The sequence below is a fragment of the Ruegeria sp. AWH4_226 genome (assembly GCF_056159225.1).
The window spans coordinates 169,793-279,757 of record NZ_JBSWUU010000001.1 but is presented as its reverse complement, the minus strand read 5'-3'; the positions used below and the strand labels follow the sequence as shown (position 1 = coordinate 279,757).

Below are 109,965 nucleotides of genomic sequence, written 5' to 3'. Positions count from 1 at the left end.
CAGCTGTTGCGGAAGCCCCAATTGCTGCATGATTAATGGCCCTTAAATCGTCTCTGTGGTTCGCGTGAGCTAGCTTCGCGTCCTCTTTGATGATATTAAATTCTTCTTCCGAAAACTGTGATTGCTGATCTTGCATACGTTTTTTCTTGTTGGCCTAATTCAATCGCGAAACTGCGCTCTTTAACCCCTTCACGCAACCAACAGCAAACACTTTCTGCATTCTTCAACGGCTTTGCATCAGGATCAGCGGCTTTAGTCTAAGTCATTAGTGTGCCGGCAAACCGAACCATCCATAAAATCACACCTGAAAATTTTGAGTTTGCAATTGCCGGACGAAAGGTCGATTTTTCGACGACAGATAAAATGGTACCGAAAAATGATATACCTGTTTCTTGGATTTATGATATAGTATAGTTCTTCTATTTATCTATATGAATTGAGATTGCCATGAATAGCTTAAAAATGCTGACTATTTCTGTTTCCATGCTTGCGTTTGGATGTTTTGCACAATCAGCCATAGCTCAAACTGCTGGTGGCGACAATTTTCAGCCAGTCGAAGTAGACTCCCTGAAATGCAATGCCAGCGGAACAAAGGGCTGTACAGCTCATAGAACGATTACTATTTCTGCAGGACCTGATCGAGTTTTTGTGCCTGATAGCTTGGAGTTCAAAGAAAATAGTCGAAGCGGCGGCGGATCAATCTGGGTCAAAATCGCTAATGGAGAGATGGTTACGGTGCCCGTTACAGTTGCTGGAGCCACATATGATTTAGACATGCCAAGAACTATTGCTGTCACCCTGCACGCCGAATCCGGCTCAGGTACAAGCAACTACAACAGAGGCGCTTGGATCAACGGGCACATTCATGGCAAAACACTTGAGGTGGACCGGTAAACCGCGCGACTGACGAAAACTCGCCTAAAAGCACAAAGCTTAAAACCCGAAGCAACATCCAGTTTTTTTGCTACAGACAATAGGAAACCGCTGCCCTCCACATTCGGAGGGCAGCGCTAGGGGCTAAGTTCGCACCAGTACACCTGATTGTTCGCTGTACGCGGCCCCAACCAAGTTAGAGGGCTAGAATGCGCGCCGAAGACTTCCCCTTGCCAGTTGTCGAAATTCAATGCGACTTCTGCGGTCGGCTTGGCCGGTGCAGCAAAGCGCGATTTGTTGAAATTGTCGGGGCACATACTGAGTTGCCGCAGGCGCTGGCAATCATAGCGCAAGACTGCCCTGAACAACGGGTGACCGCTGACAACATGCGGGGCGATTGCAAGCCATATTATCCGCAGGACTGGTCTCAATGATTGCCTCGTTTTGTAGGTTTTCAACGACTATCGAAAGAGAACTATTCCAATACATCAATATGCGTGGGCTGCATCAAATTGAAGTTTAAGCACAGTTTAGCTGGGATGTTAGGCCATCTTGGCTTGTATTGAGGCGGCAGGCAGGCAGCAGAAAATGACCATATGTCGCGGCATCTTATATTTTTAGTGACAGATTCCACTATATATGCGACGATTCAATGCGTGGGATACGCCGGGATACCCCCATGTTGGAGCGCAGCAAGCGGCTCTGGCGGCTTCAAGTACGGTTGTCCAAATGGATGACAGCCTATCTGACTTGATGCAACTTGGGGCCGGGGCCCACGCGCTCTAAAAACGATAACCGTAGTGCTCAAAGATCAGTTTTTGGTCATCTGTCAATTTGGCTTTCCACGGTGGTGATGGTTGTAAAACTACCCCGTAATCAGCTATGACACCTGCCTCCCTGCCCATTCTAGGCTCAAGTGCGATAGCAGGTTCTATCGCCCATTTTGAACCCAGAGCATCGGCAGCTTGATAGATAGAACTCGCGACTACATCTGCCAACTGAAGCCCCGCAACACTATAGTGTGGAACATACTCGACTAGGCCAAACCGCAATACCTGATGTGCAATTTCGCGCTTATTTAGGTATGTTGATCCGCCCGCTGATTGTGCCTTCAACAACTCCCAGTAGGCTTTAGTCTGTCCGTAGGAGTGCCCACCGCGAGCGCTGAATATCACCTTTACGCATCGGGGACTTCCGAAGCGTTTTGTGCTGTCCCTCAAACAGAAGTCTGTGACGCGCTCCATCAGCAAGCGCACACAAAAATTATAGTACCATTGTTTGCCACCACGTTTAGCCGCTCGAATGTTATTGTGACCGCGCATATTTTTCTTGTTTGATGCAACTGCAAAAAACCTGCACGGATACTCCGCCAAAAGCTCGCAAGCACGTCGCCTCTTTGTCGGAGAAAGGTCGCGATAATGAAGCGCCGGGCCTTGGACCGCATTTATATTCGTGCGAATGCCCTTTACCCAATCAACTGTGTCGGCCTCATATTGCGAACGTATCAGCAAGCCGCCAATACACAACCATTCGCTTCCACCATTCTCGTCTATAGGTTTAACCCGTTTAAGGCCGTCGTCTCCGGCCTCGTCGATATATAGAATGTAATCATATGGTTCTGAAGAGTTAGGCATGCGTGTCTGAAATCTTAGGCATGACGCATGTGAACACCTGACGCGAAATAGAGTCAATTGCATAACAGTTACGCAGCCACCCGCGAGGAAAGGTATCTACCGCAGGGAACTAGTCAATCGGCTCAGCTTCCACACCGACCCTATAGCCACCACTGTCAAGACTATGGCTGGCTCTGGTGATCAGCCATTGACCATCAATGTATGGGCGGAACCCGGACACCACTAGCGTTGCTTCAGCCATCGCGTCCGGGTTGCCAGGCATTCTGATCGACAGGGACCGCCCAGCGCGGCGCAATCTGCGTAACTCAGAATCAGCAGCCGATTGAGCTGCGTCTTTGGTTGGGTAACGCCGTTTCAGCCGTTCGACCGGTTCGCCCTCGCCCGCGCGGCATTCAACCGGTGCGCCCTGCGCTATGTCCTGATAGACCGCAACAACTGACCCTACTTTTTCGCGCGTGCTGTTTCTATAGCGCCACCTGCTTACCTGCTTTGGTGTGAGGGCTAATACCGGCATGGGTTTTCCGGACGCGGTCAGGCCTTCGCCACGCTTCGCCATGACAATCGACCCGTTACCCGGTTTGGCAATAGCATCGTAATCACGCGCCACGCGAGACAGCAGGTTGATATCGCTTTCGTCGATTTGGTCGATATGTGGCAATCCCTGTGCGACCAAGCTTTCGGCAACCACTTGCGAGAGCCCATGCTCACCAGCGATCTTAGCGACCATGACGCCGATCGTCGTACCCAAGGGCCAACTGCGTTTCTTCTGATCTGTCATGGCGGATTGGCCGCTGGTTGTTTCGCCGTGAATTGAGGCAACACCGGTGATGATCACGCGATCTGGCGGGCCTTCGACCTGGATCGCGTCTGCAACAAACTGACCCATGTATTTCAGTTGTAGCGGATACCCTAACCAAACCTTGATTTCAGCGCCTGCCCGTGGCTCCGCAATCTGAGAAAACAGTTCGGTATCACTTAGGATAATTTCGACACGGTCAGACTGCACGCCCGCAGCATCATCCAACGTCAAACTGATCAACCGCGGTGACAGAATGTTGCTGATATCGTTTCCGTCTACCTCAACGCGAAAAAGCGGCCGGAAGTCTATCAGTCCCATAGGCGTACCGCCTGCGCCTCTTTCGGCACGTCAATTTGCGGTAGCGAAACCAGTGTGCCCACCGGTAAGACAGCGCCGTGATCGGCCAGACCGGCATTTGCTTCAAGCACAATCTCAAGCGCGCCTGCTATGCCATTGCCATAGTGCCGCCAGACAATTTCGTCTACGGTTTCGTCCTCTTTAGAACGGTAAGAGACTGCGGAGTCCACCATCATACCTCCGAATGTTTACCGTGAATTCCTGTCGCAGCGGTGCACCTTTGGCCGCAAATACGCGCTGACCTTCGCTGACCGCTTGGATAACCCAAATGCCAAGGATCTTGCCTGTGCCAGCGACCAACGGCATTGGCACGCCGCGTTCGGCTGTCCTTCGCATCCTGTTCACCTGATCCAACCCCCCGCGAAAATGCGGATGGATCACGCCCTGCAGCGCAATTGTGTCAGCACCAAAGCCCGTGAACTGCAACGCATCCGCCGCACCAACGCGTTCCTGCGGCGCCCATCTGAATTCTGCTGATCGGGTCAGGCTTTGATATGCAGCGTTGTCGATTGAGAACTGGTACGGCCCCAATTGCATCATGGTTCCTGCCATCGTCAGCCTCCATACTGCCCGTAATCATGCGCACGGTCGTAAAGCGCGCCGGTTTGCGCTGCCCTGCCCCGCCGTTCCAATTCGTCAGCGATTTCCGCCGCTGTCATATGCTGGGCATTGATCTGGGCGTGAATGACGACGGGCGCTGGCTGAGCGGCCACTGGTGCGGGCCTCATTGCGGGCATTGCCATCGACTGCGCCCGGTCCACCGCGTTGCGCAAACCACCGCCCAGCGCGGCAATCAAAGGTTCAGCCTGAGCTGACATTTTGGCCAGACGCTCGGTCGCAGCCGCATGCGCCACATAGCCACCCTTGGATGTCCAGATCGTTTCCGGCCCCTGTTCTCCGACGTGCCGAAAGCCCCGACCGATGGTTCCACCCAGGAAAGACCGCCCGGGTTGTGTTGGGTCAGCCGAATTGGGGTCATCACCGCTAAAGAAATTACGAATGTTAGAACCGATGCTCGAACCGAAGCCCTGAATGCCTTCGACCGCACCTGCGCCTTTATTTTTTAGCCACGACAAACCGTCCAAGACAGGTTGCAGCTTGCCCATAAGCCAGTCAAATTTCTCTGCCAGCCAATCGATCACCGCGCCCAGTGCATCTTTGACTGTCTGCCATGCACTGACAATGCCGTCAGTGGACCCGAACTTTTCCATGACAGGCTGGATGCGGTCTTGCCAAAGCGCAGTAAACCACGTCGCGATCTTGTCCCAATTCTCATAGATCAGGAAAGCACCACCAGCGATTGCAGTGACGGCCAACCCGATCGGATTCAACAGCAACGCCCGCCCGATTGCCTTGATGCCGGTAACTACCAAAGGTGCAGCGCCGCTTACGCTCAGCAGCGATGCCCCAAGCCGACCAACTGACCCACCGAATTTCAAGACGCTGGTGATCGTACGTGAAGCAAATATCGACCCGACGACTATACCAAAGTTTTCCCAGCCACCGACCATATCGGCCACCGCTGCAGTGACACGCCCTATAGTTGTTGCGACTTTGCCCATGCCCTCTGCAACCTGACCGATAACCGGCAACGCGGCCTCGATCTTTGTTGCAGCGGTTTCGGCAAAGTCGGCCACGCCTTTGCGGTTTGTGACGGCCCATTCACTGAATGCCATCATGGATCGTGTAACGACGGGTATCAGCTCGCCGCCAATCGTGTTTTTCAACCCTTTGACGACTAAGGATGCGTTCAGTTGTGCATCTGCAAACGCTTCCGCATCACGCGCGGCCTGCTCGCTTAGAACAAAACCTGTCTTTCGGGCATCCTCACGCAGTTGTTGCAAGGCATCCGAGCCGCCACCCAGTACGTTCACCATTCCGATTCCGGAACGGCTGAACAACGCCGCGGCAATTGCAGCGCGTTCGGCGGGGTTTTCAATCCCCTGCATACGTTCCGCGATCTGTTCCAGCGCCTGTTCCGGACCCGCCTTTATAAGATCCTTTGCGGAAAGACCGATCTGGTCGAGCGCCTTTTTTGCAGCCCCGGTGCCTTGGGCCGCTTCACCCAGGCGCTTCTGCATTGCGGTTAGCGAGCTGTCGAACGTTTCGGCGCTGACACCCGACCGCTCAGCCGCATATCTGAATTCTTGCAAGGCCTCGATGCCGATACCCAGCTTGCCCGCTGTCTTGGCAACCTGATCGCCATAAGACGCGGTTGAACTGGCCAGTGCAAAGACACCAACACCAGCCGCAGCAATTCCAGCACCGACCTGGCGACCAAGTCGCCCAATATTGCTGGTCATGCGCCCGAAGCTTTCGCCGACCCGGCGACTGTCGCGCGCGGCGCGTTCCCATCGCCGCTGTTTGGCGACCAGATCATCCAGTGTACGCCCCAAGGCGTCATACTCACGATCCAGATCCTCAACAGACCTGCCCTGTTTGATCAGGTCGGTTCGGCTACGGCTAAGCTCTTTCTGACGGGCCTTAACATCCTTGATGCTCTGTCCCACCTTGTCGAAACCTGACTGGATCAGGCCGATGTTTTTCTTGAAGGAATTTTCGAGAACACCGCCGATTGTAATCTGGGCGTTAAGACGTTGGTTTTTCATCCAGCCCCCTTAGCCACCAGCGGAAGCGGCTGCCGCTCATTGCTGTGATCTCAGAACAGGACCACCCAGTTACGTGCGCCAAGACCAGAACCCCAGCGCGCGCAGCCTCTGGCGTCAGCCATTCATAAAACCCAGCGCCTCCTGAAGACGCGAGTAGTCTTTCAGCTTGGCCCCGCGGATCGCCTCTGGCGCTACGCCCGCCAAATTGGCAATCAGCGTAACTTCGGACATGGCGTTGTCATTCTTCGCGATCTTGCCGGCCGCAATCATGTCATCCACCGAGGGCTCGCGCAGGGTCAGTGACTGCACCTTTGCGCCATCTACAATCACGCCACGCGCCAGAGTGACAATCAGTGCGCCGTCGTCGCCTTCGGTGATATAGTCTGGATATTCGTTCATGTCTTACCTCAGATACCCAGCGCACGGCGCTGTTCTGCCAGTCGGTCGACGCCGCCAACCACGCGTTTCATATTGATGATGTCGATATCGGTTCCGACCACACCGCCGATGGTTTCCTTGAACGCCTCAACGGTCATGTTCACTGTCAACGTTGCCGACTGTCCGGGCGACCACGTGCCCCGATCAGGCTGGATGATCTTACCGCGCATGTTATGCACGACCGGCGTGACAGTGCCGTCTTCACTTTCCAGAACGCCGCGCGCGGTGACCTGGATCAACTGACCGGGGGCAACACCCCACAGCGCCAGCACATCCGCGCTATAGTTACGCAGAACGAACGTGCAGGTCATTTTTTCCTGACCCATGTCGATATCGATGGGGCCATCCATGCCGCCCGCGCGGTATTCCTCGGTCGCAATCGACGGGCTGGGCGGGGTATAGTCCCCCAGCTCGCCCGCAAAGCCGCGACCATCAACAAACAGGTTGAAGTTTTTCAGGATGTTGCGAATAGCCATTAGCCCAGCGCCTCCGCGATATACTGGTTTGTCAGATGAGAACGGAAGGTGATCCGCTCAGCCGGATACGGCGGGGTGAAATCGAAGTTGAACCACACCTGCCCGTTCTGGATGCTTTGCGGTGTGTTCAGGTCCGGATCAGCCCAGCATTCACCGCCCAGCAATGCGCCCTGCGCCACAAGTACCGCGATAAAGCCATTCACGCCCTCGACCACGTCTTCCAGATACGTCTTGGTGATTGCACGGTCGACGGCCCAAAGATGTGCGCGCTGAATACTCTCATTCAGCACGTCCGCTGTTCGGCGAACGCTTAGGAACTGCCATTTTGGATCAGCGGTTGGTGCTCGGTTGCCCCAAAGCCGGTAACCGTCCTGGCGGATGATCGTCGTCACATCATTGGCGTTCAACAGATTGGCGCGGCTGGATTGATCACCCAGCTTGAAATCAACCGGGCGCGATGTCCCGATGATGCCGAAAATTCCCTTGTTGGATGGCGACACCCAAAACCCGGTGTCGTTGTCTGTGCGCGCGATCACACCTGCTACACGGGCGGATGCAGGTTCATCGATAATCTCGCCGTTGCTGGCCAGAACCTTCACCCACGGGTCCACAACGTAGATACGGCCAGACGTGCCCCAGTCGCCCGCGTAAGTTTGCGCGTCGTTGTCAGTCGTGTTGGGACCGTCCGCGATAATCACCGCACCGATCCGGTCGGCGATGCCTTCCAGTTCCGCCACCACAGGGTTGGCCAGATCCGTTGGGCGTTGGTGCGTCCATCCCGGCGCGCAAAGGATACGCGGCGCGAAACCCACGACGCTTTCAGCGCCGACAAGTACGTGCACACCTTCAAACTGTCCGTCACCGGAATTGACGCCGCCGACGACATTTGCCAGCGTTTCAGTTTCGTCTGCACCTTCTTCCACGCGCACAACGATGACCACCGCACCGATCTGGTCAAAGATGCCATCGAGCGCAGCCGGAAGCGTACCCCCGCCTGTCCCATCCGCTGTGGTATCCAGCTTGGCCGCTTCACCGCGGCTACCGGCGACCAGAACCGGCGTATTCAAAGGGAAGGCATCGGCGTCGGCCTGTGGGGCCGTTCCGACGATGCCAATGATACCGGTCGCAATGGTGCGGATCGGGCGCGGGCCCGTGTCAATTTCCAGCACCTCGACGCCGTGGAGAAATCCAGCCATCTTTTCCTCGCTACTATGTGCGTGTTGCAATGATCATGAACGCGCTAGAGCAACACAGCCTCTGGCGGATTTCCTAGCTTGGTTTGCGCGTTCAGATAGGCAGGCTTGGAAGGGTCAGGCCTGCGGGGAACCCAGAGCTTCAGCCAATTCCTTGGCTTGTACTTTGCCTCCTTCCAGGATGGCTTCGTACTGAAAGGGATCGGTCACTGCCTCGATCTGATTGGTCAGCATGACGCGTAATCCGGTGGCCTGTCCGATGATGACTTCATAGACATTGGCATTCTCGACAATGACAGCCGCTAGTTCCTCTTTGCTTCGATCTGAGGTCGACACCTCGGCATCCAACAGGGCATGCTGATCCGGGCGTGCGGTACCAGCAATGAAAGCGCGGGCGGCTTCGGCTTTGGACGGCCAACTGGCGCGTTCGAAAGCGGGCACATGCCCGGTGATCTGAAGCAGAAAACCATCGATCCAAGCAATCATGGCGGCCAGTGCCGTCTCTTTTGTGGGATAAACCGGAAGAACAGGTGCCTCAGACAGCGCGCCTTCTGGCATTGGCCCCAGATCAGTGACCACGTGTTCGCTGCCATCCTCTGTCCAATAGACGGTCCCACGGTGATCCTCGACCTGGGACCATGCGCCTTCCTTGAAGACACGGGCCTTGCCTTCCTCAATGGCAGGCGGTTCGATGAGCGTAGCATTTCCGGGCACCATCGGTGTGTTGTCAATGGGGTCCAGACGGGCTTCGGTTGAACCCAGAAACTCGCCCGTCTTCGCCGCGAAGTGATGAATAAGTGTCATGCTTGTTTCCTCAGTAAGCGCGAATGCAGATCATGCGCGAGACATTGCGAGGACGGGTTTCCGATCCGCCTGTATTCTCCATGAGATCGGCTCCACCGCCTGATGTGAAACCACTCTGACCGTTGCTCCATCCCGCCAGACCAGTGTTGTGCCCCTGATGGATTCCGGCAACAGATGACCCTGTTGAAGCCTGTAATCGGTGGTCGTGAGACTTGAGCAGATCAGCTTGAAATGAACCCAGAACGCGACCGCTATCTGCGCCGCGCCCATGGTCCCAGCCCCGCAAGAACTCGCCACGCATGTCGGGCAGTTGGAACGTGGTCGACCCATCACCGGGGCCGAACATGCCGGTATCTGTGCCGGTTGGGTCCAACATCCCGGATGACTGCGCGTGTGCCCACAAATCAGGATAGGACGCGCGTAGCAGCGTTGAGCGATCTTCCTCAAGATACCCTGGTGGCGGTGTGTCGCCGGTCCAGATCAGCTCGGAGCCGATCGGGGCCAAATTCGAACTGTTGCCGGAGTGCAGAATTTCCTGCCAATCTCCCCACGCCACAGAATCGCCAGTACCGACCCGCACCACGATCCGTGGCGTCACGCCCGATAGTGACAGTATTTGGGTCACCCTCGCGCCAGCACCGGAGAAACGCTCAAGGACCAAGGCTGCGCCTGTATAGGCGATCGACGCGCCCCCCGCGTCTGGCCCGTCCGTATATTCCCCGGAAATGGTGTAGATGTTGCCTGCGGTGAGATCGTTGAGCGATTGAAAGTCGGCGACGGGTGCCGGACCAGAGGCAATCTTGCCTGCCAACTGGTTCGTCAGCGTGGCGGCAAAATCCGGATCATCGTTCAGCGCAGCCGCCAATTCGTTCAACGTATCCAACGAGCCCGGAGCGCCATCCAGCAGTGCATTGATAGCGGCTGTGATATCGGCAGGTGTTGCAAAGCCAGCAGCCTGCAGCGCGTCCACGGCCTGTTTCAGATAAACAGTACGGTTAGCCAGTTGCTGAGCAGGAACGTTCGATATTCCCTGTCCCTGCGCCAAATCTGGGGGGCCGCCCAGAACCGGGTCTTCTGTTTCGATCTGGTAGATGCCCGGTTCAAATGTCGGGGTTTCAGGCAGATTTGCCATCATGCAACTCCATGCGTGAATTGCCCGTCATAGGTGATCCGGGCGTTGTGGATGTTGAGTGCTTCTGTGAAGTCCAGCGCCTTCAGGTGACTGCGTGCGGGCGCGGCATTCGCAAGGATCGCGCGCACCTGAGCCGCTTGTTCGATCGTGATCGGGCGCGTCAGGACAACCCGGTATTCTGCCCAGTGGTCTGGTTCGGAATAGTTGATTTCCCCGCTGTACGAATGTGCGCCGTTGTGGAATTCCCAGCCAAAGCGTTCCACAACCGTGGCGTCGCCATATCCAGCCGAAGCCAAAGCCCGTTTTACCGCCCCGATCGTGCCCTTACGGCGGTGGATGTCGATTGATGCAGCAATGGAGTTTCGTTTGGCGTCATCAGACCAATTCGGGTCCCAATCATCGACAGAGAAAGCACTGGCCAGCCATGGCAAAAGAGCATCCGGGCACGTCGCTTGGTCCCAAAGGTCCTGAAACGAAACCGCAATCAATAACCTTGCATGAATTTCCGCCTCGATCGCGCGTTCCTGATCGGTGGCGTTGTGCGGCAGCAGACTGTTAGACATCTACACCACCAAATGAAACAGTGATCCCCGTGCAAAAAGTTGCTTCGCCATCACCCGCCACGATATCTGCGGCAGGGGAATTCAGCGTGACTTTCTGGACGCCGGGGCGATGCAGGGCCGCGTACAAACCGGAAAGGGTCACATCACGCCCAAGCCGATGTTGAGCATCCGCATATGCCTGGGCGGCGTCTTCGGCAGCTTGCAGCACGACAGCGCTGTCAGGTCCGGGGTAAACTGTCAGGGTTGCGTCAATCGCATAGTTCAGGATGGATGCGCCCTGTACGGTCACCTGATCCGTAAGCGGACGCACATCATCCGAATTGAGAACGGTATTCACGACAGAAAGAAGGCCCGCGCTGGCCGTACCGTCTCCGGTTCTCGACAGAACGGTAACGAGAACATCCCCGGGCGACGGGCTTTGTACGCTGGCGTCGGCGACGTCACCATCGGCACTGAGGGCATGGAAGATATAAGCACCAACAGGACCAGCAACGCTGAACCCCTCGAACGCCAACAGCATTCGGCGCCGGAAGTCATCGTCGCTTTCAAGTTCCGCAGGCACGGGCGGCAAAGCTTCGGGATCACCGGGTGAAATCACCTGGCGGATGACACCATACCGCGCTGCGATGTGGTCGAGATTTGTACCGGTGGCATAGGCGGGCATAACGGCGCGCGCACCATCATTCACGCGCTGTTGTGTCAGGGTGACAAAATACGCCGCAAGCTCCAACAGCTTGAACGCCGGGTCACTCTCGACCAACGCATCAAAAGCGATATCCCGTGCGCGCAGATCGGCCAGCATGTCGGCCAGCGTGGCCTCGAAATCCGTCGTCTGCACCACATCGGGCGCTGACAGTTGTGACAAGTCAATTGCAGAGAAACCACCTGTCATCAGCGCACCTCGATTCCATCTAACGAGATTGGCTGTCCGGTCGGTAGATACCGACCTTCTAAAGCAATGGTGACGGCACCCGGGACCGGCATTTCAATCGTCACGTTGTCGATTGCCAGGCGGGGTTCCCAAGTTTCCAACGCCTCAAATGTTGCTGTCATCATGTCCAGCCGGGTTGCGTCGTTCATCGGCGCATCGACCAATTGATAAAGGCGACTGCCATAGTCTCGACGCATGACCCGTGTGCCAATGGGCGTGGTCAGAATATCCCGAACGGATTGTCGCAAATGCGCCAACCCGGATAACCGCTTGCCTGTCGATGCGTCGATACCGTTCATGACTGCGACAATGGCGGGTCGACCCTTCGATTAACCTCTGGCGGTTTTCCACTAACCCGCGAACACGTCTCCTGATCCAGTCGCAACTGCGGAACCGCAATCAATCGGATCACCGATCCGACCGACGGCTAAACCGTTCGCGAATACCGAACCAGAACCCGCGCTTAGCGCGCCGCCATGAGGCGTGCACGTGGCGCACCCGTGTGTCGCCCAACCATCGCCCACGCGATGCACTGCGATGCCATCGGCAAACACATCATCGCTTGCACCTACTGATGGGCGTGGTGGGAAACACCCGTGCCCGGTACATATATCCCCTAGCCTGGTAACGCTGGCCATCAGTTCAAATCAATCCTCGCACCGTTTACGGCTACCCCAGCGCCGTCAATCACTACCGTAGATCCATTGCTGGCCAGCGTTATTGCGCTGCCCGTGATCGTGATTGTCGACCCGCCAACCTTGACCCGGTGCACCGCCTCACTCGACCCCGGGCCGGGGTTTCCGTTACTGAATACTGACCCCAGGATGACACCCTGTGCGGTGTCGCCCGATTCTGAAAGCACAACCACCTGTTCTCCGATCGACACCGGTGCCCATACCGATATTGCCGCCGCCCGTTCTGCCATCCATGGCAACCAGGCGCTTTCGCTCTCGCCACCGAAACTAACTTTGGCCCGCGCCGCCCCTGCGTCCACTGCAGTCACAATGCCGAAGCGCACGATGCCCTCGCGCGCCTGCTCATTTCGCGCGGCTGCGTAGCTCACGAACCATTCCCCTCAATCTCGATGTAATCGACTTCATGACTGGTGCCGGTGTCAGGTGCGTATCCAATCATCACCCGATCGGGCAAAACGCCTTCACCCGTCCAGACGTTCTGGCCCAAGTCGACTTGCTGATCCCACTCGACCGCCCAAACCTCATGCCTATCCAAGTCCGGATCAAAAGCATCTGGTCCGATCACTGTTACCTGCGCAGGGTTGACGGGCTGATCCCAACGGTTCTGGTGTACCACCACGCCAAGTGCACCTGCGAGTTTGCGAACCTGTCGATGTACATTTGGAGTGCGAAAACTCATCACCACACGTGCGACCCATTTTGTCACCACCGGCAATTGCTCAGTGCCCGGATTACTATCCGGATCGCCTTCCATGTCGACCAATTCCACAAGGATCGCTGGGGCAGTGATCTGCTTTCGCCCCGTGTCATAATCCGTCACAGTCTCAACCGCGGGAAACGCAGCATCGATCTTTGAAAGGATCGCATCGTGCAGATCGTCAAGGTCCAGATTTTCAGCCACGTTTTCCTACCCCGTAAATTGTTCGGGCACGTATTTCGGCACGGAAGTTGTGAAAGAACACGTCCTCGATTTCGTCAAAAACCTGGTCTTCGATGAACGTCTGCGCTTGGTCCACAATCTGAATGGTCTCTTCCTTGACAGGCCACCGTTTCTTGGACACGCGGCGCATCACGGTTGGTCGACCCTTTCGGTTTTTTGCGACAAACGCGCCTTCGAAATCCCGCCCACCGAATGAAGCCCCAGAAGCCGTTTTTCTCGCACGGCCCTTGAACGCCGAAACACGAATGTCATTCAATCCAAACCACATGCTGACGTTGCCAAGGCCATTGCCACGCTTGAACCGGAACCAATGCAGACGACGGCGCAGTTCTGCGGCAGAGCGCAGTTCAAGTTCCGTCCGCAAACCTTTGCGTGCGCGTGCTTTCATCGTCTGAGCGGTGCGGCGCAAAGCGCGCGAATACGCAAAGGCCAGTTCTTTTTCGCTGGCCCCGAATTCATCGGCAATGCGTTCCAACTCGCTTTGATCAAAGTCGAATGCCAGCATTACTTTACTCTTCCGCCAATCGCAGAACGGCGAAGCCTGTCCCGTCGGGTTGCGGATTGGTTACGAGATAATAGGACCGACCATCGATGATCACTTGATCCTTTACCCGCAAATCCAAAACGTCCGATTCCTTACACGTCAATCGCGGATCGCTGGTGTCAGCCTCGTATTCCCCAAGCTGCACGTTCAGGTATGGATCATCAAAGATGCCCTGTATCGAACGGGAAACGCCCCCCTGCGGCATGACGGTCGCCGTTGTGGCGAAATCGTCCAGGCGCAGAAAGGCGTCAGGATTTTCCCAGTCTGGCGCGGGCATTATTTTTCGTCGCCAGCCGCCTTCTTGGCTGCTGTACCCGCCTCGATCTTGCCGCGTTTCAGCAGTGGCTTTGCCTGCTGTTCGCTCAGTGTCACGCTGGATTTCGGCAAGCGTACTTTTCCGTCCCAGACGAACGCGCTGGTGACCTTGTAGCTGGCGGTTTTTGCCTCGGTAGTTTTCGACATATCAGGCCCTCTGTGTTGCCGTTTGTGACTGGCGGGCCATCAGCCCGCCACGTGTATCAATGCGCCGATCAGCTAGCGTCGGAGCCGTAGCAGAAGCTGGCAGCGTGGCGCACGACGAAATCAACGTCCTGCATGGTGACGATACGCAGGCGGCCCTTCTTGCTGTTGCTGTAGGGGTCGACGGTGATATCCAGACCGCCCCACATACCGATGATCAAGTCGGCGAAGTTGCCAAAGAACAAATCACCATTGGTGATCTGGTTGGTGACTTCGGGGCGGTAGCCGTTGACGGTATTGCCGTTCTCCCAGATCGGCTGACCACTGGTTCCTGCGAATTTCTCGGTGGATTTGAAGTGTCCGCGCATCCGGGCGTTGAACACGTAGGCCATCGAGTTCACATCAGCGTTGTCAGCGGAAATCTCGCTTTCCATCGCGATCACTTCGCCCCAAGTCGGCAGGGCAGTTCCGCCGCCCGACGCTGCACCGTCGAAATCAACGGCATTAACGCCATTGACGTTCTTGATACCCAGCGGCTCGTTTCCTGCGCCGGAACCATAGAACCCGGCTTTGTCGATGGTCAGCGCCAGCGCTGATGAAAGGTCACGGCGCACAAGCGCTTCAACATCGATGCTCGACTGTTTCAACGTTCGGCGCGTGATCTCCGAATATGCGGCGACGGTCTTGGGGCTCAACTGACGCTGGCCGAGACCCAGAATGTCTTCAGGTGCATCATCGTCTTCACCGATCCAGTAGCCAGCCGCACCGGATTCCTGCGTCGGAACATCTGGATTGCCAGTAAGACCGCCCAGCGGAGTGGCTAGGCGCATCAGCACGGCACGGTTGCGCAGCATTTCGATAAACGACTGCGACAACAGCGGCGATCCCACCGAGAACCCACCGGTATCACCCGCTACCGAACCACTAGTGCCTGTGTTCAGCGCGCGGGTCAGCACGTCGACAGGCACCATGATACCCTGTGCGTCGCGACCCATTTTTTGGGCTGCAGCGTCAGAGGCCTCGAATTCAAAGGCAGCGGCTTCTTGCGCGCGGCGGTTCGTTGGCTCTGCGAGCGCGCGAATGGCGCGCAGGAACGAAAACTGCCCGACCTCTTGGTCAGTCATACCGACGGTGCTGTCATCTGAGACGTGGCGCTGGTTGCTGCGCTTGTGCAGATGATCGACCAGGTCGCGGCGCATGTCCTCGACGCCTTTGCCTTCTTTGATCATGCGTTGCGCTAGATCACCGGCATCATAGGCTTCGCCCAGTTCGGTCAGTTCGCGAACGCGGGTTTGTTCCTGCTCACGGCCACGTGTCAGCATCGCCGCTTCCACGTCACCGGCGCGTTCCAGCACTTCGATAACCTCGACGATTGCGCCGTTCTCGTCCACTTTGGCCCGGACTAGATTGCCCTCGGCGTCGCGGGTGTTGATAATTTTCATAGGGTTGTCCCTCTGCTGAGTATCCTCGGGCCGCAACTCATCCGTGCCCGTATCATCCCCCGCATCATCGGCGACACGTTGACCGGTGGCCTCTGGCGGATTTTCCATTTCGCGACCCACGCCGACGTTCTGGTCAGCAGGCACTGCGACAATCGATATTTCGAACGGTTCCCACTCGGTCACCGTCACTTTGTTCGGTTCGCCCTTTCGCACCTCTTCTTCAATTTTGGTCACGGTGTAGCCGACTGAGACATGCTGACGGATGCCGTCGGCCACATCCTGAAAAATCTCGCTGGCCCGAACACTGCTACCGAACCGAACGACGGCCCGACCGACCCCGTCACTATCGACCCGGGCACTTTCAACCACACCAACCTGATCGCGCCAATTGTGGTCCATCAGGACCGGCCCGCCATTGTTCAGCCGATCGAGGATGACAGCGCCAGGCTTATGCGACAGCACCTCTTCACCGAACCACCGGCCAACCGGCGTGGTGCTAGAAAAGGCCAGTTCAACGGTTCGATTTTCAGTATCGACCTCGCGAACCTCGACCGTTCGCAGCAAGCCGCGGCTCTCGCCCTGCTCGCCCGCGTTGATCTGTTCCGGCGTGATTGCCCGGGTCAGCGTGTGGCCGACCAGGTCACTTGCCCGCGTCGCCGTTTCCTTCGTCGCTTCCTTCACCGGTGGCTTCGGCGTCGGGTTTGGTTTGCTGGCCATTGCCCTGCCCTCCTTTTGATTTGCCGACGATCAGCGCGGCTATGATTTCTTCGGGGATACCTTCGGCGCGCATGGCGTCGATATCGGCTTTGATTTCGGCATACACGTCACGCGGATCACGGCCCCGCTCACGGATCACCTGCCCGCGCGACTTGATAAGATTGTCGATAGCCTCGATGTCGGCTTTCACGTCTTTCGACGGGTCAATCCATTCCCAGCGCCGTGCCTGGAATTCCACCGCCATGAACTTCGCCCGTTTGCCCGCAGGTAACGGCGATCCATTGTCGAGCGTGATCCGTTGCGTCAGAAGAGAATGCGCAAGCCAGCGTTCGTAGACCGGCAACGCAAAACTCTCGATAAGACTCTCTTGCAGTTCCTGCCAATGGTCCCGCTCAGCCAGCATCCCATGCCGGATACTGGAAAAATTGACGCCTTCCAGATCATTCGACAGATCGTTGTAGGCCACACCCAGACCGCTGGCGATACCTCGTAGCATGTGCTTTGAAAATACTGCCAGTTCGCCATTCGGGTATTGCGGATCATGCCCTTTGAACTTGGCGCCCCGCGGTAGATCCTGAATAAGCCCGGGTTCGCTTTCGATTTCGATCCCTTCGAATTCTTCTTCGTCATCAAGTTCAGGCCCATAGCCCTCTTCCCACTCGATGAAACCTAGTTTGTTGGCACCTTCCCGCGCGTTGACCAGCGCGGATTTTTCGAAATCGCCCAACTGGCGCATCCGCCACAACGCGGTGGCCATCCAAGGCAAGCCGCGCTTTTGCCCGATAATATCCTCTTCGAACCAATGAACAATTTCGTCGGCAGGCACGCGCACGAAATCACGCCCGCCATAGTGATAGTCGGCTTCGTTTGTGCTTAGCGTTGTGAAATAATAAGCAACTGGGCGGCCTAGCCGGGTGTACTCAATACCCGCACGAATGAACCCGCCGCCTGGCCGCTTTTCTTCGTCCAGATCCACCGGCAGGCGCATCGGGTCCAGCACTTGCAACGCAAAACCCCACGGGCCCGCTTCGCGCCCATAGACAAAGCGCACCAGAAATTCGCCATCAGTAACACATCCGTTGACTAGTGATTTCTGTATCTGGCGAAATGAGCGCCGACCCGCGACGTCGCAATTTTCAGCCTTGCACCATTTTTTCCATGCCCGCTCTAGCGCCCGGTTTGCGCCCTGATCCATCTGACCACTTCGTTCGCCAACGGTGCGCGCTTGCAGCATCAAACCCCGCTGCCCAACGATGTTACGGCGAGCGCTGTTTTTGAACGCCTTGGCATATGGATTGTTTGACGCCTGCTCGCGTGACCGGGCAACCAGCGTCCGCCAATTGCGCCGAACAATCTGATCGGCAGGCAAGGGTGAGTTTGTCCAACCACTTGTCAGGCGGTCGCTTTTCCCAGCGTCATAGGAGCGGCGCTGTCGAGACACCACAGGCGGCATCTTGCGGCGCGGGGCTTCTTCAACCGGTGCAGAACGTAGAAACGGCCATTTCATGAAAAGCGCACCTTGTATGTTCGGCCCAGACCCCGGCCCTTCTTGGCGCGTTTTTGGGCTTCCAGTTCAGCACGGTACTTGGCCCTGAGCCTTATCAGATCACCCAGCGGCGTGCGCGAAAGAGACCGGTTATTGATCTGGTAACTTTGCTGATCCATGGTCGCGCGGTTTTCAATCACCGCTTCGATCGCATCCAGAACACGGCGAACATGATCGCGACCATCGTACCCAGCAGCTTGCGCCGAAAGGTCAGGCGCGATGACCACTTCACCCCGTTCGACTGGAACAACGTCCGTGCCGTCCGTCGCGCGCAATTCATAGCGGTAACGACCCGGCGCCCAATTTGCTGTAACAGCGGCGGCGACTTCGAAGACGTGGCCCGTGCCATCATCCACGCTGTCCAAGTCGATTTGACCCGGCCCGCGCAAGATCAGTTTCAAATCCCATTCCGGCGCAAGATAGGTGGGAAGCTCTATAGCTGCCCGAAAGGTCACACCTGCCCCGATTTCAACCGGTAGAAAACTCACGCCGCAGCCCTATTCAGTGCGCGCGCCGTCGCCTCGATTTACTCTTCGGCTTCCAAACACGCTTTTTTGCAGCATCGGGCCGCGCCGCCTTCGTTTCCTCTGGCGGTTTTCCGACAGCGTTATCGGTTGGGCTTTCCTCATCCAGTGCAGGCACGTCCTGTTCAGCTGATTCATAGGCGCGCAAAATGCGGGCTATATTGGGATTTAGAATGCGCAGCGCCGCATATGCGTAGACACGGCAGTCGAACGCTTCGTTTCGCGGCCTTACATTGTGCCACTCTCGAACCGCAAAGCCTTTGACCTTGCGTGTGCGCAAAGCCTCCGCAGTGAACATATCAAACCAGCTCGGGTCTCGATCGAGCGGGAAATGGCAATACCCCGGCCCGGGCTCTGGAATGCGGGCTCGCTGCGCGACAACAACCTTCGCCTCATCCACTCCGACCGGGAACAACTGCACAGGACGTTCGCCACGCTGCCTGATCTTGGTTGGCGCCGTGACGATCGGACGGCCCCAGCCGCCAACACCCTTGATCGCCCAAACCTTGCGGCTTAGCCGTTTTCGCGCGTAGTCATATGCCGCTTGCGTGTAACCCGCCTGCCCCCCGGTATCGAGACACGCCGCACTGACCCGCAATTCCGCGCCACTTTCATGCGCAATCGGTTCGGCCAGCAAGTCGTCTAATTCGGCCCATACCTCTGGTCGCAGCGGATCACCCCAAAGGACGTGATAACCCAGCGACCACGATTCCTCGCCCAGACCCCAACCAACCAGTTCGACCTCAAGCCGATCAGTCTGCATATCGACACCGGCAGTGACAACACCAACACCCATCGGGGCCTTGTCTTTCGGAAATTCCTCAGCCCGGGCCAAAAGTGTGGCCGCCTCAAGTCGGTCGCCTTCCTCTTCCCATGTCTCAGCCAGAGACACGTTAACGAATGTTTGCAGATCGCCGGCCGCTTTCTTGTCGAGAAACGATTGCACGATATCCTGTAGTCGGCGGAAACAGCTATAAAGCTCGGACAAGTGATAAGACGCATGACCCCGGAAAGGCTTACTCGCGATCCATCCCCCGCCCTGCCGCTCGGCATTGCGAATAGCCGCGCACCGTTCGCCGTCATTCCAAACGGTCCCGCAGTCGTCGGCCTCGCAGACATAGCCCGCTGTTTCAGGCAAGTGTATGCCGTCTTCGTCTTTGCTCCAGGTCACCTGCGACCACTTGAGTTTTTGAACATGACCACAATGCGGGCAGACAACGTAGAAATAACGCTGATCGCCTTCATCGAATGCACTCTCGATCCAGCTCGCGCCCTTGATCGTGGGCGTGCTGATTTCCAGCAATAGCCGTTGATCGCCGAACGTCGCTGCCCGTTGCCAGAGCAAACCAACGGGGTGGCCTTCGTGGGTCCGATCGTATCCATCGGTTTCGTCACAAACGATAAACGGAGCCGACCGCCCGCGCATTGTCTTTGGCGATCCGGACCAACTGAACATGAGAAACCCGCCCGGGTAGGATTTCATGCGCTGGTTGTTGACGCCCTCGCGACCGCGTGGCTTGGCAATCAGATCCTGAAGGTCTTCGTTCGCATCAACCAGAGGGTTAAACTTGGTTTCAAGCCACGTGGTCAAATCGCCCTGGCTCGGCTGCATCATGATCTGACTGACTGGGTTGAATCCTATCCGGTACGCCTGCGCGCAAAGCGCAGTCTGCGTTTTCCCGACCTGCGCACCCCACATCAAACTGATGCGATTACACCGCGGGTCAGCGGTCATGTCGATGACTTCGCGCTGGTACGGCGCGTTGTCGAACCGCATGGGCCCCGGCACTGCGTTGCCGATCGGGATTTGTATATTCGCCTCAGCCCAATCGGACGGCTTTAATTCAGGCGGTGGCCTTAGAAACGATCGGGCCGACCTGGTTGCGCGAACGACCGCACGGGCATTTGAAAAATCGGCGCGCGCGTTCACGGGTCACCGTCTTCCTCTTCGTCGTCGCCCATTTCCAGATCGTCTTCATGGACAAGTTCACTATCGGCCAGAACTTCAAGTGCATGGTCGATTTCTTCCAGCAGCACGGCTTTGAAGTTGGTTTCGTCGGTCTCGCCAATGAGCCGCCGCGCTGCCCGACCGGGTACAACATTGCGCATCCCCGCGCGGACCTCGCCAAACGCTTTAGCCAAAGCCCGGGTAAACTGATCGACTGGCACCAGCTCGTCTTTCGCCCGGGCAAGATCCAGCTCGGCTTGCTCGGTCTCGGCGGCTAGTTTTCGTTTCTTCAATTCTTCGATCGAGGCGTTTTCCGTGCCGCTCATCTGGGCCCGGATATCATCATCCCGCCAAGAACGAACTTCGGCGCTGTTGAACTTCCAAGCCCGACCTCGCCCGCCGCGCTGAACAACCGGACAACCACGCCGCACCCAATCGTCCAAAGTCGGCATCGAGACCCCGAAAAAGTCTGCCATCTCGGTTCGGTTCAGAACCTGACCACGCCCCTTGCTACCGCCCATCCGCACACCTGCACAGCAATATAATAATAAACCTCACTTCGCGCGCCCACGCACAAATAAATTTCTGCGCATCGGCCTACCCTCACGCCCTACCCCTCCGGGAAGGACCCGCCGAATGGCTTGACCCATGTCGTTTGGCGTTGGTAGCGCCCAGAACAAGAAACACGCCGCAATAAGCGCCCAAACAGCGCCCCATGGCGCGCCTTGCTGAACCACTACTTGCTGCACCGCCTCTGCCCTTACGCCTGTCTCGCCTGCGCTTTGCTCGATCGTGCGCGCCTGTGGCCGAACAATCCGCTGATCTGATAGGTTCGTCTGCCCGACCGTCTGCAAATTCGTCCGACCGGCCTGCACATTTGCCGCCACGTTGGGACCACCACCCGTCAAAAGGCTAAGCGGGCTGTTGCAGCCTGTCAGCAGCAGCAGGGATATGACGGCCACCACCTTCGTCATCGCATGGCCAAGGGCTTCTTGGTCATGGTGCGCAGAACCGCGTTGCCCACAATGGCAACCAGCGTCAGGAACGGACGAACAGCGTCGGCATATTGGGCAGGCACGCCAACCGCGACGAACTGATCAAGCAACGGCAACACTTCGTTGGCGATCGTCACCAAGGCCATAAAGACATTGAACCACACGGTTTTGGACCGCCACCACGGCTTAGCCATCGGTCATTTCCTTCAACTTTTCACGATATGCAGCGGCCCGTCGCGCGTGCTGGGTCGCGTTCAGCGCAAGGATCAGCGTGCAGACGGTCAGGACACCGATCACGGACCAAAGCCCCCATTCAGGCAGATCGACCAGCAGTGAGCCGCCACCGCCAGCCGTCGCGCCACGCGCAGCTGTAGCCTGCCGCGCGCGCGAAACCTGCGCTTTGTTCGCCTCTTCCATCACACGCTTGGGCGATTGGCTGGCCATGGCGACGGCCTCAGCCTCGGTATCCGCCACACGCCGCGCCCAACCGCGGCCAAAACTTGACCATGTGCGAAGCTTGCGCAGAAAACCCATCCGTGCCGCGCTGGCTTTCTGAATGACGGCAACCGGATCAGGCGCGTTGATCGCCGCGCCCAGTGTGTTTACTCCGACAGCCCCATCGGCTGTGACCCCAAGAGCCGACTGCAACCACTTGGCACCGCGCGCCGGACCTGAATTCACAGCCGGATCGAAAGCAATCAGGTCGAGGCCTTGGGGTAACTCATCCCCTTTGACCGCATTCCAATATCGATGCCAATAAATGCGGCCCGCCTCTTTCTTCGTCAGGGCCTTTACATCCGACTTGGTAACCGGTTTGCCCCGGAAGGCTGCGAGCGTCTTGTGTGTTATCCCGTGATTGGTTGCACCGCCCGGGTCTTTTGGGTGATCGACATAGCCGCCTTCCCACTTCAAAACATGCGCAAGGCAAGCGTCGTAGTTTACTCTGCTCATGAAACCCCACCCTTACTGGTGGGTTGGTCCGCCCGAACGTTGACCAACGCGTCCACTTCACGCCGCCTTAAACGCACCATCGCGGCCTTGTGCCAGACGTTGACGATGAACCCGGCACACGCCAGGACAAATCCCCCGACAGCGAGCCATTGCGTCAGTGTTAGCCCGCCGATCAAAGCCGTAGCGGCCCCGCTCAGGGTCGAGATATTGGCAACGCCATGTATCTTGTCGTCGGTCATGTGGTGAAGGCCTTTCCTGCGCACCGGTTGGGTCATGACCCGAGGGTTGCGCGAAAGGCGGGCCGGTTGCCTCTGGCGGTTTTACCCGTCCAGCCGTTCGGCCCAATACTCAGCTTCGGTCAAAAGGCTTTTGGCCGTCTTTTGATCAACAGCCAATTCGCGCGCGATATCAGGGATGGACGCTCCCTTGCTGGCCATCGAGGCCGCATGATCCGAGTGATAGGCCCGACGCAGCGCGAAACAGCTTGGCAACTCCATGATGCAGTTGGCATGGCTGCGGCTCAGAAGGTCAGCAGCTTCGCGACCGATCATCGCGACTATTCTGTGATCATCCGGGATATCGCTTGGCACATATAGCTGACGACGCCACCGACGGCTGCCCGTCGCGCGCGTGCCTTCTACCAACCGAACCGCATTGCCGCGCCCAATGACCTCGGCAATCTCGGTCACCGTTTCTGGCAGCGGAACACTGCGCCCCCGGCCTTCGGCAAAATCAGCCAGCGGAAAGCTTGCAACCATTGGCAAATTTAACTGTGCAGGCGTTCCCATTTTATGCCCCGCGTTCACTGCTCATTTCCTTCAACGAATGGCCTTTATTATCCACCGTGACGCTTGCCCGTTCCTCTGGCGGTTTGTCCGCCGTCGTTTCCCCTTGGGTCATAGTCGCCCGGGCGTTCCAGATCCTTTCGGCAAGGTGCTATCCACTCGAAAGCTGTTGAACGGTCAAAACCTTGGGCCGCTTGCGAGCCAAAGTCCCAAACCAACCAACAATAGCTGGTCGCTGTGCTGGGTTTGCGCATGACCCATTTGTTTTTCTTTTTGTCCCACACGGGAACAGGTACATTGGGGTCTGGCGGGGCACCTTTGTGCATGACAACACGTTCAGAAAACTGCAGAACATGGGTCGGTGGGTCCCATCGAAATATCGCTGCATATCGCCCAGCGCCCTCAAGAAAAGACGTTCGAACCAAGGCACACACCCCGTGCGAAGAGGTTGCGGCCGCGCGTGCTATGAACTGCTGTGCAAGCCGAAATGGCGGGTTCATTATTGTGAAATTTCTAGGGTCCGGATCATCGCCAAAAAGGTAGTCTTCGACTAAAAAGCCCTCGCCATAGTCGTGAACGTCTGACGCTGTGATCCACCCAAAGTATTCCTTTAACGGTTGCACCATGTACCCTCGGTTTGCGCAGGGCTCGCGAACTGTTAACAGGGCAAGATTGTAGCGCTTAGACAACCACTCACACAGGGCGCGCGTGGCCCAAGGTGGCGTTGCGAAATCATCCAGAGCGTCCCGTGCTTCTTGCCTCTGCTGCATGACGGCTGACGACGTGTTCTGACCTCTCATGTTACCAACACCTCAATACCCTGCGCGGCCAAGATCGACTTGACCAAGTGGAACTTGTCGGTGGCATGCCCCTTGCGGTCTTCGATGAACTGCACGCCCAGCGCGCAATCGAAGTAAACGAAATCAGCCGTCCAGGTGCGTTGGCGCTTTCCGGTGTCGGTCATGATCGGACCATCGCGCCCTTCAAGACCTATTTTCACCTGCCGTTTAAGATCCCTGATTTTGCCCGCCCGCTGCAACAGCTTGAGTTGACACCACCGGTCAGCTTCGGCCTTGCTGTCGAATGTGATGCCGTCGACGGTTGTGCGCTGGGCGTTGCGTACCCTTCGCTTATCCTCTTTCGGGGTATCTGCACCTTGCAGCGCGCGAAGCTGTTGGGCGGTCATGCGTTCCATCAACTCATGCCCAGCGCTTCTTTGTACATTTCGATGACCGCTTCTTGTTCAGCAACATCGTCTTTGTCCCGCTTGCGCAGGGCGATGATGCTGCGGAGTGCCTTCACGTCGTAGCCACGTGATTTGCTCTCGGCGAACACCTCTTTGATTTGCTCGGCAATATCCTTTTTCTCGGCCTCTAAGCGCTCGATCCGTTCTACAAACTGGCGCAGCTCAGCAGCGGTCACGCGATAGGCGGCGGCTGCTACAGCCTTATCGGCTTCGGTTTCTTTCATAGGAACTTTACCGTTCGATTCATCCAGCATCAGGCGGCCTCCATCTTGGTAAACAGCCCGTACTTGGCCGAAGTCTTGTTGAACTTCTCAGCCACGGCTTGGTTCACGTCGATGCCCAGCGCGTCGGCGATGCCAAGAATGCAGCCCATGGACCGCTTGAAGGCGTCTCGCAGGTCAGAACGGGCAAACAACGCGGCTTCGGTGTTTTCGGGTACGTGGGTCAGCAACAATGCAGCTTCCGAGATTGAACCGACCGCCACGTCAAGGGCCAGCGCCATGCGGATCGGTTTTGTCTCACTGCCTGCCTTTACAAACTGACCATTGGGCATTTCGATGCCTGTGTCGATCGACAGTAGATCCATCGAGATAACAGCATCACCAATTTCATCGGCTACATCAGCAATGGCCGCAACCGAACCGCTAACGCCGCGCTGGGCGCGTATCAGCTTTTTGACCGCCCCTGCGACCTCACCCACTTCATTGGCGACCTCAAGCGCGCGAAACTCGGTATCCAGAGTTTCGTTACCCGACCATTCTGTCTGGCGCTGGACGTTTGCCGCGCGCAGGGCTTCGAAATCTATTTTCATGAGCTGACCCCTTGTTGAGATTTGAGTTGTTGGCCGGCGAATTTCAGGGCGTCTGCGATATCGCGCGCAACGGGATTGGTTGCGGCCAAACCAACCTGGACCTGATAAGCCCCCCGGATTTCATCGAGACTGTGCAGACGCATCTTGCGCGGCACTGTGCTGACCGGCCCCTTGCCAGGCGCGATAACGACGCAATCACCGGCATCCTTGTCGACGGTCACGATGACCTGACCAAAACGGTGCCCGTGGGTGGCTGGATCAGCGTGCGGCGACATCACAGCAGCTTCCCCACAGCGCGGCATTCCTGAACCGTGACAAGCTTGGCCTGAACGCATTCCCACGCGGTCTGATCTGTGATTGCGGCGCACAGGAACGTTTTGCCTTCCCTGATCGTCTTGGCGTGCGTTTCCAGCAGCTTTTCCCGGTTGGCCGTTGCCGACGTGGTTGGCGTGTGCTGGGTCCAGCGCTTCGCGGTTAGCCAGTTTTCGGAATAGGCGATGTACTGCTTTCGGTTGCCCTTTTGCTCAGCGGCATAGCCACGGGCACCGGCAAGGATGGCCGCAGGATCGGCCCCTCCGTCGATGGCAGCCTTCAGCGCCGCCTTGGTCGCAACCCCGTCGCCGATCCGGGGATAGGTGTTTTCGAACTGGGCAAGAAAATCTTCAAAAACGAAATCTTGTGTGTGTGATGCCTCTGGCGACACACAAGGTTCCTTTACTGGTTCTTTTACTGGTTCATCTATATAGGCTCCACCAGAGTGGAGACGGCCCCCCCCTGAAAGTGGAGACGGAACCGCGTCAAAAGTGGAGACGGCTTTACCCTGATTTCCGTCTCCACTGAGTGGAGACGGCTCTTGTCTATCCTCTATCTCAAAACCCAAGATGTAGTGTGTCGGCTTTTGCCGGTTTGTGCGTGTGTCGCGCTCCTGTTTACGCTGGATCAGCCCTTTTTCTTCTAGGCAGGACAGCGCCTTGTTCAGCCCGCCATTTGACAAACCGGTATGCTCGCGCAAATAGGCCTGCTTGGGGAAACAGCCCATACTTGCGTTGTGGCAATCACACAGGTGGAACAGTACCCGAAACTCGCCGTGCGTCATGGATTCCGGCGGTAGGTCCGCCAGCCAATGGGTAGCTGCGTGGCTCATGTGCCCTGCCTCTGTTTACTGCTCTTGGGAATGGTTGGCGGCGACAGATACAGGGTCGTTGCCCCGCTCTGCCTCTGGCACCCGCCTGTGCCCCGGTAGTCGTGCTTGTCAGGATGAAATCCCCCGCTCTCGGGTGCCGGGCCTGACGTGCAGCGCGACCTTGTTTAAGGCCCTTTCGGGTCCGCTGTCCCGTGATGTTCAGCGGAAGTTCGCCCCGGCGAAACTTGTCACAATAAGTGTGTGTTTTTGTCTCCACGCCGTGCGTGATCGACAGATCAAGTACTAAGCCAACGATCAAGAAAACGATCAAAGACAATTGCAGGCAACGAGACAGCTTGACCGAACGCTCAAGGATCTCGAAACGATCCGGGGCGCTCATGCCGCGTGCCTCTCAAATTGGTGATAGTTCCTGTGTTGCGAATCTCGCCCTGCCGACGCAACCTTCGCGAGATAATCGTTATAAAACAGGCATATCAGATGAAAGTTTTCATACAAAAAACCATAGCCGCGGCGATCGTCGCGCTTCCAACCAGCGCGTTCGCTTTTGACGCAAATGCCGTCAAGTCGAACTGCGAGGCTGAATGGCCCGGCGACTTCTTCATGCAGAAAGGCTGTATAGACCTTCAGCGAGAAAGCTGGGACGGGCTGCCCGGTTCGGTCAATGGCATTCCCGACAATGTTGGCACTGGCATTCTGGAAAGATGCAAGGCTGAATGGCCCGATGATTTTTTCATGCAGAAAGGCTGTGCTGATCTGCAAGTCGAATCCTGGCGCGAACTGAACGGCTGAGGTGAAAAGATGAGTGCGACAATGACCACCTGCCCCAGCTGTAACAGCAACGTTTCTGCCAAAGCATATGACTGTCCGACTTGCGGACATCCATTGAGAAAACCCAAACGCGGTTTTTTCGGTAAAATCTTCAAATGGTTGCTGATCATCTTCAACATCTTGATGATCGTTTGGCTGGTTTCCTACTTTAACGAAATCGGTGAGGCCATAAACTCGACCACTGACGAAGCCTATCAGGCGGGCGCGGCCATCGGCGGCACGCTTGGAACCGGCTTTATCCTGTTCGTCTGGGTGATCGGCGATATCATTCTGGGCTTGGCAACTTTGCTGACCAGACCGCGCAAGTGAACCTTGCGACAAAAGGGCAGCGTGTCCGGTCTGCCCCGCGGGATGCGCGACGTTCATTCGTCGCGCCCTTCGCTGTCTTTGGCAAACAGTTCCAAGGGCGGAAGCTCAACAACTTTTTCCCGCGCAAGCTTTAGAGCAGTGCGGTAAATCTTAGTTGCGGTGGACAGATGGATTTCACGGCCCTTGTGGATTTCGCTTTCAAACTTGCCAAGCGTGTTCGTCGCTACATCTGCCGCAATGCTCAGAGCGGAAGGTTTGATTTGAAGCTGTTGCTTGGCTACTTTTAGCCACGCCCTGAATTCATCAGCATCAGGGAGGAAGGTTTCGTTTTCACCCTCTGGTTTCACGGCTAACCTCAAAAGTTGTTTTTATCACCTTTTGAGGTTATAAGTAACCTTCCAAGGTGTGTAAACAACCTTTTTGGTATATTCTATTTCACCCCAAAAGGTGAAAGTATGTCGCGAAAGTTGGAAACGGACAGACGACATGGATGACATTTGGGAGAAGAGGCGCGCTAATTTGGGCGCTCTGATGGGGTACAAAAGATTGAAGCCTGCGCAGGTATGCGCGAAGGCAGGAATTGCCCCAAATACCCTTGGCAAGTTCATGCGCGGGGATAGTCAAACACTTTCACAAAAAAGCCTTGAAGCCATTCTTCAAGTTCTTGGCTCGAACTTATCCGCCTTGGATTCGAACAATCCGCTCTCGGATGCCAAGACTAGGTTGTACAACCTTATTGATAGCATGTCTGAAGAAGAGGCACTTCAGGAGTTAAAGCGACTCTCACGTTCTACTTCTGACCATTCCGCGTCTTAAGTTTCTCAAGATAGGTGGCGGCCTCAATATCCGTCATACTCTCGACGTAGGCTTTCAAGAGGTCTTTCGCTGACGGCATTGTGTCACGCATGATCAATTCCCCTATGTGTCAATCTGGGTCAAGCTGCACAACTTAGGCTTGCGCATCAATACCCGGAATGTTTAATTTCACCTCAAAAGGTGAAAATAGCGAGAATTTGATGCAGACCTGTTCTGATGTACCCCACTCACTGTTCAATATTGCCCCGCGTGGATTGGCGCTGGGACTTGGTTCCTTTCGAACCGGCGACATCGAAGTACACACAAGCTATAGCAATGAATGGCAGTCCCTGTATTTCGAAAAGGGCTGGTTGGCACGCGATCCTGCCGTCTTGAGCGGTCTAAGAGGTCAGGGTGCACATGATTGGAATGCGACCTCAATATCAGATGCCGAGTTTAAAGACGCTTGCTTTTCCTATGGTCTTACTTCCGGCATTGCAGTTTCTGACAACATTGCCGGTAGCTCATGCCTGGCTGGCCTGACCATCGAAAGAGATTTGACCAACGCCGCTAAAGAAGAAGCCTGCCGAGCGGTAAGGCAAGCGCACATGGGGTACCTGACCAACAAAGCCCTGCTGCTGAATTCTCAACACGTTGACGTTGTTTATCTCGCCGCCAAAGGGTTCAGAGCAAAAGAAATATCGTCCAAGCTGGATATATCTGTGGAAACCGTCAAACAGCGCAAGACTGCGGTACAGAGACAAATCGGGGTCAATAACTTCGTTGCTGCGGTGAATATTTGTGCCATCGCGGGTTTGACCCTTCACCCCATAAAATAGAAGAAATCCGCAAAAATAGAGTGCATTGCTTTCTCAAAGGTAAATCCTTGGAGATTACGCATGCAGCACGCAGTTGTTTCGTGGGATACGATCCACGAACACGGTCAACTTTGGTGGCTTCACCTACAAATGCGGAAGAGGCTCTTTGTTGATGAAATGCAATGGGGTGTCCCACACACGGGCGCAGTCGAGGCCGATCAATATGATACGCCTTTGACCAAATACGTAATATCCCACTTAGATGGGATACCAATCGCTGCATCGCGTCTGAACCCGACCGACAGTGGCTTTGGCAATTGGACCTACATGATCAATGACGCGTGCGAAGGCAAACTTGAAGGCTTGCCGACAGGTTTGATGGATAACCCACCCCACATTTCCAGCACTTGGGAAGCAACTCGATTCACGGTTGATCCCAGCATTCACCAAGGTCAACGTAATTCAATACTCGCTGAAAACGCCAAGGCCCTAACGCGTGCGGCTCGATCATTGGGCGCCAACAAGCTGATCGCACTAATGCCGCCAGCCTACATCCGTTGGCTTACATCAATCGGCTTGACGACGAAAAAGGCAGGTCCAACCCTGAAAGACAGCCAGGGCAAACGAATGTGCGTCATGGAAATGGCAATCTGATTTAAGCTCTCACGAGCCTATCTCGTACTTTTTGGGTTGATTATCACCTTTTGAGGTGATATTTACCCTCTAAAGTACGCATGAGGCTCGCTATGACTTCACACGAACAATTCCACACGCTCGCTAAAACACTTACCAATCCCAAGCAGGTTTACCACCCGGCACTTGCGGTTGCCGCATGGTGCAAACTCAAGGCCCTGCATGGCAGGCCTGTCAACGATGAACAGCTTTCCCGGTTGGGTGTGCGCGTAGACCGGATCGACCGCGCCAAGATCGAACAGGCCGCGCACGAAAAACGTGTGCGCGACAAGATCCGCGCGTGTGCCGCCCAGCGCGGCTATGACGGCCCCACCCCTTTGATCTGCCCCGACGCAATCGCCTGATTTACCTCGTCGCATTCCTCCCTGTGGTGTGCGGCCAACTGGCCGGGGCTCTCCTCCCAAATCTGCCCCGGCCCCTTTCTTCAAAAGGGAAACAGCATGCTGGAACAGATCGGCATTTTTGCAATCACGTTGGTCGTGGCAGTAGCTGCCTTCTACGCCGCGGTCGTTACCTGTGACCGCTTCGGTCTTTGGCGCGACGCCGGATTGGCAGCAGTCATTCCGATGTTCGCTTGCGGCGCTATCGCTGCCGTTTTGTGCGGCGGTTTTACCCTCTGGGCACTCAACTGAAAGGAACCACGCCTATGCACGTAATGCTTGATCTTGAGACCATGGGAACCGGTCCGAATGCCCCAATCGTCGCGATAGGCGCCTGTCGTTTCGATCAGCATGGGGTGGATGTTGGCGGGACATTCTACAGAACTATTGGTTTGAAGTCCGCGCAGGACAGCGGTGCAATGATTGATGCTGACACCGTGATTTGGTGGCTCAATCAATCCGACGCGGCCCGACAGCAGATCACAACAGCCACGGGCGACTTTGCAGAGGCGCTCGAAGATTTTCGCTTCTGGTTTGAATGCGGCCATGTCGATGGTGTTTGGGGCAATGGGGCAAGTTTCGACAATGCCATCCTGACCCAAAGCTATCTGCGAATTGGTCAAGAGGCACCCTGGCCGTTTTGGCTGGATCGGTGTTATCGCACAGTAAAAGCCTTTTCCGCCGTAAAAATGGAACGGCAAGGCACCCACCACAACGCCCTTGATGATGCGATTTCTCAGGCCAAGCACCTGGTCGCAATCTGGGCGAATGAAGGGGTGGCGGCATGATCGAGCGTCTGGATATCAAGCGGATCATCGTCGCTGTTGAGCAACTGGAACAAACCGTACCAGCGCGCAAGCTGACCGTACTGCGATACCTGGCCATGCACAGCGGCGGGCGCTGGGATTTGCCCAGCGCAAACGGTGACTACAACCCGCTGATCAAATCGGTGGAACTGTTCGGCGTCTATGCAATGGCCGAGAACGTCGACGAGCTGCCCAAGAACTGGCTCATTGCGGCGACCAACATCCTGCAGGCTGATGAGATTGAGCGCGCCAACACCACAAGCCGGGGGGCGGCATGACACGTCTTTTGCGTGTTCTCGTCGGCTGCGAAACCTCAGGCATTGTCCGTCGTGCTTTCCTCGATCGTGGCCACGATGCCTGGTCGTGCGACCTGTTGCCTTCTGACGATCGGTCGAACCGCCACATGCAGTGTGATGTGCGTGAAATTCTGAATATGGGCTGGGACTTGCTGGCCGTGATGCATCCGCCATGCACGCGTCTCTGCAACAGCGGCGTCCGTTGGTTAACCCAGCCTCCAGCCAATAGGACGTTGGATGATATGTGGGCTGAGCTGGATGAAGGCGCGGCGCTATTCTCAGCCTGCTGGAACGCCCCTATCGATCGAGTGGCCATTGAAAACCCGGTCATGCACCGGCACGCCAAACAGCGGATTGAAAACTATAAACCATTCGCCCAAAGCGTTCAGCCTTGGCAATTCGGTCACGATGTGGATGGCCCCGACAACGAGAAAAAGCGCACATGCCTTTGGCTGCGCGGCCTGCCGAAGCTGACGCCCACGGGCACGTTGGACGGCACCACCGCCAGAGACAGCGTTCACAGGGCCAGTCCCGGCCCAGAACGCTGGAAGGCACGTTCGAAATTCTTCCCCGGTTTTGCGGCCACAATGGCCAAACAATGGGGCGACTATGCATCGGAGGCAATTGCAGCATGACGCTCGACACACAAGACTGGCGCGGCGAGCACCTTATACGCTGCACGCCGCGTGAATCCGACGATGACAGTGAAATTCCCGGAAATGAACTAGACCTTCGTCGCAAGAAGGTGGCGAAGCTGATCAACATGAACCTTACCGCAACCCAAATCGCTCAGCGCATCGGGTGTTCAGCCAACGTCGTTTACAAGGACGCAGCAAAGCTGGGCATGAAACTGACCGGCGCCAAGGCACCGGGTCCGAGACAACAAACGGCGTAGGAAACACGTCATGACCCGGATCACACCACTCGCTGTAAGTGAAAAGAACGCTGCAAAGATGCTCGATATGACCGTCGGCAGCTTTCGGGATCTGGTGACTGATGGCATCTTGCCCAAGCCCCGCCAAATCGGCCCGCATGAGCGCTGGGACGCGGATGAACTGCGTGCCATCCTGCGGGGTCAGGTGGTCGATGGCTATGAGGACGTCAAATGGTAAGAAAGAAGTTCACAACATCGAAGGTCATCAAGGGCCGGACATACCAGTATTTTCGAAAAGACGGGCGCTATGTGCGCCTGCCCGATGATCCGAACAGCGAAGAATATGACCGCGAATACTGGCGGTTGATGCGCGGTGGTAGCGAGCTGGCAGCCCGCTTCACATTTGAGAAGCTGATCGCCAGTTACAAACAAAGCCCCAAATGGCAGAAACTCGCGCCGCGTACCAGGTCGGACTATTCGAAAGTTCTCGAATATCTGTCCGACACGGTAGGAAAAAAAGACCCGACCAAAATGCGGCGTTCCACCATCATTGATGCCCAGATGGCAAACCGCCACCGCGCCAGGTTCGCGAACTATATTCCGCACATGCTTTCGATCCTTTTCGAACACGCAATTGATTTGGATTGGCAGAGGGACAATCCGGCCAAGGGCATTGAAAAGCTTAAAACCGGCGATGGTCACAAGCCTTGGCCCGCTTCGGCAATCGACACTTACCGTAGCAACGTCACAGGTCTGCCGCTGTTGATCTTCGAACTAGCGATTGGAACAGGTCAACGCGCAACGGATCTTACCCTGATGGAGTGGAGCCACATCGAGGATGCCGGCATATGGGTCACGCAGGGCAAAACAGAAACCCGGCTTTGGATTCCTTTTACTGACCGTCTGCGCGAAGTTTTGGCTTCGACCCCACGCCGCAGCCTGCGCTACATCCTGTGTGACGAACACGGGCGGAAACTGAAATACGACCAAATTCAGAAGGCCACGATTGCCGAGCGCAAGAGACTGGGCCTTGATGCTTACAGCCTGCACGGCCTCCGTTATAGCGCCGCTAGTGAGTTAGCCGAGGCAGGTTGTACGGATCACCAGATTGCCGCAATCACTGGCCACAAAAGCCTGTCCATGGTGCAAAAATACTCGAAGGGCGCCAGTCAAAAACGACTCGCAAAACAGGCCCAAGCCAAGCGGGACCAGAACAGGAACCGAACATGAACGTGGGAAACTTTGTGGGAAACAGAAAATTTGGTCGGTTCGAAAGGCGGTCAGAAGGTGGTCAAATTCGCCTTATTTTTATGGCGGGGAGACAGGGATTCGAACCCTGGGGACGCTCTCACGCCCAACGGTTTTCAAGACCGCCGCATTCGACCACTCTGCCACCTCCCCGCGTGCTGCTGGGTCTTAAGGCCAACTGAAAACGGTGGCAAGAGTAAATAGGGAATTCTTGCCGAAGCATGTATAGCGGTCTTTCCATGACACCCCGCTCGCGTTATGGTTTCCATGAGGACCGTAACAGACCGGCATAACAGAACCGGCAAATAGCGGCGGGGCTCCGGAAACGAGACCCCTTCAGGCAAGGGATGACAAAATGAAGCGAGCGACTGAGATACGCGCAAATCCGCGATCGTTGGCGGTTTTGGCCGTTGCGTTGGCTGCACTGACCGCGTGTGACGAACTGCCTTTACCCGAAGGGGCCTTGGCAGACGAAACGGATGAAGAGGCGCAGACCGATGGCACCGTCGAACTCTTCCCAGAGTTTTCGAACAGGTCTGGGGATACGATCGAGGCGCCAGACGTTTTCAACTTGGCAGAAGCCGGACTATGGGATGGTCGCCCGTCCTTAGGTGGCATCTGGGTTGCCCATCCGGACGTGAACCAACCCGAACGTGTCGTCATAAAGAACACGACCAACAATAAATCTGTAAACGGGGCTTTGTTCCGGCGGGAAAGAAATCTGCCTGGCCCCGCCTTGCAACTGTCTTCTGCCGCGGCGGAAGAGTTGGGGATTCTGGCTGGTGCTCCAACCAAGATTGAGGTTGTCGCCCTAAGGCGTAAACCTGTCGAAGAAGTACCCGAGCCGGAAAAAATCCCGGAAACCGAAACCGCTGAACAGCAGCCTGCTGAAGACGGGGCCGAGGCACAAGCCGAAGATGTTGAAACGGCCGAGGCAAAAGAAGAAAAGCCGGCGAAGCGGAAATGGTGGCAAAGAAAAGAAACCGTAGCCGCTGGTGCGGCGGCAGGGGCCGTTGCTGTCGGGGCGACGGCAGAGGCGACCGAAGAGACTACCGAAGCGGCGGCAGAAGCTACAGCGTCGACAGTCGAGGCCGCGGAAGAGGTGGTTGAAGCCACAGCCGAAGAAACTGCGGCAGCAAGCTTGTCGGACCCTGAACTCACGCCCCCACAGGAAAAACCAGCCAAACGTAAATGGTGGCAACGGAAAAAACCCGACGAGATTACCGAAACACCGCTGGACCCGATTGCAGGTGCCGCAGCCGCGATTGATGCGGCAGAGCCAACCTCGGCCAGTGTAGCCCCGGCAGAGGCTCAGAACACAGCGCCAAGGCTACTCACCAAACCATTTGTTCAAGTCGGGACCTTTAATGTCGAAGCCAACGCCAACAGCGCGGCCCAGAAGATTGAACGGAACGGAATGTCCGCCAATGTGCGTGAGTTGAAGACCGGCGAAAAGACGGTCTGGCGCGTTCTGGTCGGCCCGGCGTCGTCCCGTGCTGAACGAAATGCCTTGCAGAGTGACGTCAGAGATCTTGGCTTTACTGATGCCTACTCTGTCAAAAACTGAAACAAAGGAGGCTCCAATGTTGTCCTCACTGCGATCATCTGTTTTGACCCTCGGGCTGGCCCTGTGCGCCCTGCCCGCCCATGCCTTTGATACAACAGCCCGCGCGGCCTACGTCATGGATCAGACTACCGGTACGGTTCTGTTGTCGAAAGAGGCTGACCAACCGCTGCCGCCTGCGTCGATGTCCAAGCTGATGACGCTCTATGTGGCGTTTGAAGCTCTGCGCGATGGTCGGCTGACACTAAGTGAAACGCTGCCGGTATCCGAACACGCGATGAGCTATGGTGGTTCGACCATGTTCCTGAACACTCAGGACCGCGTCACAGTCGAAGATCTTCTGCGTGGCATCATCGTACTGTCGGGCAACGATGCCTGCGTCGTGATCGCCGAAGCGCTCAGTCCGGACGGAACCGAAGCTGGGTTTGCCCGCTACATGACTCAGCGCGCCAAGCAAATGGGCATGGATAATTCGAACTTTGCCAATTCAAACGGCTGGCCTGCTGCCGGTCATATGATGTCGGTCCACGACCTTGCCGTTCTTGCGGATCGGCTGATCTCGGACTTTCCGGAGTACTATCCGCTGTTTGCCGAGGAAGAGTATGAATTCGATGGTCGCGCCCCTTCAAACAAACGCAACCGAAACCCGCTGCTGCGGCTTGGGATTGGGGCCGACGGCCTGAAAACGGGTCATACCCAAGAGGCTGGTTATGGCCTTGTCGGCTCTGCCAAGCAGGGGGATCGCAGGGTGATCTTTGTGCTCACCGGTCTGGACAGCACCCGTATACGGGCAGAGGAGGCTGAGGCCGTGGTTAACTGGTCGTTTCGAAATTTTGTCGAGAGGACAGTTGCCAACGCCGACACGCCGATAGCCGAAGCCAAGATCTGGATGGGTGCCCAAAAGACGGTTGGTTTGGTACCAGAAGAAGACCTTTCGCTGTTGTTCCCAGTTCTGGGCGACAAGAACGTCGAGGCCGAAGTGGTCTATGATGGCCCCGTCAACGCCCCGGTGGAAAAGGGTCAGAAATTGGCTGAACTGGTTATCACCCCCGAAGGATTGCCGGAAATTCGGCGTCCGCTGGTGGCTGCAGAAAGTGTTCCGGCCGGGGGGTTCGTGGTGCGCATGATGACCGTGGGCGGCATCGTTCTGACCGACGTGATCGGCAATCCTCTGGACGCATTGTGACAGAATCCGGGTTGTTTCTGACCTTCGAAGGCATTGATGGATCAGGTAAGTCCTCGCAGGCGCGAATGCTTGCAGACCGCCTGCGCGACATGGGCCACGAGGTTGTTCTGACGCGCGAACCCGGCGGTTCGGCGGGGGCAGAGGAAATCCGGCGTCTGGTTCTGGAGGGCGATACGGACCGCTGGTCAGCCGAGACCGAATTGTTGCTGTTTACCGCGGCACGGCGCGATCATCTTGAGCGCACCATCGAACCAGCGCTTGCTGAGGGTAAAGTGGTGATTTGTGACCGTTTTGCCGACAGCACGCGTATGTATCAGGGCATGTCGCGTGGGAATCTGCGCGCTCTGGTGGACCAGTTGCATGCCCTGATGATACGGCGCGAACCCGACCTCACGATTTTGATCGACATGGACCCTCAAACCGGATTGGCACGTGCCAAGGGGCGACAGGGCACGGAAGAACGGTTCGAGGACTTCGGGCTCGACTTGCAACAAAAGATGCGGGATGGGTTTCTGGCGCTGGCAGATGAGTTCCCGGACCGTTTCCGAGTGATTGACGGCAACCGAGACATGGACAGTGTTGCACAGGATGTGACAGATATCGTTCTGCAAGCCTTTTGACAGAACTATAGATGAGCGACGATATCCCAACCCCGGATCAGGCTCCCGGAGCCCCACACCCGCGTGAAACCCAGCACCTGTTTGGGCAGTCTGCGGCTGAAAGGGCCTTTCTGGACGCTTACACCTCGGATCGTTTGCACCATGGCTGGCTGTTGACTGGCCCGCGTGGTGTGGGCAAAGCCACATTGGCTTGGCGTATCGCGCGGTTTCTGCTTGCCGCGCCTCCGGTTGAGGATGACGGGCTGTTTGGTGCGCCGCCGCCGCCCGAGACGCTTGAGATCGATGCGGAGAACCCTGTTGCACACCGTATGATGGCCGGTGCTGAACCGGGCCTTGCGGCTATCACACGTTCTTTGAATGATCAGGGGCGGCTGCGGAACGAAATCGTGGTCGACGACATTCGCAAGCTTGGCAAGTTCTTTGGCCTGTCCTCGGCAGATGGCGGCCGGCGCGTTGTCATCGTTGACGCAGCGGATGAGATGAATGTTAGCGCGGCCAATGCCCTGCTGAAAATGCTCGAAGAACCTCCGGCGCGCACGACATTGCTGCTGGTCTCACACCAGCCATCCCGCCTGTTGCCGACCATCCGCTCACGCTGCCGAACATTGCGGCTTTCCCCGCTTGGGTCCGAAGAGATGCAGGCGGCCCTAAAACAGACCGGTGCGGAATTGCCTGCCCAAACCGAACACCTTGCCGCTCTTGCGGCAGGGTCCGTGGGAGATGCGGTACGGCTGATAAACTTGGGCGGGCTCAAGATTTACGCTGAATTGATTGGCATTCTGGGTACCCTCCCCCGCATGGATCGCCAGCGCGCGCTTGCCTTGGCCGAAGCCGCCGCCCAGCGCGGGGCAGCCGACCGGTTCGAGCTGTTGCTATCGCTGATCGACGTGGCGCTGTCCCGTCTTGCCCTTACGGGTGCAACCGGTGCGCCTCCGTCACCGGAAGCTGCGCCAAATGAGGCGGAAACGCTTGCACGCTTGTCCAGTTCCCCGCAGCAAGCCCGGCAATGGGCCGAGGTCGCAGCGACAATCACTGCCCGCGCACGCCATGGTCAGGCAGTCAACCTTGACCCCGCCGCCCTGGTCCTAGATACGGTGTTCAAGATACAGGAAACCGCCGGTCAGAGCAGATGAGCGACACCCCCCAAATTACCGACAGCCATTGCCATCTGGACTTCCCGGATTTTGAGGGGCAGTTGGACCAGATCATCGCCAATGCGGCCGTGGCTGGTGTTACACGCATGGTTACGATCTGCACCCGCCTACGCAACGAACCAAGCGTGCGCGCAATTGCCGAGGCTCACGCGCCCGTCTTTTTCGCTGCGGGCACGCACCCGATGAGCGCGGCGGATGAACCAATGGCAACGGTCGACGACCTTGTTGCCCTGTCCCAACACCCAAAGTTTGTGGGCATCGGTGAGACCGGGCTGGACTATCACTACACGGCCGAAAGCGCTGATCTGCAAAAGCAATCCCTGCGCATCCATATTGAGGCCGCCCGGCGCACGGGTCTGCCGCTCATCATCCACGCCCGCGCGGCGGATGATGATATGACTCGTATCTTGACCGAGGAATACCGCAACGCGCCCTACACTTGCGTGATGCATTGCTTCTCATCTTCGGCAGAACTTGCCAAAGCAGCGCTGGATCTGGGATTTTACTTGTCGATGTCCGGCATCGCAGCCTTTCCAAAAAGCCAGGAACTTCGCGATATCTTCGCCATGGCCCCGGTTGACCGGGTTCTGGTGGAAACCGACGCCCCCTATCTGGCCCCGCCGCCCTATCGCGGAAAGCGCAATGAGCCGGCCTATACCGCACATACCGCGCGCAAAGGGGCCGAGGTGTTCGGCATGGATTACGCCGACTTCGCCGCCCAAACGCAGTTCAATTTCGACCGGCTGTTTACGAAAGCAGCAGCGTACAAGGCAGCTGCATGACCGAATTGCGCTGCACCATTCTCGGCTGTGGCTCATCCGGTGGCGTACCGCGCCTTGGCGGGCAATGGGGTGATTGTGACCCGAACAACCCCCGCAACATCCGCCAGCGCTGTTCAATGTTGGTGGAACGCGACGGGCCCGAAGGTACGACTTCGGTCCTAATCGACACCTCGCCGGATATGCGCAGCCAACTGCTGAGTACTGGAACCGGGCGGCTTGACGGTGTTGTCTACACGCATTCGCATGCCGACCACGTCCACGGTATCGACGATCTGCGGATGATCGTTTTCAACATGCGCGAACGGGTGCCGGTATGGGCCGATGGCGATACTCAGAACGCATTGCTGGGACGGTTCGGATACGCGTTTATCCAGCCTGAGGGCTCCCCCTATCCGCCAATTCTGGACCTGAAGTCCATCGGCGGCCCGTTCGAGATCAACGGCCCCGGGGGACAGATTCCCTTTCACCCTTTTAAGGTCAATCACGGCTCGATTGACTCGCTGGGGTTCCGTCTGGGAAATCTGGTTTATCTGCCGGATGTGGCCGAGATCTATGACGAGGCCTGGCCATTTCTGTCGGGGCTGGATTGCCTGATCATCGACGCCCTGCGCCGCTCACCCCACCCCACGCATGCGCATCTGGAAAAGACACTGGGGTGGATCGAGCAACTCAAACCCAAACGCGCCGTGTTGACCAACATGCATATCGATCTTGACTATGCCACAGTCGAGGCTGAAACCGCCGATTACATCACCCCCGCCTATGATGGCATGGTGATCCACCAGACATTGTAATGCGCTGCGGGCGCGGCCCGCAAAATCATCAAGGGTGGCAAGATGCTGCAAAGCCTGATCGAAGTCATCCTGCCGGTTTTTCTTGTGATCGGCGCCGGCTACATCGCGACGTATTTCGGGTATTTCAAAGAAATCCACATCGACGGGATAATGAAGTTCACCCAAGGCTTCGCGATCCCGTGTCTGCTGTTTCTAGCGATCTCGCATCTGGACCTCAGCGCCAGTTTTGATCCTCGCTTGCTGGGCAGTTTTTACTCGGCCGCTGCGCTGTGCTTCACCGCCGGACTATTCGGTGCGCGTCTGATTTTTCGCCGCGACTGGGAAGATTGCGTCGCCATTGGCTTTTGCTGCCTGTTTTCTAACTCGGTCCTACTGGGTCTGCCGATTACCGAGCGCGCCTACGGACCCGAGAATCTGGACGGAAACTATGCAATCATCGCCTTCCATGCCCCGTTTTGCTATGGCGTCGGTATCACGGTTATGGAAATCATCCGGAACCGAGGCAATGGCGGCACGCGGATGGTTCGGTCGGTGCTGTCGGCGATGTTCCGCAACGCTTTGATCTTGGGGATCGCACTCGGCTTTATCGTCAATCTTTCGGGGATCGGTGTACCTGTGGTTCTGGACGACGCGCTTGGGCTTATAACCCGAGCAGCCCTGCCTGGTGCCTTGTTCGCCTTGGGGGGAGTTCTGGTCAAATACAAGCCCGAAGGCGATCTACGCACAATTGCCTATGTCTGTGCAATCTCACTAATGCTGCATCCAAGCCTTATGTGGGCGTTCGGGAAAACGACGGGTCTGCCGCAAGACCTGTTTCGCTCGGGCGTTTTGAATGCCGCAATGGCACCGGGCTTTAACGCCTATATCTTTGCCAGCCTATATGGCCGGGCCAAACGGGTTGCTGCTTCGTCGGTCTTGATCGGAACGGGGGTTTCTATCCTTACGGTCTGGTTCTGGCTGACACTTTTGGGGTGAGACAGACCAGTTTGGATTGACTTCAGAGTGTCAAGAAACACCTATCGGGAAAGCACACAGGACCGTTTCAAATGCCCAACGCCCTTATTGTCGCCCATGGCCAACCATCGGACCCCGACCCAGCCGAACATGCGTTAGCTGCCTACGCTGCCGAGGTAGACGCCCTTTGCGACGGTGTGGTTGTCAAATCGGCGACACTTGCAGCGCCCGGAGCGTTCGAGCAACGCGTATCCGAGCTCCCCGATGATGCGGTCATCTATCCGCTGTTCATGGCAAAAGGATGGTTTGTCACCAGCGCCTTACCCAAACGGCTTGCCGGTCGCGACCTGCGCATTCTTGATCCTCTGGGTGTTGATCCAGACCTGCCTGATTTGGTTGCGGACGCGTTGCAGGACAAGTTGCACGAAAACCAATGGAATGCTCAGGACACGGATTTGATTCTGGCGGCACATGGCTCTGGCCGCAGTCGCAACCCTTCTGCTGTTGCGCGGGCATTTGCCCATGATTTGGGTCGCAAGCTTACCTTCAGATCGATCCGGCCCGGCTTTGTCGAAGAGCCCCCGTCTATTGCAACCGCCGCCACTGGTTTGCCGCTCCAATCCTTGTGTTTGCCGTTTTTCGCTTGCACGGGCGGTCATGTTCTTGAGGATGTCCCGCAAGAACTGGCGGCGGCGGAGTTCAAAGGTCACGTCATGCCGGTTGTGGGCGAGTTGCCCCGGATCAAGCACCACATTGCTTCTAGGCTGTCCCGTGCGTTCGAAGGCAAACAAAATCCCTGACGCAATTCTTGTCTACCAGTGCGAAGCAACCCCAGGTTCCGCGTTACCGTTCCGAAGCCCGGCGATCGCCGAATATAAACAATGTCGGGACCTACCCGTTCTTTTCGCCTCATACAGTGCCAAATCTGCGGCATTCAAAATCTCGGCCGCTCTCTGAGGCTTTAGCTGACTGGACAACGCAATACCGATGCTGGCTGAAATTCGGCAGGTGTTACCCTCGAACAAGATCGGCGTTCGCAACCGATCGATCAGGCGCGTCGCAATCGTTGAGAGAACATCTTCATCCGACAGTTCGCGAAAAATGATGACGAATTCATCCCCTCCGATACGGGCCACGGTATCCCCGCTGCGGATTTCCTCAACCATGATCCTCGCAGCTTGTTGCAGCACGTAGTCCCCTGCGGCGTGCCCAAACTGATCATTGACGGATTTGAAAAAATCCAGGTCCAGGTGCATTAGGGCAAAAGGAAAGTTTCCCGTTATCAGTTGCCCAAGCGTACCATCCATGGCGCGCCGATTTTTTAACCCTGTCAGCATGTCGGTGACGGCCTGTTCCTCGGCCGCAAGCATCGCGCCCTGAAGCCGCAGGTTCAATGATCGCGACGCTTCCATTGCGGCTGACTTGGCCTCAACCAGATACAACAGTTCGATTGCCAGATCGGTACCGGAAAAATCGGCACTGGTCAGGGCATAATCGCGTACCGCATCCAGGATCGAGATGCCGAAGGACAGATTGACAACCGCACCCTCGCCCTCCGGGAGCGGAGCGATCAACCCCTTGAGAGAGGTGCGAGGAGTTTCACGCATCTTTAGATGCAGCTTTGCTCCGGCAGATGCCAAAAGAGTTGAGAGGCTTGCAACATCACGCGGGCGGACAAGTTCGAAGACCTCCAGAAACTCTCTCCCCGCCATTGGTTGGTCGGGCCGTAGCTTTTGCAAGGTTGGCCCCACCCGCTTAATCCGACCGTCCGGCCCTGTTAAAACAAACATCGGACATAGCGTTTCGAGAAGGGTTGCAAGGTCGTCAGTGGCCATCATGATTTGCAACCCCCCAGTTCAAAATGGCGTCCTTCGGCAAATGCACTTTCAATAAGAACCACTGAAATAACATCGGTTTCATCTTCGTTGCCGGTGTGGGACAGCATGACCAAAGCCCCGTAATCGTCTGCCATGGCCCGAAGGATTCCGACCATTACACTGGAGTACCCGGCCAAACCTGGATGGCAGAACAACTGATACTCCACAGCACTCACTTCAACCAATTCCAACGCGGGAAGGACAAGGTCAGAGACGGCCAACCGGGCCCGGTCAGAGAGATCGTTCAGAGAATGCAGAAATTCAACGTATGTGACGCCACCAAACCGCAGCAAACGCCGCAATCCCTCCATGCCTGGATGTGAAACGAGATAAGTACCTAAATCCTCAAGTATTTCGGAACGAGGACGTCTTAGATCGGCACATAGCTGATCCAGTACCCGCTGGGTTACATCGTCGTCATAAACAAGCATGGGTTCGAACTCGACAAAGCCCAACTCGGTCGCCTCGGTCACGCGCAACCAGCATGAATACCCATATGTCGCGCACACAAAAGACTGCACCGCACGATTGATCAGACCATGCATCAGTTACCCCAGAATAATTTCCTCCTCATTCTGGGCCGAGAGTTCTTAACAAATACACAACATGCGCCATCAGTTACAGAAAATCTGAATGAACTTCGCAGCTGAAACCTTTGGCTTTCAACTAGAAATCCGTCGGAGCGCCACCTTCGGCCTTGCGTCGGGCAACGAAATCAGCCAACTCTTCGCGGATCGCTTCATCCATGGCGGGCGGATCGAAACTGGTAATGATTTCCTTGAACATGTGATGCGCGCGTTCTGCCGTCCAGATACCGCCAGCGATGTTCCAACCCTCGTAGTTTTTCCAATCACTGAGGAACGGTTGATAGAACGCGGTGGTGTAACGGTCCTGCGTGTGCTGAATGCCAAAGAAATGCCCATCGTTTCCAACTGAACGAATGGCATCCAGCGCGATTTCGTCTGGCCCGGTTGCTGTGATTTCTGGCTGCATATAGCGTTGAATTTGCTGCAGAACTTCACAATCCATGATGAATTTCTCTGGGCTTGCGATCAGACCACCCTCGAGCCAGCCCGCCGCGTGATACACCATGTTCGTCCTTGACTGAACGGCTGCCCACAAGGAATTCGACGTCTCCCACACTGCTTGGCCGTCGGGCACGTTGGCTGCACACACACCAGAAGATCGCATCGGCAGCCCGTAATACCGGGCCATCTGCCCTGTCATCTGGGTCGAGCGCATGTATTCCGGTGTACCAAACGCCGGTGCCCCTGATTTCATATCGACATTCGACGTGAACGTGCCGATTACGCAAGGAATTCCGGGGCGTACATATTGGAACAACGCAATCGCGCACAGCGCCTCGGCCAGCGATTGCGCAACAGCTCCGGCCATAGTAACTGGCGCCATCGCGCCTGCCAACGTGAACGGAGTGACCACAATCGCCTGCCCGCGCCGCGCCAACCGCAAGCACCCGTCGATCATCGGTTGGTCATGTTTCAACGGCGAAGTAGAGTTGATGTTAGTGTACATCCGCGGTGTGGCCTCGAACTCTTCGTGGGTTAAACCACCTGCGATGCGGACCATCTCCATGACGTCTTCGACGCGTTCCTTGCCCAGCGAATAGGCATGCATGGCCTTGTCGGTCAGCGTCAGCTTGTCATAGAGAACATCGAGGTGCCGCACGCTTGCATGAATGTCGACCGGCTCGACCGGATAGCCGCCTGCGAAGTGTATGCAGTTGAAATACTGCGTGAGTTTCAACAGGTTGCGGCACATCTCCCGGTTTCCAGGGACCTTGGTGCCAATCTCCATATCCCAGTAATTCGGCGGAGAAGACACGTTGCCGAACACCAAGTTCTTGCCGCCAATTTCAATCGTGCGATCCACATTGCGCGGCGTGATCGTAAAGCTCGACGGAGCCTTTCGCACCATCTCCATGACGAAATCTCGACCCATACGGACATTGTCCCCATCAACCGTACAGCCCGCTTCCCGAAGAATTCCTTTCGCTTCTTCGTTGTAGAATTCGATCCCGATCTCTTCGAGGATACGCATCGCACCTTCATGGATCGCGTCGATTCCGTCCTGATCCAGCGGCTCGGTCGGTTGGTCGATATTCACCGGCGGGTTCCACGGCATCTGATCAATCACCGCACTGCCCCTGCGCTCAGCAGCTCCGGCGCGTCCGCCGCCACGACGTTTGCGAGTTTTTGTATCAGCCATGTTATCCTCCGGAGCTTGCATCTTTACATGCAATCCCCGAAGCAGGCGTCTGGCCGCTCTGTCTGCGACAGACTATGTCGGTTTCTTATCCTGAAGAGGCGAAACTAACGCGATTGCGATCAGATTCGTGCCAGCCAGTCGGGTATGTGGCCGATATCAGGCAAAACCACATCCGCCCAAGGGGCCAAGGCCTCGGCCGGGGCCATTCCGGTCAGAACCGCGACCGTGGTCATTCCCGCCGCGCGCCCCGCTTGCAGATCATGCAAGCTGTCGCCGACCATGGCGATGCGCTCAGGGGTCACGCCAACATGCGCGGAAAAGGCAAGCAACTGCCCGGGACCGGGCTTGTATCCGTGCCCGCTGTCATATCCTGCAACAAAGTCGAATAAGTCACGAATGCCCACCGACTCCAGATGCCGCAGTGCGGGCATTTCTCCATCATTGGTCGCCACACCCAGTTTCAACCCGGTTTTCCGCAGGTTTTCAAGAAAAGGCGCTAACGGGACAGCCTGCGCTTGCGGCGCCGAGGCCGATTCGACATTCAGCACATCAATGAGGTCTGACAGCGGTAGATTAGGTAAATGCGGGGCCAGAACCCCGGCGATTTCATCAATTGTTCCAGCGATCACAACGCTGTCCTTGGCATAGGACACCTGTTCCAAATCAAACCCGATGGCCCGCCCAAGCTGGGCCGCGCGTCCATGATCCCCCTGCGCAAGGCGCAGCACCATGTTCCGCCCGAAGGCACCCCAAGTGTCCGCGAAGTCAAACAGGGTTCCGTCCTTGTCGAAAAGGATCGCGTCAATGGGCATTATTTGCTCCTGCAAGGCATTTCAGGTCCAGTGAATATCGGCACCACCTGACAAAACGGAACGCGCCTGACCGGGCAGGTCATACGACACGGAATTCGCGTCACAGAAAGAAATCACCCACGAATCGTCAAGCATAAGAAACTCAAGCACCGAGCCCAGAAACTCGGGCTCGGACGCTCTGTCTCGCAAGTCTTGCGCCGATGCGCCGGTTGAACCAAGGAAAACCGGTAGCAACTCATCATTGCCGACCAGCCAACCAAGGACATTAAGCGCCAGTGTTTCAGCGGATTGGGCAGATATTGACATAAAGTGGCCAGAGATCAGGTGTTGGAAAGGGTTTGTTAACCAGACTCATAAACACTTTGGCAACGCATGCAATCAATGGTGACTGATATGTCCGTGCAGGGAACGATCCTTGTCCTAGACGGGACCTCAACCAATCGCATCATGCTGAAGGTTCAGCTGACTGCGGCGTGGTATCACGTAGTACAGGGTGAAAAGCTACAGGGCCTTGCAGGGTTGTTGCGACGCGCCAAGCCGGATCTGGTGCTGACATCTCAGACCCTGCCGGATGGGTCGGCAGCGGATGTGAAAAAGCTGGTGCTGGCGGACCCTGATCTGGTGGATGTTCCTGTGGTTGCGATCGCACCGCAAAATGACAAGGCTGCGCGTCTTAAGGCACTGTCAGATGGGTTGGACGACGTTCTGGTGCATCCGTTCAAGGATACGTTTCTGTTGGCACGGGTACGCAGCCTGCTGCGCGCACGGGCTGAAACACAAGAGCTACAGGTAGGAAACAGCTCTCATCCAATCGGTTTTGCAGAACCCGGTCTTGCGTTCATTTCACCTGCAAAAACCGCCCGCGTGGCCATCCTGACACAGACACCGCGCACCAGCGCCTTGTGGCAGAATGCTCTGTCCAAACGGACACGGTACCGACTGTCAGCACATACGACATCAAACCTTCAGGCAGTTTTGTCGGGCCCTGTACCGGACGCCATCGTTTTCGAAGTCAGCGCAGGCCCCTCGGGTCTTAAACTGTTGGCCGATCTGAAATCGCGAAGCACCACACGGCACACGGTTCTGCTGGGAGTTTTGGAGGAAGACAATGCGCAACTGGCGTCGGACGTGCTTGACCGTGGGGCTGACGCGATTTGCATCGGCAAGTTTTGTGCGGATGAAACGGTGTTGCGGCTGGAAAACCAGATCGCGCGTAAGGCCCGGCTGGACCAAATGCGTGCCTCGATAAAGCAAGGGCTGGTTGAATCATGGGTCGACCCGCTCACCGGGTTACACAACCGCCGATATGCGATGCGCGCAATGGATGAGATCGCGCGCAAGGCCGCACGGTCCGGCAAGGGCTTTGCCATAATGCTGGCTGATCTGGATCACTTCAAAGCGATCAACGACCGGTTCGGCCATGCCGGAGGAGACATGGTGCTGGCCGAGGCTGCGACTCGAATGGAACGAACGCTCGGTTCAGCTGGATTCATTGCGCGGATCGGTGGTGAGGAATTCATGATCGGCTTGTCAGACACCACCCAGGCAAAGGCGCTGGATCTGGCAGGAAACCTGTGTGCCTGCATTCGGGAAAAGCCGTTCAATCTTCCGGACTCGGCTTCCCCGATCCCGGTTACGATCAGTATCGGGCTGATCGCGGCCCAACCCAACGTGTCGACATACGCGCACCAGCCGCAGCAATTGGATGGATTGATCAAGTCGGCCGATACTGCGCTTTATGCCGCCAAGTCAGCGGGGCGAAATCAGGTCCGGGCTCTGCCAAACGCGGCCTGACCCAATCAGTTCGAATGCTTCCGACGGTGTGATTTACGTTCGACGACCTCTTGCAATCTATCCGCATAAGCCTGTCGTTCTGCGTCAGTCATAGCGGTGATGCGCTCCAGCCATTCTCTCTGAAGGGCGCCTTGCATTTCAGCCATGGCCTGCGCCTGCTGATCGAGCAAGGTATTCACAGCTTCCGGATCAAACGGTTCCGCACGCAAAGCTGCCTGAAGCACTGCAAAACCCTGAGACCGCATATTTGCACCTTTGATATGCCGCTCGGACAGTTCACCGCGCAGAGTCTTCCGTTCCTCCTTGGGCAAGGCCCGGTATAACGCCGGCCCGAACCCGGGAGGCGCCTTTCCATGGTCGCTGCCTTTTATCCGATAAACAGTGCCCAAGGCGACCCCGGCCACCAAAAGGTTCAGCGCCAGCGAAACAAATAGCAGGATCGTCACCCACCGCCTTTTAGGCTTGGATTGATCGCTCATTCGGCGTCCTCCAGAAATGTTGCATCCAGCCCGAGGTCAGCGACCACAAAGCTGTCTTCCTGCGGGTAGATGATCGCAGCCGGATCGGGCATGAAATCAGGCGCGGACAAGCCGATCCAGACGCCAGCCGCACTGGCCGCGACCAGACCGCCCATGCTCTGCCAGCCGCCAATCCCGTCCAGCATTCGCATCCAGACCGAACGCCGGGACGACGACTCAGGTTTCAGACGGTCAAGGCGTACCGTCTCGGCATCCGTCACGATGCGCACGGCCAGATCATCGGGCAGATCAGGTCGGGTTTGCCGCGCCGTGGCTAGCAATTGATCAAGGTCCATCTCGTCTTCAGCCATCTTCGTACCCCAGTTCATCCTGCCGTCCGGCCAGTATTGCCGCCAGAGCGCGTTTTCCGCGCGCAGTCAGACTTTCTACCGCTTCCGTTGAAATGCCCATGATCCCAGCGATGTCGGGATTGGGCAATTCTTCGATATGCCGCAAGATAACCGCTTGCCGCTGGCGGTCTGGCAATTGTGACAACGCCACCTGCAAAGCATCTCTACGTGTTGCCTCTTGCAGTCTTTCAACAGCGCTTGGATCTTCATCCTCGGGTTCGGGGACATCGTCCAGACGGTCGGGCCGCTTCCTGCGCTGCATATCTACACATAGGTTTATAGTGACGCGGTAAAGCCATGTGGTCACTTTGGCCTGTCCAGCCACCCAGTTTGGTGCCATTTTCCAAAGCCGCATCATGGCATCCTGCGTAATGTCTTCAGCCTCGGCCCGGTTGCCCAACATCCGCATCGCAACCGAGAAACACCGTGGCCCCAACCGATCGGTAAGCACACGCGCGGCCGCCGCATCACCGTCTGCAAACTGCCGCAACAACGCGTCGTCCGAGGTGTCCGCAGCGCCGTCGGCGCCACGAACATCCTGTGGTGCGGAGGTCAGATCCTCCATCCTTCATCAGCTATCGTCAGCGTCTGCGTTGCCGCCTTTGCGGTGCTTCCGGCCCATCCGCGCTTTTGCATCGGCAAATTCCTGCTCTGAGATTGTCCCGCTGTTATCCGCGTCGATACGGTCAAACATCTTGCCAGCCCGGCGCGGCTTGGGCAACTCGTCCTGACTCAGAAAGCCGTCCTGATTGGCGTCATGCCTTTCAAACATCTTTGCCACGCGATCATTGGCGCGTTGCTGAGCTGCCGCCTGCGCCTCATCAATGCTCAACTGCCCGTCGCCATTAGTGTCAGACTGAGAGAATCGCTGCACGCGATGGGCTTCCATTTCTTCCTGCGTCAGTTGGCCGTCGCCATTGGCATCCAATTCCTGAAAGTTCACAGGTTCACGATTACTTGATCCGGCTGCCAAAAGCGATGTGCCTGTAACCGCAACAGCCGCGATGAGAATGGCCGGAATGAATTTGGCGCTGTTCATGTCGTTTTCCTTTTGTTTTGCGGCTGTTTGCCGCTGCTTACATAGACCTAAACGCAGAGCAGCCCCGGTTCCGTCGAAAATGGTTTAAAAAAATCTGGTGATGCGCCGCCGCGGCTTCGCGTCACAAAGCGACGCACCCCCCTTTTCTGTGAGGCAAATCCAGAGCAGTATCGCGCGCAAGTGAAAGCGCGAGTTTCAAAATGACAGACCAAACGATCGAAACCACGACCGAAAATGACCGCCCGACGTGGCCCGCACTTGTCAACGGCTTCCGGGGCCGTTGCCCAAAATGCGGCAAGGGCAAGGTTCTGCGGGGCTATTTGAAGGTTCGGGACAACTGCGGCCATTGCGGCCAGGAGTTGTTTCACCACAGGGCGGATGATGGCCCGGCCTATTTGACCATTCTGGTCGTCGGTCACCTGCTGGCGCCTGCTTTGCACGTTACATATGTCGAATTTCGCCCCGAGCCACTGACCATGTTCTTGATTTTTGCGATCGGCTGTACGGCCTTGTCGCTGTTTTTGCTGCCCCGTCTGAAAGGCGCCGTTGTTGCATATCAATGGGCACGCCGCATGCACGGGTTCGAAAAAGAGCAATGACACGGTCCGCGGGGTCGCTCGGCGCATGACAGAGGACAAATCCGCGATACGGGATGCGGCAACGGTCATAGTTTTGCGCGATCGACTGACGAACCCATCAATACTGATGGGACAGCGCGGCGCGAAAGCTGTTTTCATGCCCAACAAGTTCGTGTTTCCTGGTGGCGCGGTCGACACCGCCGACAGCTCTGTCCCGTTGGTCGCCCCCCTGCCCGCACTATGCAGCGAAAGGCTGGACGAGCGATCCGCCCCCGGTTTGCAAAACGCTCTGGCCGCAGCGGCGATCCGCGAATTGTGGGAGGAAACCGGATTGGTTCTGGGAAAGCGCGGCGATTGGCAGGGATCAGTTCCTGCGGATTGGCAGGAATTTGCGCGCATGGGTTTCCGACCAACGGCCAGTGACCTTCAATTCGTATTCCGCGCCGTAACACCGCCGGGCCGCCCCCGCCGTTTCGATGCGCGTTTCTTCCTTGTCGATGCCAACGCCATCCAAGGAGACCCTGACGATTTCAGCCGCGCTTCGGATGAGCTGTCCCACCTGCAATGGGTCCCGTTGGGCCGGGCGCGCGAATTGGACCTGCCGTTTATAACTGAGGTCGTTCTGGCCGAAGTGGCAGCCCGGGTTACAAACCCCGAGCCGCCCTCGAACGTTCCGCTCTTCCTGCATACCGAAGAACAAAGCCTGTTCCTACAGCTTAAAGGGCATCCGATGCCGGACGCAGACTAGGCGTCACTTCATTCGGCTGATGACCGTGGTCACTTCGGGCTTTTTACCGATTTCGGCCCTGGCAGTTTGACGCACGATGCGACGCATGGCTTCTTCCAGCTTGTCATCGTCGCGCAGTGTCTTGGCATCCGCGCGCATGAGGAACTGGTTCAAATCCTCCTCCAACACCTCAACCAGCGCAGCGCGCGATGTACCGGTTTCGGGCAGACCCATGGTGTCGCACCACGGCTCACCCAGCGGTTCATCTTCTTCGTCCAGAATGACGGTCACCGTCACATGCCCGTTCAAGGCCATGCGGATTCTGTCGCGTACGACCCCGTCCAGCGCACCGATCTTGACCGTTCCATCCAGATAGGTGCGACCGGTTTCGACGTAATCAACCACCTTTGGCGCATTGCCTGTAAGGTCAACCATCGTTCCGTTAATCGTCAAAACACCCGCTCGCCCACCAGCCTCGGCCAGCTTGGTGTGTTCGCGCAAGTGGCGATGTTCCCCATGCATCGGGATCACCACCTGCGGGTCTATCAACGCGTGCACTTTCTCAAGATCAGGCCGGTTCGCATGGCCAGAGACGTGATACAGACCCGAGCTGTCATCGACCACATCGACGCCCTTTTCGCTGAGTTGGTTGATGATAAAGATCACTCCACGTTCATTTCCCGGAATGGTCTTGGACGAAAACAGGAACAGATCGCCCTCTTTCAATTCTAACCCACGATACTTGCCCCGCGCTAACTGTGCGCTGGCGGCGCGGCGTTCGCCCTGACTGCCGGTCACGATCAGCATCAGGTTCTGGCGCGGTACGTCCACGGCCTCTTCCGCGCTGATGACTTTGGGGAAATCCGAAAGGATGCCCGTCTCTGTCGCGGCCTCAACCATTCGCCGCATAGCGCGGCCCAACAAGACGACCGAGCGCCCTGCCCGCTGGCCCGCTTCGGCCAGCGTTTTCACACGCGCAACGTTAGAGGCAAAGGTTGTTGCCACAACCATGCCCTCTGCGCTTTCGACCAGTTTTGTAATTTCGGGACCAACTTCTGACTCCGAGCGGCCCGCGTGTGGGGAAAAAACATTGGTGCTGTCACAAATCAGCGCCTTAACGCCGGTTTTTGCAACGCTCGCCCAAAGCTCAGGATCGAACGGCTCACCCACGACAGGGTTCGCATCCAGCTTGAAATCCCCTGAATGCACAACCCGGCCCGCGGGCGTGTCAATCACCAGAGCCGCGCTTTCGGGAATCGAGTGAGACACGGGCAGGAAGCCAACAGTAAACGGTCCAAGAGTAACGTTCTCGGGCCAGGCTGAAACCGTATGCACCGCGTCTTCCGGGTGTCCGTGCTCGTCCATCTTGCGACGCGCGATATTCGCGGTGAAGGCGCGTGCGTAAATCGGCGCGCCGAGCGCCTCGTAACAATGCGCCACGGCCCCGACGTGATCCTCATGCGCGTGGGTCACGAACACGGCTTCAAGCTGGTCAGCCCTCTCGCGCAGCCACGATATGTCGGCATAGATCAGGTCGACGCCCGGCGTTGTGTCCATATCTGGGAAGGTCACACCAAGGTCCACGAGGATCAGACGTTCCTGTCCTGGCTTTCCGTAGCCATAGACGTACGCGTTCATTCCAATTTCGCCAGCACCACCCAGCGGCAGATAAATCAGTCTTTCAATGCTCATGTTGAGCCATTTTCCTTGTTGTAGCGATGGATCACGGTCAGACCGTGCATCGTCAGATCGTCTTCGATTGCGTCAAACCCGACATCCGCCTGATCGAACAAAGGCGCAAGCCCACCGGTGCCAACGACCTTCATCGGCATTCCGTATTCCGCCTTGATCCGGGCAATCAGCCCCTCGATCAAACCGGAATAGCCCCAGTACACGCCGGATTGGATACAGCCAACCGTGTTTGTGCCAATGACTTTTTCGGGTCGGGTAATGTCAATATGAGGCAGCGCGGCCGCCCCTTGGTGCAATGCCTCAAGGCTAAGGTTCACGCCTGGTGCGATGATGCCACCGACATAAGCCCCGTCCGATGCCACCACGTCGAAATTCGTCGCCGTTCCGAAATCGACCACAACCACATCCCCGCCATGACGGTCAAACGCGCCGACGGCGTTGGCAAGGCGGTCCGGGCCGGGGATCGTTCCTTCGTCCACACGCGGCGCGACAGGTAGCAGGCATTCCGGTTTCCCAACAACGAGCGGTCGGCAGCCAAAAAAACGGTCCGCAAAAATACGCAGGTTGAACACCACGCGCGGCACAGTTGATGCAATCACCACATCGCTTATTTTCGCATCAATCCCATAATGTTTCACCAGCGTCGAATACCAAGTGAAATAAGCATCTGCCGTGCGAGAATGATGGGTCGAAGTTCGCAGTGTACACAGGAACTTATTGCCGTCCCAGATCGAGAAAACGGTGTTTGTGTTACCGCAGTCAATTGCCAGAAGCATCCATGCCTCCTTCAGAAAAACACGTCCGCCGCAGGAATGCTGATGCGGCCTTTGGCGGTCTTTAAGACAAGGTTGCCGTCGGAGTCCACGGTTTCAAATGTTCCTACCGTGTTGGATGTGGACGTGCGGGCGGTAATCACCTCTCCGATCCTTGCAGCCCGGGACAGCCAGGCTGTTCGGATCGGCTCGAACCCAAGGGTCGCAAACTGCGTTTCATATCGCGCGTAGGCCACCGCTAATTCGGTTAGAAAATCTTCAGGCGAAACTGCCGCACCTGTCTCAGACAGCAGCGATACCGGGCGCACCGCATTCTGTTGGACGACATTGGTCGTCGGCGCTTCGGATAGGTTTACTCCAATTCCGATTGCCAAATGCGATACCGCACCGCCCTGACCGGTGCTTTCCAGCAGGATACCTGCAAGTTTGCCACCGTTCAGCAACACGTCATTCGGCCATTTCAAAGACAGTCCCGCTGCGCGTCCTGTCACAGCGATACAGGCATCGAAAACCGCAAGCGCCGCAACGAAGCTGCGCAAAGCTGCCTGCCCCGGATTACCCTGCGGCCGCATCAACAACGTGGCGGCCAGGTTTCCTTTGGGATTGACCCAAGCCCGACCGCGTCGTCCGCGCGCGGCGGTTTGGCGATGTGCCATAATCCACACCGGGCCGGACGCCGTTGGCGCAAGCCGCGCGGCCTCGTTTAAGGTGCTGTCGACCTCTTGCACGATATGCAGGCCGTATCCCTGTGGCCAGTTTGTCATGGCAAAAAGGCCCGGTCTATCGACCGAGCCCCCTGTGACTGGAAGTCCAACAGGTCAGTTGACAAGCGTTGCCGCCGCAGCTGCTGCCGCGCCTTCGATACCAAATTGGTAGAACACACCAACCAGCATCAGTGCGGCCGACCCCATCAATGCCACCCAAAGAACCGGAGTCGCACGCGTTTCAATTGGATCTTCGTTTTCGGCACCGAAGTACATGTAAAAGACAATCCGCAGATAGTAGAACGCACCAATCACCGACGCGATCGCAGAAACGATAACCAACCCAGTCAACCCCGCGCTGACGCCCGCTTGCCAAACGCCAAACTTGGCAAAGAATCCCAGCATCGGCGGCACGCCGGCCAGGCTGAACATCAGGATCAGCACTGCTAAGGCTTTGCCCGGATCACGTTTGGCGTATTGCCGTAATGCGTCGATATCCGTGACGGGCTTGCCGTCCCGCTCCATCATCAGGATGAAGGCAAAAGTACCGATGTTCATGGTTACATAAATCGCCAGATACATCAGCATCGCCTTGACGCCCAGCTCTGTCCCCGCAGCCAGACCAATCAGAGCATACCCCATATGAGCGATGGACGAGAAAGCCATCAGTCGTTTGATATCCCGCTGACCAATGGCCGCAACGGCTCCCAACAGCATCGATAGTACCGAAAGCAGCACGATAATCTGCTGCCAATCCGCGATCACCCCACCAAAGGCGTCATGCAACAAGCGCGCAAATAGTGCCATGGCGGCGACCTTAGGCGCGGTAGCAAAAAAGGCGGTGATCGGCGTGGGTGAGCCTTGGTAGACGTCTGGCGTCCACATATGGAACGGAACAGCCGAGACTTTGAAGGCCAGTCCAGAGATCAGGAACACTAGGCCGAACAACAATCCGACCGAGATCTCTCCGTGCTGCACTGTCTGGATGATGCCCGAGAACAGAGTGGTTCCGGTAAAACCGTAAACCAGCGACGCGCCATACAACAGAAGACCCGAGCTGAGAGCCCCTAATACGAAGTACTTCAATCCAGCCTCAGTCGACTTCAAGCTGTCCCTGCGCAAAGCGGCCACGACGTAGAGCGACAGTGACTGAAGCTCCAGCCCCATATACAGCGACATCAGGTCGCCCGCGCTGACCATCATCATCATACCCACGGCAGCCAAAGCCACCAGCAGCGGGTATTCGAACCGCAGCATATCGCGACGCGCCATGTAGTCCTGGCTCATCACCAAAACCGCAGCGGCGGACAGCAGTATCGCGACCTTTGCAAAGCGCGAGAATCCGTCATCCACGAACATGCCGTTGAACGCCACATTCGTGCCATCGCCATTTGTCGCGATCCAGAAAGACAAGAGCGCCATCACCCCGGCCGTTGTCCAGACCAGAACCGGCGCCAGCGCGTCCTTCGTCGTATAGACGGCCCCGATCAGAGCGGCCATCGCGTATACGGCCAGAATGATCTCTGGCAGGATTATTGTCAGATCAGCTTGGATCATTTCGCCAAAGCTCCCCTACTGCGAGGCGGCCGTCTGGGTCGCGGCCTCTGCCGCGGCCAGAGCCGTGTCATAGTTTGAAATAAGGGCGGCGGTCGAGTTGCCGATCACATCGGTCACCAACGACGGGTAAACCCCCAAAAGGATCGTCATCACGATCAGCGGCGCAAAGATCAGCCGCTCACGCGAGCTCATGTCTGTCATCGCCTTGAGGCTTTCCTTGATCAAGTCGCCAAACACGACCCGACGATAGAGCCACAACGCATAGGCTGCCGAGAAAATGACACCTGTTGCGGCCACGGCCGTCACCCATGTATTGACCTGGAAGGTGCCCATCAGGGTCAGGAATTCGCCGATGAATCCGGATGTGCCCGGCAACCCAACATTGGCCATGGTGAACAGCATGAAGACCAGCGCATAGGCAGGCATCCGAATGACCAGCCCACCATAGGCCTCAATATCGCGCGTGTGCATCCGGTCATAGATTACGCCCACACACAGGAAGAGTGCCGCTGAAATGAACCCGTGGCTCAGCATCTGGAAGATCGCACCGTCAATGCCCTGCTGGTTTGCCGCAAAAATGCCCATGGTGACAAAACCCATATGCGCAACCGATGAATAAGCGATCAGCTTTTTCATATCCTCCTGCACCAGCGCAACCAGCGAGGTGTAGACAACCGCAATCGCCGACATCCACAGCACCAGATCAGTCATCACAGCCGACCCTACCGGGAACATGGGCAAACTGAACCTAAGAAAGCCATAGCCGCCCATCTTCAACAGGATTGCCGCCAGAACAACAGAACCCGCAGTCGGCGCTTGCACGTGGGCATCTGGCAGCCAGGTGTGTACCGGCCACATTGGCATTTTCACCGCAAACGAGGCGAAGAAGGCCAGGAACATCAGCGTCTGCATTCCACCGACGATGTAGATGCCCAGAACGCTGAACCCCTCGGACGAGAACTGATGGTTCATCAGCGCCTCAATATCCGTGGTGCCCGCATCCGCATACATTGCAACCATCGCTACAAGCATCAGCACTGAACCGAGGAAGGTGTACAAGAAGAACTTGAAGCTGGCATAGATGCGTTCTTTGCCGCCCCAGATGCCGATGATCAGGAACATCGGGATCAGCCCTGCTTCAAAGAACAGGTAGAACAGCACCAGATCCAACGCCATGAACACGCCCAGCATCAGCGTTTCCAGCAGAAGGAAGGCGATCATGTATTCCTTGACGCGGTCGGTCACGTTCCAACTGGCCAAAATGGTCAGCGGCATGATGAAGGTCGTCAGCAAAACGAACAGCACGCTGATACCGTCCACGCCCATTTTGTATTTCAAGCCCAGCAACCACTCGCCTTCTTCCACCATCTGAAAGCCGGTGTTTGAGGGGTCGAAACTGGTGTAGATCCCGATTGAAACAAGGAAGGTTACTGTGGTCGCCACAAGAGCCACCCACTTCGCGTTGCGCTGTGCGGCCGCGTCATCACCGTGCAGGAACAGGGCCAGAATGCCAGCCGCCACCGCGGGGATGAAGGTGACGATGGAGAGGATATTATCCATTATTGTGCGCCTCCGCCAATCGACATCCAGGTGACAAGGGCCGCGATGCCCAGAACCATCCAGAAGGCGTATGTAAAGATGTAGCCCGTCTGCGCCTTGCCTGCGAGGCGGGTAAAGAACGGAACAACGCCCATTGCGACACCGTTCAGGAAGCCGTCGATGGTGTTGCCATCACCGCGTTTCCATAGGAACCGCCCAATCGCCACGGTTGGTTTGACGAAGATCGCATTGTAAATTTCGTCGAAGTACCACTTGTTCAGCAGGAACAGGTACAAAGGGCGCTGGTTCTGCGCCAAACGGCCCGGCAGTGACGGATTGACTATGTAGAACCAGTAAGCCATGCCAAAGCCGAGGACCATCGCCACAAACGGCGAGACCTTGACCCATTTCGGAGCCGCGTGCGCATCGTCCAGAACATGGTTGTCCGGCGCCATGTAAAGCGCGCCTTCACCCGGTTCGCCGACAAACGCGTAGTGGTGATCGCCATGCGCGTCTTTCTCCCCATGGCCCTCATCTGCATGGGCATCGCCATGGGCGTCATCCGCGTGATCTTCATCGCCATGCGTGCCCGACTCCGTGTGATCGCCAGCCTCAGAATGCTCTGACGCCTCTGCCACCGGAATGCCGTAGAACTTGCCGACCTTGTCTGCATGACCAAAGAAATTGCTATACCAGATCATTCCGGCGAATACCGCCCCAAGGGACAACACACCCAGTGGCACAATCATGGTCATCGGGCTTTCATGCGCGTGCTCATGCGTATGCTTGTCGCCGCGAGGTTCGCCATAGAAAGTCAGGAAAATCAAACGCCAGCTGTAGAAGGATGTGAACGCTGCCGCGACGACCAGCAACCAGAAGCCATAGGCCGACCCGCCTGCATAGGCGCTTTCGATGATGGCATCCTTGGACAAGAACCCAGCGAAACCGATTGTCGTCAGCGGAATACCTACACCCGTAATCGCCAGCGTACCGATCATCATCGCCCAGAAGGTGTATGGGATTTTCTTCCGCAGCCCACCATATTCGGTCATTTCCTGTTCGTGGTGCATCGCATGAATAACCGAGCCCGCGCCGAGGAACAGCAACGCTTTGAAGAAGGCGTGCGTGAACAGATGGAACATCGCGGCGGAATACATCCCGACCCCAGCGGCCACGAACATATAGCCAAGCTGCGAACAGGTCGAATACGCGATGACACGTTTGATATCGGTTTGCACCAACCCAACGGTCGCGGCAAAGAAGGCTGTGCTTGCCCCCAGTACGGTGACAAACCCTGTCGCACCCGGCGCAAACTCCATCAGCGGTGACATCCGGCACACAAGGAACACACCCGCCGTTACCATGGTCGCAGCGTGGATCAGCGCAGACACAGGCGTCGGACCCTCCATCGCATCTGGCAACCACGTGTGCAGGATCAGCTGTGCAGACTTACCCATCGCACCGATGAACAGCAGGACGCAGATCACTTCGATGGCGTTCCACTCAGACCACAAGAAGGTCAGCTGCGTTTCCGCCAACTGCGGTGCCGAGGCGAATATGTCTGAGAAATTGATGCTGTCCGTCAAGAAAAACAGCGCGAAAATCCCCAATGCAAAACCAAAGTCACCCACCCGGTTGACGATGAACGCTTTCATTGCAGCGGCATTTGCGCTTGGCTTGCGATAGTAGAATCCGATCAGCAGGTAAGACGCGACACCCACGCCTTCCCAGCCAAAGAACATCTGCACCAGATTGTCGGCGGTCACCAGCATCAACATCGCAAAGGTGAAGAACGACAGGTAGGCGAAGAAACGCGGCTTATAGCTTTCGCCCTCACGCCATTGCGGATCGTGATCCATGTAGCCGAAGGAATAGAGGTGCACGAGCGCCGAAACGGTCGTTACAACGATCAGCATGATCGCAGTCAGTCGATCCAGACGAATGGCCCAGCTTGTCGAAAGCGATCCGCTCTCGATCCAGCGCATGATTTCGATCTGTTGGGTGACGCCGTCGAAGGTGAAGAACACGATCCACGACAGCAAACAGGCCAGGAACAACAGGCCGGTGGCAGTCCACATCGCGGCTTTCTCGCCAATGAACTTCCAGCCGAACCCGCAAATCAGCGCACCCACCAGCGGGGCGAAGAGGATGGTCGTTTCCATTTTCTCTTACCCCTTCATCATATTGACGTCTTCAACCGCGATCGAGCCACGGTTGCGGAAGAAGCAAACCAGAATGGCCAGCCCGATCGCCGCCTCGGCCGCTGCCACAGTCAGCACGAACAGCGTGAACACCTGCCCGACCAGATCACCGAGGAAGCTGGAAAACGCCACAAGGTTGATATTAACCGCCAGTAGCATCAATTCGATGCTCATCAGCAGAATGATGACGTTCTTGCGGTTTAGGAAGAGACCGAAGATGCCGATGACGAACAGCGTCGCCGCGACCGTAAGATAGTGTTCAAGTCCGATCATCGTCTTAAAGCCCCTGCCCCGGTTTCACGTCCTTCAGTTCCATTGCCTTGGCCGGGTCGCGCATCATCTGGCCGATGATGTCCTGACGCTTGATGTCCTGACGGTGGCGCAGCGTCAGAACGATGGCGCCGATCATTGCGACCAGCAGGATCAAGCCCGCCAGTTGGAACAGAAGGAAGTATTGATCATAAAGAATGACGCCGAGCGCCTCGGTGTTGTGACGGTCTGCCGGGACCGGTTGCGCCAGATTGGCCGCAGCACCCTGCGCGCTGTCCCAGGCCCCAAAGGCCATGACAAACTGCATCAGGATAACCAAACCGATCAACAGGGCCAGCGGCATATAGCGCGCCATCTCTGCCTTCAGTTCGGCAAAGTCCACGTCCAGCATCATCACCACAAACAGGAACAGTACCGCGACCGCGCCCACATAGACGATGATCAGCAGCATGGCCACGAATTCAGCCCCAAGCAGCACGAACAGCCCCGCCGAGGACAGGAAGGAAAGGATCAGCCACAGCACCGAATGCACCGGTTGGCGACTGATCACCGTGAACAGCCCTCCGGTGATGGCGCCGATGGCAAAAAGGTAGAAGGCAAAGACGGTCATTGATCCTCATCCTCGTTATCTCCCATGACCTCCTGCGCAAGATCCAGCGCTCGGGTCATGGCCGGGATGCCGGCAAAGACCGACATCTGACCGATCGTTTCCACGATCTCTTGTTTTCTGGCCCCGGCCTCAAGCGCGTGGCGGACAGTCTGGCGCACGGCGGTGTCGGCCTGCGCACCCTGACAGGTCAGCCCCGCCAGCGTCAGAAGCAGGCGGGTTTTCGCATCCAACCCATCCTTGTTGACGGCATTGCCGAACATCATCTCCATGACCTCTTTGGGCATAGTCGGCCACAGCGCCTCGAACCCCTTGGGCGAGAAATTCTCCATCGCCGGGTTCATCGCCTTGGCCATGTCCTGAGCTTGCTTCATCATCAGCTCGAACGGATTTGTCGGGCTGTCACTCATCGGTAAGGCGCGTCCATTTCCAGATTCCGGGCAATTTCGGCTTCCCAGCGTTCACCGTTATCGAGCAGTTTTTCCTTGTCGTAAAACAACTCTTCTCGGGTTTCCGTGGCGAATTCGAAATTTGGACCCTCGACGATTGCATCGACCGGGCAGGCCTCTTGGCAGAAGCCGCAGTATATGCATTTGGTCATGTCGATGTCGTAGCGCGTGGTGCGGCGGCTGCCGTCTTCGCGCGGTTCCGCGTCAATCGTGATCGCCTGCGCGGGGCAAATCGCCTCGCACAGCTTGCACGCGATGCAGCGTTCCTCACCATTTGGGTAGCGACGCAGGGCGTGTTCACCACGAAAGCGCGGCGACAGTGGCCCCTTCTCATGCGGGTAATTTACGGTGGCCTTTGGGGCAAAGAAGTATTTCAACCCCAGCTTCATGCCGACCCAGAAGTCCTGCAACAGGAAGTATTTCGCGGCGCGGGTATAGTCGATTTGAGTCATAATCAGCCTCCTACGCTCCAACGGGCGAATGCGCCCCAGAACCAGTCGAATCTTGCCGCAAAGGCCACAAAGACCACCCAGACCAGCGAGAACGGCAGGAAGACTTTCCAGCCCAACCGCATCAACTGGTCATAGCGGTAGCGCGGCGTGATCGCCTTGACCATTGCGAACAGGAAGAAGAAGAACGCCATCTTCGCAACCATCCACAGCGCGCCATCCGGCAGACCCGGAATGGGCGACAGCCATCCGCCAAAGAACAGCAACGTGGTAAGAGCACACATCAGGAAAATGGCGATGTATTCACCTGCCATAAACAGCAGGAAGGGCGTGGCCGAATATTCGACCTGATACCCGGCAACCAATTCCGATTCCGCTTCCGGAAGGTCAAATGGAGGTCGGTTTGTCTCGGCCAGTGCCGAAATGAAGAACAGGAAGACCATCGGGAAGTGCGGCAGCCAATACCAGCTGAAGAACCCAAACGACCCGTCTTGTGCGCGGACGATATCGCCAAAGTTCATCGACCCGGTGGAAATGATGACACCGATGATAATCAGGCCGATCGACACTTCGTACGAAATCATCTGCGCCGCAGAACGGAGTGAGCCCAGGAATGGGTACTTTGAGTTCGACGCCCAACCGCCCATAATCACGCCATAAACCTCAAGCGAGGAAACGGCGAATACGTACAGAATGGCAACGTTGATATCTGACAGAACCCAGGTATCGTTAAACGGGATCACGGCCCAGGCGATCATCGCCAGCACAAAACTTGTCAGTGGTGCAAGCATGAAGACGGTTCGGTCAGCACCGGCCGGGATCACAACCTCTTTGACCACGTATTTCAACGCATCCGCGACTGTTTGCAGCAAGCCATACACGCCAACCACGTTTGGACCGCGCCGCATCTGGACCGCTGCCCAAATCTTGCGGTCGCCATACACGAGGAACAATAGCGAAATCATCACAAATGCAACAACGGCAATCACTTGTGCCAGAATGATAAAGGCTATTCCGCCTGGGGTGTTAAAGAAATCAGCCATTGGTCCTCACACCGTGGGTATTCCGTTTTCCGCAAACGATGCTTAGGCCATGTGCCTGCGCAAATTGCGGCTGGGTCGGCGCGTTGGTGTAAACAGCATCCGCCGCCCCAGCGCCACCCTTTTTATTGCGTTTCACACGCATTTCTTGGCCCGGCGTATCGCAGACCCGCTTCAAGGATATGAAACAAGACTGGATCATTCCGCCGCGATCTTTTCGGCCTTGCGGGCTTGTGCCTGTGCCGACAGTTCGGCCATCAATTGCGAGGCCCGAGCAATCGGGTTGGTCAGGTAAAAGTCACCGATCGCATTTCTGAAGGTCGCCTTGCCCAGCGGAGCCGCGTCCAGTGGTTCCACCTTGTTTTCGACGACCTCATCAATTCGCGCCAGATGCGGCACCGCTTCGATCAAAGCTGTGCGAAGCTGCGCCAGCGAGTCATAGGGCAGTTTCGCACCCAGCTCTGCCGAAAGAGCACGCAGGATCGCCCAATTCTCCTTGGCCTCACCCGGTGCGAACCCAGCACGCACGGCCAGTTGCGGACGACCCTCTGTGTTCACGAACAGGCCGTTTTCCTCGGTATAGGCCGCGCCCGGCAAGATCACATCAGCGCGATGCGCACCGCGATCACCGTGGCTGCCCTGATAGATGACAAATGCGCCTTCCCCGATCTCGATCTCATCGGCACCGAGGTTATAGATCACATCTGCCGCGCTGATGGCTTCCATGCCGCCTTCGTTTGTTGCGTCAACATCCATCGCGCCAACCCGAGACGCTGCTGTGTGCAACACGATCAGGCCACTGTCGGTATTGGCGGCAATGGTTTGAGCCGCAGCCAGAACAGCGGCTCCGTCCGCTTCTTTCAGGGCGCCTTGACCAATAATTACCAACGAGGCTTTGCCCTTGATCTCATCATCACCGCCCATGTCGACGACTTTTTGCAAGGCCGCGCGGTCATCACCCATGTGCTGATACTCATACGTCAGATCAACCGCCGGTCCGACCACGGCAACCTCTGCCCCATGTGCCCACGCCTTGCGGATGCGGGCGTTGAGTACCGGAGCTTCGTCTCGTGGGTTGGTGCCGATCAACAATATCCGCTCGGCCGTGTCGATATCTTCGATCGCAGCAGTCCCGGCATAAGCCGCCCGGTTTCCAGCCGGCAGCCGGGCACCGTCGGTTCGACACTCGACAATTCCACCCTGCCCTTCGATCATCTGTTTCAAGGCAAACGCGGCCTCGACCGGTACCAGATCACCCACAAGTCCTGCAGGTTTTTCGGCCCCTTTTAGCGCCTCGGCAGCTTTGCTCAACGCTTCAGGCCACGAGGCCGGACGCAATTTGCCGTTTTCGCGCACATAAGGCTTGTCCAAGCGCTGACGACGCAGGCCGTCCCACACAAACCGCGTCTTGTCGCTGATCCATTCCTCGTTCACGCCATCATGGTTACGCGGCAGAAAGCGCATGACTTCGCGTCCCTTGGTGTCCACCCGGATGTTCGAACCCAATGCATCCATCACATCGATGCTCTCGGTTTTGGTCAGTTCCCACGGACGTGCAGTGAACGCGTAGGGCTTGGATGTCAGCGCCCCAACCGGACAAAGGTCGATGATATTGCCTTGCAGGTTCGACTCCAGCGTCTCGTTCAGATACGAGGTGATCTCAGCATCCTCACCGCGCCCTGTCTGTCCCATCTGGGTGATCCCGGCCACCTCGGTCGTAAAGCGCACGCAGCGGGTGCAACTGATGCAGCGGGTCATCGCGGTACCCACCAACGGCCCCAGATCCAGATCGTCTACCGCGCGCTTTGCCTCTTTGAACCGCGATCCGGACAAACCATAAGCCATCGCCTGATCCTGCAGGTCGCATTCGCCGCCCTGGTCACAAATCGGGCAATCCAGCGGGTGGTTGATGAGCAGGAACTCCATCACCCCTTCGCGGGCCTTCTTCACCATCGGTGAATTGGTTTTGACCACTGGCGGCTGGCCTTCCGGTCCCGGGCGCAAGTCGCGTACCTGCATCGCGCAGGATGCTGCCGGTTTCGGCGGTCCGCCCACAACTTCAACAAGGCACATACGGCAATTTCCGGCAATGGAAAGACGCTCGTGATAGCAGAAGCGAGGCACTTCGATCCCGGCCTGTTCGCAAGCCTGAATCAGGGTCATCGCACCATCGACTTCGATTTCTTGCCCGTCGATATTAACTTTGCGGAGGTCAGACATGATCTAGTTCGCCCTCAAATACACGCCAACGGCGCTGTTTCTTTCGATTTCCTTCTGCCCCAATGCGCAGAAAGAGTTCTGATCTTCGTAACTCACGCCATTCTGGGCCAAGTATGCCTCGCCCTTAGCGCGCATTCTGTCCTTTTCAGCGTCGGATTCTACATATGCCCGGATTTCATCGTCCGAGTAGCCGAGGTTATTGGCCGTGGACTTCAGCCCCCACATCACGCCAATCGCCTTCAGGCGTCGACCACTGATTGAGGGGCAGTATTCTGAGATCTCGTTCGCAATAGCGATATAGTAAAGCTCGTCGTCAATCTCTTTTACGTCGCGCAGCGGCGGTTTCGCTTCTGCTACCATTGGCAGGGCCAGCACAGACAATATTGCAAGCAGTTTCACACCAGACATGACCAGTCCTTTCGTCTTGGGAAACCCAAGACGGTCTGACGTCGGGGCGCTATGCAATAACATCCCCCGCGTGATGGCGTGATATGCGCAAGCACGCCTCATGGTCGTTGGCATGCCCCTGCGAAGGTCAGCTTGTCGTCAACAACGCTGAGCGCCTGCGGATCGGTATCCGGGCCAACCTTCCAAAGGATTTGGGACGTACCAAAGTTATAGATACAGAATTTTGTTCCTTCGAACCGTCCTGCTTCGCGTGCACCTTCCAGCGACGCCGACACACCGTTCACCACCACTGTGAATTCTGTCGGCGTTGCCCTTTTGTCAACGGGCTTCGCCTTGGCCCGAAAATAGTGGCCGTCGAAAAAAACCCGATCGCTGGAGGACGAAATCCCGACCCCGCCGCAAGCCGCGACAAAGGATATGGCGGCCAAAGCACTCAGCATCGTGAACCGACCGGCAAGAACATTTTGCGCCTTCATCTGAATATTCCCCAAGTCTGCCATCAGAACGCAGCCACCATCGCCATAACGCCCATCGCCAGCATGCAAGCCCAAGCGATCACATAAGTGACCGATCGCAAGCCAGTATTAGGTTTCCCGATGCCCCGAATATGCACCACCAACATCGCCACACGCGCGACCAGCGCGATCGAGGCCAGCAGATTCACCCAAAACGGGTTGGCTCCCATCAGAATGGCCGCGACCGTGACCGCAACATACGCGGGTAATGTCTCGGTCCCATTCAGGTAAGCCCGGTTCAAACGATAAGCACTATCGGAATAGTCCTGCGCCGGAGCTGCACCGGGAGCCAAACCCTTGGACTGCTTGGCCAAGGCTGAAAAAGGCGCCAGAACCAAGATAATCAGGGAAAATATGACAACCGATGCGACAGCATGGCCATATTCTGCAAACACGTCCATCAGGTTACTCCGCCGCCATTGCGCCCATGCGACCCGCTTTCTGAGCCTTGATGCGGTCTTCGATCTCTTCGCGGAAGTTGCGGATCAGACCCTGGATCGGCCAGGCGGCCGCATCACCCAGCGCGCAGATCGTGTGGCCTTCGACCTGCTTGGTCACATCAAACAGCATGTCGATTTCTTCCAACTCGGCCTCGCCACGCACAAGGCGGTCCATGACACGCATCATCCAGCCTGTGCCTTCGCGACACGGCGTACACTGACCGCAGCTTTCATGCTTGTAGAATTTCGACAGACGCCAGATCGCCTTGATGATATCGGTGGACTTATCCATCACGATTACCGCAGCCGTACCCAGACCCGAGCCCAAATCGTTGCGCAGGTAGTCGAAATCCATGATCGCGTCGCGCATGTTCTCACCACGCACGCACGGAACAGACGAGCCGCCCGGGATCACCGCCAGCAGATTGTCCCAACCGCCGCGAATGCCGCCGCAATGGGTCTCGATCAGTTCTTCGAACGAGATCGACATCGCCTCTTCGACGACACAGGGGTTATTCACGTGGCCCGAAATCGCAAACAGTTTGGTGCCTGCATTGTTCTGACGGCCAAAACCCGCAAACCAGTCAGCACCACGGCGTAAGATAGTCGGCACAACGGCAATCGACTCCACGTTGTTCACCGTCGTCGGGCAGCCATAAAGGCCCGCTCCCGCCGGGAACGGAGGCTTCATCCGCGGCATACCCTTCTTGCCCTCAAGGCTTTCGATCAGGGCAGTTTCTTCGCCGCAGATATACGCGCCCGCCCCATGGTGCAGGAACAGGTCAAAGTCCCAGCCCGAGCCCGCGGCGTTCTTGCCCAGAAGACCCGCGTCATACGCCTCATCAATCGCGGCCTGCAGCGCCTCACGCTCACGAATATATTCGCCGCGCAGATAAATATAGCAGGTATGCGCATTCATCGCGAAAGAGGCGATCAGGCAGCCTTCGATCAGCGTATGCGGATCGTGGCGCATAATCTCGCGGTCCTTGCAGGTTCCGGGTTCGGATTCATCTGCGTTTACGACCAGATACGCCGGACGCCCGTCGCTTTCTTTCGGCATGAAAGACCATTTCAGACCTGTTGGGAAGCCTGCGCCACCCCGTCCACGAAGCCCTGAGTCTTTCATCGTTTGGATGATCCAGTCGCGGCCCTTTTCCATCAGGCCAGCAGTGCCATCCCAATGCCCCCGGGCTTGCGCACCCTTCAAAGTACGCTCATGCATCCCGTAGATGTTGGTAAAGATCCGGTCCTGATCCTTCAGCATCGCTAATTACCTTTGGCTATCCTGACGCATCCGCCAGAGTTGAAAAATGTTGACACCCGCGTAGATGAAACCCGCCAGCGCGGCAAAATCAAACAGCAGGGCATGTCGCGTCGTCAATTCCAGTGCGGGTCCGACAAACAGGTTCATGGCAAGCCAAAAAAGCATAGTCGCGGCGATGACTATGCCAACATGACGGCCCTTGCGGGCTATGGCCTGTTCTTTGTCCTTGTCCATCTTTCCCTGATGCCCCAAACGGGCACCTTTTACTTGTCTTCGTAAGTGCCGTCTTCCTTGGCGCGTTTGGCGAATTCGGTTTCCTCACCCGCCGCCAGTTTCCCGGCCTGTTCAATCCAGCCGTCGCGTTCAATGCGCCCTTTGAACTGCAACCGCTCATCCACCCAAGCCACATGCTCGGGCGTCCACGCCGCGATCTGGTCGAAATGATAGATGCCCAGCTCGTTCAGCGTCTGTTCAAGTTTAGGTCCAACACCTTTCAGCAGTTTCAGATTGTCCGCCTTGCCGTCACGCGCCGTGCTGAGCGTTTCTGGTTGGGCTTCTCGAACCATTGCGCTGTCTGCCTTGGCCGCAGCGCCCTCTGGCGAAGCCGGTTCAGCCTCGGCCGATTTCTTGGTGCTGCTTTGCTGCGCCGCAGTCTTTCCGGTTTCAGGCGTTTTGGGCGGTTTAGGCGCGGCTTTGCTTGCAGCAGCCTTCCCATCTTTGCCCAGCCAAGGCGTCAGGATCGGTACTTCGGTACCGTCGATCCGCTTGACCGTGTCGCCCAGATCATTGGCGAGTTCGACACTGGCATTGTACTGTGGCTTGCCCGCCTCATACTCGGCCAAGCTGCTGAGTCCTTTCAGTGGCTCCGCCGCATAACGACCGTTTTGGGGCCCTGGCGTGGGAACCTTGCCAGCTACAAGATCGTCGAGAATTTTTCCAAAACCCTCGGCGGTCAGGTCTTCGTAATAGTCCTTGCCGATTTGCGCCATTGGCGCGTTGGTGCAAGACCCCAGGCACTCCACCTCTTCCCAGCTCAGCTTACCATCAGCGGATAATTCGTGAGGCTTGGCAGCGATCTTTTCCCTACAAACCGCGATCAGATCCTCGGCCCCACAGATCATGCAGGAGGTCGTGCCGCATACTTGAATATGCGCCACGGAACCAACGGGTTGCAGTTGGAACATAAAGTAAAAAGATGCGACTTCAAGCACACGGATATAGGCCATATCCAGCATATCCGCGACAGACTCGATAGCTGGGCGGCTCAGCCAGCCCTCCTGCTCTTGCGCGCGCCAGAGCAATGGAATAACCGCGCTGGCCTGACGGCCCTCAGGGTATTTGGTGATCTGCGCTTCGGCCCATTGCTGGTTGGCAGCGGTGAAGGCAAAGCTTTCGGGTTGTTCTGGGTGAAGACGGCGGAGCATTAGCGGTCAATCTCTCCAAATACGACATCCATGGTGCCGATGATGGCGGCCACGTCAGCCAATTGGTGGCCCTTTGCAACGTGATCCATAGCTTGCAGGTGCAGGAAACCCGGTGCGCGCAGTTTGGCGCGGTAGGGTTTGTTGGTGCCGTCAGCGACCAGATAGACGCCAAACTCGCCTTTAGGTGCCTCAACGGCGGCGTATACTTCGCCAGCGGGAACATGGAAGCCCTCAGTATATAGCTTGAAGTGATGGATCAGGCTCTCCATCGAGGTCTTCATGTCCGAGCGTTTCGGCGGGGTGATCTTGCCACGGGCCAGAACGTCACCCGGGCAATCGCGGATTTTGGCAATGGCCTGACGGATGATAAGCAGCGACTGGCGCATCTCTTCCATGCGGCAGAGATAACGGTCATAGCAGTCGCCGTTCTTGCCAACAGGTATCTGGAATTCGAACTCATCATAACATTCATAGGGCTGCGCGCGTCGCAAATCCCAGGCCAAACCCGATCCACGCACCATCACGCCCGAGAAGCCGTATTTCTGAATGTCATCTTCGGTCACCACGCCGATATCCGCATTGCGCTGCTTGAAGATGCGGTTTTCGGTCAGCAGACCGTCGATGTCATCCAGAACGGCGGGGAACTCATGGCTCCACGCCTCGATATCGTCGAGCAATTCCGGCGGCAGGTCCTGATGGACACCACCGGGGCGGAAATAGGCGGCGTGCAAGCGGGCGCCACAAGCACGTTCGTAGAAAACCATAAGCTTTTCACGCTCTTCAAAGCCCCAAAGCGGCGGGGTCAGCGCGCCAACATCCATCGCCTGTGTGGTCACGTTCAGCAGGTGGTTGAGAATGCGCCCGATCTCGGAATACAGAACGCGGATCAGCGACCCCCGACGTGGAACTTCGACCCCGGTCAGCTTTTCAATGGCCAGACACCAAGCGTGTTCTTGGTTCATCGGCGCAACGTAATCCAGACGGTCAAAATATGGCAGATTCTGAAGATACGTCCGGCTTTCCATCAGCTTTTCGGTGCCACGGTGCAGCAGACCGATATGCGGGTCACAACGCTCGACGATCTCTCCGTCGAGCTCAAGAACAAGGCGCAAAACCCCGTGTGCCGCAGGGTGTTGCGGACCGAAGTTGATGTTGAAGTTGCGGATCTTCTGTTCTCCGCTCAGCGCGTCCGTGCTGCCGTCATCGTATCTTGAGCCGTCCATCAACGCCCCCGTTTTTTCTTTTTCGCTTCAGCCCGAACCCGGACCTTCTCAGCTTCGGACGCTTTCACTGCGGCCCCTGCCAGCAGCACGCCCAACGCGCCCAATGCGATCAGTTCACCTATCATGTCAGCGTCCCTCCATCTCTTGCAGCCTCAAGGCCATGATCCATAACAGGACAAGCACGACCGGAGAGATTACGCATGCAAACGCCCAGTTCTTGTTGATCCCGAAATGCGGCAACAGCTTGGTCATCGGAACAACCGTCGCCACCACCAACACAATCCAGATCAGGAACTCAAACATGACTACGACTCCTGTTTTTCATCTCCGGGCAAAATATAATTCGCGCCCTCCCACGGGCTCATGAAATCGAACTGACGATACTCCTGAACCAGACTGACAGGTTCATAAACAACCCGCTTTTGCGCCTCATCATACCGTACCTCGGTATATCCGGTGGTCGGGAAATCTTTGCGCAACGGATAGCCCCGGAAACCATAGTCGGTCAGGATACGCCGCAGGTCGGGATGCCCTGAGAACAGGATGCCAAACATGTCAAACACCTCACGTTCGAACCAGTTGGCCGAGGGGTGAATGTCAGTGATTGAAGGCACCATGTCCTCCTCGCGGATCGAAACCCGCAGGCGAATACGCTGGTTTTGATACATCGACAGGAAATGGTACACCACGTCGAACCGCTTGGGCCGTTCGGGGTAGTCCACGCCCGTAATATCCACCAGCGTCGAGAACTTGCAGCTTTGGTCGGTTTTAAGAAACTCGACAAACTCCACAAGGCTTGACGGGGCCACATCGACGTTCAGCTCATCGTGGGTCACATCCCAGGACAGAACGCAATCCGTCCGCTTCACCTCTAGCTGTGCGCCAAGTTCTTTGAGTGCTTCGCTCATCTGCCCTCTCCTCAGCGTACGATTGTGCCGGTGCGGCGGATTTTGCGTTGCAGCTGCATCAGGCCGTACAGCAACGCCTCAGCCGTCGGAGGGCAGCCGGGGACATAAATATCAACCGGAACGATGCGATCACACCCGCGCACCACAGAGTAGGAGTAGTGATAGTAACCACCCCCATTGGCGCAGGATCCCATTGAGATCACGTAACGCGGCTCGGGCATCTGATCGTAGACCTTGCGCAGCGCCGGGGCCATCTTGTTGGTCAGCGTCCCCGCAACGATCATCACGTCGGACTGGCGCGGGGAAGCGCGGGGTGCAATTCCGAACCGTTCCGCATCATACCGAGGCATTGAGGTGTGCATCATCTCGACCGCGCAACAGGCCAAACCGAATGTCATCCAATGCAGCGATCCGGTACGGGCCCAGTTGATGATGTCCTCGGACGATGTCAGCAAGAACCCTTTGTCCTGCAACTCGGCATTTAAGGCCTCGGTGGCGACCTCCTTGTCGACACCGGCAGTGTTTGCACCTGTCATCACTCCCATTCCAAGGCCCCCTTCTTCCATTCATAGGCAAAGCCGATGGTCAGAACGCCCAGGAACACCATCATTGACCAGAAACCCACATCGCTAATGTCCCGGAACCCAACGGCCCAGGGGAACAGAAAGGCGATTTCCAGATCAAAAATAATGAAGAGGATCGACACCAGGTAGAATCGGACGTCGAATTTCATGCGCGCATCGTCGAATGCGTTAAAGCCGCATTCATATGCACTGACCTTTTCAGGGTCGGGGTTACGTACAGCCAGAACCACAGCCGCCAGAATCAGGACGATCCCAAGGCCCACAGCAACGGCCAGAAACACCAGAATCGGGAGGTACTCCCGTAGCAGGTCTTCCACGAATAGCTCCTTTCCTGCGCAACCCAAATCGGGGGCGCCGTCAATTGGCGTGTTGACTGGCCATTCTCTATCCGCGCAGGATCAGGGGGTCAACCGAGCACAAACGCGCAGTGGCCTAATAACTCAGTTGTTTCCAGCAATAAAAAAGCTACATTTTTCACCCGAATTTAAACGCTGTTCTAGCGCGCTAGCCTTCATTGTTCCAAGAAGGCTTTCGTTTTTCAAAAAAAGCACTGATACCTTCGTGCGCTTCGGTGGTCTCCCACCGCTCGACCAGCGCCTGGATGGTCTGATCGATCACCAAATTGTCAATTGTCGGTCCCAGCGATCGCACCAGTGATTTGGTCGATGCTACCGCACCCGGCGCGCAAGAGAGATAGGGTAGGACTTCTTTTTCAACATCCGCGCTCAGATCAGCGGAAGGCACCGCTTTGGCCAGCAAGCCAAGCTCAACGGCTTCGGCGGCGTCAAACAGCCGTGCTGACATAAAAACGCGCCGCGCGCGGGCTTCGCCCATACGGGCGATAACATAAGGGCCGATGGTGGCGGGAATCAGTCCTAGCCGCGTTTCGGTCAGACCCATTCTCAAGCCGATTACGCCAATTGCCACGTCACAAACCGCGGCCAGCCCGACGCCACCACCAAACGCGTTGCCCTGCACGGCACCGATCAGGGGCCGGGGCATGGTATTCAGTGCTTGCAACATCTCGGCCAGTTTGCGCGCCTCGGAAAACCGGGTTTCTGGATCAGCGGCCATCTGATCCCGCATCCAACCCAAATCACCGCCCGCGCAGAAGCTCTTGCCCGCGCCGGTCAGTACCACGGCACGAACCGCGCCGTCTTCACCCAATTGCCGAGCGGCCTGGGTCAACTCAGATATCATTTGCGCCGACATTGCGTTGTGCTTCTCGGCCCGGTCCAGCGTCAGGGTTGCTATCCCGCGTGCATCGGTCGAAAGCGAAATCGTTTCAAACATGGCCGTCCCTCACTCTGACCGCATGGCGCGGGCAATCTGCGCCGCCTCTTCGACAATTCCCAGATCAAGCCCGGTCTCATAACCCAGCCGCTCCAAATGCGCGACCACCGCCTCGGTCGCAACGTTTCCGGCAGCTCCGGGCGCGTATGGGCACCCGCCCAACCCCCCGACAGCCGTATCAAAGGTACGAACGCCCAGCGCCAGTGCCGCGTCGATGTTATCGATCGCGCGCCCGTTTGTGTCATGGAAATGCCCTGCAAGCCGCGTCACGGGAACACGCTCGCGCACGGCCAGCAACATATGAGCAATAGTATCCGGTGTGCCCTGCCCGATCGTATCACCCAAGGACACTTCGTAGCAGCCCAGCGCAAAAAGGTGATCCGCAACCTCTGCCACTTTTTCCGGCGGTGTCGGGCCATCATACGGGCAGTCCGTCACGCAAGACACGTAACCCCGCACCGGCAGATCAATATGCCGCGCGGCCTCAAGGATAGGGGTGAACCGCTCAATCGACTCGGCAATCGTAGCGTTGATATTTGCCTTGGAAAACCCCTCTGACGCCGAAGCAAATATCGCGACTTCATCTGCCTTGGCCGCCAGCGCGTCTTCGTACCCGCGCATGTTTGGGGTCAGCGCGGCATAACGCACTCCGTCCGCCCGGGTGATCTTGCCTAAAACTTCGGCACTGCCCGCCATTTGCGGCACCCATTTGGGCGAGACAAAGCTGGCTACTTCAATCCGGTTGAAGCCCGCGCGGCTGAGGCAATTGATCAGGGCTACCTTTTCTGCAACCGCGATCTCGCGTTTTTCGTTCTGCAGACCATCGCGTGGACCCACTTCAAAAATATCGACCCGCTCGCCCATGGTTGCGCTCCTCCCAGCTTTGATCACCTTCGACGGTGCCACCCTAGGCGGCAGGCGTCGAAATCACTCTTCTTCCAGCCTGATCAGCGCGGCACCGGCTTCAACCTGCCCGCCATTCTCGACCAAGACCTCGGCCACTATTCCATCTCGGGCTGCCAGCAACGAATGCTCCATCTTCATTGCTTCGAGGACGGCCAGCCTATCCCCTTCGTTCACTGCCTGCCCAACCGACGCAAACACGGCTTTCACCAGACCGGGCATGGGTGCCTCGATCACGTTGGTATCCCCCGCAGCAGTGGCATCACGGTCCAGCGGATCGACGGTATCAAAGGCCTGTCCGTAGGCATCGAACACAGTGACCTGTGACCCCGAAACCGAAACGCGCGGCATTGGCGCGCCACCGATCAGCCAACCTCCAGTGCTGCGTTCAGAGATAACGGTCTGTTCGCCAATCTGCCATACCTGACGATCGGGGCTTTCGACCTGAACGTCCAGATCAATCACCTCTGGCGCCAAGAGCTGAACCGCCCGATGCAACGGCGCCCACAGCGAGAACCCGGTTTCGCTGCTCGTCTCAACCAGACCCAGCGCGGTCATCGCGGCAGCCACATAGGTCGTGGCCGACACCGGCTCCTGCTGTGTCAGCGCCTCAAGATCACGCCCAATCAACCCGGTATCCACATCACCAGAGGCAAACCCCGTGTGCTGCGTAAGCGCGCCAAGAAAAGCAAGGTTTGTGACAGTACCTGCGACCTCAGTCTGCTGCAGGGTCCGGTGCAATTGCTCCAGCGCAACCTCTCGCGTAGGGCCGTGAACGATGACCTTGGCGATCATCGGGTCATACCACGGGCTGATCGTGTCCCCCGCGCGCACCCCACTGTCGGCGCGACAAGCGGGCGGGAAGTGAAGATGCGTCAGGGTGCCCGTTGCAGGCAGAAAGCCCTTGGGAACGTCTTCGGCATAAAGCCGGGCCTCGAAAGCATGGCCCGAGATTGACAGGTCTTCCTGACGTTTCGGCAAAGCCTCGCCTGACGCTACCCGCAACTGCCATTCGACAAGGTCAATACCCGTGATTGCTTCGGTCACCGGATGCTCGACTTGCAGGCGGGTATTCATCTCCATGAACCAGAAGCGATCCGGGCGCAGCCCGTCCGACGCATCCACGATGAACTCGACCGTTCCCGCACCTTTGTAGCCGATGGCTTCGGCCGCACGCACACCGGCCTGACCCATCGCCTCGCGCATCTCGGGCGTCATTCCGGGGGCCGGAGCCTCTTCGATCACTTTCTGATGGCGACGTTGCAGCGAACAATCGCGTTCGAACAGATGCACCGCACGGGTGCCATCGCCAAAAACCTGCACTTCGATATGGCGCGGTTTGGCGACGAATTTTTCGACCAACACATCGTCATTGCCGAATGCGGTGCGCGCCTCACCCCGGGCGCTATCCAGCGCAGCGGCGAAATCTTGGGGTCGCTCTACCAGACGCATGCCTTTGCCGCCACCACCGGCGACGGCCTTGATCAGCACCGGATATCCAATGGTGTCGGCAGCCCCGGCCAGATGCTCGGGGTCCTGATTGTCACCGTGATAGCCCGGAACAACCGGAACACCGGCCTGCTCCATCAGCACTTTGGCCGCGTCCTTTAGACCCATTTTACGAATCGCATCCGCCGAAGGTCCGATGAACACCAGCCCGGCGACCTCGACCGCATCGACGAATTTGGGATTTTCGGACAGGAAACCGTACCCGGGATGAATCGCCTGCGCCCCGGTCTTCAGCGCGGCCTGAATAATCACGTCGCCCTTCAGGTAACTCTCGGCCGGAGCTGCACCGCCAATGTGCACAGCCTCATCCGCCATCTGAACGTGCTTGGCCGTCGCATCCGCATCCGAGTAAACAGCGACGCAAGACACGCCCATAGATTGCGCCGTTTCCATGACCCGACAGGCAATCTCGCCCCGGTTGGCAATCAGGATTTTGTTGAACATCGTCTACCCCTCAACCGCCAGATCTTCTACAAGCCGGAACCGCTCGCACACCAGTTCCATCTCAGGTTCAAATCCACCGTTACGCTCAAAGTAACGCTGATGATCCCGGCGCCACCCTTCAAGGGTTTCGTTCTCACCCTCAGCCAAGGCGAAATCCTCTGTAACATCGCAGTATCGACAGATCGATACCTCGACCGTTTCGATGACCAATGCCGGGCGACCGTCCCATTCCAAAGCAATATCCTGGCGTCCGACAACCGGCATCTCGGGGCTGCCGTCGGGATAATCCCGACGCGCGCCACAGGTTGCTGTTTTCCGACCGGAGCGCACCAGTGCCAGCAACTCAGCGCTCAGTTCAGCGCTGTCGCCGAATTTAAAGGTTTGCGCACCGGGATAGCGGGTCAATACGTCATTCAGTGCCATGGCAATCACATCCTGAACACGCCGAAACGTGTTTCCTCAATCGGGGCGTTCAAAGCAGCGCTGAGAGAAAGGGCCAGCACGTCGCGGCTTTTGCGCGGGTCGATGATACCGTCATCCCACAACCGCGCCGAAGCATAGAGCGGATGGGACTGCTCTTCGAACATCTCAAGCGTCGGGCGCTTGAATTCAGCCTCTTCCTCGGGTGACCACGTGCCGCCCTGCCGCTCGATCCCGTCGCGTTTAACAGTGGCCAACACACCTGCGGCCTGTTCGCCACCCATCACGGAAATCCGTGAGTTCGGCCAGGTCCACAGGAACCGCGGCTGATAGGCCCGGCCCGCCATGCCATAGTTTCCAGCCCCAAACGACCCCCCGACAAGCATGGTGATCTTCGGCACTGAAGTCGTCGCCACAGCCGTCACCATCTTGGCCCCATGCCGCGCGATGCCTTCGTTTTCATATTTCCGACCGACCATGAAACCCGTGATGTTTTGCAGAAACACCAAAGGAATTTTCCGCTGCGAGCAAAGCTCGACAAAATGCGCGCCCTTCTGCGCCGCCTCGGAAAACAGCACGCCATTATTGGCAATGATCCCCACAGGACAACCTTTGACATGGGCGAACCCGGTTACCAGCGTTTCCCCGAACCGAGGTTTGAACTCATCAAAGCGCGATCCATCGACCAGACGGGCGATCACCTCGCGAATATCATAGGGCGTGCGCAGATCAGCCGGAACAACGCCAAGGATTTCCTCGGGGTCATAAGCCGGGTCTTCGGGGCTGGCCCAATCCACGGTCTGCGGCTTGCGCAGGTTCAGCGAACCAACCGCTCGCCGCGCCAGAGCCAAGGCGTGGGCGTCATCCTCGGCCAGATAGTCAGCCACACCGGACAGACGGGTATGCACGTCGCCGCCGCCCAAATCCTCAGCCGTGACAACCTCACCGGTTGCCGCTTTGACTAGAGGAGGCCCGGCCAGAAAAATCGTGCCCTGCTCTTTTACAATGATGGTCACATCTGACATCGCAGGCACATAGGCACCACCCGCCGTACAAGACCCCATCACTACAGCGATCTGAGGGATTCCCTTCGCGCTCATCCGCGCTTGGTTATAGAAGATGCGGCCAAAGTGGTCGCGGTCGGGAAAGACCTCATCCTGATTGGGCAGGTTCGCACCGCCGCTGTCGACCAGATAGATGCAAGGCAGGTGGTTTTCCTCAGCGATCTCCTGCGCGCGGAGGTGCTTCTTGACGGTCATCGGATAGTAGGTGCCGCCCTTTACGGTGGCGTCGTTGCACACCACCATAACCTCACGCCCCTGCACCCGGCCAATGCCCGCGACAACCCCGGCGCTTGGCGCGGCATCGCCATACATCCCGTGCGCCGCCGTCGCCCCGATTTCAAGGAACGGAGACCCCGGATCAAGCAGGTTCGCGACCCGACGACGCGGCAACATCTTGCCCCGCGATTCATGCCGCGCGCGGGATTTCTCACCCCCGCCCATCCGGGCTGCTTCGGCAGCGGCAGAGATTTGGGCCAGCGCTTCGAGGTGGGCAGCGCGGTTTGCTTGGAACCCCTCGGAGGTGGGCATGGTTTTGGATACGAGTTTCATACTTCAACTATCCTCCAAAGGCTGCTTTCGTACCGAAAGAAAACGAGTACAAACGTCACCCCCACAACAGCGCACAATGCGAAATTTGCGCCAGAGAGAAGTAAAATCAGAAAAATGGCGGGACCCAGTATAAATGAGGCAACGAACCAAAAAAAAAGAGCTTTCCCGGTCGCAAGGGTCGCTCGCAACTTAGCCCCGCAATTCTGACAACCCGCGTAAGGTTGTATATTCGGTGCATCTATTCCGAAATCGAATGTCGCTCGAAGCGCTGACTTTTTTTGTTTTTCTCCGCATCTTGGGCAAGTTAGAGCGGTTCCTAAGATGGTATTCTTCATTTTGCCTCCCCCGCCGCCCGCGCTTTCAATTCCTTGCGGATCACTTTCCCCGTAACCGTCATCGGCAGTTCCTTAAGAAACGCCACCTCGCGCGGATAGGAATACTGCGCCAGACGGTCCTTGACCCAATCCTGTAATTCCCGCTCTGCAGCCTCGGCCCCCGGTTTCAAGACCACATAGGCCTTCACGATCTCGGTCCGGAGCCGGTCGGGTTTGCCGACTACGCCCACCGACGCCACAGCCGGATGTGTAAGCAGGCAATCCTCAATCTCGGCGGGACCAATGCGATACCCGGCAGACGTAATCACATCGTCATCGCGACCTACGAAGCGCAGGTACTCACCCTCCCACACGCCGCGGTCGCCGGTGATCAGCCAATCGCCGCGGAATTTCTCAACCGTCGCGTCGGGCCTGTTCCAGTATTCCAGCAGCATCGAGGCTGAGCCGCGCCGGATCGCTACGTCTCCCTCTTCGCTCGTCGGGTTGCCGTCCTTGTCGACAACCGCAACCTCATGCCCCGGCACCGGCTTACCGATACAGCCTGGTCGCACCGGGAAATCCACGGCGCAGGATGAAACGACCATGTTGCATTCAGTCTGACCGTAGAATTCGTTGATCGTAAGCCCAAACGCCTTCTGCCCCCAGGCCAGCATCTCGGCCCCTAATGGCTCCCCACCCGAAGCGACCGAGCGCAAACCGGGAATCGACTGGTCCGCTGCTTTCAGCATTCGAAGGGCGGTCGGTGGAAAGAACACGTTCCGCACGCCCCCACGCGCAATTACGTCAGCGCAGGCTTCGGGGGTGAATTTTTCAAGCCGCGCGGCGACCACAGGAACGCCCAGCGCCAAACCGGGCATCAATACGTCGAACAGCCCGCCAATCCAGGCCCAGTCGGCAGGTGTCCATAGGCAGTCGCCTTCCCGCAGATGATTGTGGCTGATCGAAACACCGGGCAAGTGGCCGGTCAGAACCCGATGGCAATGCAGCGCGCCCTTAGGGTTGCCTGTAGTGCCAGAGGTATAGATCAGAACCGCGGGATCTTCGGGACCGGTATCCGCGAAGGGCAGCGGGTCATCCGACGGCGCGATCTGGTCCACCACGACAGGTCGAGCCAGATCGTCTACCAACGCCGCCCCATCGGTATCCGTCAACACAAGCGTGGCACCCGAATCCCCGATCCGCGACGCCAAGGCATCACGCTTAAACAATTTGAACAAAGGAACCGAGATCGCGCCGATCTTCCAGATTGCAAGATGTGCTGCCGCACACCAAGGAGATTGACTGAGAAGAACACCAACCCTATCACCGGGTTGTACCTGCTTTTTCAGGGCATGCGCTATTCCGTCCGCCATACGCTGCAATGCGCCATAAGTGATGGCCTCACATCCGCCGCCGGTCAAATCCAAGATCGCCACGCGATCCTTTGGCTGAGAAAGGCACTGCTGCGCCATATTCAGCCTATCGGGGATTAACCAGCCCCCGTTTTTTTGCATCCCCGGTATGCACTCAGCGGGAAGCATTATGAAAACCTTTTATTTCCAGCGTGTTACTGCCGAGGTTAGCTCGAAGCGGCGCGGACACTTGATGTAGATCAGAGTTCGCGTGGCAACGCCTGTGCAAAACACACCCATCAACATATTCAAGGGCCATAAAATGACCAAAAAACTCGTTGCTTTGACGCTCTCCACCGCGCTTGTTGCGCTCGCCGCCCCCGCTTTTGCCCAGAATCAGGGTGACTGGACCGTTGGTGTCGGTGTTGGCTACATTGATCCCAAATCCGACAATGGCACTTTGGCCGGATTCGACGCCGAGGTGGACGCAGACACCAGCGCTATCTTTACGGTCGAGTACTTCGTGCGTGACAATCTTGGTATCGAGCTGCTGGCCGCCACGCCGTACAGCCACGAAATCACCTTGGGAGGCAGCGTTGATGCCGGATCGATTAAGCACCTGCCCCCGACCCTGTCGCTGAACTACCACTTCGCGACGAACAGCGCATGGAAGCCTTACGTGGGCGCAGGTATCAACTACACCATCTTCTTCGACGAAAGCTCGCCTCTTGGTGATCTGGAACTCGACAACTCGGTCGGCGTCGCGGTTCAGGCCGGTCTGGACTACATGGTTTCTGAAAACGGTGCCGTCCGTCTGAATGTCCGCTGGTTCGATATCGACTCGGACGTCGAACTGGACGGAACCGATATCGGCACTGCCGAGATTGATCCCTGGCTGGTTGGCGTCTCTTACGTCCATCGCTTCTGAATCCTCCCGACATCGCCCCGCCAGGGTCTGGCGGGGCGTTTTCCTCAGGCCATCTCGCTCATTAATTCGCGTCCAATCAGCATCCGGCGGATTTCGCTGGTGCCCGCGCCGATCTCCATCAGCTTTGCATCGCGGAAAATACGGCTGACCGCAGAATCTGACAGGAACCCTGCACCACCCATCGCCTGAACGGCCTGATGCGCCTGTACCATCGCCTGTTCCGAGGCATAGAGACAACACGCCGCCGCATCCTGTCGGGTCACATCACCCCGGTCACATGCCTTTGCAACCTCGTATACATAAGCCCGCGCGGAATTCATCGCCGTGTACATATCGGCGATCTTACCTTGCATCAGTTGAAAACTGCCAATCGGCTTGCCGAATTGCTTGCGCTCGGCCAGATACGGCATGATCTCATCCAGACAGGCAGCCATGATCCCGGTTCCGATCCCGGCCAGAACCACACGTTCATAATCCAGGCCGGACATCAGAACAGCAACGCCCTTGCCCTCTTCGCCCAGGACGTTTTCAAAGGGCACCTCGACATCTTCGAAAATCAGCTCGGCTGTGTTGGAACCCCGCATCCCCAGCTTGTCGAAATGAGGCGAGGTCGAAAACCCCTTCATCTCTTTCTCAATTAGAAACGCAGTGATCCCTTTTGCACCCGCATCCGGATCGGTTTTGGCATACACGACCAGCGTATCCGCGTCCGGCCCGTTCGTGATCCAGTATTTGTTGCCATTTAGCCGGTAGTGATCGTTGCGCTTTTCCGCGCGCAGTTTCATCGACACCACGTCAGAACCGGCCGAGGCTTCGGACATAGCAAGCGCGCCCACATGTTCGCCCGAGATAAGGCGCGGCAGGTACTTTGCTTTCTGCGCATCATCGCCGTTCAGCTTAATCTGATTGACGCAAAGGTTCGAATGCGCCCCGTAAGACAGCGAGACCGAGGCCGAGGCCCGCGCGACCTCTTCCACAGCAACTGTATGGGCAAGATACGACATCCCCGCGCCGCCATATTCCTCGGGCACCGTGATACCAAGCAAGCCGAGATCGCCCATTTCTTTCCAAAGCTCATTCGGAAAAGCGTTAGACGCGTCGACATCGGCCGCCATCGGCTTGACCCGCTCCTGCGCCCAGCGATGCACCATCTCGCGCAAGGCATTCACGTCTTCGCCCAGATCGAATTGCATTGTGGCCATGAACATTCGCGATCTCCTCCTTCGCATAAATGAACAGACGTTCAATAAACTGATATCAGCCTGATCAAGCCGGGTCAACGATCCTCTGCAACATGCCGATCAAAAAACGCAGACAACCGCCCAAAAAGGGCGGCTGCAAAAATCTGAGCGTGCGCTGAAAGCGCACTCAATTGGTTTAAGACTGATAGACCGCGCTGACCTGAGCCCGGATAATGCGCGCGATCAGGCGGCAATCATCCAGCGAAAAGGTAAGAGGCACGCGCATATCCATGACACCGGCAAGGATGCGGTCACTGGCTGGAAGCGGCTCGCTGTCCGCATAGCGCCAACTGTCATAGCGCGAGGTGAAACCCGTCGGCTCGGCCCCACCGAACCACTTCAACTCAACGCCCCGGGCCGCGCAGCGCCGGATGACCTCGGCTATACGTTCGGGCGACCAATCAAGCAGCAGGAACTGGATGGACGAGCCGACATAGGTCTCTTGCGGTGGGCGATCAACGATGGTCAGGCCGGGTGTGTTTCGAAGGCCGGCCTCAATCTCGTGATAGCGTTCGTTCCAGCGCCGCACCTGTCGGTCCAGAACGCGCAATTGCGGGCGCAGGATCGCGGCGCGCAGGTTGTCCATGCGGCCAGAGACGTTTGGGGTGGTGTATTTGATTCTCTCAAAAACTTCGGGGCCGGGCGCGGCCAAATGGCGCTCGTACAGCATGTAAGAGCCTGACAGCATCGTAGCCTTGGCCGCAATTTCTTCGTCATCGGTGATCAGCAGACCACCCTCGCCGGAATTGACATGCTTGTAGGTCTGGCAGGAATAGCACCCGATCGCACCCTGACGCCCAGACATCTGGCCGCGCCATGCGGCACCCATTGTATGGGCGCAATCCTCGATCACCGTGACGCCTGCGGCGGTGCACATCTGCATCAGCCGATCCATATCACACAAGTGCCCGCGCATATGGCTTAGCATCAATACGCGCGCCTGATGCAGCTTTGCCTCAAGATCATCCAGATCAATGGTCAGGCTTTCTGTCACGCCCACAAAGATCGGCTTGGCCCCGACCGAAGCAATCGATCCCGGCACCGGGGCGAGCGTAAAGGCGTTGGTCAGAACCGGATCACCCGGCTTGACCCCAACAGCCCGCAACGCGGTCGCCAAAGCATAGCCGCCGGACGACACAGCCAAGCAGTATTTTGCCCCCATCTGGGCCGCAAATTCCTGCTCCAGAAGCGCGGTCTCGCCCAGTTCACCGGGTACAATATTGTAACGGTGCAATCGTCCGTGACGCAGCACGGCCATCGCAGCCTCGATTGCCTCATCGGGGATGGGTTCCTGCTGGGTGAAGCTGCCAGTAAATGTCTCGGTCATAAGCACGTTGTGGTGCTGCCGGGTGTCTGGGTCAAGAGATCAAGCCGCCGCACCGATCAGACCGGTCACAAGGTCAGGCAGATCGTCGAAATGATGCAACAGGGCTTCGGGCTCCAGCGCGGCCATATCGTCGCCTGAGGGGCCAAACGTCACCAGGACCGAGGGCACACCCGCCGCCCGCGCCGTGTTTCGGTCGGTATCCGAGTCGCCGATCAGCATGCACCAATCCGGGTGACCGCCCGCCCGGCGCGCAGCCTCACGCAGCGGTTCCGGATCGGGTTTGCGAACTGACAGCGTATCGGCCCCGACAAGCGAGGCGAACTGATCACGCACCCCCATCTGGCTCAGTAACTGGTCTGCAAGTGCCTCTGGCTTGTTGGTGCAGATACCCACGCCATAACCCGCTGATTTCAGCATCTCGACCGCTTCCAGCGCACCGGGGTAGAAATGAGTGTGGGTGTCAATGGCCTGCGAATAAGCCTGCAGCAACGTTGGATAATAGGTATTAACAGTGTCCTCATCATATGCGCCGACCCGTTTCAGCCCATAGGTCAGCATCATCCGTCCGCCCCGCAATGCAACTGCCGCATCCTGCTCGCGGCTCAGAACGTCTCCGTGTCCCATCTGACGAAAACAGTGGTTCGCGGCGGCAAGCAAATCGCCCGATGTATCAGCCAGAGTTCCGTCCAAATCAAAGATAACTGTGCGCATTTTGCCTCCTGCCTCGGTGGATTTTTGCCGTATCGTGTTGCAAACGGTAATCTTGTTTGATGGCTGAACCGCTTGCGCCTTTACCCTCAGCGGATAAAACGGACGCCAACAAAACACAAAGAGAAATCGTTTTCATGAGCACTGCCCTTGTCATCCTTGCCGCAGGAAAAGGCACCAGGATGAAGTCGGATCTTCCAAAGGTTCTGCATCCCATAGCCCAAACGCCGATGCTGGTTCACGCCATGCGCGCGGGGGCCAGTCTTTCTCCGGCGCGTACCGTTATCGTAGCAGGCCACGGGGCCGAAGCCGTTGAAAAAACCGCGAAGGCAGAAGATGAAAGTGCAATCGTTGTGCGTCAGACGGAACAGCTTGGCACGGCTCATGCGGTCGCGCAGGCGCGCGAGGCGCTTGCAGGGTTCGACGGTGACGTGATCGTCTTGTACGGCGATACGCCTTTTATCGAACCGGACACCTTGCGCCGAATGATCGACGAGCGGGCCTCGCATGACTTGGTGATGCTGGGTTTTGACATTTCCGAGGTTCAACCCCGGTACGGTCGATTGATCATGGATGGCGATCGACTGGAAAAGATCGTTGAATACAAAGACGCCACCGAGGAACAGCGCGCTATTCGGTTCACCAACAGTGGCCTGCTGGCCTGCGACGCCGCGCTTTTGTTCAACCTGATCGACCAGGTCAGCAACGAAAATGCCTCGGGCGAGTACTACCTGACCGAGATCGTCTCCCTCGCCAATGCACGCGGTCTGAGCGCCACCGCGATCAAGTGTGCTGAATCCGAAACGCTGGGCGTGGACTCTCGCGTGGACCTTGCTGCTGCGGATGCTGAATTCCAGGCTCGGGCGCGTGCTGACCTGTTGGACATTGGCGTTACCCTGATGGCCCCTGAAACCGTCTATCTGGCGGCGGATACCATCATCGGACGCGACACAGTGATCGAACCAAACGTGGTCTTTGGCCCCGGTGTCACTGTCGAAAGTGGCGCGACCATCCGGGCGTTTTCACATTTGGAGGGGTGCCACGTCAGCCGCGGCGCGATTGTAGGCCCATACGCACGCCTGCGCCCCGGAACTGAACTGGCCGAAAACACCCGCATCGGCAACTTCGTGGAAATCAAAAACGCTGAGATTGCCGAAGGCGCCAAGGTCAATCACCTCAGCTATATCGGCGACGCATCGATAGGCGCTGCCACAAATATCGGCGCGGGCACGATTACCTGCAATTATGATGGCGTCATGAAACACCGCACCACGATTGGTGAGAATGTGTTTGTTGGCTCGAACACCATGCTTGTGGCCCCTGTAACCGTGGGCGATGGCGCAATGACGGCAACCGGCACAGTCGTCACCCGCGATGTTGAGCCCGACGCGCTGGCCGTGGCCCGCGCCAAACAGGACAACAAGCCCGGCTATGCGCGCAAATTGTTTGACATGCTAAAGGCGAAGAAGGCTCGCCGCGACAAAGGAGCCTGATCCATGTGTGGAATCGTAGGTGTATTGGGCGATCACGAAGCCGCCCCTATTCTGGTCGAGGCTTTGAAACGGCTTGAATATCGTGGCTATGACAGTGCGGGTATAGCAACAGTCAATGACGGCGTTCTTGGGCGCCGCCGTGCAGTGGGCAAGCTGGTCAATCTCAGCGATCTGTTGGTGCATGACCCCTTGCCCGGAAAATCCGGCATCGGTCATACCCGCTGGGCCACGCACGGCGCCCCCTCCGTGACCAACGCACATCCGCATCAGGCCGGACCAGTGGCTGTTGTGCATAACGGAATTGTCGAGAACTATCGTGAGCTTCGCGCCGAACTGGCCGAGAACGGCGTGAATTTCGTGACCGAGACAGACACCGAAACAGTCGCCCTGATGGCCGCGCACTATCTCGACTCTGGCCTTTCCCCAGTAGATGCCGCGTTCGAGACCATCAAGCGACTGAAAGGGGCGTTTGCCCTGGCGTTTCTGTTCAACGGTGAGGATGACCTGATCGTAGCAGCCCGCAAGGGATCGCCCCTCGCGATCGGACATGGGGTCGGCGAGATGTTCGTAGGATCGGACGCCATTGCACTTGCCCCGCTAACCGACCGCATCACGTACCTTGAGGAAGGCGACCGCGCGGTGGTAACACGCACCTCGCTTGAAATCCGCAACGAAGCCGGCGAACTGGCGAACCGCAAAACCCGCCAGATCACGCTGGATCAGACACGCGCTGACAAAGCGGGTCATAAACACTTCATGGCTAAGGAAATCGCCGAGCAACCCGTTGTAGTGGCCGAGGCTATCCGATCTTACCTGCCCACGGGTGGGGACGAGGTTGTTCTTCCGGGTAACCTTGATTTCTCCAAGCTGGACCGCCTTACAATGGTCGCCTGCGGTACGGCCTTCTATGCCTGCCTGACGGCGAAGTACTGGTTCGAACGCCTGGCCAAAATACCTGTTGAGGTCGATATCGCCAGTGAATTCCGGTACCGCGAACCTCCGATCCCGGACCGAACGGCGGCTCTGTTTGTGAGCCAGTCGGGTGAAACCGCTGATACTCTGGCCGCACTGCGCTATTGCGAGGGCAAGGCCGACAAGATCGTGTCGGTGATCAACGTCCCCGAAAGCTCAATCGCTCGGGATAGCGACATCGCACTGCCAATCCATGCGGGGGTCGAGATTGGCGTGGCGTCAACCAAGGCGTTCACCTGCCAACTGAGCGTTTTGCTGATGTTGGCTTTGAAAGCAGCCGCTGACCGGGGCACCTTGAGCGATGAGGACTTGGCCGACCATGCCGCCGCGCTGCGTGGCTTGCCAACGGCACTGAATGCAGCCCTGGATCAGGACCCCGCTATCAAAAAATCCGCTCAGCGCCTGTCCGAAGCGCGGGACGTGCTGTTTCTGGGCCGCGGCCTGATGTATCCTCTGGCGTTGGAGGGTGCGCTGAAACTCAAGGAAATCAGCTATATCCACGCCGAAGGTTATGCTTCGGGCGAACTAAAGCACGGCCCCATCGCCCTGATCGACAAGCACATGCCGGTTGTTGTGATGGCACCGCGCGATACGGTGTTCGACAAATCCGTTTCAAACATGCAAGAGGTCATGGCGCGCAAGGGCAAAGTCATTCTGATTTCTGATGATGACGGTATTGCCGAAGCCGGGGATGGCGCCTGGAGCACCATTCGAATGCCCCATATCCATCCTAGCTTGGCTCCGATCCTCTATTCGATTCCGGCGCAGCTGCTAGCCTATCACACGGCAGTCGCCAAGGGCACCGATGTGGACCAGCCCCGCAATCTGGCGAAATCAGTTACGGTGGAGTGAAGCATGGCCAAGCAATTCCCGGAACTGCACGACGCCCACAGCAAGTTCATCGAAGAGCAGCACATGTTCTTCGTTGGCACTGCCGCACCGGATGGGCGCGTAAATATCTCGCCCAAGGGGATGGAGTCCCTGCGCGTTCTGGGACCCGGTCGCATCGTTTGGATGAACCTGACCGGCAGTGGCAATGAAACAGCCGGGCATCTGCTGGAGACCAACCGCATGACCCTGATGTGGTGCTCCTTCACCACGCGGCCCCTGATCCTGCGGACGTACGGCACAGCTCGTACGCTGCATGTCGGTGACGCGGGCTGGGAGGAAATGGCCGATCTTTTTCCCAGTCATCGCAGCGCGCGCCAGATCTATGATCTGACGATCGATCTGGTCCAAACCTCCTGTGGCTACGCGGTGCCATTCATGGAATATCAATCTGATCGCGACACAATGCAGAAATGGGTTGATGCAAAGTCCGATGACGATATCCGCGCCTATTGGGTGGAAAAGAACCAACAAACCATTGATGGCAAGCCAACGCGCTTGACCAAATGACCAACGGATGCTGAAAACCTATCTCGACCAGATCAAGGCACAGGCTGATCCAGAGCGCGCTGCGCAAATGGCGGCCTACCACAAGGTCGAGCGCCCTTACCTTGGTGTTGCAAATCCCGTTCTGAACGACCTGACAAAAGCATGGCGTAGGGAACTGGATGTGCCCGCGCGTGTAGAATTGGCAGATGCCCTATGGCAAACCAACATTCATGAGGGCAGGCTGGCCGCCGCGAAACTGCTGACACAGGCGCGCATTCGCCCGGATGAGGCAGTCTGGGCGCTGTTGCAAAGCTGGCTACCCGATTTCGATGCCTGGGCCGTGGCGGATCACGCCTGCATGGCGATGCAGAAACGCCTGTCAGCAGATCCGGCCCGGTTGGATCACGTCGAACTCTGGACGACTTCGGACCATATGTGGACCCGACGCGCGGCGCTGGTGGCCACGCTGCCCTGGACCAAGCAGAACCACCCCAAACCCGACGACTTGGCTCGGCGCGACCGCATCCTTGGGTGGGCTGCAGGTTACGTACCCGACCGCGATTGGTTCATTCAAAAGGCCATCGCGTGGTGGCTGCGCGAGTTGTCAAAACACGACGCACCGAGAGTGGTTGCTTTTCTGGCCGAACACGGAAGCGCAATGAAACCTTTTGCCCGTCGCGAGGCCGGGAAATACCTGAAAGATCAGTTGGAATAGACCTCAAGTTCAACCAATTCGTCGAAGGGCAACAAAAGGGCACGCATCGCATCAAGGGACAGCCGACTGCCGCCGCTTTCTGGCCCTCTGGCAGGGACCAATGTGATGTAGGCCTGCGATCCGGTTCGTGGAACCACGACTCGCCCGGTGAATTCGGTATCGACCAAAGGAGTCTCTAGCCACCGGCCCGGCGTGGTCGGGTCACCCAACCCGGCGATGGTTGTCTTTGCCCCAACCCAGCCAACGGCTGTGGCCGCAACGGGCTCGGGCGCAACGGGTTCTTCCACCACGGCCTCTTCAACCGCGACCTCATCCGCCTCAGGTGGGGTTTGGTCCCCGCCAAAGACGCGGTCTGTCGTTGACCGAACGGTGTCGCACCCGCACACGAGAACACATAGAGTGATTAGTACATACTTCATGCAGTCAGCTTATCCCCCTGCGCGCATCCGTGCCAGCGCAAAGGAAACTTCGCTCTTGTCGTTGGCGACCCTCGCCTTTACCTATATCGCATGACTGCTCCGCTTATTGACCCGTTCGCACGTGCGATCACTTATCTTCGCGTCTCTGTCACGGACCGATGCGATTTCCGCTGTGTCTACTGCATGTCCGAGGACATGAAGTTTCTGCCGAAAAAGGACCTGCTTACGCTGGAAGAGTTGGACCGCATGTGTTCGACCTTTGTGAAGATGGGGGTTGAAAAGCTGCGCATCACCGGTGGCGAACCGCTTGTGCGCCGCAATATCATGTCTTTTTTCAACAGCATGACCCGACATCTTGATAGTGGCGCTTTGAAAGAGCTGACGCTGACCACCAATGGTTCACAGCTGCATCGTTTTGCTGACGACCTGTATGCGGCAGGTGTGCGACGCGTGAACATATCACTGGATACGCTGGACGAAGAAAAGTTCGCCAAGATAACACGCTGGGGTCGCCTGAAACAGGTGCTCAACGGGATCGACGCAGCGCAGAAGGCCGGACTGCGGATCAAGATCAACGCCGTGGCCCTCAAGGGGTTCAACGAAGAAGAATTGCCGTTGATCACGAAATGGTGCGCCGAACGGGACATGGACCTCACCTGGATCGAGGTCATGCCAATGGGTGATATCGGCAACGAAGATCGCCTGGACCAGTATTGGTCTCTCAAAGATGTGCGCCAAGAGTACGAGAACCACTACACCGTCAGTGATCTGGCCGAGCGGTCCGGCGGGCCGGCGCGCTATGTACGGCTTGAAGAAACTGGCCAAAAGATCGGTTTCATCACACCGCTGTCCCACAATTTCTGTGAAAGCTGCAACCGCGTGCGGCTAACCTGCACGGGCGAGCTGTATATGTGTCTCGGGCAGGAAGACATGGCCGACCTGCGCGCGCCCCTGCGCGATCACCCCGACACTGAACAGCCATTGGAAGAGGCGATCCGAGCGGCGATCAACCTGAAACCCAAGGGCCACGATTTCGACTACTCCCGCCAAACGGTCGACGGCAAGATGAGCCGCCACATGAGTCACACAGGCGGCTGATATGCCGGGCATTCCTGGCCGCCCTACGCTGCTTTATCATCTGTATTGTGGCCTGACTTCCGTTGCGGCTCCGCTTGTCTGGCGCACTGTGCGCAACAAGCTGCAAGCCGCGGACGTTTCCGAGACTCGACAACAGGAACGCTTGGGGCGTGCCAGCCTTCCCCGCCCGGACGGAGTGCTGGTCTGGTTCCACGCAGCTAGCGTTGGCGAGACCCTGTCCGTCATCAGCTTGATCAAACGGCTAGGTGAGCGCTTGCCCGGGGCCGAGTTCCTGATCACCTCTGGCACACCTACATCTGCCGCGCTGATAGAAAAACGCATGCCGCCCCGCACGCGCCACCAATTCCCACCCCTGGACACCGCGCGTCCCGTTCGGCGTTTTCTGGATCATTGGCGCCCGGATGCAGGTATTTTTGTCGAAAGTGAAATCTGGCCGCGCCTTGTTGTGGAAGGTGCCCGGCGGGACATTCCTTTGGCGCTGCTGAACGCGCGCCTTTCAGACAAATCCGTCGAAAACTGGAAAAAACACCCCGATACGGCTCAGTTCGTCCTGGATCATTTCCTTCTGTTCCTGACCCAAAATGAAAAAACGGCCCGAAACTTGATAGACATGGGCGCACGTCCTGAGCGCGTTCAACCGGGCACAAATCTTAAGGCGATGTCCGACCCCCTGCCCGTAGATCAGGACACGCTGTCTGACATCCGCGCGCAGATCGGGAATCGCCCGGTCTGGATCGCCAGTTCGACCCATGCGGGCGAGGAAGAAACGGTTCTGGCCGCCCATTCCGAACTGCTGAGACGGTGGCCAGATCTGTTGCTTCTGCTGATCCCACGCCACCCTGAACGCCAGTCAGAAGTTTCCTCGCTGCTGTACCAAGCTGGACAGAGATCCGCTGTCCGCTCGGCAGGCGACACGATCTCAGAGGAAACTCAGGTGTATGTGGCGGACACGCTTGGCGAAACTGGTACGTGGTACGCGCTGTGCCCCATCGTGTTTCTGGGGGGATCGCTAAAAGAGATTGGCGGCCACAACCCGTTCGAACCCGCGCAAGCCGGTGCTGCGGTGATCACCGGGCCCGGCTATTGCAACTTTGCTGAGACATTCGCCCCTTTGATCGCATCAGGCGGCGCGCTGCAAGTGCAGTCCTCGGCCGAACTGGCCGAGGCTGTAGCAACATGGCTTACTGACCAAACCGCGCTGGATAAGGCACGCGCCGCTGCAAAAACTTGCGTGAAGACCCAAAAAACGGCACTGGATGCAGTTGTCGAAACACTCTGCACCCAACTTAGCCTCTCAAGTCCGAATTCAACTGCGTCGGGCTGACGGCAAATCGCTGTCAGGGCTTACCCCCGCCGTTAACCTTCACGCCGCGGGCATCCGTTGCTCGACAATTTCGGCCCACCAGCTACACCCGGCCGGAATAGCCTCATCGTTGAAGTTGTACTCGGGATGATGCACTGCCGCCGTGTCGCCATTGCCAACTAGAATGTAGGCGCCTGGTCGCTCTTCGAGCATAAAAGCAAAGTCCTCGCCGCCCATGATCAACGGCGCCTCATCACAGTTTCCGGACACTGACCGCGCAACTTCTGCTGCAAAATCGGTTTGCTCGTCGCTGTTCACCATCACCGGATATCCCCGGTAATATGTCACCTCAGCCGCCCCGCCGAATGTCGCTGCAACGCCCTGACATATCTCGCCGATGCGTTTTTCCGCCAGATCCCGCATCTCTTTGCTCATCGTGCGGACCGTGCCCTTAAGGTAGACCTTCTGCGGGATCACGTTGAACGCTTTGGACGAGGTTTCAAACGACGTGACCGATACCACAACCTGATCCACGGGGTCAGCATTGCGCGCTGCGATCGTCTGCAACGCCAAAACCGCCTGCGCGGCCATGACTGTGGTGTCTATCGTCTCATGCGGTTTGGCCGCGTGTCCGCCCTTGCCCTCAAACGTGATGTCGAACTGATCGGTCGCCGCAAAGAAAGCGCCCGGACGAATGGCGAAACTGCCGACCGGACGACCGGGCCAGTTATGCATGCCGTAAACCTCCTGAATGCCCCAGCGGTCCATCATGCCATCTTCGCACATCTCACGACCGCCGCCGCCGCCCTCTTCAGCGGGCTGAAAAATCACAACGACCGTGCCGTCAAAGTTCCGGGTTTCCGACAGGTATTTGGTAGCGCCCAGCAACATGGCCGTATGGCCGTCATGGCCACACGCATGCATGGCTCCATCGGTTTTTGAGGCATAGTCCAGCCCCGTTTCCTCGTGGATGGGTAAGGCGTCCATATCGGCACGCAACCCGATCACCTTGCCGCCTGTGTCGGTTTTGCCCTTGATCACACCAACAACCCCGGTGCGGCCAATGCCGGTCACAACCTCATCGCAGCCAAATTCCTTAAGCTTGTCGGCAACCAAGGCGCTGGTGCGGTGCGTTTCGAACAGAATTTCAGGGTTCTCATGAATGTCGCGCCGCCATTCAGTGATCTGACCCTGCAATTCGGCAAAACGGTTTTTGATTGGCATAGTTCTCTCCCATCTTCTTTTGTCGGAGTGTAACCCCGATTGCGCCTTTGTGTCCTTAGTCCAAGCGGGCTGGCCGAAGCGCGCCGGACAGCAAGACGATCAAAACTGCCAAGGGCAACAAGGCCGCGAACGCCAAGCGTAATGTAAGCATTTCGGCAAGAAACCCAATAAGCGGTGGACCGATTAGCAAACCCCCATATGCCAGAGTGGCCACGCTGGCGATGGCCTGTCCCGGTGGCACGTTCAGATCGCTGGCGGCCCGGCTGAACGCCAGCGGCATGATAACGGCGTAGCCGATCCCCATCAGGGCAAACCCGATCAGCGCCAACGCCGGTTCGGCAGTTGAAACAACTGTGAAAACACCCATCGCCGCGCATACTCCGCCAAACCGCGCAGTCGCGACCGGACCAAACCGAGAGATTACGAACCCGCCTGCCAGTCGGAAGGCCACCATGGTCACCGAGAACACCGCATACCCCAATGCCGCAATGCTTTCTTCCGCGCCTGTCACGTCGCGCAGGAATATCGCGCTCCAATCGGCGACGGCCCCTTCTCCAAGTGCGCCGCACAGAGCGGTGAACCCCACAAGGATCAACGCGCCGGACGGCAGCGCGAACACCGCAGACCCCGAAGATGAGGCCTTGCGTGAAGTCCACCGAACCCTGGACAGCGCCAACGTCAAAGCAACAACAATCCCACCCATCAGCAGAAAGTGCTGCATTACCGTCAGCCCCATCTGCACCGCGCCATACCCGCTGAGGGCACCGAGGCCAGCACCCAAGCTCCACATCGCGTGAAACGAGGACATGACAGGTTTGTCATAGGCGTGTTCAACCTCGGCCGCCCAGGCATTCATGGCGACATCCATTGAGCCGTGAAAGGCCCCAAACACGAACAGAAAACCTGCCAACGCCCAAAAGCTGTCAGCCATCGCCAGCAGAATCAGGGACAGCGTATAAAGCACCGCGATGACCCGCGTTATCGATACAGCCCCAAACCGATCGGTGAGGCGACCCGTCACCGGAAACGAACACACCGCGCCGGCTGCCATGAACAACAATCCATAGCCCAGCGCCTCATGCGTCAGGCCCAGATGATCCCGCACCGCAGGAATGCGGGATGCCCAAATTCCAAACAGCGCCCCGTTCAGGATGAACATGGCGGCAACGGCCCGCCAAGCAGCGACGATTCCAATCACGGAGTATCCTTTAAGATCGCGTCAAACGGCCCTGTTCTACAGACTTAGGATACTTTGGCAATCGCGGATTACCTGAGCTTTCCGCGGATCTTCCGGACCGCAAACCAAACGATCAAAACCACGGGGATCGTCACCGCGGCCGTCAGCGTGCCTTTGCTGACCTCGGAGCTTGTCAGGGGATACAACAGATAGCTAACCAGCGAAACGGCATAGTAGCTGACAGCCACTACCGACAATCCTTCGACCGTGTGTTGCAACCGCAAGGCCAGGTCGGCACGGCGGTCCATGCTTTCCAGCAAAGCCTGGTTCTGTGCGCTGCGTTCCACATCCACGCGTGTCCGCAGCAATTCGCCCGCGCGGATCGCCCGGTCGGACAATGCCTGCAATCGGCGTTCGGTCGATTTCACCGTTCGAATGGCAGGATCGTAGCGGCGCATCATGAAATCAGCGAAGCTTTGCCCGCCCTCAAAACGCTCCTCCCTCAGCGCTTTGATCCGTTGGTCGACGATCGCCTCATAGGCGCCCGTAGCCCCGAACCGGAAAGAGCATTGGGCTGAGAGGGTCTCCAACTCGATTGAGGTTGCCAGCAAATCGGGAAGCAACTCGTCAGGATGGGCCGAATTGTTGGTCATCTGGCCCATCAGGTCGGTCAGTTTGCCATCCAACGCCCCGATACGGGGCGACAACTGTTTGACGCGGGCAAAGCCCAGCATCGACATGGCTTTGTATGTCTCGATTTCGCACAGGCGTTGAATAATCCGTCCTGTCCTGCGCCGCCCCGTACTTTTCGCAACAAAAAGGGCAAACCGCATATGCCCTGTGGCATCTATCCGAAAATCGCTGGCACATATGGCCGAGTCGTCCAACACGCGCGCCACCGCGAGGCTTTCCGGTTCGAACCAATCGGCCAAGGCGGTCTTGACCGCGCCATCCTCTTCGCGCTCGACCACGCGCAACATCACCGAAGTGATCCGCTGCCCCGGACAGGTCGACAGCCAGTCTTTCGGAAAAACCTCAAAATCCGCCGGATCGAACGGACGGTCACTGACGTTTTGTGTAATCGCAGTGTAGGTGACGAATTCGGTATGCTGTTCCCACTTGAGCCAGTGGCGACCGATCTGCCCCGCGAAATGAGTGGCGTTCGGCTGCGGATGCTGCGCACCGTGCCGGTCCAAAAGGTCGATCAGATGCGTCAAGTCCTCGCTGCGATCACGAGCCACTGCGGCCACCGGCTTTTTGATCGCCAGAAAAACCACGGTACATGGCGTTTCGGCCACCGGAAAAGGGCGAGCGTGCAGTTCATTGGCCAAGGTATAGCGTAGCGGGTGGTCGTCCATGGGCGTCATGCGGTGCTCCGTTTCGTCCGTGGCACTATACGGCACACCCAGAATACATCAATTCCGTTTTTTTTCAGTTACTTACACGGATACAACAGTATACATTCCCGCTATCTCATTGATTTGGTTGCCACAGCTCGATCGGATTGCCCTCGGGGTCGTGTATCCGTGCGAATTTTCCGACCTCGCTGTTCCAGTCCGGGTTGGTCTCAACCTCTATTCCCGCTGCCTTCAGCTGCTTGATCAGGGCGTCCAAGTCATCAACGCGGAAATTGATCATCCATTGTTGCTCGTCCCGTCCGAAATACGTGGTGTCCTGAGCGAAGGGTGCAAAAACCGTGTACCCTTCCCGCTGCTTCCACGGCACTGGATCGTAGTGATTGACGCCGAGATTTTTCTCATACCAGGCGCTTAACGCTTGTGGGTCGCGCGCACGGAAGAAGACTCCCCCTATACCGTTAACTTTTTGCATGCCCTTCCTCCGATACAGCTCAGCGCAAGCATACCACATCAGACTGATTTAACCGGCTGCCGATATCCTGAGGATCAAAAGACAAAGCGCGCCCGAGAACAAAAAAAGGGCGCCTTAGGGCGCCCTCGGTGTTTGGATAAAACCCTTGATCACTCGATCATCGGTATCAACTTATCGAGCGATTGTTTGGCGTCGCCATAGAACATGCGGGTGTTTTCTTTGAAGAACAACGGATTTTCAATACCCGAATATCCAGTGCCTTGGCCGCGTTTACTGACAAACACCTGCTTGGCGTTCCAGCATTCCAGAACCGGCATGCCGGCGATGGGGCTGTTGGGGTCTTCCTGCGCCGCAGGGTTTACGATGTCGTTTGAGCCGATGACGATGGCAACATCCGTATCCGGGAAGTCCTCGTTGATCTCGTCCATTTCCAGAACGATGTCGTAGGGTACCTTCGCTTCAGCCAGCAGCACGTTCATGTGGCCCGGCAGACGACCGGCAACGGGGTGGATCGCAAAACGCACCTCTTTGCCCTTGGCGCGCAGCTTGCGAACCAATTCGGAGACCGACTGCTGTGCTTGCGCCACGGCCATGCCATATCCAGGGATGATGATGATGCTATCGGCATCGTTCAAAGCCGCCGCAACACCGTCGGCGTCGATGGCAACCTGCTCACCTTCCACCGCCATCTGCTCACCTTGCGGACCGCCAAAGCCGCCGAGGATCACGCTGACAAAATGCCGGTTCATCGCCTTGCACATGATGTAGGACAGGATCGCACCGCTTGATCCCACCAGCGCACCGACCACGATCAGCAGGTCGTTTCCAAGACTGAAGCCGATCGCCGCAGCCGCCCAGCCCGAGTAGCTGTTCAGCATCGACACAACCACCGGCATGTCGGCGCCACCGATGCCCATAATCAGGTGATAGCCGATGAACAGCGCCGCCAGCGTCATCAGGAACAGCGGGAAGAAACCGCCAGAGCTGGTGTACCAGATCAAACAGATGAACGACAAACCCGCCGCCGCAGCGTTTAAAGCGTGGCCACCGGGCAGTTTGGTCGCGGCCGACGTCACCTTACCTGCCAGTTTGCCATAGGCTACGACCGAGCCGGTAAAGGTGATCGCACCAATGAAGATACCAAGGAAGAGTTCAACATGCAGGATCGCCAGTTCCGCCGGGGTCTTTTTGGCGATCAGCTGGGCAAAGGCACCCAAACCGTCCAACTCGACCTCTCTCGCGGCATCCGCGATGGCAAAGACCTCAGCGACATTCTGGATCTCGAAATGCGCATTGAAACCTACGAACACAGCCGCCAGACCAACCAGCGAGTGCATCGCGGCAACCAGTTGCGGCATCTCGGTCATTTGCACGCGCTGCGCCACATATTGACCGATCAGTCCGCCGCCGATGATCAGTAGGATCGACAGCAGCCACAGACCCGAACCGGGGCCGACCAGAGTGGCAAAGACCGCCAGCGCCATACCGACGATGCCATACCAGACCGCGCGTTTGGCGCTTTCCTGGTTAGACAGACCGCCGAGCGATAGGATGAACAGAACAGCCGCAACAACATAGGCGGCAGTAGTGAAGCCAAATTCCATGTGCCCGGCCTCCTTAAGATTTCTGGAACATGGCAAGCATGCGCCGGGTTACGAGGAAACCGCCGAAGATGTTGATCCCGGCCATGAAGACAGACAGCGCCGCCAGCAGAATGACCAGGATCGACCCCGACCCAATCTGCATTAATGCGCCCACAATGATGATCGACGAGATCGCATTGGTGATCGCCATCAGCGGTGTGTGCAGCGAATGCGAGACATTCCAGATCACCTGGAAGCCTACGAAAATCGCCAGCACAAAGACGATGAAGTGCTGCATGAAGCTGGCCGGAGCAACCAGCCCCACCAACAGCATCAGCGCGCCGCCCACACCCAGCAGAGTGAACTGCTGTTTGGTCTGCGCCTTGAACGCCGCGATTTCCTGCGCCTTCTTCTCTTCCGCCGTCAGTTCCTTGACCTCGGGCTTTTTCTGCGCCGCAATCGCCTGCACCTTGGGCGGCGGCGGTGGGAAGGTGATCTCACCCTCATGGGTCACGGTCGCACCGCGGATCACATCATCTTCCATGTCATGATTGATCTGGCCGTCCTTCTCGGGCGTCAGGTCCGTCATCATGTGACGGATGTTTGTCGCATACAGAGACGAGGACTGTGCCGCCATCCGGCTGGGGAAGTCGGTATAGCCGATGATGGTGACGCCATTGTCGGTGACGACCTTTTCGTCCGGCACAGTGCCTTCGACATTGCCGCCGCGTTCCGCCGCAAGGTCAACGATGACCGAGCCCGGCTTCATCGCCTTGACCATATCCTCAAGCCACAGCTTGGGCGCCGGGCGGTTGGGGATCAGGGCGGTGGTGATGACGATATCCATCTCAGGTGCCAGTTCACGGAACTTGGCCAGCTGCGCGTTGCGGAACTCTTCCGACTGGACCGATGCATAACCGCCGGTGGCCGCGCCATCCTGCTGGTCTTCTTCAAAGTCCAGATAAACGAATTCGGCCCCCATGGATTCGACCTGTTCGGCCACTTCAGGGCGCACGTCGAACGCATAGGTGATTGCACCCAGCGAGGTCGACGTCCCGATCGCGGCCAGACCGGCCACACCTGCTCCGACGATCAGAACCTTGGCTGGCGGCACTTTACCGGCCGCGGTCACCTGACCGGTGAAGAAACGACCAAAGTTGTTGCCCGCCTCGATCACCGCGCGATAGCCTGCAATATTCGCCATGGACGACAGCGCATCCATTTTCTGCGCACGTGAGATACGCGGCACCATCTCCATGGCGATCACGTTTGCGCCCTTGGATTTGGCCAATTCCATCCCCTCTTCATTCCCTGCAGGATTAAAGAACGAGATCAACGTCTTGCCCTTGGTCAGGCGCTTCAGCTCTGTCTCGGTCGGCACCCGAACCTTGGCAATTATGTCAGCCGCCTTCCACAATGCTGCGGCAGTTTTGACCACCTCTACACCGGCAGCCTCATAAGCTGCATCGGAAAAACCAGCCGCCGAACCAGCCCCTTTTTCGATCAGGCACTCATAGCCAAGTTTCTGCAATTGCACAGCTGAGTCAGGCGTCATAGCAACCCTGTTCTCGCCGTCAAATATCTCTTTCGGTGTGCCTATTTTCACTGGCAGTCCCCCTAAATTTCACTCAGTTCGAGCGGGTGAGCGGTATTCTTTGTTAAGCAAACGTTTATCTTGCGCAACATTGTTTCACAAGCATGGCAATCGTTACGCTGTGTCACCGTTGGTGCCATGCTAAATCCATCTGCGGGTTTTGCGTTCATAGCGGGCGAAATCAGCACGAAAAGTGCGGCGCAAGCGGTCTTCCTCGGGCAGGATAAAGCGGCGCTCCAGCACCCAGACAAAAACCGGGATCAATATCAGAGACAGTACTGCATCGAACCGCAGGACCAACCCAGCAAATATCAGAACATCGCCAACATAGATCGGGTTGCGGCTGCGCTTGTAGATACCCGACTGCACCAACGCATCGGGTGTCTGATGCGGAACAACGGTTGTTTTGTGACGGCGGAATTCGACGACCGCCATGACCGCTATCAAGATGCCGCCCCCGATCAGAAAACCGCTCAGCAAATCAGTCAAACCGCTTTCCAGTGACAGCCCCATGGGCAGGCGACGCGCCTGTAACCACGCCAGCAAGACAAATCCGGCAAGCCAAACAGGAGGGATATCAATCCAGCGCATAGTCAGTTCTCGGGCCTTACATCACGTAAAGCACGTGACATTTCTGAGCGCTGTCCTACCGCTTTGAGACCGGATTGGCAAAAGTTCAGGTTGTCGCATCGATGGACAGGCAGAAATGGATAGGATACGCCAGACGAAATCACCGCAACGCAGTACGAAGGTAGAGACCCAAGTATGACCGACTTTGCCGCAACCAAAGCCATGTTCGACCTGCCCGAGGGCATCATTTACCTGGATGGCAATTCGCTTGGCCCCCTGCCAAGCGCTGCGGGTAAGCGCGTGAATGACATGATGGCCAACGAATGGGGGCAGATGCTGATCACGGGCTGGAACAAGGCTGGTTGGATGGCGCTGCCCACGGCTTTGGGGGATCGCATCGGGCGGTTGATAGGTGCCGCGCCCGGATCGATCGTGACCGGCGATACCTTGTCAATCAAAGTGTATCAGGCCGTCGCTTCGGCACTGGAACTGCGTCCTGACCGAAAAGTTGTACTGTCGGACAGCGGTAACTTCCCTTCCGATCTTTACATGGTTGAAGGGCTGTTGCGATCGCTCGGGTCCGACTATGAGCTGCGCGTTGTTGCGCCCGAGGATGTTGCCGCGAATATCACAGAAGATGTCGCTGTTCTTATGCTGACCGAAGTCGACTATCGCAGCGGTCGCATGCACGACATGAAAGCACTGACCGAACTGGCACATGCAAACGGTGCAGTAACAGTCTGGGATCTGGCCCACTCTGCCGGTGCGATCCCCGTCGATCTGACCGGCTGCAACGTCGATTTCGCGGTGGGATGTACATACAAGTATCTGAACGGAGGACCGGGCGCGCCAGCCTTTATCTATGTCGCGCCACGCCTTGCGGATCGGGCACGACCGGCCCTGTCAGGCTGGCTGGGGCACGAGGCACCCTTTGCCTTCGACTTGGACTACCGCCCCGGCACCGGGATTGAGAGGATGCGTGTTGGAACCCCTCCGATCCTGCAAATGTCCGCCTTGTCAGCCGCGATGGATATCTGGGACATGGCGGATATGGCCGATGTGCGCGCCAAGTCCATTGATCTGACCGAGCTGTTCATTGCCCGCGTCGAAGCAACCTGCCCCGAGCTGGAGCTGGTCAGCCCGCGTGATCCGAACCAACGCGGCAGTCAGGTTTCGTTCCGCTTTGATGACGGATATGCCGCCATGCAGGCCTTGATTGCCCGCGGTGTGATCGGAGATTTCCGTGCGCCCAACATCATGCGCTTTGGCTTCACCCCGCTTTACATCGACGAACAGGATGTGGAAGGCGCGGTTGAGATCCTCGCCGATATCATGAACAACCGCCTGTGGGACGCGCCCGAGTACAAAGTGCAGCAGCGGGTTACCTGACCTCAAGCCCCGCGCCGATCAGGGACGCGATCTGGGCAACCTGCTTTTCATAGGTCTCGGCCCCCGCGCCGGCCAGCTTGAGCCCTTTCAGCGTGGCCGTGATTGTCCACCCGGTTTCGGCCGCGTCTGCTGGCATTTTGACCCGGCCAGCCTGCGCTTGCTGCGTCAGCCAGTCTGCATAAAGACCCGCCAGTTTAGCTTCACCCTCGGCAATGATGTCGGCCGCCATGGACTTGGTGTTGTCCAGCATCTCAAGCCCGTGAGGCGAGGCCAATATGGTCGCCATCCCTGCAGTTTGTGCCTGCACTGCACGTGTGAGAACCTCGGGCACTGTGCCTGCGGTTGCCAGCGCCTCGGCAACGGCCGCGCTTTTATCGGCGTAATAAACCTCAGTCAGTTTTCTGACGATCGCCTCTTTGTTCTTGTAGTGCAGATACACTGCCGGGCGGGACATGCCGGCGCCGCGCGCGATGTCATCCATCGACGTTTTCCGGTACCCATAAGCGGCAAACGCCTGAAAGGCCGATGCCAGGATTGCCTTTTGTCGTGGATCGTCAACTGTGTCCGTCATATCTGAACCCGTGACATCTTTTGTATATTTTGTCAATTGACATAGTGACATTTTACGACAATTATGTCAGAACCCAGCCACAGCTATATGAGGTGCGCCATGGCAACCGCCCTGAAGATAAATGGAAAGCAACATCAGATTGACCTGCCCGACGACGTACCCCTGCTTTGGGTATTGCGGGATGAGGTCGGTTTGACCGGAACCAAATTCGGCTGTGGTGTTGCGGCCTGCGGGGCTTGTACCGTTCATATTGATGGTGAAGCCGTACGCTCATGCCAAGTGGCACTGTCGGATGTCTGGGGCGATGTTACGACAATCGAAGGGATCGGATCGCCTGATGCGATGGCTGCAATCCAACAAGCGTGGGTCGATCACCAAGTAGCGCAATGCGGGTATTGCCAATCAGGTCAGATCATGCAGGCCGCTGCGTTGCTGGCGGAAAATCCTGCCCCCTCGGACACGGATATTGATGACGCCATGCAAGGCAACCTATGTCGCTGTGGCACCTACCCTCGCATTCGCGCTGCCATTCATGACGCAGCCAGCAAGTTGAAGGAGGCGTGAACAATGGCATCCGTTGGTAAAATCCTTCGTCGCACCTTTCTGATCGGTTCGGCCGCGATTGTCGGCGGCGTGGCGTTCGGTGCTTATTACGTCAGCCGTCCCGCTGTGAATCCGTTGAAACCCGGTGATGGTCAGGCGGCGCTGAACCCGTTTGTTTTGATCGACCAAAATGGCGTTACCCTTTTTGCACCCCGCGCCGAAATGGGGCAAGGCGTTCAGACGACATGGGCTGCACTGATTGCCGAGGAACTTGATGTCGATCTGGATCAGATCACCGTTCTGCACGGCCCTGCGGCGGCGGCTTACTATAACTCGGCCCTGATAGGGGAAGGCCTGCCCAACAAAGGGTATGATATCTCCGATTTCCAGCACAATCTGGGCGAAGCGTTGGGTGTTCTTGGCAAAACGCTCAGCTTGCAGGTGACCGGTGGCTCGACCTCAATGAAAGATGGGTTTGAGCGGATGCGTCAAGCCGGAGCCTCGGCCCGCGAGACGTTGAAACAGGCCGCGGCGGACCGGCTTGGCGTTGACCGCAGTGAACTAAAAACGGTGTCGGGTCGTGTCATCGCCCCGAACGGAGACCAGATCCCCTACACCGAGCTGGCCACTGAAGTGGCCAAGCTTGAGCCGATCGAGGCCCCTCTGCGGGATCCGTCAGAATGGCGCTATCTCGGCCAGACCCAACCGCGGTTGGACATGGTGGAAAAGGCAACCGGCACCGCAGAATTCGGAGTCGACGTTCGCTTGCCCGGTATGAAATTCGCCGCCATTCGCATGAACCCCAAGCTGGGCGGCGCGATGAACGGCTATGACGACAGTGCTGCGAAATCCATGCCCGGGGTTGAAAAAGTAGTCGATTTGGGTGGCGGGGTCGCGGTAGTCGCCAACAACACATGGCTGGCCAATCAGGCGGTCGAAGCGATTGATGTCGACTGGGCAGACGCCCCTTACCCGCCAGACACCGAAGGCATCTTTGCAAAAATTGCCGAAGCGTTTGACGAGGCCCCGAACTCGACCATGCGGGATGACGGCGATGTTAGCGTCACACCCGACGGTGCGACCGAGATTACGGCTGAGTACCAAGTGCCTTATCTGGCCCACGCAACGATGGAGCCGATGAACGCAACAGCACTGTTTACCGGCGATGCGCTCGAACTGTGGTGCGGTAATCAGGCCCCGACCCTGATTAAGTTCCGCGTTGCTAACTCGGCCAATCTGGACACTGAGGCAGTGCAAATTCACACCACTTACTTAGGTGGCGGTTTTGGTCGCCGGGGTGAGTTGGACTTTGGTGAAATTGCCACCAAGGTTGCCATGGCGATGCCCGGCACTCCGGTGCAGACAACCTGGAGCCGCGAAGAAGACATGCGCCATGACTATTTCCGCCCCGGTGCCATCGCCCGCATGCGAGGCGCAGTTCAGGACGGCAAGGCAGTGCTGTTCGATGGCAAAGTCGCGGCGCAATCCTGCACACAGCAGGCAGTGACACGCTATACCGGAATGCCCGGCGCTGGCCCGGACAAAGTACTGGTCGAAGGCTTTTTCAACCAACCCTATGCGGTGCCGAACTACCGAATGAGCGGCCACATCGCCAAATTGGATGTTCCTGTGGGGTTTTGGCGTTCGGTCGGAAACAGCCATAACGGATTCTTCCACGAAACCTTTATGGATGAGATGGCCCACGCCGCTGGTCAGGACCCGCTCGAATTCCGGCTGGAGTTGATGAAGACCGAGCATGCCCCGTCGGCCGGATGTCTGGAAGCCGTTAGGGAAATGTCAGGTTGGACAGGTCAGACGCCGGACGGTGTGGGCCGGGGCGTTGCCTTCACCTACAGCTTTGGCACTCCGGTTGCTCAGGTCATCGAGGTGGTTGACGAGGACGGTACCATTCGCATCAGCAAGGCCTGGATCGCGTGTGACATGGGGCTGGCCCTGGACCCCGAGAACGTCAAGGCGCAGATGTTTGGCGGCATGATGTACGGGCTGTCAGCCGCGTGTTATGGCGAGATCACCTTTGCCGAGGGCGAAGTCGAGCAGTACAACTTCCCCGACTATGATGCGCTGCGCATGCATACTGCGCCGCAGGTCGAAGTTCGCGTCTTGGAAACCAACCGCCATATGGGTGGCGCGGGCGAACCCGGCACGCCCCCATCGATGCCTGCGCTTGGAAATGCTCTGTTCGACCTAACCGGAGAGCGCGCCCGCAAACTGCCGCTGAATCAGCAGTTTAACCTGCTGATCTGACACGAATCAGGCGTGGATGTCCCGCTTTCCGACGTGGAAAGCGGGACATCTACGTCACTCTTCTGTGGGAAACAGACAACTGGCTTCAAGCGATCCGGCGAAACGCGGCCCGTCCGCAGGTCGACCATGTCTGAACGGCCTGACCAAATTTCTGAAATAGCGGTCGAGAAACAGGATCGTTGATCGCATCCCATTCCGGGTGCCATTGAACCGAAAGAGTAAAACCCGGGGCGTCCTGGATATACATCGCCTCCGGCGTGCCATCCGGGGCATAGCCGTCAATGACCACGCGTTCGCCAACTGTTTTGATCCCCTGCCCGTGCAGCGTGTTCGTCATAACCTCGGTCGCTCCGAACAGTTGATGAAAAACTCCGTCCTCAGACAGAGTCACCACATGGCGCAGGGCGAACTTTTCCTCCAACGTGCCATCGGGTGGCATGCGGTGATTCATCCGACCCGGCAGATCGCGAATTTCAGGATGCAGCGTACCGCCCATGGCCACGTTGACCTCTTGAAAGCCGCGGCAGATGCCCATGAATGGTTGACCGCGCTCGACGCAGGCCCGGACCAGAGGTAGCGTAATCGCATCCCGCGCCCGATCAAACTCTCCATGGGCGTCGGTGGCGTCTTCGCCGTATTCCTCGGGGTGCACATTCGGGCGCCCACCAGTCAGCAGAAACCCATCGCAGACCTCCAACAGTTCCTCGACCGAGACATAGCGTGGGTCGGACGGAATAAGCAGCGGCAGGCAGTTCGAAACATTCGCAACCGCGTCCGAGTTCATCGTTCCGCCCGCATGGGTCGGGTACTCATCATTCAGGATGTAGGAGTTACCGATGATACCGACGACCGGTCGAGACATGCCGCTTCCCTTGCTGGTTTCTTGTTCACACGAACGCTATCCGCAGTGGATCGAACGTGCAACAATACACGCCCTGTATGACAGCGCAAAGCAGTGTTCAGTGACGCACAGTGTGATCCAGAAACCTCAGGCGTGCCGGAGAGTTGTCCATGCCGGGGCCTGAACCTCAAACTGGCAAGGCTCTGCCTCGGCGCGGTGATCCAACTTAGATTTCTCCGGTCAAACCAGCGGCCTCGATCCCGGCCATGCCTGCAACGGCGTCATTGTCGGACGTGTCGCCCGTGACACCAACTGCGCCGATAACAGCCCCTTTGCGATCCCGCAGAAGGATGCCGCCCGGAACCGGCACGACCTGCCCACCATAAACACCGTTTACCGCTGCCATGAAATAGGCCTGTGCCTCGGCCCGCTGCATTTGCGCGGTGCCCGCCATACCCAACATGACCGAGCCATAGGCCTTGCCATGCGCGATCGGGAACCGACCTGGGGCCGCGCCATCTTCGCGCTCAAATGCGATGACGTGCCCACCGGCATCCAACACAACGACTGAAAGGGGTTTCAGCTCCATCTCATGACCTTTTTCAAGGGTTTTGCGGATGATCGTGCGGGCTTTGCGCAAAGAAACTGCCATTTTCTGTCCTATCGTGTTTTCAGGTTAAAGGCTGGCTTTCAATTCAAGACGGCGGGCATGCAGGACCGGTTCAGTATAGCCCGAAGGCTGTATCCGCCCTTTGAACACCAAATCGCACGCAGCTTGAAACGCCACGCCATCAAAGCGCGGAGCCATTGGGCGATACTCGGGGTCGCCTTCGTTCTGGCGGTCCACCACGGCGGCCATTTTCTGCATAGCGGTCATCACCTGCTCTTTGCTGACAACGTCGTGATGCAGCCAGTTGGCCAGCGCCTGAGAGGATATCCGGCAGGTTGCGCGGTCTTCCATCAGGCCAATGTCGTTGATGTCCGGTACTTTCGAGCACCCGACCCCTTGGTCGATCCAGCGCACCACGTACCCAAGAATACCCTGCGCATTGTTCTCAATCTCGCGCGTGATTTCCTCATCGCTCAGATTGCGGCCGCCCAGTAATGGTATCGTCAACAAATCCTCAAGCGAGGCACGCGCGCCACCAGCTGCCAGTTCGTCCTGACGGGCCAAAACATCCACACTGTGATAATGTGTTGCGTGTAGCGTTGCAGCGGTCGGCGACGGCACCCACGCGCAGGTGGCACCGGACTTCGGGTGGCCGATTTTGGCCTCTAGCATATCATGCATCCTGTCGGGCATCGCCCACATGCCCTTGCCGATCTGCGCCTTGCCTTTCAGGCCGCAAGCCAACCCGATATCAACGTTGCGATCCTCGTAGGACGCGATCCATGGTGTGCTTTTCATATCCCCCTTCGGCAGCATCGGGCCTGCCTCCATCGAGGTATGGATCTCGTCCCCTGTCCGGTCGAGGAAACCTGTGTTGATGAACGCCACGCGCGATTTTGCAGCACGGATGCATTCCCTGAGGTTGACTGAGGTACGGCGCTCCTCGTCCATGATGCCCAGCTTCACGGTGTTGCGCGGCAGGCCGAGGATGTCTTCGACCATATCGAAAATCTCGACCGAGAATGCCACTTCTTCCGGGCCATGCATCTTGGGTTTGACCACATAAACCGATCCCATGACCGAGTTGCCGCCTTCGCGAGCCAAATCGTGCATGGCGATCAACGTGGTGCAGAGCGCGTCCATCAGGCCTTCGCCGATTTCATTGCCCTCGGCGTCCAGAATCGCGGGGTTGGTCATCAGGTGCCCCACGTTTCGCACCAGCATCAATGAGCGACCTTTTAGCTTGGCCTGACCCCCACCGGCGGTGGTGTACTCCAGATCATCTGCCAGCTTGCGGGTAAATGTGTTGCCGGCTTTGGTGACCTGCTCGGTCAGATCACCCTTCATCAGACCCAGCCAGTTACCATATGCAACCACCTTATCCTCGGCGTCGACACAGGCGACTGAGTCTTCGCAATCCATGATCGTCGACAAGGCCGATTCCAGCACGACATCCGCGATTCCCGTCGGATCAGAGGCACCGATAGTGCTGGACGCATCAATAACGACCTTGATGTGCAGCCCATTGTTTTTCAGCAGAATGAACTCCGGGTTTTCCGCAGCGCCACCATAACCAACGAAACGTGAAGGATCCGCAAGTGCTGGCACCAGCGCGCCGTTTTCAACCCGCAACTCGGCCACATCGGTCCAAGACCCGTTTGCCAAAGGCGCAGCGTCGTCCAGAAATCCTTTGGCCCAGGAAATCACCCTGGCGCCCCGGCCCGCGTCATACCCACCGCCGGTCGGCAGATCGCCCATCGCGTCGGTGCCATAGAGAGCGTCATACAAGCTGCCCCAACGCGCATTGGCTGCGTTTAACGCGAAACGCGCGTTAGTGATTGGCACTACCAATTGCGGTCCGGGTGTTTGCGCAATCTCGGGATCAACTTCGGTGGTTTCGATCTGAAAACCGGCGCCTTCTTCAACCAGATAACCGATTTCGCGCAAGAATGCCTGATACGCGGCGGCGTCATGCGCCTGCCCCATCCGCCCCAGATGCCACGCGTCCAATTGCCCCTGGATCTTTTCCCGCTTTGCCAGCAGCGCGCGACATTTCGGACCCAGCTCAGCCACCATGCGGGACAGACCATCCCAAAATGCGTCAGCAGTTACACCCGTTCCCGGCAGTGCCCGACCTTCGATGAAGTCGGCCAGAACGGTATCAACTTGTAATCCGCTACGCGTTTGTCTGCTGCTCATGGGGTCCCTCTCTCGTGTGTACGCCACTGTATGCCGCATGCATTTAGAGCTATTGTTTCCGATAGGCAACGCGCACGAGACCCCTATGGTAAAACTAACTTACCAAAACTTCAGATCGCACCGTCTCGGTTGAAGATTGCACCGCTTGCAGCCTACCGCCGCAAGCCATAACGTCGCGCCAGACATGAACCGATGCGAGGCCCCCGATGCGTGACGCAGCCCCTACCACGATCTACCTTAAAGACTACACGCCCTTTGGCTATCTGGTGGACAGCGTGCATCTGACCTTCGATTTGGCCGATCACGCCACACGCGTCACGTCGCGCATTGCCTTCCGCCCCAATCCGGATGCCACAGATCGAACGTTTTTTCTGCATGGCGAGGATTTGACCCTAATTCGCGCTGCCATCGACGGGGCCGAGATCACACCCGATGTCACCGAGACTGGCCTGACCGCCAACGTTCCAAACGCGCCATTCATCTGGGAAGCGATCGTCGAGATCGACCCAGGCAACAACACCGCGCTTGAGGGGCTTTACATGTCGAACGGTATGTATTGCACGCAGTGCGAGGCCGAAGGGTTCCGCAAGATCACCTACTACCCTGACCGGCCAGACGTGATGTCCACCTTCACCGTGAGGATCAATGGCGATTTGCCGGTGCTGCTGTCGAACGGCAACCCCTCAGGCAAAGGCGAGGGCTGGGCAGAATGGACCGATCCCTGGCCTAAACCCGCCTATCTGTTTGCGCTAGTGGCTGGCGACCTGATCGCGCATCCCGGCCAGTTCACCACGATGTCGGGCCGCGACGTTGAGCTGAATCTTTGGGTTCGCCCCGGCGATGAAGAGAAATGCGCCTTTGGCATGGAGGCGTTGAAAAAGTCGATGAAGTGGGACGAGGACGTCTATGGTCGTGAATACGATCTGGATGTCTTCAACATCGTGGCCGTCGATGATTTCAACATGGGCGCGATGGAGAACAAGGGGCTGAACATCTTTAACTCCTCGGCCGTTCTGGCCAGCCCGGAAACCTCGACCGATGATAACTTCGAACGCATTGAGGCGATCATCGCGCATGAATACTTCCACAACTGGACAGGCAACCGCATCACCTGCCGCGACTGGTTCCAACTGTGCTTAAAAGAGGGCCTGACCGTATTCCGCGATGCGCATTTCACGTCCAACATGCGCTCGGCCCCGGTGAAACGCATCCATGACGCCATCGACCTGCGGGCGCGACAATTTCCCGAAGACAACGGGCCATTGTCGCACCCTGTCCGACCCGAGAGCTTTCAGGAGATCAATAACTTCTACACGGCCACGGTTTATGAAAAAGGGGCCGAGGTGATCGGGATGCTGAAACGATTGGTTGGGGATGAGGCGTACAAACAGGCGCTAGACCTCTATTTCGACCGCCACGACGGGCAAGCCTGCACAATCGAGGACTGGCTGAAAGTGTTCGAGGACACAACAGGCCGCGATCTGACCCAGTTCAAACGCTGGTACAGCCAGTCAGGGACACCGCGCGTTACCGTGTCCGAAGATTGGGCGGACGGCGTTTATACTCTGACCCTGAAACAACGAACCGAACCGACCCCCGGTCAGTCAGAGAAGCTTCCGCAAGTGATCCCGGTCGCCGTTGGCTTGCTGAGCCCGAACGGGGATGAAGTGCGCCCAACCGAGGTGCTGGAGCTGACAGAGGTCGAACAGAGCTTTGAGTTCACCGGTCTGGCCGCCAAACCCGTGGCCTCGATCCTGCGGGATTTCTCGGCTCCGGTGATTCTCGAACATGACCATACGGATGCGGAACGTGCCTTTCTGTTGGCCCATGACACTGACCCGTTCAACCGCTGGCAGGCCGGGCGATCGCTGGCGCAGGACACTTTGCTGCGCATGATAAAACACGATGCCGCGCCGGGCTCGGACTATCTGGATGGTATGCTGACCGTGTTGCGGGACAGAGATCTGGACCCTGCCTATCGCTCGCTGATGCTGGGCCTGCCAACGCAGTCAGAGTTGGCGGCCGCCTTGTTTGAAAGCGGTGAAACTCCTGATCCGATGGCGATTTGGACCGCAGTAGAGACCCTCCGGCAGGCGACGGCCCAACATGTTCAGGACCTGCTACCGCGACTGCTCAGCGAAACGCAGATCGACGCACCGTTCCGCCCCGACGCCGAACAGGCTGGCAAACGCGCGCTTGGCGGTGCGGTTATGTACCTGACTTCGCGGCTTGATGGCGGCGCCAAGGCCGCCGAAGAATACGCCGCTGCTGACAACATGACCCGCCAGTTGACTGCTCTGTCTTGTCTCTTGCGGGCAGGCGCGGGCCAGGCGGAACTGGCAAGCTTTTACAATCAGTGGCAACATGACCGGCTGGTGGTTGACAAGTGGTTTGCATTGCAAGTGTCTACAGCCACACCCGAAGCAACGGTTGAGGTCACACGCGCGCTGACAAAGCACGCTGATTTCAATTGGAAAAACCCGAACCGGTTCCGCGCAGTCATCAGCGCGCTCGCGATGAACCATGCCGGGTTTCACCGCCATGACGGGGCCGGATATGAACTGCTTGCGGATTGGTTGATCCGTCTGGATCCGGTTAACCCACAAACAACGGCCCGGATGTGTTCGGCTTTCCAGACATGGAAACGCTACGACGCTGAGCGACAGGACCTCATGCAAGCGCAGCTGACCCGCATCGCCGAAACACCGAACCTGTCGCGCGATACGACGGAAATGGTGTCCCGTATTCTTGGCGCATGAACCCTTACAGTTTCACGCGCAACAACCGGACGCGACGCAGTGTCCTGATTCTCCTCGGCATTTATGCGGGGCTGTTGGCCTTGGTAATTGTATTTGACGCAGCATGGTGGATTGTTGGGTTTTTCGGCCTGACCACCTTGCCTGCCCTTTGGGACATCATACAGGACACAAAGGCAGGGGTGACGCTGGATGCCGACCGGATTCGCTGGTTCTCTGGCAACCGCGAGGGCCAGGTCGCGTTGTCCGAAATCGATCACGTCCGTTTGGACACACGTTGGGACTTTTCGGTGCGCTGCGCACTGGTTCTGACGTCAGACAAACGGATTCGCCTGCCGGATGAGGCTATGCCGCCGCATAAGGAGCTTGAGGCCGTCTTACAAAAAGCCGGATTGCGGGTTGAACGGCACCATTTTCGCGTTTTCTGAAACAATCATATTGAGTGATGACGATTCGTTTCTGATTAACACTCAATACAGTGCGGTAAGCTTGAATTTGAGCCGGCCTTCGGTCAGAGTTTCCGACAAGCGTGCAAGTTG

Annotated in this window: 128 protein-coding genes and 1 tRNA gene (1 of these 129 running past the window's edge); 37 read left to right on the top strand and 92 right to left on the bottom strand. The window is 57.4% G+C overall.

Features of this window, described 5'->3' with window-relative positions; all coding sequences use genetic code 11:
- Window positions 1-136 carry the 5' portion of a hypothetical protein gene (locus ACXAET_RS01490; RefSeq protein WP_475180025.1) on the bottom strand. Its footprint begins 446 nt before the window's first position, so only the first 136 of its 582 coding nucleotides appear in the window; its start codon is at window positions 134-136; its stop codon lies beyond the left edge, outside the window.
- 311 nt (window positions 137-447) lie between these two features.
- On the opposite strand from ACXAET_RS01490, the gene ACXAET_RS01485 reads away from it, so the two are divergent.
- The gene (locus ACXAET_RS01485) at window positions 448-894 is read left to right on the top strand and encodes a hypothetical protein (RefSeq protein WP_475180023.1); all 447 of its coding nucleotides are present in this window, start codon (window positions 448-450) and stop codon (window positions 892-894) included.
- Between the two features lie 761 nt (window positions 895-1,655).
- Here the strand turns inward: ACXAET_RS01485 and ACXAET_RS01480 are convergent.
- From ACXAET_RS01480 to ACXAET_RS01310, 35 genes are all read right to left on the bottom strand, one after another.
- Window positions 1,656-2,507 carry a DUF3800 domain-containing protein gene (locus tag ACXAET_RS01480; RefSeq protein ID WP_475180019.1) on the bottom strand — a complete coding sequence of 284 codons (852 nt, stop codon included), beginning with the start codon at window positions 2,505-2,507 and terminating at the stop codon, window positions 1,656-1,658.
- A 109-nt stretch (window positions 2,508-2,616) separates the two neighbouring features.
- Window positions 2,617-3,624, bottom strand: a complete 1,008-nt coding sequence (locus ACXAET_RS01475; RefSeq protein ID WP_475180015.1) for a phage late control D family protein — start codon at window positions 3,622-3,624, stop codon at window positions 2,617-2,619.
- Window positions 3,615-3,836 carry a tail protein X gene (locus ACXAET_RS01470; protein WP_475180013.1) on the bottom strand — a complete coding sequence of 74 codons (222 nt, stop codon included), beginning with the start codon at window positions 3,834-3,836 and terminating at the stop codon, window positions 3,615-3,617. Before ACXAET_RS01470 ends, ACXAET_RS01475 begins: the two co-directional genes overlap by 10 nt.
- The gene (locus tag ACXAET_RS01465; RefSeq protein WP_475180010.1) at window positions 3,805-4,215 is read right to left on the bottom strand and encodes a phage tail protein; all 411 of its coding nucleotides are present in this window, start codon (window positions 4,213-4,215) and stop codon (window positions 3,805-3,807) included. Before ACXAET_RS01465 ends, ACXAET_RS01470 begins: the two co-directional genes overlap by 32 nt.
- Before the next feature lie 2 nt (window positions 4,216-4,217).
- Window positions 4,218-6,272, bottom strand: a complete 2,055-nt coding sequence (locus ACXAET_RS01460; protein ID WP_475180006.1) for a phage tail tape measure protein — start codon at window positions 6,270-6,272, stop codon at window positions 4,218-4,220.
- 114 nt (window positions 6,273-6,386) lie between these two features.
- Window positions 6,387-6,671, bottom strand: a complete 285-nt coding sequence (locus ACXAET_RS01455; protein ID WP_475180003.1) for a phage tail assembly protein — start codon at window positions 6,669-6,671, stop codon at window positions 6,387-6,389.
- A gap of 8 nt (window positions 6,672-6,679) precedes the next feature.
- Window positions 6,680-7,186, bottom strand: coding sequence for a phage major tail tube protein (locus ACXAET_RS01450; RefSeq protein ID WP_475180000.1), 507 nt, complete (start codon window positions 7,184-7,186; stop codon window positions 6,680-6,682).
- Complete coding sequence (locus ACXAET_RS01445) at window positions 7,186-8,382, bottom strand: phage tail sheath C-terminal domain-containing protein (protein WP_475179997.1); 1,197 nt, start codon at window positions 8,380-8,382, stop codon at window positions 7,186-7,188. Before ACXAET_RS01445 ends, ACXAET_RS01450 begins: the two co-directional genes overlap by 1 nt.
- 114 nt (window positions 8,383-8,496) lie before the next feature.
- Window positions 8,497-9,183 (bottom strand): hypothetical protein, encoded by a 687-nt coding sequence (locus ACXAET_RS01440; protein ID WP_475179993.1) that lies wholly within the window; start codon window positions 9,181-9,183, stop codon window positions 8,497-8,499.
- A 10-nt stretch (window positions 9,184-9,193) separates the two neighbouring features.
- Window positions 9,194-10,315, bottom strand: coding sequence for a hypothetical protein (locus ACXAET_RS01435; RefSeq protein ID WP_475179989.1), 1,122 nt, complete (start codon window positions 10,313-10,315; stop codon window positions 9,194-9,196).
- Window positions 10,315-10,878, bottom strand: a complete 564-nt coding sequence (locus tag ACXAET_RS01430; RefSeq protein WP_475179986.1) for a phage tail protein I — start codon at window positions 10,876-10,878, stop codon at window positions 10,315-10,317. The genes ACXAET_RS01435 and ACXAET_RS01430 overlap by 1 nt, the downstream gene beginning before the upstream one ends.
- A complete protein-coding gene (locus ACXAET_RS01425; RefSeq protein WP_475179983.1) occupies window positions 10,871-11,770 on the bottom strand; it encodes a baseplate assembly protein in 900 nt (299 codons plus the stop codon). Before ACXAET_RS01425 ends, ACXAET_RS01430 begins: the two co-directional genes overlap by 8 nt.
- On the bottom strand, window positions 11,770-12,108 hold the full coding sequence (locus ACXAET_RS01420) for a GPW/gp25 family protein (protein ID WP_475179979.1): 339 nt from the start codon (window positions 12,106-12,108) through the stop codon (window positions 11,770-11,772). The genes ACXAET_RS01425 and ACXAET_RS01420 overlap by 1 nt, the downstream gene beginning before the upstream one ends.
- A gap of 51 nt (window positions 12,109-12,159) precedes the next feature.
- Window positions 12,160-12,447, bottom strand: coding sequence for a PAAR domain-containing protein (locus tag ACXAET_RS01415; RefSeq protein WP_475179975.1), 288 nt, complete (start codon window positions 12,445-12,447; stop codon window positions 12,160-12,162).
- On the bottom strand, window positions 12,447-12,872 hold the full coding sequence (locus ACXAET_RS01410; RefSeq protein WP_475179970.1) for a phage baseplate assembly protein V: 426 nt from the start codon (window positions 12,870-12,872) through the stop codon (window positions 12,447-12,449). Before ACXAET_RS01410 ends, ACXAET_RS01415 begins: the two co-directional genes overlap by 1 nt.
- Window positions 12,869-13,405: a hypothetical protein gene (locus tag ACXAET_RS01405; protein WP_475179967.1), complete on the bottom strand. Its 537-nt coding sequence runs from the start codon at window positions 13,403-13,405 to the stop codon at window positions 12,869-12,871. The genes ACXAET_RS01410 and ACXAET_RS01405 overlap by 4 nt, the downstream gene beginning before the upstream one ends.
- Window positions 13,398-13,949 carry a phage tail protein gene (locus ACXAET_RS01400; RefSeq protein WP_475179962.1) on the bottom strand — a complete coding sequence of 184 codons (552 nt, stop codon included), beginning with the start codon at window positions 13,947-13,949 and terminating at the stop codon, window positions 13,398-13,400. The genes ACXAET_RS01405 and ACXAET_RS01400 overlap by 8 nt, the downstream gene beginning before the upstream one ends.
- Before the next feature lie 4 nt (window positions 13,950-13,953).
- Window positions 13,954-14,265 (bottom strand): head-tail joining protein, encoded by a 312-nt coding sequence (locus ACXAET_RS01395; protein WP_475179957.1) that lies wholly within the window; start codon window positions 14,263-14,265, stop codon window positions 13,954-13,956.
- Window positions 14,265-14,450, bottom strand: a complete 186-nt coding sequence (locus ACXAET_RS01390) for a hypothetical protein (RefSeq protein WP_475179954.1) — start codon at window positions 14,448-14,450, stop codon at window positions 14,265-14,267. Before ACXAET_RS01390 ends, ACXAET_RS01395 begins: the two co-directional genes overlap by 1 nt.
- Before the next feature lie 68 nt (window positions 14,451-14,518).
- Window positions 14,519-16,606: a phage major capsid protein gene (locus tag ACXAET_RS01385; protein ID WP_475179951.1), complete on the bottom strand. Its 2,088-nt coding sequence runs from the start codon at window positions 16,604-16,606 to the stop codon at window positions 14,519-14,521.
- On the bottom strand, window positions 16,530-18,113 hold the full coding sequence (locus tag ACXAET_RS01380) for a phage portal protein (RefSeq protein ID WP_475179946.1): 1,584 nt from the start codon (window positions 18,111-18,113) through the stop codon (window positions 16,530-16,532). The genes ACXAET_RS01385 and ACXAET_RS01380 overlap by 77 nt, the downstream gene beginning before the upstream one ends.
- The gene (locus tag ACXAET_RS01375) at window positions 18,110-18,640 is read right to left on the bottom strand and encodes a hypothetical protein (protein WP_475179942.1); all 531 of its coding nucleotides are present in this window, start codon (window positions 18,638-18,640) and stop codon (window positions 18,110-18,112) included. The genes ACXAET_RS01380 and ACXAET_RS01375 overlap by 4 nt, the downstream gene beginning before the upstream one ends.
- Before the next feature lie 13 nt (window positions 18,641-18,653).
- A complete protein-coding gene (locus ACXAET_RS01370; protein ID WP_475179937.1) occupies window positions 18,654-20,606 on the bottom strand; it encodes a phage terminase large subunit family protein in 1,953 nt (650 codons plus the stop codon).
- The gene (locus ACXAET_RS01365; protein WP_475179933.1) at window positions 20,603-21,145 is read right to left on the bottom strand and encodes a terminase small subunit; all 543 of its coding nucleotides are present in this window, start codon (window positions 21,143-21,145) and stop codon (window positions 20,603-20,605) included. The genes ACXAET_RS01370 and ACXAET_RS01365 overlap by 4 nt, the downstream gene beginning before the upstream one ends.
- A 33-nt stretch (window positions 21,146-21,178) precedes the next feature.
- Entirely contained in the window at window positions 21,179-21,586 is a 408-nt protein-coding gene (locus ACXAET_RS01360) for a bacteriophage spanin2 family protein (RefSeq protein ID WP_475179929.1), read from the bottom strand.
- A gap of 8 nt (window positions 21,587-21,594) precedes the next feature.
- On the bottom strand, window positions 21,595-21,813 hold the full coding sequence (locus ACXAET_RS01355) for a hypothetical protein (RefSeq protein WP_475179927.1): 219 nt from the start codon (window positions 21,811-21,813) through the stop codon (window positions 21,595-21,597).
- Entirely contained in the window at window positions 21,806-22,570 is a 765-nt protein-coding gene (locus ACXAET_RS01350) for a glycoside hydrolase family 108 protein (RefSeq protein WP_475179924.1), read from the bottom strand. Before ACXAET_RS01350 ends, ACXAET_RS01355 begins: the two co-directional genes overlap by 8 nt.
- Entirely contained in the window at window positions 22,567-22,809 is a 243-nt protein-coding gene (locus tag ACXAET_RS01345; protein WP_475179922.1) for an HP1 family phage holin, read from the bottom strand. Before ACXAET_RS01345 ends, ACXAET_RS01350 begins: the two co-directional genes overlap by 4 nt.
- A gap of 81 nt (window positions 22,810-22,890) precedes the next feature.
- The gene (locus ACXAET_RS01340; protein ID WP_475179920.1) at window positions 22,891-23,358 is read right to left on the bottom strand and encodes a hypothetical protein; all 468 of its coding nucleotides are present in this window, start codon (window positions 23,356-23,358) and stop codon (window positions 22,891-22,893) included.
- A 47-nt stretch (window positions 23,359-23,405) separates the two neighbouring features.
- On the bottom strand, window positions 23,406-24,155 hold the full coding sequence (locus ACXAET_RS01335) for a hypothetical protein (protein ID WP_475179917.1): 750 nt from the start codon (window positions 24,153-24,155) through the stop codon (window positions 23,406-23,408).
- Entirely contained in the window at window positions 24,152-24,550 is a 399-nt protein-coding gene (locus tag ACXAET_RS01330) for a DUF1064 domain-containing protein (protein WP_475179914.1), read from the bottom strand. The genes ACXAET_RS01335 and ACXAET_RS01330 overlap by 4 nt, the downstream gene beginning before the upstream one ends.
- On the bottom strand, window positions 24,550-24,825 hold the full coding sequence (locus ACXAET_RS01325) for a DUF2312 domain-containing protein (RefSeq protein ID WP_475187031.1): 276 nt from the start codon (window positions 24,823-24,825) through the stop codon (window positions 24,550-24,552). Before ACXAET_RS01325 ends, ACXAET_RS01330 begins: the two co-directional genes overlap by 1 nt.
- 29 nt (window positions 24,826-24,854) lie before the next feature.
- On the bottom strand, window positions 24,855-25,412 hold the full coding sequence (locus ACXAET_RS01320) for a MazG-like family protein (protein WP_475179911.1): 558 nt from the start codon (window positions 25,410-25,412) through the stop codon (window positions 24,855-24,857).
- A complete protein-coding gene (locus ACXAET_RS01315) occupies window positions 25,409-25,687 on the bottom strand; it encodes a hypothetical protein (RefSeq protein WP_475179909.1) in 279 nt (92 codons plus the stop codon). Before ACXAET_RS01315 ends, ACXAET_RS01320 begins: the two co-directional genes overlap by 4 nt.
- The gene (locus tag ACXAET_RS01310; RefSeq protein ID WP_475179906.1) at window positions 25,687-26,556 is read right to left on the bottom strand and encodes a helix-turn-helix domain-containing protein; all 870 of its coding nucleotides are present in this window, start codon (window positions 26,554-26,556) and stop codon (window positions 25,687-25,689) included. The genes ACXAET_RS01315 and ACXAET_RS01310 overlap by 1 nt, the downstream gene beginning before the upstream one ends.
- Before the next feature lie 477 nt (window positions 26,557-27,033).
- On the opposite strand from ACXAET_RS01310, the gene ACXAET_RS01305 reads away from it, so the two are divergent.
- Together ACXAET_RS01305 and ACXAET_RS01300 are read left to right on the top strand one after the other, a co-directional pair.
- Complete coding sequence (locus ACXAET_RS01305) at window positions 27,034-27,345, top strand: hypothetical protein (protein ID WP_475179904.1); 312 nt, start codon at window positions 27,034-27,036, stop codon at window positions 27,343-27,345.
- Window positions 27,346-27,438: 93 nt separating this feature from the next.
- Window positions 27,439-27,693 carry a hypothetical protein gene (locus ACXAET_RS01300; protein ID WP_475179901.1) on the top strand — a complete coding sequence of 85 codons (255 nt, stop codon included), beginning with the start codon at window positions 27,439-27,441 and terminating at the stop codon, window positions 27,691-27,693.
- A 53-nt stretch (window positions 27,694-27,746) separates the two neighbouring features.
- Here ACXAET_RS01300 and ACXAET_RS01295 read toward each other — a convergent pair whose 3' ends face one another.
- Window positions 27,747-28,040, bottom strand: coding sequence for a hypothetical protein (locus ACXAET_RS01295; protein ID WP_475179899.1), 294 nt, complete (start codon window positions 28,038-28,040; stop codon window positions 27,747-27,749).
- A 139-nt stretch (window positions 28,041-28,179) separates the two neighbouring features.
- On the opposite strand from ACXAET_RS01295, the gene ACXAET_RS01290 reads away from it, so the two are divergent.
- The 11 genes from ACXAET_RS01290 to ACXAET_RS01240 all read left to right on the top strand — a co-directional run bounded on the left by ACXAET_RS01290 (window position 28,180) and on the right by ACXAET_RS01240 (window position 33,585).
- The gene (locus ACXAET_RS01290; protein WP_475179896.1) at window positions 28,180-28,509 is read left to right on the top strand and encodes a helix-turn-helix domain-containing protein; all 330 of its coding nucleotides are present in this window, start codon (window positions 28,180-28,182) and stop codon (window positions 28,507-28,509) included.
- A gap of 158 nt (window positions 28,510-28,667) precedes the next feature.
- Complete coding sequence (locus ACXAET_RS01285; RefSeq protein ID WP_475179893.1) at window positions 28,668-29,327, top strand: helix-turn-helix transcriptional regulator; 660 nt, start codon at window positions 28,668-28,670, stop codon at window positions 29,325-29,327.
- 60 nt (window positions 29,328-29,387) lie between these two features.
- Window positions 29,388-29,960 carry an acyl-homoserine-lactone synthase gene (locus tag ACXAET_RS01280; RefSeq protein ID WP_475179891.1) on the top strand — a complete coding sequence of 191 codons (573 nt, stop codon included), beginning with the start codon at window positions 29,388-29,390 and terminating at the stop codon, window positions 29,958-29,960.
- Window positions 29,961-30,052: 92 nt separating this feature from the next.
- Window positions 30,053-30,343 carry a hypothetical protein gene (locus tag ACXAET_RS01275; RefSeq protein WP_475179888.1) on the top strand — a complete coding sequence of 97 codons (291 nt, stop codon included), beginning with the start codon at window positions 30,053-30,055 and terminating at the stop codon, window positions 30,341-30,343.
- A 96-nt stretch (window positions 30,344-30,439) separates the two neighbouring features.
- Window positions 30,440-30,631, top strand: coding sequence for a hypothetical protein (locus ACXAET_RS01270; RefSeq protein WP_475179882.1), 192 nt, complete (start codon window positions 30,440-30,442; stop codon window positions 30,629-30,631).
- A gap of 14 nt (window positions 30,632-30,645) precedes the next feature.
- Complete coding sequence (locus ACXAET_RS01265) at window positions 30,646-31,167, top strand: 3'-5' exonuclease (protein ID WP_475179880.1); 522 nt, start codon at window positions 30,646-30,648, stop codon at window positions 31,165-31,167.
- A complete protein-coding gene (locus ACXAET_RS01260; protein ID WP_475179875.1) occupies window positions 31,164-31,463 on the top strand; it encodes a hypothetical protein in 300 nt (99 codons plus the stop codon). Before ACXAET_RS01265 ends, ACXAET_RS01260 begins: the two co-directional genes overlap by 4 nt.
- Entirely contained in the window at window positions 31,460-32,116 is a 657-nt protein-coding gene (locus tag ACXAET_RS01255; protein WP_475179871.1) for a hypothetical protein, read from the top strand. Before ACXAET_RS01260 ends, ACXAET_RS01255 begins: the two co-directional genes overlap by 4 nt.
- A complete protein-coding gene (locus tag ACXAET_RS01250; RefSeq protein WP_475179866.1) occupies window positions 32,113-32,376 on the top strand; it encodes a hypothetical protein in 264 nt (87 codons plus the stop codon). The genes ACXAET_RS01255 and ACXAET_RS01250 overlap by 4 nt, the downstream gene beginning before the upstream one ends.
- 10 nt (window positions 32,377-32,386) lie before the next feature.
- The gene (locus tag ACXAET_RS01245; RefSeq protein WP_475179864.1) at window positions 32,387-32,593 is read left to right on the top strand and encodes a helix-turn-helix transcriptional regulator; all 207 of its coding nucleotides are present in this window, start codon (window positions 32,387-32,389) and stop codon (window positions 32,591-32,593) included.
- On the top strand, window positions 32,587-33,585 hold the full coding sequence (locus ACXAET_RS01240; protein WP_475179861.1) for a tyrosine-type recombinase/integrase: 999 nt from the start codon (window positions 32,587-32,589) through the stop codon (window positions 33,583-33,585). The genes ACXAET_RS01245 and ACXAET_RS01240 overlap by 7 nt, the downstream gene beginning before the upstream one ends.
- An 81-nt stretch (window positions 33,586-33,666) precedes the next feature.
- Here ACXAET_RS01240 and ACXAET_RS01235 read toward each other — a convergent pair.
- Window positions 33,667-33,756 (bottom strand) — tRNA-Ser (locus tag ACXAET_RS01235).
- 202 nt (window positions 33,757-33,958) lie between these two features.
- On the opposite strand from ACXAET_RS01235, the gene ACXAET_RS01230 reads away from it, so the two are divergent.
- The 8 genes from ACXAET_RS01230 (at window position 33,959) to ACXAET_RS01195 (ending at window position 41,457) form a co-directional block, all read left to right on the top strand.
- Complete coding sequence (locus ACXAET_RS01230; RefSeq protein WP_475179858.1) at window positions 33,959-35,170, top strand: SPOR domain-containing protein; 1,212 nt, start codon at window positions 33,959-33,961, stop codon at window positions 35,168-35,170.
- A gap of 16 nt (window positions 35,171-35,186) precedes the next feature.
- On the top strand, window positions 35,187-36,353 hold the full coding sequence (locus tag ACXAET_RS01225; RefSeq protein ID WP_475179854.1) for a D-alanyl-D-alanine carboxypeptidase family protein: 1,167 nt from the start codon (window positions 35,187-35,189) through the stop codon (window positions 36,351-36,353).
- Complete coding sequence (tmk, locus tag ACXAET_RS01220) at window positions 36,350-36,973, top strand: dTMP kinase (protein ID WP_475179852.1); 624 nt, start codon at window positions 36,350-36,352, stop codon at window positions 36,971-36,973. Before ACXAET_RS01225 ends, tmk begins: the two co-directional genes overlap by 4 nt.
- A gap of 11 nt (window positions 36,974-36,984) precedes the next feature.
- Complete coding sequence (locus ACXAET_RS01215) at window positions 36,985-38,106, top strand: DNA polymerase III subunit delta' (RefSeq protein WP_475179849.1); 1,122 nt, start codon at window positions 36,985-36,987, stop codon at window positions 38,104-38,106.
- Window positions 38,103-38,909, top strand: coding sequence for a TatD family hydrolase (locus ACXAET_RS01210; RefSeq protein ID WP_475179846.1), 807 nt, complete (start codon window positions 38,103-38,105; stop codon window positions 38,907-38,909). Before ACXAET_RS01215 ends, ACXAET_RS01210 begins: the two co-directional genes overlap by 4 nt.
- Window positions 38,906-39,703 carry an MBL fold metallo-hydrolase gene (locus tag ACXAET_RS01205; RefSeq protein WP_475179842.1) on the top strand — a complete coding sequence of 266 codons (798 nt, stop codon included), beginning with the start codon at window positions 38,906-38,908 and terminating at the stop codon, window positions 39,701-39,703. Before ACXAET_RS01210 ends, ACXAET_RS01205 begins: the two co-directional genes overlap by 4 nt.
- A 42-nt stretch (window positions 39,704-39,745) precedes the next feature.
- Window positions 39,746-40,678, top strand: a complete 933-nt coding sequence (locus tag ACXAET_RS01200) for an AEC family transporter (protein WP_224890604.1) — start codon at window positions 39,746-39,748, stop codon at window positions 40,676-40,678.
- A gap of 71 nt (window positions 40,679-40,749) precedes the next feature.
- Window positions 40,750-41,457: a sirohydrochlorin chelatase gene (locus tag ACXAET_RS01195; protein WP_475179836.1), complete on the top strand. Its 708-nt coding sequence runs from the start codon at window positions 40,750-40,752 to the stop codon at window positions 41,455-41,457.
- A gap of 12 nt (window positions 41,458-41,469) precedes the next feature.
- Here the strand turns inward: ACXAET_RS01195 and ACXAET_RS01190 are convergent, their stop codons facing one another.
- From ACXAET_RS01190 to ACXAET_RS01170, 5 genes are all read right to left on the bottom strand, one after another.
- Window positions 41,470-42,495, bottom strand: a complete 1,026-nt coding sequence (locus tag ACXAET_RS01190; RefSeq protein WP_475179831.1) for a GGDEF domain-containing protein — start codon at window positions 42,493-42,495, stop codon at window positions 41,470-41,472.
- The gene (locus tag ACXAET_RS01185) at window positions 42,492-43,079 is read right to left on the bottom strand and encodes a heme NO-binding domain-containing protein (RefSeq protein WP_475179826.1); all 588 of its coding nucleotides are present in this window, start codon (window positions 43,077-43,079) and stop codon (window positions 42,492-42,494) included. The genes ACXAET_RS01190 and ACXAET_RS01185 overlap by 4 nt, the downstream gene beginning before the upstream one ends.
- Window positions 43,080-43,200: 121 nt before the next feature.
- Window positions 43,201-44,760 carry a trimethylamine methyltransferase family protein gene (locus ACXAET_RS01180; RefSeq protein WP_475179821.1) on the bottom strand — a complete coding sequence of 520 codons (1,560 nt, stop codon included), beginning with the start codon at window positions 44,758-44,760 and terminating at the stop codon, window positions 43,201-43,203.
- A 119-nt stretch (window positions 44,761-44,879) separates the two neighbouring features.
- Entirely contained in the window at window positions 44,880-45,572 is a 693-nt protein-coding gene (locus ACXAET_RS01175; protein ID WP_475179815.1) for an HAD family hydrolase, read from the bottom strand.
- A 21-nt stretch (window positions 45,573-45,593) separates the two neighbouring features.
- Window positions 45,594-45,878 carry a DUF3572 domain-containing protein gene (locus tag ACXAET_RS01170; RefSeq protein ID WP_475179812.1) on the bottom strand — a complete coding sequence of 95 codons (285 nt, stop codon included), beginning with the start codon at window positions 45,876-45,878 and terminating at the stop codon, window positions 45,594-45,596.
- Window positions 45,879-45,965: 87 nt separating this feature from the next.
- Between ACXAET_RS01170 and ACXAET_RS01165 the strand changes: the two genes are divergently transcribed.
- Window positions 45,966-47,366, top strand: a complete 1,401-nt coding sequence (locus ACXAET_RS01165; RefSeq protein ID WP_475179809.1) for a diguanylate cyclase — start codon at window positions 45,966-45,968, stop codon at window positions 47,364-47,366.
- A 5-nt stretch (window positions 47,367-47,371) separates the two neighbouring features.
- Here the strand turns inward: ACXAET_RS01165 and ACXAET_RS01160 are convergent, their stop codons facing one another.
- From ACXAET_RS01160 to ACXAET_RS01145, 4 genes are read right to left on the bottom strand one after another with little or no spacing between them, the layout of a single operon-like run.
- The gene (locus ACXAET_RS01160) at window positions 47,372-47,845 is read right to left on the bottom strand and encodes a periplasmic heavy metal sensor (protein ID WP_475179806.1); all 474 of its coding nucleotides are present in this window, start codon (window positions 47,843-47,845) and stop codon (window positions 47,372-47,374) included.
- Window positions 47,842-48,213, bottom strand: a complete 372-nt coding sequence (locus ACXAET_RS01155; protein WP_475179801.1) for a hypothetical protein — start codon at window positions 48,211-48,213, stop codon at window positions 47,842-47,844. Before ACXAET_RS01155 ends, ACXAET_RS01160 begins: the two co-directional genes overlap by 4 nt.
- Window positions 48,188-48,799, bottom strand: coding sequence for an RNA polymerase sigma factor (locus ACXAET_RS01150; protein ID WP_475179797.1), 612 nt, complete (start codon window positions 48,797-48,799; stop codon window positions 48,188-48,190). Before ACXAET_RS01150 ends, ACXAET_RS01155 begins: the two co-directional genes overlap by 26 nt.
- 6 nt (window positions 48,800-48,805) lie before the next feature.
- Window positions 48,806-49,273: an EF-hand domain-containing protein gene (locus ACXAET_RS01145; RefSeq protein ID WP_475179792.1), complete on the bottom strand. Its 468-nt coding sequence runs from the start codon at window positions 49,271-49,273 to the stop codon at window positions 48,806-48,808.
- A 200-nt stretch (window positions 49,274-49,473) separates the two neighbouring features.
- On the opposite strand from ACXAET_RS01145, the gene ACXAET_RS01140 reads away from it, so the two are divergent.
- Both ACXAET_RS01140 and ACXAET_RS01135 read left to right on the top strand, forming a co-directional pair.
- The gene (locus tag ACXAET_RS01140) at window positions 49,474-49,872 is read left to right on the top strand and encodes a DUF983 domain-containing protein (protein WP_475179787.1); all 399 of its coding nucleotides are present in this window, start codon (window positions 49,474-49,476) and stop codon (window positions 49,870-49,872) included.
- Between the two features lie 25 nt (window positions 49,873-49,897).
- Window positions 49,898-50,599: an NUDIX hydrolase gene (locus ACXAET_RS01135; RefSeq protein WP_475179784.1), complete on the top strand. Its 702-nt coding sequence runs from the start codon at window positions 49,898-49,900 to the stop codon at window positions 50,597-50,599.
- 3 nt (window positions 50,600-50,602) lie between these two features.
- Here the strand turns inward: ACXAET_RS01135 and ACXAET_RS01130 are convergent, their stop codons facing one another.
- The 30 genes from ACXAET_RS01130 to ACXAET_RS00985 all read right to left on the bottom strand — a co-directional run bounded on the left by ACXAET_RS01130 (window position 50,603) and on the right by ACXAET_RS00985 (window position 78,882).
- Window positions 50,603-52,270 carry a ribonuclease J gene (locus ACXAET_RS01130; protein ID WP_475179777.1) on the bottom strand — a complete coding sequence of 556 codons (1,668 nt, stop codon included), beginning with the start codon at window positions 52,268-52,270 and terminating at the stop codon, window positions 50,603-50,605.
- Window positions 52,267-53,046, bottom strand: coding sequence for a type III pantothenate kinase (locus tag ACXAET_RS01125; protein ID WP_475179772.1), 780 nt, complete (start codon window positions 53,044-53,046; stop codon window positions 52,267-52,269). The genes ACXAET_RS01130 and ACXAET_RS01125 overlap by 4 nt, the downstream gene beginning before the upstream one ends.
- 11 nt (window positions 53,047-53,057) lie before the next feature.
- Complete coding sequence (locus ACXAET_RS01120; protein WP_475179768.1) at window positions 53,058-53,807, bottom strand: biotin--[acetyl-CoA-carboxylase] ligase; 750 nt, start codon at window positions 53,805-53,807, stop codon at window positions 53,058-53,060.
- Window positions 53,808-53,861: 54 nt separating this feature from the next.
- Window positions 53,862-55,304 (bottom strand): NADH-quinone oxidoreductase subunit NuoN, encoded by a 1,443-nt coding sequence (gene nuoN / locus ACXAET_RS01115; protein WP_475179765.1) that lies wholly within the window; start codon window positions 55,302-55,304, stop codon window positions 53,862-53,864.
- A gap of 15 nt (window positions 55,305-55,319) precedes the next feature.
- Window positions 55,320-56,864: an NADH-quinone oxidoreductase subunit M gene (locus ACXAET_RS01110; RefSeq protein WP_224890620.1), complete on the bottom strand. Its 1,545-nt coding sequence runs from the start codon at window positions 56,862-56,864 to the stop codon at window positions 55,320-55,322.
- Window positions 56,864-59,005 (bottom strand): NADH-quinone oxidoreductase subunit L, encoded by a 2,142-nt coding sequence (gene nuoL / locus ACXAET_RS01105; protein ID WP_475179761.1) that lies wholly within the window; start codon window positions 59,003-59,005, stop codon window positions 56,864-56,866. The genes ACXAET_RS01110 and nuoL overlap by 1 nt, the downstream gene beginning before the upstream one ends.
- 6 nt (window positions 59,006-59,011) lie before the next feature.
- Window positions 59,012-59,317, bottom strand: coding sequence for an NADH-quinone oxidoreductase subunit NuoK (gene nuoK / locus ACXAET_RS01100; RefSeq protein WP_050602759.1), 306 nt, complete (start codon window positions 59,315-59,317; stop codon window positions 59,012-59,014).
- Window positions 59,318-59,321: 4 nt separating this feature from the next.
- Complete coding sequence (locus ACXAET_RS01095; protein WP_475179754.1) at window positions 59,322-59,924, bottom strand: NADH-quinone oxidoreductase subunit J; 603 nt, start codon at window positions 59,922-59,924, stop codon at window positions 59,322-59,324.
- Window positions 59,921-60,331, bottom strand: coding sequence for a carboxymuconolactone decarboxylase family protein (locus ACXAET_RS01090; protein ID WP_068335534.1), 411 nt, complete (start codon window positions 60,329-60,331; stop codon window positions 59,921-59,923). Before ACXAET_RS01090 ends, ACXAET_RS01095 begins: the two co-directional genes overlap by 4 nt.
- Window positions 60,328-60,822, bottom strand: coding sequence for an NADH-quinone oxidoreductase subunit NuoI (gene nuoI, locus ACXAET_RS01085; protein ID WP_039524264.1), 495 nt, complete (start codon window positions 60,820-60,822; stop codon window positions 60,328-60,330). Before nuoI ends, ACXAET_RS01090 begins: the two co-directional genes overlap by 4 nt.
- Window positions 60,823-60,824: 2 nt before the next feature.
- A complete protein-coding gene (gene nuoH, locus ACXAET_RS01080) occupies window positions 60,825-61,862 on the bottom strand; it encodes an NADH-quinone oxidoreductase subunit NuoH (RefSeq protein ID WP_475179746.1) in 1,038 nt (345 codons plus the stop codon).
- 195 nt (window positions 61,863-62,057) lie between these two features.
- Complete coding sequence (gene nuoG, locus ACXAET_RS01075; protein ID WP_475179742.1) at window positions 62,058-64,079, bottom strand: NADH-quinone oxidoreductase subunit NuoG; 2,022 nt, start codon at window positions 64,077-64,079, stop codon at window positions 62,058-62,060.
- A gap of 3 nt (window positions 64,080-64,082) precedes the next feature.
- On the bottom strand, window positions 64,083-64,487 hold the full coding sequence (locus ACXAET_RS01070) for a DUF5333 domain-containing protein (protein WP_475179738.1): 405 nt from the start codon (window positions 64,485-64,487) through the stop codon (window positions 64,083-64,085).
- A 98-nt stretch (window positions 64,488-64,585) separates the two neighbouring features.
- Window positions 64,586-64,963 carry a hypothetical protein gene (locus ACXAET_RS01065; RefSeq protein ID WP_475179733.1) on the bottom strand — a complete coding sequence of 126 codons (378 nt, stop codon included), beginning with the start codon at window positions 64,961-64,963 and terminating at the stop codon, window positions 64,586-64,588.
- 23 nt (window positions 64,964-64,986) lie between these two features.
- Window positions 64,987-65,403 (bottom strand): MAPEG family protein, encoded by a 417-nt coding sequence (locus ACXAET_RS01060; RefSeq protein ID WP_475179731.1) that lies wholly within the window; start codon window positions 65,401-65,403, stop codon window positions 64,987-64,989.
- A 4-nt stretch (window positions 65,404-65,407) separates the two neighbouring features.
- Window positions 65,408-66,706, bottom strand: coding sequence for an NADH-quinone oxidoreductase subunit NuoF (gene nuoF, locus ACXAET_RS01055; protein ID WP_475179727.1), 1,299 nt, complete (start codon window positions 66,704-66,706; stop codon window positions 65,408-65,410).
- A 6-nt stretch (window positions 66,707-66,712) separates the two neighbouring features.
- Entirely contained in the window at window positions 66,713-66,940 is a 228-nt protein-coding gene (locus ACXAET_RS01050) for a DUF5337 domain-containing protein (protein ID WP_475179724.1), read from the bottom strand.
- Window positions 66,941-66,969: 29 nt separating this feature from the next.
- Window positions 66,970-68,130: an NADH-quinone oxidoreductase subunit E gene (locus ACXAET_RS01045; protein WP_475179721.1), complete on the bottom strand. Its 1,161-nt coding sequence runs from the start codon at window positions 68,128-68,130 to the stop codon at window positions 66,970-66,972.
- Window positions 68,130-69,353, bottom strand: a complete 1,224-nt coding sequence (locus ACXAET_RS01040; protein WP_170527081.1) for an NADH-quinone oxidoreductase subunit D — start codon at window positions 69,351-69,353, stop codon at window positions 68,130-68,132. Before ACXAET_RS01040 ends, ACXAET_RS01045 begins: the two co-directional genes overlap by 1 nt.
- On the bottom strand, window positions 69,353-69,478 hold the full coding sequence (locus ACXAET_RS01035; RefSeq protein WP_475179718.1) for a hypothetical protein: 126 nt from the start codon (window positions 69,476-69,478) through the stop codon (window positions 69,353-69,355). The genes ACXAET_RS01040 and ACXAET_RS01035 overlap by 1 nt, the downstream gene beginning before the upstream one ends.
- A gap of 1 nt (window position 69,479) precedes the next feature.
- Entirely contained in the window at window positions 69,480-69,656 is a 177-nt protein-coding gene (locus ACXAET_RS01030) for a hypothetical protein (protein ID WP_475179717.1), read from the bottom strand.
- Between the two features lie 2 nt (window positions 69,657-69,658).
- On the bottom strand, window positions 69,659-70,261 hold the full coding sequence (locus tag ACXAET_RS01025) for an NADH-quinone oxidoreductase subunit C (RefSeq protein ID WP_475179715.1): 603 nt from the start codon (window positions 70,259-70,261) through the stop codon (window positions 69,659-69,661).
- A gap of 11 nt (window positions 70,262-70,272) precedes the next feature.
- A complete protein-coding gene (locus tag ACXAET_RS01020) occupies window positions 70,273-70,806 on the bottom strand; it encodes a NuoB/complex I 20 kDa subunit family protein (RefSeq protein ID WP_068335556.1) in 534 nt (177 codons plus the stop codon).
- A complete protein-coding gene (locus tag ACXAET_RS01015; RefSeq protein ID WP_068335558.1) occupies window positions 70,797-71,162 on the bottom strand; it encodes an NADH-quinone oxidoreductase subunit A in 366 nt (121 codons plus the stop codon). The genes ACXAET_RS01020 and ACXAET_RS01015 overlap by 10 nt, the downstream gene beginning before the upstream one ends.
- A gap of 187 nt (window positions 71,163-71,349) precedes the next feature.
- Window positions 71,350-72,138 carry a crotonase/enoyl-CoA hydratase family protein gene (locus ACXAET_RS01010; RefSeq protein ID WP_475179711.1) on the bottom strand — a complete coding sequence of 263 codons (789 nt, stop codon included), beginning with the start codon at window positions 72,136-72,138 and terminating at the stop codon, window positions 71,350-71,352.
- 9 nt (window positions 72,139-72,147) lie between these two features.
- Window positions 72,148-73,002, bottom strand: a complete 855-nt coding sequence (locus ACXAET_RS01005; protein WP_475179709.1) for a hydroxymethylglutaryl-CoA lyase — start codon at window positions 73,000-73,002, stop codon at window positions 72,148-72,150.
- Between the two features lie 63 nt (window positions 73,003-73,065).
- Window positions 73,066-74,994: an acetyl/propionyl/methylcrotonyl-CoA carboxylase subunit alpha gene (locus ACXAET_RS01000; RefSeq protein ID WP_475179706.1), complete on the bottom strand. Its 1,929-nt coding sequence runs from the start codon at window positions 74,992-74,994 to the stop codon at window positions 73,066-73,068.
- 3 nt (window positions 74,995-74,997) lie between these two features.
- Entirely contained in the window at window positions 74,998-75,417 is a 420-nt protein-coding gene (locus ACXAET_RS00995; RefSeq protein WP_475179703.1) for an ASCH domain-containing protein, read from the bottom strand.
- Between the two features lie 5 nt (window positions 75,418-75,422).
- Window positions 75,423-77,027, bottom strand: a complete 1,605-nt coding sequence (locus ACXAET_RS00990) for a carboxyl transferase domain-containing protein (protein WP_475179700.1) — start codon at window positions 77,025-77,027, stop codon at window positions 75,423-75,425.
- Window positions 77,028-77,358: 331 nt separating this feature from the next.
- Window positions 77,359-78,882 carry an AMP-binding protein gene (locus ACXAET_RS00985; RefSeq protein WP_475179697.1) on the bottom strand — a complete coding sequence of 508 codons (1,524 nt, stop codon included), beginning with the start codon at window positions 78,880-78,882 and terminating at the stop codon, window positions 77,359-77,361.
- A 133-nt stretch (window positions 78,883-79,015) separates the two neighbouring features.
- Here ACXAET_RS00985 and ACXAET_RS00980 point away from each other — a divergent pair, with 133 nt between their 5' ends.
- A complete protein-coding gene (locus ACXAET_RS00980) occupies window positions 79,016-79,621 on the top strand; it encodes an OmpW/AlkL family protein (RefSeq protein ID WP_475179694.1) in 606 nt (201 codons plus the stop codon).
- 44 nt (window positions 79,622-79,665) lie between these two features.
- On the opposite strand, the gene ACXAET_RS00975 is transcribed toward ACXAET_RS00980, so the two are convergent.
- The 3 genes from ACXAET_RS00975 to ACXAET_RS00965 form a co-directional block, all read right to left on the bottom strand.
- Window positions 79,666-80,829, bottom strand: a complete 1,164-nt coding sequence (locus ACXAET_RS00975; protein ID WP_475179690.1) for an isovaleryl-CoA dehydrogenase — start codon at window positions 80,827-80,829, stop codon at window positions 79,666-79,668.
- 169 nt (window positions 80,830-80,998) lie between these two features.
- Window positions 80,999-82,189, bottom strand: coding sequence for a DegT/DnrJ/EryC1/StrS family aminotransferase (locus tag ACXAET_RS00970; protein ID WP_475179687.1), 1,191 nt, complete (start codon window positions 82,187-82,189; stop codon window positions 80,999-81,001).
- 39 nt (window positions 82,190-82,228) lie between these two features.
- Complete coding sequence (locus tag ACXAET_RS00965) at window positions 82,229-82,900, bottom strand: HAD-IA family hydrolase (RefSeq protein ID WP_475179685.1); 672 nt, start codon at window positions 82,898-82,900, stop codon at window positions 82,229-82,231.
- Between the two features lie 134 nt (window positions 82,901-83,034).
- Here ACXAET_RS00965 and glmU point away from each other — a divergent pair, with 134 nt between their 5' ends.
- From glmU to ACXAET_RS00945, 4 genes are read left to right on the top strand one after another with little or no spacing between them, the layout of a single operon-like run.
- Window positions 83,035-84,390, top strand: a complete 1,356-nt coding sequence (glmU, locus tag ACXAET_RS00960) for a bifunctional UDP-N-acetylglucosamine diphosphorylase/glucosamine-1-phosphate N-acetyltransferase GlmU (protein WP_475179683.1) — start codon at window positions 83,035-83,037, stop codon at window positions 84,388-84,390.
- A 3-nt stretch (window positions 84,391-84,393) separates the two neighbouring features.
- The gene (glmS, locus tag ACXAET_RS00955) at window positions 84,394-86,214 is read left to right on the top strand and encodes a glutamine--fructose-6-phosphate transaminase (isomerizing) (RefSeq protein ID WP_475179679.1); all 1,821 of its coding nucleotides are present in this window, start codon (window positions 84,394-84,396) and stop codon (window positions 86,212-86,214) included.
- Window positions 86,215-86,217: 3 nt separating this feature from the next.
- A complete protein-coding gene (locus ACXAET_RS00950) occupies window positions 86,218-86,760 on the top strand; it encodes a pyridoxamine 5'-phosphate oxidase family protein (RefSeq protein ID WP_475179676.1) in 543 nt (180 codons plus the stop codon).
- 7 nt (window positions 86,761-86,767) lie between these two features.
- Window positions 86,768-87,454 carry a DNA alkylation repair protein gene (locus ACXAET_RS00945; protein WP_475179673.1) on the top strand — a complete coding sequence of 229 codons (687 nt, stop codon included), beginning with the start codon at window positions 86,768-86,770 and terminating at the stop codon, window positions 87,452-87,454.
- Here ACXAET_RS00945 and ACXAET_RS00940 read toward each other — a convergent pair.
- Entirely contained in the window at window positions 87,442-87,873 is a 432-nt protein-coding gene (locus ACXAET_RS00940) for a hypothetical protein (RefSeq protein WP_068335586.1), read from the bottom strand. The two genes, ACXAET_RS00945 and ACXAET_RS00940, sit on opposite strands and share 13 nt — an antisense overlap.
- A 90-nt stretch (window positions 87,874-87,963) precedes the next feature.
- Here ACXAET_RS00940 and moaA point away from each other — a divergent pair, with 90 nt between their 5' ends.
- Window positions 87,964-88,971 (top strand): GTP 3',8-cyclase MoaA, encoded by a 1,008-nt coding sequence (moaA, locus tag ACXAET_RS00935; RefSeq protein WP_475179669.1) that lies wholly within the window; start codon window positions 87,964-87,966, stop codon window positions 88,969-88,971.
- Between the two features lies 1 nt (window position 88,972).
- Window positions 88,973-90,295, top strand: a complete 1,323-nt coding sequence (locus ACXAET_RS00930; protein ID WP_475179666.1) for a 3-deoxy-D-manno-octulosonic acid transferase — start codon at window positions 88,973-88,975, stop codon at window positions 90,293-90,295.
- Window positions 90,296-90,334: 39 nt separating this feature from the next.
- Here ACXAET_RS00930 and ACXAET_RS00925 read toward each other — a convergent pair whose 3' ends face one another.
- From ACXAET_RS00925 to ACXAET_RS00895, 7 genes are all read right to left on the bottom strand, one after another.
- Entirely contained in the window at window positions 90,335-91,498 is a 1,164-nt protein-coding gene (locus ACXAET_RS00925; RefSeq protein WP_068335595.1) for a M20 aminoacylase family protein, read from the bottom strand.
- 55 nt (window positions 91,499-91,553) lie between these two features.
- Window positions 91,554-92,696: an MFS transporter gene (locus tag ACXAET_RS00920; protein WP_475179663.1), complete on the bottom strand. Its 1,143-nt coding sequence runs from the start codon at window positions 92,694-92,696 to the stop codon at window positions 91,554-91,556.
- Window positions 92,697-92,764: 68 nt separating this feature from the next.
- Window positions 92,765-94,042: a DUF3422 family protein gene (locus ACXAET_RS00915; protein ID WP_475179660.1), complete on the bottom strand. Its 1,278-nt coding sequence runs from the start codon at window positions 94,040-94,042 to the stop codon at window positions 92,765-92,767.
- A gap of 106 nt (window positions 94,043-94,148) precedes the next feature.
- The gene (locus tag ACXAET_RS00910; protein WP_475179656.1) at window positions 94,149-94,505 is read right to left on the bottom strand and encodes a VOC family protein; all 357 of its coding nucleotides are present in this window, start codon (window positions 94,503-94,505) and stop codon (window positions 94,149-94,151) included.
- A 149-nt stretch (window positions 94,506-94,654) separates the two neighbouring features.
- Window positions 94,655-96,109, bottom strand: a complete 1,455-nt coding sequence (locus ACXAET_RS00905; RefSeq protein ID WP_475179651.1) for an NAD(P)(+) transhydrogenase (Re/Si-specific) subunit beta — start codon at window positions 96,107-96,109, stop codon at window positions 94,655-94,657.
- A 13-nt stretch (window positions 96,110-96,122) separates the two neighbouring features.
- Window positions 96,123-97,694, bottom strand: coding sequence for a Re/Si-specific NAD(P)(+) transhydrogenase subunit alpha (locus ACXAET_RS00900; protein ID WP_475179646.1), 1,572 nt, complete (start codon window positions 97,692-97,694; stop codon window positions 96,123-96,125).
- Between the two features lie 129 nt (window positions 97,695-97,823).
- A complete protein-coding gene (locus ACXAET_RS00895) occupies window positions 97,824-98,273 on the bottom strand; it encodes a methyltransferase family protein (protein WP_475179641.1) in 450 nt (149 codons plus the stop codon).
- Between the two features lie 174 nt (window positions 98,274-98,447).
- Here ACXAET_RS00895 and kynU point away from each other — a divergent pair, with 174 nt between their 5' ends.
- Window positions 98,448-99,641: a kynureninase gene (gene kynU / locus ACXAET_RS00890; RefSeq protein WP_475179636.1), complete on the top strand. Its 1,194-nt coding sequence runs from the start codon at window positions 98,448-98,450 to the stop codon at window positions 99,639-99,641.
- Here the strand turns inward: kynU and ACXAET_RS00885 are convergent.
- A complete protein-coding gene (locus ACXAET_RS00885) occupies window positions 99,634-100,212 on the bottom strand; it encodes a TetR/AcrR family transcriptional regulator (protein WP_475179634.1) in 579 nt (192 codons plus the stop codon). The genes kynU and ACXAET_RS00885 overlap by 8 nt on opposite strands.
- Window positions 100,213-100,311: 99 nt before the next feature.
- On the opposite strand from ACXAET_RS00885, the gene ACXAET_RS00880 reads away from it, so the two are divergent.
- Together ACXAET_RS00880 and ACXAET_RS00875 are read left to right on the top strand one after the other, a co-directional pair.
- Window positions 100,312-100,776: a (2Fe-2S)-binding protein gene (locus ACXAET_RS00880; protein WP_224890653.1), complete on the top strand. Its 465-nt coding sequence runs from the start codon at window positions 100,312-100,314 to the stop codon at window positions 100,774-100,776.
- A 3-nt stretch (window positions 100,777-100,779) separates the two neighbouring features.
- Window positions 100,780-103,020 (top strand): xanthine dehydrogenase family protein molybdopterin-binding subunit, encoded by a 2,241-nt coding sequence (locus ACXAET_RS00875; protein ID WP_475179627.1) that lies wholly within the window; start codon window positions 100,780-100,782, stop codon window positions 103,018-103,020.
- A gap of 85 nt (window positions 103,021-103,105) precedes the next feature.
- Here the strand turns inward: ACXAET_RS00875 and ACXAET_RS00870 are convergent, their stop codons facing one another.
- The 3 genes from ACXAET_RS00870 to ACXAET_RS00860 all read right to left on the bottom strand — a co-directional run bounded on the left by ACXAET_RS00870 (window position 103,106) and on the right by ACXAET_RS00860 (window position 106,670).
- Window positions 103,106-103,882, bottom strand: a complete 777-nt coding sequence (locus tag ACXAET_RS00870; protein WP_475179625.1) for a gamma-glutamyl-gamma-aminobutyrate hydrolase family protein — start codon at window positions 103,880-103,882, stop codon at window positions 103,106-103,108.
- Between the two features lie 205 nt (window positions 103,883-104,087).
- The gene (locus ACXAET_RS00865) at window positions 104,088-104,513 is read right to left on the bottom strand and encodes a GlcG/HbpS family heme-binding protein (RefSeq protein WP_475179624.1); all 426 of its coding nucleotides are present in this window, start codon (window positions 104,511-104,513) and stop codon (window positions 104,088-104,090) included.
- A gap of 24 nt (window positions 104,514-104,537) precedes the next feature.
- Window positions 104,538-106,670, bottom strand: coding sequence for a malate synthase G (locus ACXAET_RS00860; protein ID WP_475179622.1), 2,133 nt, complete (start codon window positions 106,668-106,670; stop codon window positions 104,538-104,540).
- A gap of 206 nt (window positions 106,671-106,876) precedes the next feature.
- Here ACXAET_RS00860 and pepN point away from each other — a divergent pair, with 206 nt between their 5' ends.
- Entirely contained in the window at window positions 106,877-109,429 is a 2,553-nt protein-coding gene (gene pepN, locus ACXAET_RS00855) for an aminopeptidase N (protein WP_475179620.1), read from the top strand.
- A complete protein-coding gene (locus tag ACXAET_RS00850) occupies window positions 109,426-109,854 on the top strand; it encodes a hypothetical protein (RefSeq protein ID WP_475179615.1) in 429 nt (142 codons plus the stop codon). Before pepN ends, ACXAET_RS00850 begins: the two co-directional genes overlap by 4 nt.
- Window positions 109,855-109,965: the final 111 nt, after the last annotated feature.

Excerpts from the sequence above, each read along its gene's own strand:
- ACXAET_RS01485 (WP_475180023.1), top strand. The coding sequence starts at position 448 with ATGAATAGCTTAAAAATGCTGACTATTTCTGTTTCCATGCTTGCGTTT.
- ACXAET_RS01480 (WP_475180019.1), bottom strand. The coding sequence starts at position 2,507 with ATGCCTAACTCTTCAGAACCATATGATTACATTCTATATATCGACGAG.
- ACXAET_RS01475 (WP_475180015.1), bottom strand. The coding sequence starts at position 3,624 with ATGGGACTGATAGACTTCCGGCCGCTTTTTCGCGTTGAGGTAGACGGA.
- ACXAET_RS01470 (WP_475180013.1), bottom strand. The coding sequence starts at position 3,836 with ATGGTGGACTCCGCAGTCTCTTACCGTTCTAAAGAGGACGAAACCGTA.
- ACXAET_RS01465 (WP_475180010.1), bottom strand. The coding sequence starts at position 4,215 with ATGGCAGGAACCATGATGCAATTGGGGCCGTACCAGTTCTCAATCGAC.
- ACXAET_RS01460 (WP_475180006.1), bottom strand. The coding sequence starts at position 6,272 with ATGAAAAACCAACGTCTTAACGCCCAGATTACAATCGGCGGTGTTCTC.
- ACXAET_RS01455 (WP_475180003.1), bottom strand. The coding sequence starts at position 6,671 with ATGAACGAATATCCAGACTATATCACCGAAGGCGACGACGGCGCACTG.
- ACXAET_RS01450 (WP_475180000.1), bottom strand. The coding sequence starts at position 7,186 with ATGGCTATTCGCAACATCCTGAAAAACTTCAACCTGTTTGTTGATGGT.
- ACXAET_RS01445 (WP_475179997.1), bottom strand. The coding sequence starts at position 8,382 with ATGGCTGGATTTCTCCACGGCGTCGAGGTGCTGGAAATTGACACGGGC.
- ACXAET_RS01440 (WP_475179993.1), bottom strand. The coding sequence starts at position 9,183 with ATGACACTTATTCATCACTTCGCGGCGAAGACGGGCGAGTTTCTGGGT.
- ACXAET_RS01435 (WP_475179989.1), bottom strand. The coding sequence starts at position 10,315 with ATGGCAAATCTGCCTGAAACCCCGACATTTGAACCGGGCATCTACCAG.
- ACXAET_RS01430 (WP_475179986.1), bottom strand. The coding sequence starts at position 10,878 with ATGTCTAACAGTCTGCTGCCGCACAACGCCACCGATCAGGAACGCGCG.
- ACXAET_RS01425 (WP_475179983.1), bottom strand. The coding sequence starts at position 11,770 with ATGACAGGTGGTTTCTCTGCAATTGACTTGTCACAACTGTCAGCGCCC.
- ACXAET_RS01420 (WP_475179979.1), bottom strand. The coding sequence starts at position 12,108 with ATGAACGGTATCGACGCATCGACAGGCAAGCGGTTATCCGGGTTGGCG.
- ACXAET_RS01415 (WP_475179975.1), bottom strand. The coding sequence starts at position 12,447 with ATGGCCAGCGTTACCAGGCTAGGGGATATATGTACCGGGCACGGGTGT.
- ACXAET_RS01400 (WP_475179962.1), bottom strand. The coding sequence starts at position 13,949 with ATGCTGGCATTCGACTTTGATCAAAGCGAGTTGGAACGCATTGCCGAT.
- ACXAET_RS01395 (WP_475179957.1), bottom strand. The coding sequence starts at position 14,265 with ATGCCCGCGCCAGACTGGGAAAATCCTGACGCCTTTCTGCGCCTGGAC.
- ACXAET_RS01390 (WP_475179954.1), bottom strand. The coding sequence starts at position 14,450 with ATGTCGAAAACTACCGAGGCAAAAACCGCCAGCTACAAGGTCACCAGC.
- ACXAET_RS01385 (WP_475179951.1), bottom strand. The coding sequence starts at position 16,606 with ATGGCCAGCAAACCAAACCCGACGCCGAAGCCACCGGTGAAGGAAGCG.
- ACXAET_RS01380 (WP_475179946.1), bottom strand. The coding sequence starts at position 18,113 with ATGAAATGGCCGTTTCTACGTTCTGCACCGGTTGAAGAAGCCCCGCGC.
- ACXAET_RS01365 (WP_475179933.1), bottom strand. The coding sequence starts at position 21,145 with ATGGGCGGTAGCAAGGGGCGTGGTCAGGTTCTGAACCGAACCGAGATG.
- ACXAET_RS01355 (WP_475179927.1), bottom strand. The coding sequence starts at position 21,813 with ATGGCTAAGCCGTGGTGGCGGTCCAAAACCGTGTGGTTCAATGTCTTT.
- ACXAET_RS01350 (WP_475179924.1), bottom strand. The coding sequence starts at position 22,570 with ATGAGCAGAGTAAACTACGACGCTTGCCTTGCGCATGTTTTGAAGTGG.
- ACXAET_RS01345 (WP_475179922.1), bottom strand. The coding sequence starts at position 22,809 with ATGACCGACGACAAGATACATGGCGTTGCCAATATCTCGACCCTGAGC.
- ACXAET_RS01340 (WP_475179920.1), bottom strand. The coding sequence starts at position 23,358 with ATGGGAACGCCTGCACAGTTAAATTTGCCAATGGTTGCAAGCTTTCCG.
- ACXAET_RS01335 (WP_475179917.1), bottom strand. The coding sequence starts at position 24,155 with ATGAGAGGTCAGAACACGTCGTCAGCCGTCATGCAGCAGAGGCAAGAA.
- ACXAET_RS01330 (WP_475179914.1), bottom strand. The coding sequence starts at position 24,550 with ATGGAACGCATGACCGCCCAACAGCTTCGCGCGCTGCAAGGTGCAGAT.
- ACXAET_RS01325 (WP_475187031.1), bottom strand. The coding sequence starts at position 24,825 with ATGAAAGAAACCGAAGCCGATAAGGCTGTAGCAGCCGCCGCCTATCGC.
- ACXAET_RS01320 (WP_475179911.1), bottom strand. The coding sequence starts at position 25,412 with ATGAAAATAGATTTCGAAGCCCTGCGCGCGGCAAACGTCCAGCGCCAG.
- ACXAET_RS01315 (WP_475179909.1), bottom strand. The coding sequence starts at position 25,687 with ATGTCGCCGCACGCTGATCCAGCCACCCACGGGCACCGTTTTGGTCAG.
- ACXAET_RS01310 (WP_475179906.1), bottom strand. The coding sequence starts at position 26,556 with ATGAGCCACGCAGCTACCCATTGGCTGGCGGACCTACCGCCGGAATCC.
- ACXAET_RS01305 (WP_475179904.1), top strand. The coding sequence starts at position 27,034 with ATGAAAGTTTTCATACAAAAAACCATAGCCGCGGCGATCGTCGCGCTT.
- ACXAET_RS01290 (WP_475179896.1), top strand. The coding sequence starts at position 28,180 with ATGGATGACATTTGGGAGAAGAGGCGCGCTAATTTGGGCGCTCTGATG.
- ACXAET_RS01285 (WP_475179893.1), top strand. The coding sequence starts at position 28,668 with ATGTTTAATTTCACCTCAAAAGGTGAAAATAGCGAGAATTTGATGCAG.
- ACXAET_RS01280 (WP_475179891.1), top strand. The coding sequence starts at position 29,388 with ATGCAGCACGCAGTTGTTTCGTGGGATACGATCCACGAACACGGTCAA.
- ACXAET_RS01275 (WP_475179888.1), top strand. The coding sequence starts at position 30,053 with ATGACTTCACACGAACAATTCCACACGCTCGCTAAAACACTTACCAAT.
- ACXAET_RS01270 (WP_475179882.1), top strand. The coding sequence starts at position 30,440 with ATGCTGGAACAGATCGGCATTTTTGCAATCACGTTGGTCGTGGCAGTA.
- ACXAET_RS01265 (WP_475179880.1), top strand. The coding sequence starts at position 30,646 with ATGCACGTAATGCTTGATCTTGAGACCATGGGAACCGGTCCGAATGCC.
- ACXAET_RS01260 (WP_475179875.1), top strand. The coding sequence starts at position 31,164 with ATGATCGAGCGTCTGGATATCAAGCGGATCATCGTCGCTGTTGAGCAA.
- ACXAET_RS01255 (WP_475179871.1), top strand. The coding sequence starts at position 31,460 with ATGACACGTCTTTTGCGTGTTCTCGTCGGCTGCGAAACCTCAGGCATT.
- ACXAET_RS01250 (WP_475179866.1), top strand. The coding sequence starts at position 32,113 with ATGACGCTCGACACACAAGACTGGCGCGGCGAGCACCTTATACGCTGC.
- ACXAET_RS01245 (WP_475179864.1), top strand. The coding sequence starts at position 32,387 with ATGACCCGGATCACACCACTCGCTGTAAGTGAAAAGAACGCTGCAAAG.
- ACXAET_RS01240 (WP_475179861.1), top strand. The coding sequence starts at position 32,587 with ATGGTAAGAAAGAAGTTCACAACATCGAAGGTCATCAAGGGCCGGACA.
- ACXAET_RS01230 (WP_475179858.1), top strand. The coding sequence starts at position 33,959 with ATGAAGCGAGCGACTGAGATACGCGCAAATCCGCGATCGTTGGCGGTT.
- ACXAET_RS01225 (WP_475179854.1), top strand. The coding sequence starts at position 35,187 with ATGTTGTCCTCACTGCGATCATCTGTTTTGACCCTCGGGCTGGCCCTG.
- ACXAET_RS01215 (WP_475179849.1), top strand. The coding sequence starts at position 36,985 with ATGAGCGACGATATCCCAACCCCGGATCAGGCTCCCGGAGCCCCACAC.
- ACXAET_RS01210 (WP_475179846.1), top strand. The coding sequence starts at position 38,103 with ATGAGCGACACCCCCCAAATTACCGACAGCCATTGCCATCTGGACTTC.
- ACXAET_RS01205 (WP_475179842.1), top strand. The coding sequence starts at position 38,906 with ATGACCGAATTGCGCTGCACCATTCTCGGCTGTGGCTCATCCGGTGGC.
- ACXAET_RS01200 (WP_224890604.1), top strand. The coding sequence starts at position 39,746 with ATGCTGCAAAGCCTGATCGAAGTCATCCTGCCGGTTTTTCTTGTGATC.
- ACXAET_RS01195 (WP_475179836.1), top strand. The coding sequence starts at position 40,750 with ATGCCCAACGCCCTTATTGTCGCCCATGGCCAACCATCGGACCCCGAC.
- ACXAET_RS01190 (WP_475179831.1), bottom strand. The coding sequence starts at position 42,495 with ATGATGGCCACTGACGACCTTGCAACCCTTCTCGAAACGCTATGTCCG.
- ACXAET_RS01185 (WP_475179826.1), bottom strand. The coding sequence starts at position 43,079 with ATGCATGGTCTGATCAATCGTGCGGTGCAGTCTTTTGTGTGCGCGACA.
- ACXAET_RS01180 (WP_475179821.1), bottom strand. The coding sequence starts at position 44,760 with ATGGCTGATACAAAAACTCGCAAACGTCGTGGCGGCGGACGCGCCGGA.
- ACXAET_RS01175 (WP_475179815.1), bottom strand. The coding sequence starts at position 45,572 with ATGCCCATTGACGCGATCCTTTTCGACAAGGACGGAACCCTGTTTGAC.
- ACXAET_RS01170 (WP_475179812.1), bottom strand. The coding sequence starts at position 45,878 with ATGTCAATATCTGCCCAATCCGCTGAAACACTGGCGCTTAATGTCCTT.
- ACXAET_RS01165 (WP_475179809.1), top strand. The coding sequence starts at position 45,966 with ATGTCCGTGCAGGGAACGATCCTTGTCCTAGACGGGACCTCAACCAAT.
- ACXAET_RS01160 (WP_475179806.1), bottom strand. The coding sequence starts at position 47,845 with ATGAGCGATCAATCCAAGCCTAAAAGGCGGTGGGTGACGATCCTGCTA.
- ACXAET_RS01155 (WP_475179801.1), bottom strand. The coding sequence starts at position 48,213 with ATGAACTGGGGTACGAAGATGGCTGAAGACGAGATGGACCTTGATCAA.
- ACXAET_RS01150 (WP_475179797.1), bottom strand. The coding sequence starts at position 48,799 with ATGGAGGATCTGACCTCCGCACCACAGGATGTTCGTGGCGCCGACGGC.
- ACXAET_RS01145 (WP_475179792.1), bottom strand. The coding sequence starts at position 49,273 with ATGAACAGCGCCAAATTCATTCCGGCCATTCTCATCGCGGCTGTTGCG.
- ACXAET_RS01140 (WP_475179787.1), top strand. The coding sequence starts at position 49,474 with ATGACAGACCAAACGATCGAAACCACGACCGAAAATGACCGCCCGACG.
- ACXAET_RS01135 (WP_475179784.1), top strand. The coding sequence starts at position 49,898 with ATGACAGAGGACAAATCCGCGATACGGGATGCGGCAACGGTCATAGTT.
- ACXAET_RS01130 (WP_475179777.1), bottom strand. The coding sequence starts at position 52,270 with ATGAGCATTGAAAGACTGATTTATCTGCCGCTGGGTGGTGCTGGCGAA.
- ACXAET_RS01125 (WP_475179772.1), bottom strand. The coding sequence starts at position 53,046 with ATGCTTCTGGCAATTGACTGCGGTAACACAAACACCGTTTTCTCGATC.
- ACXAET_RS01120 (WP_475179768.1), bottom strand. The coding sequence starts at position 53,807 with ATGACAAACTGGCCACAGGGATACGGCCTGCATATCGTGCAAGAGGTC.
- nuoN (WP_475179765.1), bottom strand. The coding sequence starts at position 55,304 with ATGATCCAAGCTGATCTGACAATAATCCTGCCAGAGATCATTCTGGCC.
- ACXAET_RS01110 (WP_224890620.1), bottom strand. The coding sequence starts at position 56,864 with ATGGATAATATCCTCTCCATCGTCACCTTCATCCCCGCGGTGGCGGCT.
- nuoL (WP_475179761.1), bottom strand. The coding sequence starts at position 59,005 with ATGGAAACGACCATCCTCTTCGCCCCGCTGGTGGGTGCGCTGATTTGC.
- nuoK (WP_050602759.1), bottom strand. The coding sequence starts at position 59,317 with ATGATCGGACTTGAACACTATCTTACGGTCGCGGCGACGCTGTTCGTC.
- ACXAET_RS01095 (WP_475179754.1), bottom strand. The coding sequence starts at position 59,924 with ATGACCGTCTTTGCCTTCTACCTTTTTGCCATCGGCGCCATCACCGGA.
- ACXAET_RS01090 (WP_068335534.1), bottom strand. The coding sequence starts at position 60,331 with ATGAGTGACAGCCCGACAAATCCGTTCGAGCTGATGATGAAGCAAGCT.
- nuoI (WP_039524264.1), bottom strand. The coding sequence starts at position 60,822 with ATGACTCAAATCGACTATACCCGCGCCGCGAAATACTTCCTGTTGCAG.
- nuoH (WP_475179746.1), bottom strand. The coding sequence starts at position 61,862 with ATGGCTGATTTCTTTAACACCCCAGGCGGAATAGCCTTTATCATTCTG.
- nuoG (WP_475179742.1), bottom strand. The coding sequence starts at position 64,079 with ATGTCTGACCTCCGCAAAGTTAATATCGACGGGCAAGAAATCGAAGTC.
- ACXAET_RS01070 (WP_475179738.1), bottom strand. The coding sequence starts at position 64,487 with ATGTCTGGTGTGAAACTGCTTGCAATATTGTCTGTGCTGGCCCTGCCA.
- ACXAET_RS01065 (WP_475179733.1), bottom strand. The coding sequence starts at position 64,963 with ATGAAGGCGCAAAATGTTCTTGCCGGTCGGTTCACGATGCTGAGTGCT.
- ACXAET_RS01060 (WP_475179731.1), bottom strand. The coding sequence starts at position 65,403 with ATGGACGTGTTTGCAGAATATGGCCATGCTGTCGCATCGGTTGTCATA.
- nuoF (WP_475179727.1), bottom strand. The coding sequence starts at position 66,706 with ATGCTGAAGGATCAGGACCGGATCTTTACCAACATCTACGGGATGCAT.
- ACXAET_RS01050 (WP_475179724.1), bottom strand. The coding sequence starts at position 66,940 with ATGGACAAGGACAAAGAACAGGCCATAGCCCGCAAGGGCCGTCATGTT.
- ACXAET_RS01045 (WP_475179721.1), bottom strand. The coding sequence starts at position 68,130 with ATGCTCCGCCGTCTTCACCCAGAACAACCCGAAAGCTTTGCCTTCACC.
- ACXAET_RS01040 (WP_170527081.1), bottom strand. The coding sequence starts at position 69,353 with ATGGACGGCTCAAGATACGATGACGGCAGCACGGACGCGCTGAGCGGA.
- ACXAET_RS01035 (WP_475179718.1), bottom strand. The coding sequence starts at position 69,478 with ATGATAGGTGAACTGATCGCATTGGGCGCGTTGGGCGTGCTGCTGGCA.
- ACXAET_RS01030 (WP_475179717.1), bottom strand. The coding sequence starts at position 69,656 with ATGTTTGAGTTCCTGATCTGGATTGTGTTGGTGGTGGCGACGGTTGTT.
- ACXAET_RS01025 (WP_475179715.1), bottom strand. The coding sequence starts at position 70,261 with ATGAGCGAAGCACTCAAAGAACTTGGCGCACAGCTAGAGGTGAAGCGG.
- ACXAET_RS01020 (WP_068335556.1), bottom strand. The coding sequence starts at position 70,806 with ATGGGAGTGATGACAGGTGCAAACACTGCCGGTGTCGACAAGGAGGTC.
- ACXAET_RS01010 (WP_475179711.1), bottom strand. The coding sequence starts at position 72,138 with ATGTTTGAAACGATTTCGCTTTCGACCGATGCACGCGGGATAGCAACC.
- ACXAET_RS01005 (WP_475179709.1), bottom strand. The coding sequence starts at position 73,002 with ATGGGCGAGCGGGTCGATATTTTTGAAGTGGGTCCACGCGATGGTCTG.
- ACXAET_RS01000 (WP_475179706.1), bottom strand. The coding sequence starts at position 74,994 with ATGTTCAACAAAATCCTGATTGCCAACCGGGGCGAGATTGCCTGTCGG.
- ACXAET_RS00995 (WP_475179703.1), bottom strand. The coding sequence starts at position 75,417 with ATGGCACTGAATGACGTATTGACCCGCTATCCCGGTGCGCAAACCTTT.
- ACXAET_RS00990 (WP_475179700.1), bottom strand. The coding sequence starts at position 77,027 with ATGAAACTCGTATCCAAAACCATGCCCACCTCCGAGGGGTTCCAAGCA.
- ACXAET_RS00985 (WP_475179697.1), bottom strand. The coding sequence starts at position 78,882 with ATGCTTCCCGCTGAGTGCATACCGGGGATGCAAAAAAACGGGGGCTGG.
- ACXAET_RS00980 (WP_475179694.1), top strand. The coding sequence starts at position 79,016 with ATGACCAAAAAACTCGTTGCTTTGACGCTCTCCACCGCGCTTGTTGCG.
- ACXAET_RS00975 (WP_475179690.1), bottom strand. The coding sequence starts at position 80,829 with ATGTTCATGGCCACAATGCAATTCGATCTGGGCGAAGACGTGAATGCC.
- ACXAET_RS00970 (WP_475179687.1), bottom strand. The coding sequence starts at position 82,189 with ATGACCGAGACATTTACTGGCAGCTTCACCCAGCAGGAACCCATCCCC.
- ACXAET_RS00965 (WP_475179685.1), bottom strand. The coding sequence starts at position 82,900 with ATGCGCACAGTTATCTTTGATTTGGACGGAACTCTGGCTGATACATCG.
- glmU (WP_475179683.1), top strand. The coding sequence starts at position 83,035 with ATGAGCACTGCCCTTGTCATCCTTGCCGCAGGAAAAGGCACCAGGATG.
- glmS (WP_475179679.1), top strand. The coding sequence starts at position 84,394 with ATGTGTGGAATCGTAGGTGTATTGGGCGATCACGAAGCCGCCCCTATT.
- ACXAET_RS00950 (WP_475179676.1), top strand. The coding sequence starts at position 86,218 with ATGGCCAAGCAATTCCCGGAACTGCACGACGCCCACAGCAAGTTCATC.
- ACXAET_RS00945 (WP_475179673.1), top strand. The coding sequence starts at position 86,768 with ATGCTGAAAACCTATCTCGACCAGATCAAGGCACAGGCTGATCCAGAG.
- ACXAET_RS00940 (WP_068335586.1), bottom strand. The coding sequence starts at position 87,873 with ATGAAGTATGTACTAATCACTCTATGTGTTCTCGTGTGCGGGTGCGAC.
- moaA (WP_475179669.1), top strand. The coding sequence starts at position 87,964 with ATGACTGCTCCGCTTATTGACCCGTTCGCACGTGCGATCACTTATCTT.
- ACXAET_RS00930 (WP_475179666.1), top strand. The coding sequence starts at position 88,973 with ATGCCGGGCATTCCTGGCCGCCCTACGCTGCTTTATCATCTGTATTGT.
- ACXAET_RS00925 (WP_068335595.1), bottom strand. The coding sequence starts at position 91,498 with ATGCCAATCAAAAACCGTTTTGCCGAATTGCAGGGTCAGATCACTGAA.
- ACXAET_RS00915 (WP_475179660.1), bottom strand. The coding sequence starts at position 94,042 with ATGACGCCCATGGACGACCACCCGCTACGCTATACCTTGGCCAATGAA.
- ACXAET_RS00910 (WP_475179656.1), bottom strand. The coding sequence starts at position 94,505 with ATGCAAAAAGTTAACGGTATAGGGGGAGTCTTCTTCCGTGCGCGCGAC.
- ACXAET_RS00905 (WP_475179651.1), bottom strand. The coding sequence starts at position 96,109 with ATGGAATTTGGCTTCACTACTGCCGCCTATGTTGTTGCGGCTGTTCTG.
- ACXAET_RS00895 (WP_475179641.1), bottom strand. The coding sequence starts at position 98,273 with ATGCGCTGGATTGATATCCCTCCTGTTTGGCTTGCCGGATTTGTCTTG.
- kynU (WP_475179636.1), top strand. The coding sequence starts at position 98,448 with ATGACCGACTTTGCCGCAACCAAAGCCATGTTCGACCTGCCCGAGGGC.
- ACXAET_RS00885 (WP_475179634.1), bottom strand. The coding sequence starts at position 100,212 with ATGACGGACACAGTTGACGATCCACGACAAAAGGCAATCCTGGCATCG.
- ACXAET_RS00880 (WP_224890653.1), top strand. The coding sequence starts at position 100,312 with ATGGCAACCGCCCTGAAGATAAATGGAAAGCAACATCAGATTGACCTG.
- ACXAET_RS00875 (WP_475179627.1), top strand. The coding sequence starts at position 100,780 with ATGGCATCCGTTGGTAAAATCCTTCGTCGCACCTTTCTGATCGGTTCG.
- ACXAET_RS00870 (WP_475179625.1), bottom strand. The coding sequence starts at position 103,882 with ATGTCTCGACCGGTCGTCGGTATCATCGGTAACTCCTACATCCTGAAT.
- ACXAET_RS00865 (WP_475179624.1), bottom strand. The coding sequence starts at position 104,513 with ATGGCAGTTTCTTTGCGCAAAGCCCGCACGATCATCCGCAAAACCCTT.
- ACXAET_RS00860 (WP_475179622.1), bottom strand. The coding sequence starts at position 106,670 with ATGAGCAGCAGACAAACGCGTAGCGGATTACAAGTTGATACCGTTCTG.
- pepN (WP_475179620.1), top strand. The coding sequence starts at position 106,877 with ATGCGTGACGCAGCCCCTACCACGATCTACCTTAAAGACTACACGCCC.
- ACXAET_RS00850 (WP_475179615.1), top strand. The coding sequence starts at position 109,426 with ATGAACCCTTACAGTTTCACGCGCAACAACCGGACGCGACGCAGTGTC.